The organism is Saccharicrinis sp. GN24d3 (assembly GCF_052400645.1).
Taxonomy (GTDB): Bacteria; Bacteroidota; Bacteroidia; order Bacteroidales; family Marinilabiliaceae; genus Saccharicrinis.
In genome coordinates, this window is sequence record NZ_JBQTGI010000007.1 from 173,015 (window position 1) to 287,283 (window position 114,269).

At 37.8% G+C, this 114,269-nt stretch carries 104 protein-coding genes and 1 pseudogene (1 of these 105 cut by a window edge); 59 read left to right on the plus strand and 46 right to left on the minus strand.

What is annotated here, in order from left to right:
* The 3 genes from ACT29I_RS10300 to udk all read right to left on the minus strand — a co-directional run.
* Positions 1 to 88 carry the 5' end (the start) of a nitroreductase family protein gene (locus ACT29I_RS10300; RefSeq protein WP_444793369.1) on the minus strand. It extends 980 nt beyond the left edge of the window, so only the first 88 of its 1,068 coding nucleotides appear in the window; the start codon lies at positions 86 to 88; its stop codon lies beyond the left edge, outside the window.
* 366 nt (positions 89 to 454) lie between these two features.
* Entirely contained in the window at positions 455 to 1,177 is a 723-nt protein-coding gene (locus ACT29I_RS10305; RefSeq protein ID WP_430932470.1) for a 3'-5' exonuclease, read from the minus strand.
* A gap of 5 nt (positions 1,178 to 1,182) precedes the next feature.
* Complete coding sequence (gene udk / locus ACT29I_RS10310) at positions 1,183 to 1,794, minus strand: uridine kinase (RefSeq protein ID WP_444793370.1); 612 nt, start codon at positions 1,792 to 1,794, stop codon at positions 1,183 to 1,185.
* Positions 1,795 to 1,885: 91 nt separating this feature from the next.
* Between udk and ACT29I_RS10315 the strand changes: the two genes are divergently transcribed.
* From ACT29I_RS10315 to ACT29I_RS10335, 5 genes are all read left to right on the plus strand, one after another.
* The gene (locus ACT29I_RS10315) at positions 1,886 to 2,185 is read left to right on the plus strand and encodes a Dabb family protein (protein WP_430932468.1); all 300 of its coding nucleotides are present in this window, start codon (positions 1,886 to 1,888) and stop codon (positions 2,183 to 2,185) included.
* Between the two features lie 104 nt (positions 2,186 to 2,289).
* Entirely contained in the window at positions 2,290 to 3,375 is a 1,086-nt protein-coding gene (locus tag ACT29I_RS10320; RefSeq protein WP_430932467.1) for a hypothetical protein, read from the plus strand.
* Between the two features lie 99 nt (positions 3,376 to 3,474).
* Positions 3,475 to 4,323 carry a patatin-like phospholipase family protein gene (locus ACT29I_RS10325; RefSeq protein WP_430932466.1) on the plus strand — a complete coding sequence of 283 codons (849 nt, stop codon included), beginning with the start codon at positions 3,475 to 3,477 and terminating at the stop codon, positions 4,321 to 4,323.
* Positions 4,324 to 4,723: 400 nt separating this feature from the next.
* Positions 4,724 to 5,140, plus strand: coding sequence for a DsrE family protein (locus ACT29I_RS10330; protein ID WP_430932465.1), 417 nt, complete (start codon positions 4,724 to 4,726; stop codon positions 5,138 to 5,140).
* A gap of 406 nt (positions 5,141 to 5,546) precedes the next feature.
* Positions 5,547 to 6,917: an aspartate kinase gene (locus ACT29I_RS10335; RefSeq protein WP_444793371.1), complete on the plus strand. Its 1,371-nt coding sequence runs from the start codon at positions 5,547 to 5,549 to the stop codon at positions 6,915 to 6,917.
* A 344-nt stretch (positions 6,918 to 7,261) separates the two neighbouring features.
* Here ACT29I_RS10335 and ACT29I_RS10340 read toward each other — a convergent pair whose 3' ends face one another.
* A complete protein-coding gene (locus ACT29I_RS10340) occupies positions 7,262 to 8,149 on the minus strand; it encodes a class I SAM-dependent methyltransferase (RefSeq protein ID WP_444793372.1) in 888 nt (295 codons plus the stop codon).
* A gap of 140 nt (positions 8,150 to 8,289) precedes the next feature.
* On the opposite strand from ACT29I_RS10340, the gene ACT29I_RS10345 reads away from it, so the two are divergent.
* The 3 genes from ACT29I_RS10345 (at position 8,290) to ACT29I_RS10355 (ending at position 10,416) form a co-directional block, all read left to right on the plus strand.
* A complete protein-coding gene (locus tag ACT29I_RS10345) occupies positions 8,290 to 8,613 on the plus strand; it encodes an ArsR/SmtB family transcription factor (protein ID WP_430932462.1) in 324 nt (107 codons plus the stop codon).
* Between the two features lie 336 nt (positions 8,614 to 8,949).
* Positions 8,950 to 9,402 carry a 6-pyruvoyl trahydropterin synthase family protein gene (locus ACT29I_RS10350; protein WP_430932460.1) on the plus strand — a complete coding sequence of 151 codons (453 nt, stop codon included), beginning with the start codon at positions 8,950 to 8,952 and terminating at the stop codon, positions 9,400 to 9,402.
* Positions 9,403 to 9,540: 138 nt separating this feature from the next.
* The gene (locus ACT29I_RS10355) at positions 9,541 to 10,416 is read left to right on the plus strand and encodes an aldose 1-epimerase family protein (RefSeq protein WP_444793373.1); all 876 of its coding nucleotides are present in this window, start codon (positions 9,541 to 9,543) and stop codon (positions 10,414 to 10,416) included.
* Positions 10,417 to 10,512: 96 nt separating this feature from the next.
* Here ACT29I_RS10355 and ACT29I_RS10360 read toward each other — a convergent pair whose 3' ends face one another.
* Together ACT29I_RS10360 and ACT29I_RS10365 are read right to left on the minus strand one after the other, a co-directional pair.
* Complete coding sequence (locus tag ACT29I_RS10360; protein WP_430932458.1) at positions 10,513 to 11,274, minus strand: sulfite exporter TauE/SafE family protein; 762 nt, start codon at positions 11,272 to 11,274, stop codon at positions 10,513 to 10,515.
* Positions 11,275 to 11,525: 251 nt separating this feature from the next.
* Positions 11,526 to 14,198, minus strand: a complete 2,673-nt coding sequence (locus tag ACT29I_RS10365) for an outer membrane beta-barrel protein (RefSeq protein WP_444793374.1) — start codon at positions 14,196 to 14,198, stop codon at positions 11,526 to 11,528.
* A gap of 209 nt (positions 14,199 to 14,407) precedes the next feature.
* On the opposite strand from ACT29I_RS10365, the gene ACT29I_RS10370 reads away from it, so the two are divergent.
* A complete protein-coding gene (locus ACT29I_RS10370) occupies positions 14,408 to 15,886 on the plus strand; it encodes a sensor histidine kinase (RefSeq protein ID WP_444793375.1) in 1,479 nt (492 codons plus the stop codon).
* Between the two features lie 107 nt (positions 15,887 to 15,993).
* A complete protein-coding gene (locus ACT29I_RS10375) occupies positions 15,994 to 16,701 on the plus strand; it encodes a response regulator transcription factor (RefSeq protein ID WP_444793376.1) in 708 nt (235 codons plus the stop codon).
* 57 nt (positions 16,702 to 16,758) lie between these two features.
* Here the strand turns inward: ACT29I_RS10375 and ACT29I_RS10380 are convergent, their stop codons facing one another.
* A complete protein-coding gene (locus ACT29I_RS10380) occupies positions 16,759 to 17,205 on the minus strand; it encodes a DUF302 domain-containing protein (RefSeq protein WP_444793377.1) in 447 nt (148 codons plus the stop codon).
* Positions 17,206 to 17,572: 367 nt separating this feature from the next.
* Between ACT29I_RS10380 and trhA the strand changes: the two genes are divergently transcribed.
* The 9 genes from trhA to ACT29I_RS10425 all read left to right on the plus strand — a co-directional run bounded on the left by trhA (position 17,573) and on the right by ACT29I_RS10425 (position 31,413).
* Complete coding sequence (gene trhA, locus ACT29I_RS10385) at positions 17,573 to 18,229, plus strand: PAQR family membrane homeostasis protein TrhA (RefSeq protein WP_430932452.1); 657 nt, start codon at positions 17,573 to 17,575, stop codon at positions 18,227 to 18,229.
* A 177-nt stretch (positions 18,230 to 18,406) separates the two neighbouring features.
* Positions 18,407 to 18,967 carry an RNA polymerase sigma-70 factor gene (locus ACT29I_RS10390; RefSeq protein WP_430932451.1) on the plus strand — a complete coding sequence of 187 codons (561 nt, stop codon included), beginning with the start codon at positions 18,407 to 18,409 and terminating at the stop codon, positions 18,965 to 18,967.
* Between the two features lie 249 nt (positions 18,968 to 19,216).
* Positions 19,217 to 20,392, plus strand: a complete 1,176-nt coding sequence (locus ACT29I_RS10395; protein WP_444793378.1) for a FecR family protein — start codon at positions 19,217 to 19,219, stop codon at positions 20,390 to 20,392.
* 435 nt (positions 20,393 to 20,827) lie between these two features.
* Positions 20,828 to 24,304: a SusC/RagA family TonB-linked outer membrane protein gene (locus ACT29I_RS10400; protein WP_444793379.1), complete on the plus strand. Its 3,477-nt coding sequence runs from the start codon at positions 20,828 to 20,830 to the stop codon at positions 24,302 to 24,304.
* A gap of 18 nt (positions 24,305 to 24,322) precedes the next feature.
* Positions 24,323 to 25,798 (plus strand): RagB/SusD family nutrient uptake outer membrane protein, encoded by a 1,476-nt coding sequence (locus tag ACT29I_RS10405; protein WP_430932448.1) that lies wholly within the window; start codon positions 24,323 to 24,325, stop codon positions 25,796 to 25,798.
* A gap of 11 nt (positions 25,799 to 25,809) precedes the next feature.
* Positions 25,810 to 27,060 (plus strand): hypothetical protein, encoded by a 1,251-nt coding sequence (locus ACT29I_RS10410; protein WP_444793380.1) that lies wholly within the window; start codon positions 25,810 to 25,812, stop codon positions 27,058 to 27,060.
* A gap of 203 nt (positions 27,061 to 27,263) precedes the next feature.
* Positions 27,264 to 28,334, plus strand: a complete 1,071-nt coding sequence (locus ACT29I_RS10415; protein WP_444793381.1) for a redoxin domain-containing protein — start codon at positions 27,264 to 27,266, stop codon at positions 28,332 to 28,334.
* A gap of 447 nt (positions 28,335 to 28,781) precedes the next feature.
* The gene (locus ACT29I_RS10420; RefSeq protein ID WP_444793382.1) at positions 28,782 to 30,194 is read left to right on the plus strand and encodes a thioredoxin family protein; all 1,413 of its coding nucleotides are present in this window, start codon (positions 28,782 to 28,784) and stop codon (positions 30,192 to 30,194) included.
* 10 nt (positions 30,195 to 30,204) lie between these two features.
* Entirely contained in the window at positions 30,205 to 31,413 is a 1,209-nt protein-coding gene (locus tag ACT29I_RS10425) for a thioredoxin family protein (protein ID WP_430932444.1), read from the plus strand.
* 716 nt (positions 31,414 to 32,129) lie between these two features.
* Here the strand turns inward: ACT29I_RS10425 and ACT29I_RS10430 are convergent.
* The 5 genes from ACT29I_RS10430 to asnA all read right to left on the minus strand — a co-directional run bounded on the left by ACT29I_RS10430 (position 32,130) and on the right by asnA (position 36,434).
* Complete coding sequence (locus ACT29I_RS10430) at positions 32,130 to 32,471, minus strand: hypothetical protein (RefSeq protein ID WP_444793383.1); 342 nt, start codon at positions 32,469 to 32,471, stop codon at positions 32,130 to 32,132.
* Positions 32,472 to 32,500: 29 nt separating this feature from the next.
* Positions 32,501 to 33,211 (minus strand): 3-keto-disaccharide hydrolase, encoded by a 711-nt coding sequence (locus ACT29I_RS10435; protein ID WP_444793384.1) that lies wholly within the window; start codon positions 33,209 to 33,211, stop codon positions 32,501 to 32,503.
* 147 nt (positions 33,212 to 33,358) lie between these two features.
* Complete coding sequence (locus tag ACT29I_RS10440) at positions 33,359 to 33,811, minus strand: Hsp20/alpha crystallin family protein (RefSeq protein ID WP_430932441.1); 453 nt, start codon at positions 33,809 to 33,811, stop codon at positions 33,359 to 33,361.
* A gap of 211 nt (positions 33,812 to 34,022) precedes the next feature.
* Positions 34,023 to 35,267 (minus strand): threonine ammonia-lyase IlvA, encoded by a 1,245-nt coding sequence (gene ilvA / locus ACT29I_RS10445; protein WP_430932440.1) that lies wholly within the window; start codon positions 35,265 to 35,267, stop codon positions 34,023 to 34,025.
* Positions 35,268 to 35,396: 129 nt separating this feature from the next.
* On the minus strand, positions 35,397 to 36,434 hold the full coding sequence (asnA, locus tag ACT29I_RS10450) for an aspartate--ammonia ligase (RefSeq protein ID WP_430932439.1): 1,038 nt from the start codon (positions 36,432 to 36,434) through the stop codon (positions 35,397 to 35,399).
* A gap of 142 nt (positions 36,435 to 36,576) precedes the next feature.
* On the opposite strand from asnA, the gene ACT29I_RS10455 reads away from it, so the two are divergent.
* Positions 36,577 to 36,912 (plus strand): hypothetical protein, encoded by a 336-nt coding sequence (locus ACT29I_RS10455; protein WP_444793385.1) that lies wholly within the window; start codon positions 36,577 to 36,579, stop codon positions 36,910 to 36,912.
* 39 nt (positions 36,913 to 36,951) lie between these two features.
* A pseudogene (locus tag ACT29I_RS10460) lies at positions 36,952 to 37,362 on the plus strand (ribonuclease H family protein); the annotation flags it as partial.
* 496 nt (positions 37,363 to 37,858) lie between these two features.
* Here ACT29I_RS10460 and ACT29I_RS10465 read toward each other — a convergent pair.
* The 7 genes from ACT29I_RS10465 to ACT29I_RS10495 form a co-directional block, all read right to left on the minus strand.
* Positions 37,859 to 38,830, minus strand: coding sequence for an ABC transporter permease (locus ACT29I_RS10465; protein ID WP_430932437.1), 972 nt, complete (start codon positions 38,828 to 38,830; stop codon positions 37,859 to 37,861).
* 28 nt (positions 38,831 to 38,858) lie between these two features.
* Positions 38,859 to 39,836, minus strand: a complete 978-nt coding sequence (locus ACT29I_RS10470; RefSeq protein ID WP_430932436.1) for an ABC transporter ATP-binding protein — start codon at positions 39,834 to 39,836, stop codon at positions 38,859 to 38,861.
* Between the two features lie 2 nt (positions 39,837 to 39,838).
* Positions 39,839 to 40,981, minus strand: coding sequence for a COG1470 family protein (locus ACT29I_RS10475; protein ID WP_430932435.1), 1,143 nt, complete (start codon positions 40,979 to 40,981; stop codon positions 39,839 to 39,841).
* A 420-nt stretch (positions 40,982 to 41,401) separates the two neighbouring features.
* On the minus strand, positions 41,402 to 42,373 hold the full coding sequence (locus tag ACT29I_RS10480) for a DUF4340 domain-containing protein (RefSeq protein WP_444793386.1): 972 nt from the start codon (positions 42,371 to 42,373) through the stop codon (positions 41,402 to 41,404).
* Positions 42,366 to 43,865 (minus strand): GldG family protein, encoded by a 1,500-nt coding sequence (locus ACT29I_RS10485; protein ID WP_444793387.1) that lies wholly within the window; start codon positions 43,863 to 43,865, stop codon positions 42,366 to 42,368. Before ACT29I_RS10485 ends, ACT29I_RS10480 begins: the two co-directional genes overlap by 8 nt.
* A gap of 5 nt (positions 43,866 to 43,870) precedes the next feature.
* Positions 43,871 to 44,596 (minus strand): ABC transporter permease subunit, encoded by a 726-nt coding sequence (locus ACT29I_RS10490; protein WP_430932432.1) that lies wholly within the window; start codon positions 44,594 to 44,596, stop codon positions 43,871 to 43,873.
* Positions 44,597 to 44,667: 71 nt separating this feature from the next.
* On the minus strand, positions 44,668 to 45,654 hold the full coding sequence (locus tag ACT29I_RS10495; protein ID WP_444793388.1) for an ATP-binding cassette domain-containing protein: 987 nt from the start codon (positions 45,652 to 45,654) through the stop codon (positions 44,668 to 44,670).
* 390 nt (positions 45,655 to 46,044) lie between these two features.
* Between ACT29I_RS10495 and ACT29I_RS10500 the strand changes: the two genes are divergently transcribed.
* Both ACT29I_RS10500 and ACT29I_RS10505 read left to right on the plus strand, forming a co-directional pair.
* Positions 46,045 to 46,773: a 3-keto-disaccharide hydrolase gene (locus tag ACT29I_RS10500; protein ID WP_444793389.1), complete on the plus strand. Its 729-nt coding sequence runs from the start codon at positions 46,045 to 46,047 to the stop codon at positions 46,771 to 46,773.
* Between the two features lie 10 nt (positions 46,774 to 46,783).
* Entirely contained in the window at positions 46,784 to 47,422 is a 639-nt protein-coding gene (locus tag ACT29I_RS10505) for a transposase (protein WP_444793390.1), read from the plus strand.
* A 335-nt stretch (positions 47,423 to 47,757) separates the two neighbouring features.
* Here ACT29I_RS10505 and ACT29I_RS10510 read toward each other — a convergent pair whose 3' ends face one another.
* The 4 genes from ACT29I_RS10510 to dtd all read right to left on the minus strand — a co-directional run bounded on the left by ACT29I_RS10510 (position 47,758) and on the right by dtd (position 50,853).
* Complete coding sequence (locus tag ACT29I_RS10510) at positions 47,758 to 48,879, minus strand: carboxypeptidase-like regulatory domain-containing protein (protein WP_444793391.1); 1,122 nt, start codon at positions 48,877 to 48,879, stop codon at positions 47,758 to 47,760.
* Positions 48,880 to 49,084: 205 nt separating this feature from the next.
* Entirely contained in the window at positions 49,085 to 49,273 is a 189-nt protein-coding gene (locus ACT29I_RS10515; RefSeq protein WP_444793392.1) for an AAA family ATPase, read from the minus strand.
* A 38-nt stretch (positions 49,274 to 49,311) separates the two neighbouring features.
* Positions 49,312 to 50,286: an ATP-binding protein gene (locus tag ACT29I_RS10520; protein WP_444793393.1), complete on the minus strand. Its 975-nt coding sequence runs from the start codon at positions 50,284 to 50,286 to the stop codon at positions 49,312 to 49,314.
* A gap of 114 nt (positions 50,287 to 50,400) precedes the next feature.
* Positions 50,401 to 50,853 carry a D-aminoacyl-tRNA deacylase gene (gene dtd, locus ACT29I_RS10525; protein ID WP_430932426.1) on the minus strand — a complete coding sequence of 151 codons (453 nt, stop codon included), beginning with the start codon at positions 50,851 to 50,853 and terminating at the stop codon, positions 50,401 to 50,403.
* Between the two features lie 288 nt (positions 50,854 to 51,141).
* Here dtd and ACT29I_RS10530 point away from each other — a divergent pair, with 288 nt between their 5' ends.
* Positions 51,142 to 52,116 carry a lipoate--protein ligase family protein gene (locus ACT29I_RS10530; RefSeq protein WP_444793394.1) on the plus strand — a complete coding sequence of 325 codons (975 nt, stop codon included), beginning with the start codon at positions 51,142 to 51,144 and terminating at the stop codon, positions 52,114 to 52,116.
* 66 nt (positions 52,117 to 52,182) lie between these two features.
* On the opposite strand, the gene uvrC is transcribed toward ACT29I_RS10530, so the two are convergent.
* The 13 genes from uvrC to nadA all read right to left on the minus strand — a co-directional run bounded on the left by uvrC (position 52,183) and on the right by nadA (position 66,678).
* Positions 52,183 to 54,009 carry an excinuclease ABC subunit UvrC gene (gene uvrC / locus ACT29I_RS10535; RefSeq protein WP_444793395.1) on the minus strand — a complete coding sequence of 609 codons (1,827 nt, stop codon included), beginning with the start codon at positions 54,007 to 54,009 and terminating at the stop codon, positions 52,183 to 52,185.
* Positions 54,009 to 55,634, minus strand: coding sequence for an adenine deaminase (gene ade / locus ACT29I_RS10540; protein WP_430932421.1), 1,626 nt, complete (start codon positions 55,632 to 55,634; stop codon positions 54,009 to 54,011). The genes uvrC and ade overlap by 1 nt, the downstream gene beginning before the upstream one ends.
* A 32-nt stretch (positions 55,635 to 55,666) precedes the next feature.
* On the minus strand, positions 55,667 to 57,544 hold the full coding sequence (gene mnmG, locus ACT29I_RS10545; protein WP_444793396.1) for a tRNA uridine-5-carboxymethylaminomethyl(34) synthesis enzyme MnmG: 1,878 nt from the start codon (positions 57,542 to 57,544) through the stop codon (positions 55,667 to 55,669).
* Between the two features lie 63 nt (positions 57,545 to 57,607).
* A complete protein-coding gene (gene ybeY, locus ACT29I_RS10550) occupies positions 57,608 to 58,030 on the minus strand; it encodes an rRNA maturation RNase YbeY (RefSeq protein ID WP_444793397.1) in 423 nt (140 codons plus the stop codon).
* The gene (locus ACT29I_RS10555) at positions 58,031 to 58,423 is read right to left on the minus strand and encodes an ATP-binding protein (RefSeq protein ID WP_444793398.1); all 393 of its coding nucleotides are present in this window, start codon (positions 58,421 to 58,423) and stop codon (positions 58,031 to 58,033) included.
* Between the two features lie 101 nt (positions 58,424 to 58,524).
* Complete coding sequence (locus ACT29I_RS10560; RefSeq protein ID WP_430932415.1) at positions 58,525 to 59,652, minus strand: murein hydrolase activator EnvC family protein; 1,128 nt, start codon at positions 59,650 to 59,652, stop codon at positions 58,525 to 58,527.
* A 13-nt stretch (positions 59,653 to 59,665) separates the two neighbouring features.
* Complete coding sequence (locus ACT29I_RS10565; RefSeq protein ID WP_430932413.1) at positions 59,666 to 60,499, minus strand: DUF4292 domain-containing protein; 834 nt, start codon at positions 60,497 to 60,499, stop codon at positions 59,666 to 59,668.
* Complete coding sequence (locus tag ACT29I_RS10570) at positions 60,486 to 62,231, minus strand: tetratricopeptide repeat protein (RefSeq protein ID WP_444793399.1); 1,746 nt, start codon at positions 62,229 to 62,231, stop codon at positions 60,486 to 60,488. The genes ACT29I_RS10565 and ACT29I_RS10570 overlap by 14 nt, the downstream gene beginning before the upstream one ends.
* A gap of 34 nt (positions 62,232 to 62,265) precedes the next feature.
* Complete coding sequence (gene dut, locus ACT29I_RS10575) at positions 62,266 to 62,706, minus strand: dUTP diphosphatase (protein WP_430932409.1); 441 nt, start codon at positions 62,704 to 62,706, stop codon at positions 62,266 to 62,268.
* 13 nt (positions 62,707 to 62,719) lie between these two features.
* Positions 62,720 to 64,201, minus strand: a complete 1,482-nt coding sequence (locus ACT29I_RS10580; RefSeq protein WP_444793400.1) for a lipopolysaccharide biosynthesis protein — start codon at positions 64,199 to 64,201, stop codon at positions 62,720 to 62,722.
* A gap of 12 nt (positions 64,202 to 64,213) precedes the next feature.
* Entirely contained in the window at positions 64,214 to 65,239 is a 1,026-nt protein-coding gene (gene ruvB, locus ACT29I_RS10585; RefSeq protein WP_430932405.1) for a Holliday junction branch migration DNA helicase RuvB, read from the minus strand.
* Between the two features lie 4 nt (positions 65,240 to 65,243).
* A complete protein-coding gene (locus ACT29I_RS10590; protein ID WP_430932403.1) occupies positions 65,244 to 65,633 on the minus strand; it encodes a response regulator in 390 nt (129 codons plus the stop codon).
* Between the two features lie 70 nt (positions 65,634 to 65,703).
* A complete protein-coding gene (gene nadA, locus ACT29I_RS10595) occupies positions 65,704 to 66,678 on the minus strand; it encodes a quinolinate synthase NadA (protein ID WP_444793401.1) in 975 nt (324 codons plus the stop codon).
* Between the two features lie 764 nt (positions 66,679 to 67,442).
* Between nadA and rpiB the strand changes: the two genes are divergently transcribed.
* From rpiB to ACT29I_RS10610, 3 genes are all read left to right on the plus strand, one after another.
* Entirely contained in the window at positions 67,443 to 67,880 is a 438-nt protein-coding gene (gene rpiB, locus ACT29I_RS10600) for a ribose 5-phosphate isomerase B (RefSeq protein WP_430932399.1), read from the plus strand.
* Between the two features lie 12 nt (positions 67,881 to 67,892).
* Positions 67,893 to 69,269, plus strand: coding sequence for a lactate utilization protein B (locus ACT29I_RS10605; RefSeq protein ID WP_444793402.1), 1,377 nt, complete (start codon positions 67,893 to 67,895; stop codon positions 69,267 to 69,269).
* A 353-nt stretch (positions 69,270 to 69,622) separates the two neighbouring features.
* On the plus strand, positions 69,623 to 70,066 hold the full coding sequence (locus ACT29I_RS10610; RefSeq protein ID WP_430932396.1) for an RrF2 family transcriptional regulator: 444 nt from the start codon (positions 69,623 to 69,625) through the stop codon (positions 70,064 to 70,066).
* Here the strand turns inward: ACT29I_RS10610 and ACT29I_RS10615 are convergent.
* Positions 70,054 to 70,461, minus strand: a complete 408-nt coding sequence (locus ACT29I_RS10615) for a VanZ family protein (protein WP_430932394.1) — start codon at positions 70,459 to 70,461, stop codon at positions 70,054 to 70,056. The genes ACT29I_RS10610 and ACT29I_RS10615 overlap by 13 nt on opposite strands.
* Positions 70,462 to 70,634: 173 nt before the next feature.
* On the opposite strand from ACT29I_RS10615, the gene hemW reads away from it, so the two are divergent.
* The 4 genes from hemW to ACT29I_RS10635 all read left to right on the plus strand — a co-directional run bounded on the left by hemW (position 70,635) and on the right by ACT29I_RS10635 (position 74,027).
* Entirely contained in the window at positions 70,635 to 71,759 is a 1,125-nt protein-coding gene (hemW, locus tag ACT29I_RS10620; protein ID WP_430932392.1) for a radical SAM family heme chaperone HemW, read from the plus strand.
* A gap of 11 nt (positions 71,760 to 71,770) precedes the next feature.
* The gene (locus ACT29I_RS10625; RefSeq protein ID WP_430932391.1) at positions 71,771 to 72,163 is read left to right on the plus strand and encodes a rhodanese-like domain-containing protein; all 393 of its coding nucleotides are present in this window, start codon (positions 71,771 to 71,773) and stop codon (positions 72,161 to 72,163) included.
* A 5-nt stretch (positions 72,164 to 72,168) separates the two neighbouring features.
* Entirely contained in the window at positions 72,169 to 73,035 is an 867-nt protein-coding gene (locus ACT29I_RS10630) for a cation diffusion facilitator family transporter (RefSeq protein WP_430932389.1), read from the plus strand.
* Between the two features lie 311 nt (positions 73,036 to 73,346).
* Positions 73,347 to 74,027 carry a hypothetical protein gene (locus ACT29I_RS10635; RefSeq protein ID WP_430932388.1) on the plus strand — a complete coding sequence of 227 codons (681 nt, stop codon included), beginning with the start codon at positions 73,347 to 73,349 and terminating at the stop codon, positions 74,025 to 74,027.
* A gap of 17 nt (positions 74,028 to 74,044) precedes the next feature.
* On the opposite strand, the gene ACT29I_RS10640 is transcribed toward ACT29I_RS10635, so the two are convergent.
* Together ACT29I_RS10640 and ACT29I_RS10645 are read right to left on the minus strand one after the other, a co-directional pair.
* Complete coding sequence (locus ACT29I_RS10640) at positions 74,045 to 74,842, minus strand: DUF2797 domain-containing protein (RefSeq protein WP_430932387.1); 798 nt, start codon at positions 74,840 to 74,842, stop codon at positions 74,045 to 74,047.
* Between the two features lie 73 nt (positions 74,843 to 74,915).
* Complete coding sequence (locus tag ACT29I_RS10645; RefSeq protein ID WP_430932386.1) at positions 74,916 to 76,172, minus strand: peptidase U32 family protein; 1,257 nt, start codon at positions 76,170 to 76,172, stop codon at positions 74,916 to 74,918.
* Between the two features lie 201 nt (positions 76,173 to 76,373).
* Between ACT29I_RS10645 and ACT29I_RS10650 the strand changes: the two genes are divergently transcribed.
* Genes ACT29I_RS10650 through ACT29I_RS10670 form a run of 5 tightly spaced genes read left to right on the plus strand, consistent with a single transcriptional unit; the run spans position 76,374 to position 81,933 of the window.
* Complete coding sequence (locus ACT29I_RS10650; protein WP_444793403.1) at positions 76,374 to 77,492, plus strand: glycosyltransferase family 4 protein; 1,119 nt, start codon at positions 76,374 to 76,376, stop codon at positions 77,490 to 77,492.
* Positions 77,493 to 77,499: 7 nt separating this feature from the next.
* On the plus strand, positions 77,500 to 78,672 hold the full coding sequence (locus ACT29I_RS10655; RefSeq protein WP_444793404.1) for a cytidylyltransferase domain-containing protein: 1,173 nt from the start codon (positions 77,500 to 77,502) through the stop codon (positions 78,670 to 78,672).
* Between the two features lie 18 nt (positions 78,673 to 78,690).
* Positions 78,691 to 79,554, plus strand: coding sequence for an N-acetylneuraminate synthase family protein (locus ACT29I_RS10660; RefSeq protein WP_430932383.1), 864 nt, complete (start codon positions 78,691 to 78,693; stop codon positions 79,552 to 79,554).
* A gap of 6 nt (positions 79,555 to 79,560) precedes the next feature.
* Positions 79,561 to 80,742, plus strand: coding sequence for a hypothetical protein (locus ACT29I_RS10665; protein ID WP_430932382.1), 1,182 nt, complete (start codon positions 79,561 to 79,563; stop codon positions 80,740 to 80,742).
* A 12-nt stretch (positions 80,743 to 80,754) separates the two neighbouring features.
* Positions 80,755 to 81,933, plus strand: a complete 1,179-nt coding sequence (locus tag ACT29I_RS10670; RefSeq protein ID WP_430932381.1) for a hypothetical protein — start codon at positions 80,755 to 80,757, stop codon at positions 81,931 to 81,933.
* Here ACT29I_RS10670 and ACT29I_RS10675 read toward each other — a convergent pair.
* The 7 genes from ACT29I_RS10675 to ACT29I_RS10705 form a co-directional block, all read right to left on the minus strand.
* Entirely contained in the window at positions 81,930 to 82,817 is an 888-nt protein-coding gene (locus ACT29I_RS10675; protein WP_430932380.1) for a glycosyl transferase family 90, read from the minus strand. The genes ACT29I_RS10670 and ACT29I_RS10675 overlap by 4 nt on opposite strands.
* Before the next feature lie 192 nt (positions 82,818 to 83,009).
* A complete protein-coding gene (locus tag ACT29I_RS10680; protein ID WP_430932379.1) occupies positions 83,010 to 84,032 on the minus strand; it encodes a glycosyltransferase family 9 protein in 1,023 nt (340 codons plus the stop codon).
* A 212-nt stretch (positions 84,033 to 84,244) separates the two neighbouring features.
* A complete protein-coding gene (gene atpC, locus ACT29I_RS10685; RefSeq protein ID WP_430932378.1) occupies positions 84,245 to 84,502 on the minus strand; it encodes an ATP synthase F1 subunit epsilon in 258 nt (85 codons plus the stop codon).
* A 43-nt stretch (positions 84,503 to 84,545) separates the two neighbouring features.
* On the minus strand, positions 84,546 to 86,054 hold the full coding sequence (gene atpD / locus ACT29I_RS10690) for a F0F1 ATP synthase subunit beta (RefSeq protein WP_430932377.1): 1,509 nt from the start codon (positions 86,052 to 86,054) through the stop codon (positions 84,546 to 84,548).
* A 125-nt stretch (positions 86,055 to 86,179) separates the two neighbouring features.
* Positions 86,180 to 87,154 (minus strand): polyprenyl synthetase family protein, encoded by a 975-nt coding sequence (locus tag ACT29I_RS10695; RefSeq protein ID WP_430932376.1) that lies wholly within the window; start codon positions 87,152 to 87,154, stop codon positions 86,180 to 86,182.
* A 20-nt stretch (positions 87,155 to 87,174) separates the two neighbouring features.
* Positions 87,175 to 89,577 (minus strand): efflux RND transporter permease subunit, encoded by a 2,403-nt coding sequence (locus ACT29I_RS10700; RefSeq protein WP_430932375.1) that lies wholly within the window; start codon positions 89,575 to 89,577, stop codon positions 87,175 to 87,177.
* Between the two features lie 97 nt (positions 89,578 to 89,674).
* Positions 89,675 to 90,724 carry a hypothetical protein gene (locus ACT29I_RS10705; protein ID WP_430932374.1) on the minus strand — a complete coding sequence of 350 codons (1,050 nt, stop codon included), beginning with the start codon at positions 90,722 to 90,724 and terminating at the stop codon, positions 89,675 to 89,677.
* Positions 90,725 to 90,901: 177 nt separating this feature from the next.
* Between ACT29I_RS10705 and ACT29I_RS10710 the strand changes: the two genes are divergently transcribed.
* The 23 genes from ACT29I_RS10710 (at position 90,902) to ACT29I_RS10820 (ending at position 113,997) form a co-directional block, all read left to right on the plus strand.
* Positions 90,902 to 91,414: a YfiR family protein gene (locus ACT29I_RS10710; RefSeq protein WP_430932373.1), complete on the plus strand. Its 513-nt coding sequence runs from the start codon at positions 90,902 to 90,904 to the stop codon at positions 91,412 to 91,414.
* Between the two features lie 6 nt (positions 91,415 to 91,420).
* Positions 91,421 to 93,130 carry a methyl-accepting chemotaxis protein gene (locus ACT29I_RS10715; RefSeq protein ID WP_430932372.1) on the plus strand — a complete coding sequence of 570 codons (1,710 nt, stop codon included), beginning with the start codon at positions 91,421 to 91,423 and terminating at the stop codon, positions 93,128 to 93,130.
* A gap of 26 nt (positions 93,131 to 93,156) precedes the next feature.
* Complete coding sequence (locus ACT29I_RS10720; protein WP_430932371.1) at positions 93,157 to 93,468, plus strand: hypothetical protein; 312 nt, start codon at positions 93,157 to 93,159, stop codon at positions 93,466 to 93,468.
* A gap of 18 nt (positions 93,469 to 93,486) precedes the next feature.
* Complete coding sequence (locus ACT29I_RS10725; protein ID WP_027472949.1) at positions 93,487 to 93,852, plus strand: response regulator; 366 nt, start codon at positions 93,487 to 93,489, stop codon at positions 93,850 to 93,852.
* Positions 93,849 to 94,220: an Hpt domain-containing protein gene (locus ACT29I_RS10730; RefSeq protein WP_430932370.1), complete on the plus strand. Its 372-nt coding sequence runs from the start codon at positions 93,849 to 93,851 to the stop codon at positions 94,218 to 94,220. The genes ACT29I_RS10725 and ACT29I_RS10730 overlap by 4 nt, the downstream gene beginning before the upstream one ends.
* 14 nt (positions 94,221 to 94,234) lie before the next feature.
* Positions 94,235 to 96,268 (plus strand): chemotaxis protein CheA, encoded by a 2,034-nt coding sequence (locus ACT29I_RS10735; protein WP_444793405.1) that lies wholly within the window; start codon positions 94,235 to 94,237, stop codon positions 96,266 to 96,268.
* On the plus strand, positions 96,268 to 96,723 hold the full coding sequence (locus tag ACT29I_RS10740; protein WP_430932368.1) for a chemotaxis protein CheW: 456 nt from the start codon (positions 96,268 to 96,270) through the stop codon (positions 96,721 to 96,723). Before ACT29I_RS10735 ends, ACT29I_RS10740 begins: the two co-directional genes overlap by 1 nt.
* A gap of 5 nt (positions 96,724 to 96,728) precedes the next feature.
* Positions 96,729 to 97,214 (plus strand): chemotaxis protein CheW, encoded by a 486-nt coding sequence (locus tag ACT29I_RS10745; protein ID WP_444793406.1) that lies wholly within the window; start codon positions 96,729 to 96,731, stop codon positions 97,212 to 97,214.
* Positions 97,211 to 98,083: a CheR family methyltransferase gene (locus tag ACT29I_RS10750; protein ID WP_430932366.1), complete on the plus strand. Its 873-nt coding sequence runs from the start codon at positions 97,211 to 97,213 to the stop codon at positions 98,081 to 98,083. Before ACT29I_RS10745 ends, ACT29I_RS10750 begins: the two co-directional genes overlap by 4 nt.
* 17 nt (positions 98,084 to 98,100) lie before the next feature.
* On the plus strand, positions 98,101 to 99,003 hold the full coding sequence (locus ACT29I_RS10755) for a sensor histidine kinase (RefSeq protein ID WP_430932365.1): 903 nt from the start codon (positions 98,101 to 98,103) through the stop codon (positions 99,001 to 99,003).
* Positions 99,004 to 99,013: 10 nt separating this feature from the next.
* A complete protein-coding gene (locus ACT29I_RS10760; RefSeq protein WP_430932364.1) occupies positions 99,014 to 99,484 on the plus strand; it encodes a chemotaxis protein CheD in 471 nt (156 codons plus the stop codon).
* A 96-nt stretch (positions 99,485 to 99,580) separates the two neighbouring features.
* Positions 99,581 to 100,702, plus strand: a complete 1,122-nt coding sequence (locus ACT29I_RS10765) for a protein-glutamate methylesterase/protein-glutamine glutaminase (protein ID WP_444793414.1) — start codon at positions 99,581 to 99,583, stop codon at positions 100,700 to 100,702.
* A gap of 94 nt (positions 100,703 to 100,796) precedes the next feature.
* A complete protein-coding gene (locus tag ACT29I_RS10770; protein WP_444793407.1) occupies positions 100,797 to 102,674 on the plus strand; it encodes a PAS domain S-box protein in 1,878 nt (625 codons plus the stop codon).
* Positions 102,675 to 102,691: 17 nt separating this feature from the next.
* Complete coding sequence (locus tag ACT29I_RS10775) at positions 102,692 to 103,534, plus strand: CheR family methyltransferase (RefSeq protein WP_430932361.1); 843 nt, start codon at positions 102,692 to 102,694, stop codon at positions 103,532 to 103,534.
* 4 nt (positions 103,535 to 103,538) lie between these two features.
* Complete coding sequence (locus ACT29I_RS10780) at positions 103,539 to 104,351, plus strand: CheR family methyltransferase (RefSeq protein WP_444793408.1); 813 nt, start codon at positions 103,539 to 103,541, stop codon at positions 104,349 to 104,351.
* Positions 104,352 to 104,371: 20 nt separating this feature from the next.
* Entirely contained in the window at positions 104,372 to 104,938 is a 567-nt protein-coding gene (locus ACT29I_RS10785; RefSeq protein ID WP_444793409.1) for a chemotaxis protein CheB, read from the plus strand.
* A gap of 7 nt (positions 104,939 to 104,945) precedes the next feature.
* Complete coding sequence (locus tag ACT29I_RS10790; protein WP_444793410.1) at positions 104,946 to 105,716, plus strand: hypothetical protein; 771 nt, start codon at positions 104,946 to 104,948, stop codon at positions 105,714 to 105,716.
* A gap of 9 nt (positions 105,717 to 105,725) precedes the next feature.
* Positions 105,726 to 108,332, plus strand: coding sequence for a PAS domain S-box protein (locus ACT29I_RS10795; RefSeq protein ID WP_444793411.1), 2,607 nt, complete (start codon positions 105,726 to 105,728; stop codon positions 108,330 to 108,332).
* Between the two features lie 24 nt (positions 108,333 to 108,356).
* Positions 108,357 to 108,926 (plus strand): SiaB family protein kinase, encoded by a 570-nt coding sequence (locus ACT29I_RS10800; protein ID WP_430932356.1) that lies wholly within the window; start codon positions 108,357 to 108,359, stop codon positions 108,924 to 108,926.
* A 21-nt stretch (positions 108,927 to 108,947) separates the two neighbouring features.
* Positions 108,948 to 109,331, plus strand: coding sequence for a DUF1987 domain-containing protein (locus ACT29I_RS10805; RefSeq protein WP_430932355.1), 384 nt, complete (start codon positions 108,948 to 108,950; stop codon positions 109,329 to 109,331).
* A 31-nt stretch (positions 109,332 to 109,362) separates the two neighbouring features.
* Positions 109,363 to 112,437, plus strand: coding sequence for an ATP-binding cassette domain-containing protein (locus ACT29I_RS10810; RefSeq protein ID WP_444793412.1), 3,075 nt, complete (start codon positions 109,363 to 109,365; stop codon positions 112,435 to 112,437).
* Positions 112,438 to 112,495: 58 nt separating this feature from the next.
* Entirely contained in the window at positions 112,496 to 113,413 is a 918-nt protein-coding gene (locus tag ACT29I_RS10815) for a hypothetical protein (RefSeq protein WP_430932353.1), read from the plus strand.
* Between the two features lie 128 nt (positions 113,414 to 113,541).
* Entirely contained in the window at positions 113,542 to 113,997 is a 456-nt protein-coding gene (locus ACT29I_RS10820; protein WP_430932352.1) for a hypothetical protein, read from the plus strand.
* Positions 113,998 to 114,269 lie beyond the last annotated feature (272 nt).

The window sequence follows — 114,269 nt, forward strand, 5'->3', positions numbered from 1 at the left end:
ACTGTACCTTTTCTTTCCACCTAAAATACTTTTGGAAGATATCGTTGATAAACTCTTCCCCTAATATATTGCGAATTAATGCTTTCATTTAATGAATTTGCAATGAGCAGGTAAAAATAGGCAAAAAGGAGAAGAATAAACACCAAAATATATAATTGTTAGAGACAACTTACTCCCCAATCTGCCTCAACGCTGTCACAAGATTTTATTGTGTGATTAAGAGATACAAAATACCCAAAGCTGCATTAGAAAAAGTGCAGTTTCTGTTATATTTAATCATTAATGCTAAAGATATCTGTATGAGTTGAGGTTGGAAATTTCATCATCCGGATGGTGTTTACCTTGCAAGCTTTGCTGTTGTTGAATGGCCAGATGCCTGACGGCTGGCAGATATTACCCATTGAAACTGCTTTAAAAAAGACACTACATAACCACTCAGACCACTGTCACTGCACTATATCACCCTTTCAAAATAGTCTTGCTCAATCAACGGTTTGCCCATAAAGCGCAATAGCAATTGAGCAGTTGCCAACACGTCTTTTTCGCAATAAACGGCTATTCTTTCAAGGTCTTTCTCCTTGTAATAAACATCAGCCACCTGGCTGCCATCAATATCGTCTTTGGGCGAAGGTATATTAAAAATGGTTGTCAGCAGGTTTAACGAAGTATAGTGCTTATAATCCCCAAACTTCCATAAGTCCAGGGTGTCAATAAATTTTATTTCCCAGGGTTTTTTACCTGCTATGTTTAAGGCCTGGGGGAGCTTGAGCCCGTTGATAAGCATCCTACGGGCGATATATGGGAAGTCAAATTCTTTGGCATTATGCCCGCACAAATTCCTGTCAGGACTTTTGCGCATGAAATTTTCCAACATATCAGCGAACTCACGCAAGAGCACCTTTTCATCGTCGTTGGCAAAGCTCTTTACCTTAAAATGCATTTCACCCTTCACATAATGGATAACCCCAGCCGAAATACAAACAACCTTTCCAAACTCGGCATAAATACCTGCCCTTTGATAAATATCGGCAGGCGATTCTTCCTCCTTCAAAAAGTATTCTGCTTTCTTGTCCCAAAGCTTTTGAAGGTTTTCGTCCACTTCCTGGTAACTTGAATGTTGCGGAACGGTTTCAATATCGATGAAAAGAATATTTTCGGGCTTTAAGTTATCCAGCATGACGTTTATTTATTAAGGTTTTGCTCAATATACTGTTTTAATAGGTTGATCGCAACAACATTATTGCCGCCTTGCGGAACAATCAGGTTGGCATATCGCTTTGTGGGTTCTATAAATTGCAGGTGACTGGGTTTTACCGTTTTTTTGTAGCGATCCAATACCTGGGCCACATCTCTGCCGCGTTCAATAATATCTCTCGTTATTACCCTCGAAAGTCTATCGTCAGCATCGGCATCCACAAAAATCTTCAAATCCATTAACTCTCTTAGTTCCTTATTTCCCAATATTAAAATACCTTCCACAATAACCACATGTGTCGGCTGTACCGCGATAGTTTCCTCTCCCCGGGTACAAGTTACATACGAATACGTCGGCAATTGAATGGTTTCACCTTTTTTTAAGGCTGTTAAGTGATCTATCAATAATTCAAACTCTAAACTATCGGGATGGTCAAAATTTATTTTCTGGCGTTCTTCCAAAGGTATATCGCTGTTGTCGCGATAGTATGAATCTTGCGGCAGAACTGTTACTTCTCCCTGCGGGAGCTGCTCGATAATTCGCCTGACTACTGTTGTTTTTCCCGAACCGGTTCCTCCCGCAATTCCAATTATTAACATGCTTTTTTATTTATCTCTGATGCTTAATCTTCCTTTCTTATATCTTTGTGAAGATAATTGTAACAAAAATAAACTTTAAAATAGAAACACTATGATCAGACACGCCGTTTTATTTAAACTGCAGGAATTTGAATCTAATGCTGCAAAAAATGACAAGATGAACGAGCTAAAATCTGCTTTAGAAGCATTGCCGGCAAAAATTGATGTTATCAAACGTTTAGAGGTGGGTTTAAACATCAACCCCGCTGAAGAATTTGATATTGCATTAATGGTTGATGTGGATTCCTTAGAAACCCTTGACATTTACAATCAGCATCCCGAGCACGTTGCCGTGAGCAAAATATTACGTCCCGTACTTACCTCCAGATCGTGTGTTGATTACATCATGTAAACCATCCTGTATAAAGATTGCCGTTATGGCTGAATCCAAAAATCGGATTATTTGTAAACCATTAATAACCAAACTGATTATCAGTTTTTAGAAAATTATTCAACATGAAATTATACATTCGCCATCTACTATTCCTGCTCGTAATTTTGGCAGGATGCAATAGGTCTTCGTTTATACAAGTCAAACCCACAAATCCCGAATTGGATTATGTGGGCAGAATCAACTTTGAAAACCCGGATTCGGTTGAGATGTATTGGAGTGGTTCAAGTGTAAGCATGAATTTTAAAGGAACTTCGGTTTCAGCTACCTTACATGATGAAAACGGGCTCAACTACTTCAACATAGTAGTTGACGGCCAACCTGAATTTCCGTTAAAGCTAGACAAGGGAGAAAAGACCTATCTTTTGGCGGATAGTCTGGCATTGGACACCGAACATTCCATTTCCCTAATAAAACGAAATGAATGGCATACGGGAAGTACACAGTTTGCCGGATATACCATTGTTAATGGTGAGGTTTTAAAAGCATCAGAAAAAAACGGAAGATTGATTGAGTTCTTTGGCAACAGCATTACAGCAGGGTATGCCATTGAGAACAATACGGGTGGCGATTCCCCTGATAGTACTTTTACCAATAACTACAAATCCTATGCGGCGATTACAGCTCGCCACTTCAAAGCAGATCTGCACTGTACGGTACGTTCCGGTATCGGTATTCAGGTCAGCTGGCATGGTGTTATCATGCCCGAGATATATAACCGATTAAACCCAGCCGACGCGACAAGTCTTTGGGATTTTACACAAAAAGTACCTGACATAGTCGTGATCAACCTAATGCAAAACGACAGCTGGTTGGTAAATTTACCCGATCACGAAGCATTCAAATATAGATTCGGGGATCAGAAACCGTCCGAAGAAAAGATTATTTCATCCTACGCAGATTTTGTAAGCAAAATTAGAACTGCCTATCCCAAAAGTTATATTATTTGTGCATTGGGAAGCATGGATGCAACCAGGGCAGGTTCGCCATGGCCGGGATATGTGAAAAGTGCAGTCGACGCTTTGGAAGATGATAAGATTCTCACCCACTTTTTCCCCTACATCAATAAAAACGGGCACCCCAGGGTAGATGATAACAAAAATATGGCTGCAAGTTTAATTGCTTTTATCGAGAAAAATACCGATTGGTAGTCATGCGATGACCACATATAATAATGTACAGGCGGTGCGATAACAATGCGTGTTGATGTACAGCTCTTTAATCTAAAATCTAACTATCAATTAACGAGTATGAATAATAAAACAGGTTTGGTGTTGGAAGGAGGAGGGTTTCGCGGGTTGTATACAGCCGGGATTTTACACCATTTTCATAAAAATGGACTTGAGTTTCCATACATTGTTGCGGTTTCGATGGGAGCCAGCAATGCCACCAATTACCTGGCAAAGCAAACCAAAAGAAACCTGGAAGTTCCCTACACCTTTGTTAACGATAAAAGGTATATGAGTTACGCTCGTTTATTCACCAAAGGAGAGTTGTTTGGTATGGATTTTATTTTTGGGGATGTACCAAATAAACTTATCCCATTTGATTTTAATGCCTTTGCTTCATCCAGGCAGAAACTGATTTATGTAACCACCGATTGCCAGTTGGGGAAACCCTATTATATTTCAAATAGTAACCATGAAGAATCTTTTAAGGCGCTGGAAGCTTCAACCAGTTTACCTTTCGCCTCAAAAATGGTACATTTGAACGGCAGATTGCTATTGGATGGAGGTATCAGTGATCCCATACCTGTTGAAAAAGCATTTTCAGATGGATGCGAAAAAGTGGTCGTTGTTTTAACCCAACCCAAGGGATACCTAAAAAGCCCCATACAATCAAAACGACTGATCAAATTGATGTACCATAAATACCCGAAATTGGTAGATATAATCCTGAACAGACATATAGTTTATAACCAACAATTGGAGATGATAGAAAGGTTAGAAGAGGAAGGCAAAGCCTTTGTTTTTAGACCTGACACGAAACTTCCCGTAAACAGGACAGAGAAGAAAAAGGAAAAGTTAAAAGAAGCTTTTAACATAGGGTATCAACAAAGCGATGACATGCTGAGATCTTTATTGGATTTTATTGATTAGTGGCTAACCTAAAATATTAAAAAAAATAGTAGGATATTGGCGGTAAATTATGAAAATCTCCGATACCGACTTAACTTTGAACCCAGAGTACCAAACATGGTAATTGAAAATCAGGCTGTAGCTTCAAATCTGCTACTGTTATGCTGTCTCAAGGTCATTAATCGTTGACTTCGTTCGACCTTTGCCGTCGTATGGTTATCATCGCAAGGCCTGTTCAGTATTCTTGAGGGTGTTAACAATCATTTATGTGAGTTGGATGTCCTAATCCGCTCCCAATCGCTGGGGACTTCGGCAAATTTGCCCCGGAAGAAACATTGGTTTTCCGACATCGTGAGATTTAATTTTCTCTCTATTATGATATATAAGAAATAATACATTATGAATATTAAAATAATTGGTTATGAGAATTTTACTAATAATGGCTGTGATGTTGCTATGTAATCCGAAGTTGACAAACGCGCAGGAAAAAGAACCGGCCGAAAAAGAAAAGCTAATGGTTATTTGGAGTAGTGGTGATCCGGAAGTCGCCGAAAAGGTTTGCTTGATGTATACGCATGCCGCAAAGAAATATGGATGGTTTCAGCAAGTGAACCTAATCGTGTGGGGGCCTTCGGCAAAACTCCTTTCGGAAAATGAAGATTTACAAGCTAAGGTAAAACAAATGAAACAAGATGGCGTGATAGTGGAAGCCTGTATCCATTGTGCCAAAATGTACAATGTGGCAGACGAACTGAAAGAATTCGGTATTGATGTGAAAGGCATGGGAAAACCGCTCACAAAACGATTGAAAGAAGGTTGGTGCCAGTTGAATTACTGAGATATTCTGCAGGTTGGCAACATGACAAATATCTTTCATCAATCATTTGATTACTTCTATGTTTGTATTGTTTTGCTAACCTAACAAAACGAATTTATTTGGAAAAGGGACGCGACAGGCTCGTTGAAACTATGGCAACCACCTAACGTTATACTTATATACCAACAACAAATACCAGGATATTAGTATCAGGTATTATCGGAAGGCGCCAATACCTGATTCGTCAATCGAAAATAATAAACTATCAATTATGAAACAGATACGTTACTTTCGAATGCCCTGCCGGTCGTAAATATTTACAGGCCTTTAGATAATAGACTTATTGTGTCTATGCTTAAAGTGCTGTTTATTATCTAAAAGTTAAAGTCTCTTATCTCATGTCTAAAAGTGTATTGTCTAAAAAAATATGAACAAAATAGTCGCCAAGTTCGGAGGATCGAACCTGAAAAAGAAAGAAGATATACAAAAGCTGGTACGCGTGATTAAAGCCTATGACAAGCCCATGGTCATTGTGGTTTCTGCATTCTATGGAATCACCAACCATCTGATAAAATCAATGGTAGAAGTGAAAAAGGATGAATCGCATATTGAAACGCTTGTCCACTTTTTAAGGGAACTCAAAGCCGAAGCCATCGAAGAGAATTTTGAAAGTAAAGAGTGGCAGGATAAAACCATGAAGGCGGTTGAAAGCAGGATTCGTGAGCTAAGCCGCTACCTGACAGGAATCCATTACATTGGTGATGTACCCGAATTTGTGGAAGATGTAATACTGAGTTATGGGGAGCGTTTAAGTTCACTGGTGCTGGCCGCTATTTTGCAAAGTCAGGGAATTGATGCCGAAGAAGCTCTGCCCGAAGATATGCCCCTGCTAACCGATGGCGAGTTTGGAAATGCAACGGTTGATTATGATAAAGCCGCACCTCATGTGCAAGAACGATTGAAAGAAAATAAAATTTATGTGGTTCCCGGTTTTTATGGTGTGTCTGAAAACGGCAAAGTAACTTTACTGGGACGGGGAGGAAGTGATTATTCTGCCGCGGCCATAGCCCGGTGTCTCGGAGCAGAATCACTGGATGTATGGAAAGATGTGGATGGTTTTATGAGTGCCAATCCCAAACTGGTTCCCTCTGCTAAACGGGTTACTCAACTTTCCTATGCCGAAGCGGCAGAGCTTTCTTATTTTGGTGCCAGTATCTTGCATCCGCGTACAGTTGAGCCGCTAAAAGAAGTGGGTATTCCTATTCATATTGGAAATATTGATGCCTTTGATGGAATTATTGAGCCACGAACAGTTGTTCAGGCAACGGAAACAGTGACCGAACAGATTATTAAAAGTGTGACCTACAGCGATGACTTCTGCATTTTAAAACTTCGAGGAGCAGGAGTAGGTCTTAAAAAGGGTGTATTGGCTAAGATTACGGTAGCTTTGGATAGGGCCGGAATCAATATCAAGTCGGTAATTACCTCTCAGGTAGTCATTAATTTGTTATTATCAGCAAAGGATATTAAAAAAGCTTTTGATATTGTTGAAAAACTGGAGCTTTCTGCTGTTACCGAATTGACTGCTACCGAGCAACTCTCAACAATTGCGGTGGTTGGAGAAGGCATATTGGACCAACCTGGGGTGGCAGGGCGTATGTTTATGGCTTTGGCTCAAAAGGAAATCAATGTTCGGATGATTGTTTCCGGCGCATCCGTTGTGGCCAGCTACTTTATGGTAGCCAATACCGACAGGGACGCCGCCATAGAAGCAATTCATCAAGAGTTTTTTGATTGAGATTCGTCCACAGATTAATCAGATTAAGTGCTTCTTTATTGAATTAATAACTATACTTCAGGATAATGAGTTTAGTGGTTATGTGACATCCCACTTTACCAGTTTTTAAGGTGGTGAGTGAGGCGGTATGATGGTTGGCTTTAGCCTTGATATGCAGAAAAGTTTGCATTGTATATAATAATACCATAGAAAAGATCCATAAGCATGGTCATACATATTCCAATGTATACAAGTTAGCTTCTAAAATACTATAACACCACGTTGTTTCTGCAATTATAAAAAACTACGTTATTTCCGTTTTCAACGAAAAATCCGTGCAAAATTGAGGAATCCATGAATGAATCTTATTTTAAATAAGGATTCCTGGCCATTTCAACAAACTTAAAGCCCTGTTCTTGCATTTTTGCTTTCACTTCAGGTGTTGGGGTCGTCTTGAAAACCACGCAGGTCTTCAATTGATACGGAATCAGGCCAAGTTTGCACAATACATTCTTAGTCCTTATTTTAGCCTTAACTTTATTTAGGATCTTTTTATTACTGGTAGGTTGGGAGAGGTCTAATGAATTAGTGTAGTAATCATTGATTCCTTTAAACGCAATACAGGGAAGGTTGATTCCCATGGCTACTTTTTCCAATTCCCTTTCGGAGATTTTATAGACGTAATTGCCTACCTCTTCAAACGAAAAACGGTTTTTCCAGACTTTATTGATCAACGTAGGTGAAATTCTGTCGAGAATGTTTTTAATAAATACGATGAATGACATCTGAATCCCAATATCTTCAGGTTCGATAAGTATAACTGCTTTTGTTGATACGCGTATCATTTCATATAAAGCCAAATACGGGCGTGGGAAATGATGATACGCTTCCTTGCAAAATATATAGTCAAAAGATTGGTCGTCGAAACTTAAATGTTCAGCGTTTTCTTTACTAAATTTATTTACAAAACCCTTTTCAAACGCCTTAGTTAATACCACCTCCGAAATATCTGAGGCTACCACGTTTAAACCTTGGTCCTGCAGCCAGTTGGCATCTGTTCCAATACCATCACCAACGGTAAGCCAGCTGTCGTTTTTATCCGTTATAAAAGGAGCAAGTGTTTTATACATCCTTTCGTGCCGCCAAAAGTCAATACTGTCCTTATTTTCCAGTCGTCGAAAAACCTTTTCGTTTCCTTGGTAGTGCTGTTCGTGAGCGGTGTAACTTTGCTCTTTAAAATCGAGGTTTGCCATTTATTATTTTTCTTGATGTCAAATATATAAAAACGCATCTAAATATGTAAATATTGTCGATATGTTAAGGTTGTTAGCCAACATATTTATATATTTGCATTAGTAATTGTTTGCTGTCTACAACTATAAATGTGCCAGCTATGAAGGAATATGTAAAAGAGATGAAGATACAAGATTTAGATGCGGCTCAACTGGAACGTGCCGCCAGCATGCTAAAAGCGATAGCCCATCCCATGCGAATCGCTATTTTAAGTCATCTAGAAGAAGGAACCAGACTGACGGTTACCGAGATTCATAAGTTGCTGGATATTGAACAATCCACCACTTCGCACCACCTTGGAATTTTAAAAGACAAAGGAGTTTTAGTATCGCAGCGCGAAGGTAAGAATACGTATTATTCTTTAAAACACGAAAGCTTACAAAACATTGTTAATTGCGTGAGCAAGTGTACGGTTAACCTATAATACCTTGTACTTTCGTTATAAAATATAGTATAATTGATACTTTACTGGTTCGTGCTGGATTATTGCCGGTTTGTTAATGTGTAAGTTTTTTTGTCCCGGCAGGTTTGGCACAGTTAAAATTCTATGTGCGCTAAGCAGTTCATCGTTGGGGAGGCTCACGCGCTAAACAAAGGAATGCTACAGCTGTAACAATAGTAAAAATAATCCTCTGCGTTATACATAAAGTGCCGTGGTATTGATAACGAAAAGGCATAAATTAAATGATACTTGTGTCTGGGTAGTTGATATTTTTTCTGCTTGGCCAAAAAGTTTTTTTACTAAGAAGAGTTATTAAAGATGGGGAAGAAGATTCGACTTACCAAAGAGTTCAGGTTTGAGATGGCACATGCCTTGTTGAATTATAATGGCTTGTGCAAACATTTTCATGGGCATTCATACATTTTAAGGGTAACGGTGATAGGAGAGCCCAATGCAGACAAAAAAGATCCAAAATACGGGATGGTAATGGATTTTGGCCAGCTTAAGCAAATTGTTAACGAAGAAGTGGTGGACAGGTTAGACCACGCACTGGTATTGAACAAAGATTCAGAACACCAGGCACTGTTATCGTTACCCGAATTGGGCGAGCGGGTGATATTGACCGATTATCAACCCACCTGCGAAAATATGCTGATTGAGATGGCTGAACGAATCAAATCGCGTCTCCCACAAGAAGCGGTTCTGCATAGCCTAAGACTCAATGAAACCGCCAACTCGTTTGCGGAGTGGTATGCCGAGGATAACGGGTAAATATCTTTTTATGATTTGTTGATTATGGCTTCAGCACTTTCCTGTGATGGTAATACATAATATTCCGGAGATTTGCAGAATGGGCCGATTATTGAAAACAACCTAACTGTTGTTAATCCATTTTAGTATAATAGCAATATGATCCATACTATTCAAAACAACTTTTTATCGGTTTCTGTGCTGCATAAGGGAGCAGAAATAAGCAGTCTAAAGTCCTTAAAAACAGGGCAAGAATTTATGTGGAATGCAAATCCAGACATTTGGGGCAGTCATGCCCCGGTTTTGTTTCCTATCATCGGTTGCCTAAAAGATGGCAAATACAACTACAAGGGTAAAGAATATTCTATCCCGAAGCATGGTATTCTCCGAAACAACGAAAACCTGGAACTGGAAAGCATCTCCAAGGACTCGTTGACCTTAAAGTATACTTATGATGCGCATTCGCTGAAGATGTTTCCGTTTGAATTTGAATTTTATATCACGTTTAAACTCGTTGAATCTAAATTAATTGTTGATCACAAGGTGGTTAATTTGGGGGATAATGAAATGTTATTTTCGCTAGGTGCACATCCCGGCTTTAACTGCCCATTAAAAGAAGGTGAAAAGTACAGTGACTATTACCTGGAGTTTGAACATTCCGAAACCGACCATACCTGGAATGTTTCAAAGGAGGGACTTATCAGTGGAGAGGCAGAACTTGTGCTGGACAATACGAACATCTTACCACTTACCGACACATTGTTCGATAAGGATGCCTTAATATTTAAAAACCTAAAATCCCGTTTGGTCAGCTTAAAAAATAAAAATAACGACACCACACTGACCTTGTCGTTTCCAGATTTTAATTACCTGGGCATATGGGCCAAACCCAAAGCTCCTTTTGTTTGCATTGAGCCTTGGCTAGGCATAGCAGATAGTGAAGATTCCAATGGTAATTTTGAAGAAAAGGAAGGTGTAATCAAGGTAAAGGCTAAAGAAATGTTTGAGGCTGGGTTTGTAGTGGAGTTGAGGTAGTACAGTAGACCAAAATATAAAGGTTGTCGTTGAAAACGGAAACGTCGTGTTAACTACTGTTTAATTACTGTTGTGTTCTACGGCTATACCCTTCAATTAAAAAAACAACAGCACGGCAGAAACAGAAATCACACCAATCACAAAATAACGGTAGGCCTTTTCGGGAATGTGTTTTACAATTAGTTTTCCGGTAAATGCCCCTATCAACAATATCGGCAACAAAACAAAATTAAGCTGTAATGTTTTCATCGATATGGAATCCCAATAAAAGAAATGAATAGGTAGCTTGATGGTGTTGAGTATCAAATAGAATATTGCCCCGGTTCCGATAAAAGCGTTTTTTGGCATACGCATACTCATGAGGTAAAGGTTAAAAATGGGGCCGGCTGCATTCCCTATCATGGTGGCAAAACCGCCCGAGAGACCTAGCGAAGATGAAAACCATTTTTTATCGGTAATTATTTCCTTACCTCCTGAAATATCTTTATAAACGATTAGTGCCAAACAAATTATAATGGCAATTCCAATACTAATCCTAAACTGTTCGTCGTTGATATACTTGCCAAAGAACGTGGCTAAAACTACCCCGCACAGAGCCCAGGGAAATAGTTTTTTGATGTATTTCCATTCTGCACTCCGTCTGTAGTAAATTACTGCGAATACATCTCCGAAAATAAGAAACGGGAGAAGAATCCCCACCGAGGCCATACCCCCATATAAATTAGCCAAAATAGGAATGTTTATCATGGCAAAACCTTTTAGCCCGCTTTTGCTCATTCCGGATACCAGAGCACAAAAAGCAGTTATTCCCCAGATAGTCCAATCGGTTTGTAAAGGGTTGATAATAGATTCTATCATAAAACAAAGGAAGGTTTATTTTACCGTACTACCTAAGGATTAGTATTTTTTAAGGTTTGAGGGAAAGGAGTTCTTATTGTAACCTATTATTCTTGATAAACGAAAATAGCACGATATGACAAAAAAGATGTGAAGTAGCCAAAGCCCTAAAGAATATAAAAAAGCCCCCCTTTAGTGAGAAGAATGTTCATTAAACCCGGATGGGGAACGAGTAATCCCGTTTGTAACAGACCAACACATTTGCTACAACATTACAAACTGTATGAAAAACTTAACATGTAAAATTTGTTTAAAGTTGGATTATAGGATTCTGAAATATAAAGGTCGCTCACATCACGGGTTACATCGCTTTGATCGTTGGCCAAATCATACATCGAAAAACTGATCTCCCCCTGGTTATCTGCAAATAGTTTCTTGCTTAACCCCAGGTTAACAAACCATCTGTTTTTACTCTTTAAACTCCCATAAGCTCCTGTAAAGGATTGACTTGTATTCGATTTGAAAATAAACTTCTTGTAAAAATTATAGTATAGGTTTATCCCTGTTCGCTGCGAAAAGGTACCCGATTGACTTGACGTACTTATGTTGTTTTCAACGAAGGAGTAATTGGTACGTGACGTTAAGGTAAAGTCAATTTTTTCGTGGATATTGGATGCCATCGTAAAACTTTGAGATAAGCTTATTCGACTGGAATTGTTTTTTACACCATTTAAAATATTGGGTGTTCTGTTGTATGAAATCCCAGTCCTTGAATTAAGTTTCGACTTCAGTTTTTTAATCGGTAAGCTATAGATTCCATTCATTCCCAAGCTATATTGACCGTCCAAATTTACGGGACTGCTCAACTGTCCTCCTGCCGGTAAAAAATAGGAACCCAAAACAACCGTGTCATTATGGGCTACCACCCTATCTTGCGTCACCATATTATTGGTTATTCCTCCCCTTAATTGTAGGGTGATAAACGAAGCCTTTTTCATATCTGATTTTGACATAGAAAAAGTTACCTGATGAGTTGAAGATAACTTAAGGTTTGGATTGCCTGTTGAAATATATAAAGGGTTGGAATTGTTTACGATTTCCTGTAGGTAATTTAATGATGGAATACTTTGTCTTAAGCCATAGTTTAAAGTATAGTTACGCTTCGATTTTGTGGTGTACGAAAACTTGGCATTGGGCCGAATAGAAATAAACTCTTCCTTAAACTTTTGTACATCCGGGAAGACCTCTATGCTTTCCATAGTCGTATTTTTTATGTCAATGCCCGCATACGTTTTAATCTTTCCTTTATCGTGTCTAAAACCCAACTTGGCAATATGTACATCCGATAAATTATCGAAATTACTTGAGGTTAATGAATCCAATATTGCATATTCATTGCTGGCTTCATCAAAATTCATCGTTCTTTTATCGGATTCCTGGTTATAATTTCGGTATTTATACCCAAGGGAAAGCAGTCCATTTTTACCCAATTTCTCATTAAAAGATATAGCAAGAGTAATGTCGGTGTTTTTGCTCTTACTTTCCGAAAACTGGTTAATGCTCTGGCTTACATCCCCATCTCCATTTCGTGTTTGCGACACTTGTTTATTATTGCCTTCGCTATCGTTATACGAATACCCCATCTGAACCGAAAGGGCCCGGCCTTTATCGTTTAGTTTGTGCATGTAATTAAAATCACCACTCACGTTTATCCTGTCGTTATGGGATAAGTTTTTGTTCGTACTTGCGTTAATTACCTCCTTGTTTAAACGCGTTTCTGATTCCGTTTCGTTTTCTCTTTTCGATTTATTCTTACCAAAGCTTAAATGAATATTGTAACCCTTTTTCTTACTCTTGCCATTCCCAAGGCTTAATCCAATATTATGCCCGTTCGACTCGCTTATGGAATTATTGTCTTGCAGGAAGGTCTGACCTAACAAGGCTCCTGCCACATACTCACGGTTACTGCTGCTATGACTATCCGATTCTGTATCACTTAACGTGTAGTTCACGTTTAGATCGGTTTTGCCGCTTAATCCAAAATTGGCTCCCACCCTGCTGTTTTCCACCTCATCGCCCGAAATAGAATTTTGTGCACCTCCCCTGTTTATCCGCAACGGCACTTGCACATTATTTCGGTTAGCATTCACATTTAACCGGTTACTCTCCAAAAACCTGCTATAATACCCTTCTGTGGCAAAACGGTCTTCTTTTCCTATTCCTGCTGATAACTCACTTCTCACAAATGCGTCGGTATCGAGGTTTGTAACAATATTCACGGTTCTTCCTTCAGTACTTTCTTCAAACCCCGAATGTTTGGTTCCCTCGCTCTTATATTGGTACACTTCAATACTTCTAATAATCTTTGGTGGAATGACTTTCAATGCTTGGGTAACATCTGCCCCAAAAAGCTTTTTACCATCTAACAGTACTTCCCTAATGGTATCGCCCATGGCCATCAACTTGCCTTCTTCCGCATAAAACCCGGGCATTTTTAATAGCAGATCGTTAGCAGTAGCATCCAGGCTCACCCTAAAAGCATCAGGATTAAATAATGTGGTATCCCCTTTTTGAAAAGTTGGGGCCAAGGTGCTCACCACTTTTACTTCGTTGAGTATGGATTTTTCCTCACGTAACTTAATCTCGCCCAGATTCATATTATTGTTGGCAACGGTAACTGTGTCCGTAAACTTATTAAATCCCAAAAACGAAACAGAAATAAAATATATCTGCTCTGTTAAATCCAGCGAAAAAGTGCCATCCTTACCTGCGATGGTTCCTTCCCTAAACGTGGTATCGCCGGGAATTGTTGCTACAACTGTGGCTCCGGGTAAGGCTAGTTGTTGTTTTTCGTCAATCACCCTCCCGCTCACGTTCACTTTGTTTTGCGAGAGAATGGTTAGTGAAGCCAACAAAAATATAACCGTTAATTTAATCCAGCTCATTCTGATTTTTAATCCACATGATCCGAACCTTAAATTATAGGTTCGAAACAATTTGCACTACGAAATAACAAAATGAATTGCAAATGCAAGATTAACATCAGGCTAATCTAGGTTAATTAAGGTTAATGAATGAACCCAGCCAACATAAAAGCTTCTATTTTTGCCATTATGTCAATCAGATACATTTTTCATTGACAGTTTAATTTCCAATGGCAAGAGATTCGTTATTCAAAAACAGGTTACGCAATATAATTCTAATGATTAGCAGCCAACTTCTGCTCACCCTGTTTGTTGGTTATTGGTTGGTTTCACAGTTCGATGGCGAGAAGGATAAATTGCGGAAGGATATTCGGGATGCTTATTATGCTGCAAATTACGATATGATGGATATTAAGATATATGAATGTATTGTTCTGCCCATTATTCAAAACCCCGATAGCATTCACCCCGAAACCATTTGTTTCGAAAACATAGAACTTGAAGATGCCCACAAAAAAATGGTTGTGAACGATATTTTGGAGTTCCTGAAAACAAATGAGGAAATTCCCACCAAACTACAGAACCATTACAGTTCGGAATATCCACGTGAAAATAAAGAAGAAAACTTTCAGTTGGCTCTAAATACACTGCGGAGCATCGTTCACCGCAGAGGATTGACAGGATATTATCATTATCCTGCCATTCAAGTTCAAAAATATCACCTACCATACAACAAAGCCTACTTTAAAGAACTGTATCAAAAACGTTTAGATAAAAAAGGAATAAAAGTAACATCTGTGTGGTTTGATGCAAAAAATGAAATTGAACCCGATCCTGAAACTATATATGTTGACAGGTATAATTATAATACCAAAGATCATGAATTGGCCTTGCTTGTAGAGGACTTCATCTGGTATCTGTTAAAAGTTATACTTCCGCAAATTATTTTTGCTTTTGTACTGCTAAGCCTGACCGCCTTTGCATTGATTTTTACCTATAGGGGCTACCTCAAACAGATGAGGTTAAACATCCTAAGAAGCGATTTTATCAACAATATCACCCATGAGCTTAAGATTCCTGTTGCCACGGCGAAAGTTGCGCTGGAAGCACTCCGAAGTTTTGGTCTGAAAGCCGATGCGCAAACCACCGAAGAATACCTTGAGATGGTATCGAAAGAGATGAACCGATTAGACAGTCTGACAACCAGAGTTCTGGAACATGCCAAAATGGAAAAACAGCCACAAAACACCAATATGGATATGCTGGATTTAAACCTCTTTGCAAAAGACATGGCACGTTCGATGAATCTTATAAATCAATCGCACGGAATACAAGTAAAATTAGTACTTTCAAAGGATCCTTTGCTTGCAAAAATTGATAAAGTATATGTGGAGGGAGTAATTAAAAACTTAATGGACAACAGCATCAAATACGGTGGCGATAATGTTTCCATCCAACTCGAGCTATGGCAGGAAAACGGGCGTGCATGTATTGCAGTGAGCGATAATGGGCCTGGCATCCCGAAAGAATACCTTAACAAGGTATTCGACAAGTTCTTCAGGGTGCCCAAAGGCGATCAGCATAACGTAAAAGGATATGGCCTTGGATTGAGCTTTGCGCATTTGGTGATGCAACAACACAACGGCTCTATTAAAGCCGAAAACTTAAAGGGGGGCGGCTGTAAATTTACCTTGAGGTTTCCTGTTTAGCTCATTAGCTGTTAGCTACTAATTCTATTCGGAATAAATACCTAATTAACTTTTGGGTAGTCCTTAAGTGGAAAATTTATATATTGGGACTATTATTAAGTAGTCCGATGAAATCAAAAATACTTTACGTAGAAGATGAGCCCAATTTAGGCAAGATTGTTAACGACACTCTTCGCCTGCAAGGTTTTGAGGTGCAATGGGAAACAGATGGAGCCTTTGTCATGTCTTACTTCGACGATTTTATCCCTGATGTTTGTGTGCTCGACATTATGCTTCCTAATATAGATGGCTACCAGCTTTGTAAAAAAATAAGGGTCAAGTATCCAACACTGCCTATTATATTTTTAACGGCCAAAATAAACACCGAAAACCTGGTAAAAGGATTTGAAGCAGGCGGAACCGATTACATACGTAAACCATTTAGCATTGAAGAGCTTATTGTGCGAATCAACAACCAAATAAATATTCACCAGCAGAACAAAGAAGGTCAGGAAAATACCTCCACAAAAGTACATGATGAAATTGCCATAGGGCTTTATAAATATTTTCCCCGGCGATATGAATTACTTGCACCGTCGGGCACCATCAGGCTATCCAACCGAGAAGGGGAATTGCTGCAAATGATGGCTGGCAAGGGAAGCCAGATTATCGAACGCAAAGAAATACTGATGAACGTATGGGGCGACGATTCCTTTTTTAACTCCCGAAACCTGGATGTGTACATTAAAAAACTGCGTAATTATTTTAAGGAGGATTCTAATATCGAAATCCAGACATTGAGAGGTAAAGGCTATTTGTTTTTAGTGAAGAGGTAAGATCAGGTTGTAGCCAGTAGCTAATCTTTACATTATTTAATCACTACCATCGCAGGCTTAAATCCCATCTAACGCTTTCTTCATCAATACGGAAACTTCCTCAAACAGCTTTTTAGCATCAGCGTTGTTAACTGCTTGCATGGCAACCGTCGGGTTTACCATGACTATTTCTGTTTTATTTTCAGAAACAAATTTGATAATAACCTTACAGGGCAAGAAAATCCCCACATTTTCTTCTGTTTGAAGGGCTTTATATGCAATCTTTGGATTACAGGCTCCCATAACCCTGTACGGCTTTAAATCGACATTTATTTTCTCTTTTAACATCTGATCCATATTCGATTCTGCTACAATGCCAAAACCTTGTTCTTTTAACGATGCTTTAGTTTTTGTTGTGGCTTCTTCAAACGATAAGTCTACTGTTTTGCTGAAATAGTATTTTTCTTGCGCGTTTACCAATACCGTAAACATCATTAAAAAAAGGAATAAAAAAGAAGTTTTCATCTGTTTAAAATTTTTGTCGTTAATAAAATGTGCCAAAAATTTCTGCACATTCAGGAACTCGCATTAACTTTTTTAATCATCACCCTGTGTGTTCTTTATGATGAATAAAGTTAATGGTCGTTTCATATGCTTAAAAATTAGCAAAACCTTTATATCCAGTACAATTTTCAATCTCCGAATCAAGTTCGGAGCAGGCTATTCCACTGTGTGGACTGATTATTTGCTCCGGCCATGCCGGTTTCATAAAATATTATAATTAATGAGTTGAATATTGATTACAACAAGCTTAAGCAATTTATGTTCTTTAGCTTTCAAGATTAATTTCGAATTGTTTGTAATTTTGTTCCGGTTTATAAATAAAAACAAAATGGCAGTTTCAAATAAAGAATATCCGCTTAAAACATATTCACCATTAGAGGAGAAAATTAACATCGGTTCTCACGCTTTAGGGACTGTAGGATGTATAGTTGCACTTGTATTAATGCTTGTAAAAATTGCTCCCCTGAATAACGGTTTATATTTGTTTTCCGTATTAACCTATGGCTTAAGCTTGATTACGCTCTACTCGGCATCTACATTGTTTCATAGCTCAACCACACCTAAACGCAGGTATAGGTTAAATATATTAGATCATTGTGCCATATTTTTATTAATAGCAGGCACCTACACACCATTTACGCTAATAGTCTTAAAAGGAAATATAGGATTATTAATTTTTGGAGGAGTATGGTTTGCGGCCATTTTAGGAATCACCTTAAAGTTTTTCTTTACCGGTAAATTTCGACTATTATCGACCATTATGTATGTGTTAATGGGATGGATGGTAATATTCGCCATTAAGCCATTATACAACAATATGCATGTTGAAGGTTTTTGGTGGTTAATAGGCGGAGGCGTAGCCTACACTTTAGGTGCTGTTTTATATGCCATCAAAAAAATTGCGTATAATCATGCCATATTCCACCTATTCGTTTTATTAGCGAGTGCTTGCCATTTTATTTGTATTTATTTTTATGTGATTTGAAAAAATTATATGCGTATTGTTTCAGACGTATTTTTTATACTAACTATTAAAAATGTAATGAACCTAGTAATCTCAAAGTTAATCTCAACACATCCATTAAAAAACAATTTGGTATAAAAAACTACTTGAATTTTTCAATTTATCGTTATTATTGCACAAACTGCATGCAATCTAATAATGATAATTGGGGATAAACATATTCAAAAAATAGCGAAGGGAGATATAAATGTCTTCCAGCAATTCTTTGAGGCTTTTTATCCTTCGTTATGCAAGTTTTGCTTCGATTTCCTTAAATCTACTGATGTTGCGGCGGACATTGCCCAGGATGCTATGATTAAATTCTGGCGTAACCGAGAAACACAGAAAAGTATCAAACAGGCCAAGGTCTATCTTTATACCATTGCTCGTAACGACTGCATTAACCAAATTAAGCATAATCAGGTTGTTGAGGAACATCAGTTCAAATACTCCGAAAATACAACATTTATCCTCAATAGTTATATCGAAGATGAGGTATTCGATATTCTGGAGTCGGCGGTTAGCAAGCTTCCTGGACAATCACAGAATATCATCCGTTTAGCCCTAAAAGGTTTAAAAAATAATGAAATCGCCGAAGAACTAGATATAACTGTTAATACCGTTAAAACCTTAAAGAAATCGGCCTATAAAAGTTTACGGGAGCTGTTGAAAGACCGCGTATTTGCTTTATTAATATTGTATTTTCATTTGTTTGGATGATTTGGGTTAATGTGCATGGTTAAATGGTAAAGAGACAAATTAAAATATTGGTTTAACATTTAATAAGGAAACATCCCGGGGCAGCATTTACAATTCGAAATAGAAACTTCGCATTAGAATACAACTTACCAAATATCATTAGCTAAAAGTTGAAAACTAATAGTTATCCGCTAAATATTTAAACATTTTTTACACCTGTACTCACCCACTTTTATTTTTAACTTGTACATATAAACAAATGGCACTATAATGGACAACTACAATATAGATAGCAAACAAATCATTCAACTTCTGATAAAAGAAATATCTGAAGGTTTGAGTGTGCATGAAGTTGAACAACTTAACGACTGGATTAATGCTTCGCTTGAAAACAAGGCACTATACGAAAAGCTTTATTCCGAGGAGTATAAAAAGCAAAGAAGAGATACGATTAACCAATTTGATGCTAAGGAGGCCTGGACGTCTGTATTAAAAGAGATAGAGCCAAAACAACGTCGAATTCTTCCTCCTCAATTTTGGCAATATGCCGGTGTGGCAGCTTCTATCATTTTACTGGTCGGACTATTTTTAGTTTTTAATATGCCCACATCAGAACAACCGTCTGTAACAGCATACGAAAACATAAAGCCGGGAACCAATCAAGCCATTTTAACCCTGGCAGATGGAAAGCAAATTGAACTTAACAAACTGGATACCACCATAAATGTTTCCGGCGGAGGAATCAATATTAGTGCCAGCAAGGTTTTATATACGGCAGATAGTAAAACTGCTAACCAACCATTAGTCTACCATACTTTACAAACACCACGTGGAGGGGAGTACAACCTAACCTTAGCCGATGGTACCAAAGTATGGTTAAACGCCGATTCTAAACTTCGTTACCCTGAAAGCTTTACGGCAGATAACAGAACGGTTTACATGGAAGGTGAAGCCTATTTTGAGGTAGCAAAGTACAAAAATAAACCGTTTTTTGTGCGTTCGGGAATTAACACAGTAAAGGTATTAGGAACAGAGTTTAACGTACGTTCGTATCCCGAGGATGCAGATACACGCATCACTTTATGTGAGGGTAGCATACAGTTAAATACGAAAAACGCTCAAAACATTCTCACGCCCGACCAACAAGCTATTATTAATGCTACATCACAGGAAGTAGTTATACAACAAGTAGATTCGAAACTCTATACAGCCTGGAAAGATGGTATGTTTATGTTCCGGAAAGCAAAACTGGATAAGGTTATGAACGACTTGTCAAGATGGTATAATGCCAACCTGTTTTATACCAATATGGATATTAAAAACACAGAGTTTTCATTATATATGAACCGACAAGAAAATATAAAAGACGTACTTGAAATGTTGGAAGCAACAGAAGAAGTAAGCTTTAATATCGAAGGCAATAATATTATTATCAGCCCGAGTTAAGTAGGCAGTTCTCAGTTGGCAGTTGGAGCGAAGAGACATCCCGGCACAAATAAGTAATTTATATATTGACGGGAAGGCAATAGTGGACTAAGAGATGAGAGGTGAGATTTGATAAGAATTCGGTATAGGATCCGTGCAGAACCAAGAGTTATTAATGCTGGGATCAAAATTTAACCGAAGATGCACATAGAGCTCCAACGGAGCGTGTTGTAATAGCCTAGGGTGAAGCACAGCGCAGCCCTAGGTAGAAGGCAGAAATATAACCGACGCATTACCAAAGTAAGAATATATACAAAATTGCTTTGCGTCGGAAATTATATAGGATTGATTCAACATAAAAAAGAAAAAGGAGGTGTTACCAGCACCTCCCAAAATAAACTAAATCAAGACCAATTACCAGTTGGCCTTAATATTAATCTAAGCAATAGTAAAAGTATGAAAAAAACACGAGATCAACTCTCTCCGCTTATGCGGAAAGGGAAAAAATGGATTAGAGTTATGAAAATTACCTCACTCTTGTTATTGTTCGGTTTCTTACAAATTCATGCTACTGTAGTTTCGCAAGGAAACACGGTAAGTATTTCGGAATCCGATATTAGTTTGGAACAACTTCTTTGGAAAATCCAGGATAAATCAGACTTCGTATTTGTATTTAGCCAGGAACATGTAAAGGAGCACACCAACCTAAATGTGAACCTAAACGGGGAACTGGATGAAGTATTGACTCAAATACTTGCCGATAAAGGTTTAACATACGAGAAAAAAAATGATGTGTATGTTATTAAAAAAGCAGCTCCTGTACCTGCTGTTCCTCAACAACCTAATACCATTACCATCAAAGGAAAAGTAACCGATGAAAAAGGAAAGCCATTACCCTTTGTAAACATTTATATTAAAGGAGATACCAAAGGAGTAATTACCGACAAGGATGGTAAATACGCTATAGAGGTAGAGGAAAAACAAGGTATGGTTTTGGTAGCTTCATTTATTGGATTTGTAAGCCGTGAGTTTGAGGTGTCTGGACGTACAGAAATCAACCTGATGCTAAAAGGCGATATTGCCGATTTAGATGAGGTAGTGGTTACAGGTTATCAAACTATCGACAGAGAAAAAATGACAGGTAGTGCAGTAGCTATTACCGCTGATAAAATGAGTAATGTGGGTTTTACCTCTATAGAAGATGCTTTGGACGGAAGCATTGCAGGTATGAACATTGTTGCTTCAGGTAGACCTGGTGAAGATGCCGATATTCAAATACGTGGTGTAAACTCTTTTACAGGTAATACCAACCCCCTGTGGATTGTAGATGGGATGCCTATGATGGGTAGTGTTCCTGAGGTGAGTGATGGTAACTCCTTAAGAGCTGAAGCTTTGACTTCGGGTATTGGTAATATTGCACCTGAGGATATTGAGTCGATAACCGTACTGAAAGATGCTGCCGCTGCTGCTATTTACGGAGCTCAAGCTGCTAATGGTGTAATTGTAATTACTACCAAATCGGGTCACTCAGGTAAAACCTTCTTCAATATTACCTCCAACATGACGGTTACCGAAGCGCCAGATCCGGAACTGTATATGATGAACTCAGCCGAGAAGGTTGATTTTGAGCGTGGATATAACGAGGACTATGGCACCTGGGCTTCTAGTGGTCGTGCAGCAGATATTTACAGAGCCTTAGATCGTGAGAGTATTAGTCAGGCAGAAGCTAACTTGATGTTAAATGAATTGCGAAACACAAATACTGATTGGTTTAAGGAAATTTTCTCTTCGGCTATTAGTCAACAGCATTCATTGAGCATGAGTGGGGGAAATGAAAAAACGCAGTATTACGTGTCAGGTAACTTTTTAACGGAAGAAGGTATAGAGCCAAACAACCAATACGACAAGTTAGGGTTGAATATGAAAATTACCCATAACCCATCCGATAAAATCAGAATCACTTTTGGTTTAACCAGTAATTTACGTAACACTACCGAAACAGCAAGTATTATCAACCCATTACAGTATGCCATTTATGCCAATCCTTATGAAAAGCCTTATAACGAGGATGGGTCGTATGCATATGATATTACGTATAACGGAACAATCTCTACCGCAGCAGGTGATGATTATTTCAGACAGTTCAACATATTACAGGATTTAAATGAAAACACGCAGGATTCTCGTTATATGAGTTCTGATATGAATTTGAAGTTTGAATATGAGTTTCTGCCAGGATTAACTTATAATCTTCAGGGAGCTTACAATATCAACTCTAACAATACTTCGCGGTATGTTATTCCTGGAACGTGGACTGACTATAAACAAAGCTGGCACCCTGCGGTATCAACTGAATTTACTTACGATTTGTTAGGGGGTAATCTACGTGAGTCAAGCAGTAAAGGGCACGAGTATACTTTCCGTAATACCTTGCAGTATATGAGAGAATTTAATGGAGGGCATTATGTAAGTTTGTTTGGAGGGCAGGAAATAAGAAAAACCTTACAAAATACTTTCTACAACTTTTTCCCGAATTATGATGCTGATCACCGCCTGGGACAATATCCCGATTTAGATGGTTATGAGGCAGATATATTAAGTTTGGCTGCTTTGGGGGGTACTGGTGAGTACGAAAACAAGTTATCATCGTTCTTTGCCAATGGTACTTATTCGTATAACGACCGCTATGTGGTAAGTGGGAGTATCCGTTACGATGGTTCAACCATTATAGGTTCCGATAACCAGTTTACGCCGCTGTGGAACGTCTCGGGTCGATGGAACGTACATAATGAAGGCTTTATGAGCGGAAGTATTTTATCGTTATTGGCATTAAAAGTTGGTTATGGTTATACAGGAAGCATCGATAACAGTGCTTCACCATATTCAATTCTTTACTATTCTTCAGGAGGTAAAAGATATGATGATGAGTTGACTCCGAGTTCGCTGGCTTATCCTAGTATGAACCTGAAATGGCAAACTAAAGAGGATAAAAATATTGGAATTGAAGCTGGGCTTTGGAAGAATAAAGTGCAAGTAGGTTTTAACTACTTTGATAACTCAACCGAAGATATTTTGGAAAACAAAAAGCTGGCAGCATCATCAGGTCGTACAACCATGATGGCTAATGTGGCTTCTATTTCCAACAAAGGTTATGAGTTTGATGTTACGGCAACCCTTTTAAGCAGAAACAATTTTAACTGGATGGTATCTGCTAACGTAAGTATTTTGGATGATGAGATTACAGATTCTTATTACCCAAGTATAGATAAAATATCGGCTAGTTCGGCACATGCCTACGTGGTAGGTTACCCTGTTAATGCCTGGTATGGTTATAAATTTCATAGCATCAATCCCGATGATGGACATGTATATGCCATTGGAGATGATGGAGAGCCTTTTGATTTAGAGGTTGGACAATATGGAGGCTCGCCTGTTGACTTGCCTAAGGCTTCTTATTTAGGAGATTTAACACCAAGTTATTATGGTGGAGTTACAACCTCTGTCAGATATAAGCAACTTACTTTAAGAGCTTCCGGTGATTTTAAAGGAGGACATAAAATACTGTCTTTTGGATCGAACGATGTATATACCAACCCACGAAATAAACCTGAATACCTAAGTGATATCTGGGGACAAATTGGTGATGTAACAAATTACCCAGGTCTTGATATTTTTACGAATCCTCTTGATGAATATATGTTTGATACCGAGTTGGAAGATGGAGATTACTTTAGAATAAATATGATTAGCCTGGGATATCTGTTTAAAACCGATTTTGTAAACAGAATTGGTATGCAGAGTGCCCGGATAAATTTCAACGTTCGTAATGTGGCATCATTCTCAAAATACAAAGGAATCGATCCTGTTTTAAATGGTGAATTGGGATATCCTAATACCCGTAAGTATACGCTTTCGTTAAATATTGGATTTTAATTAATTAAAGCTAAAAAAATGAAGAAGATATTATATATATTATTGGTGTTTGCATGGGGATTATCTTCGTGTGAAGACTATTTAGAGGTAGAACCCAAAAATCAGGTTGTAGTAAGCACTTACAACGATGTAAAAGCTACGATGGGGTCATGTTTGGCAATTTATACAAAAGGTAATGATTTTGGGTATGGACAACCATTTTATTCAGACCCTGATAATTATAGGATTTTTACTTATTATTCAGGAGTGCTGGATGATACAAAATACTTGAGTAATTGGTGGGGTACCAATCATCGCAGTACTTTTCATTCTTCATTACAATGGTATAATGAGAGCCTTCATCCGGAGTTATGGACTAACCTATATTCTGGTATTGGTTTTTTCAATAATGTATTATACGATTTAGGTGAAGTAGATGTAACAGAAGATGAAGCTAACTTGATAAAAGGGGAAGCAAAGTTTTTAAGAGCCTGGTATTTATATAAACTAATGCAGTATTTCTCTCCTTATGGCAATAATAATTTGGGCATCCCTGTAAATTTAAATGCCGAAGATGTGTTGTCGTACGATGCAAGCAGAAAAACACAAGAAGAAGTTTATGCTATTATCATAAGCGAGCTGGAAGAGATTTTAACATATAGCACTGAACCTACTAGTTTCAGCCTTTTCTACGATAAACAAATGGTCAATGCGCTATTAGCTCAGGTTTATTGGTTTAAAGGTGGTTCTGGAGCAGGCATGGAAAGCGATTACGACAATGCCATTAAATATGCTCAAACAGCCATGCTAGGAGAAGAGTTAGCTTCTTTATCGGAATTTGGTAATATGTTTAAAATAGATGATAATGGTACAAGTAAAGATAACTCGAATGCATTGTTGGTTTGTACTCCCTTTGGTTATACGCACTCGTCTTTATTTACAGAGGTAGTTTGTGGATATGCTGCTTATGGGATGAATAATTTTGCCAGTGAACGTTTATATAGTCTTTATTCTAGCGATGATGTTAGAAATGCATGGGTTAATAGTATTCCTGGCGATCCTGCTGATTTTTTTGCGCCTAAATTGGGTGCCATAAATAAGTTCTCGAATTTACAAGGGCAATCATTTACTTCATTTTTCTTTTTCCGTATTGCCGATTTACAATTAATTATTGCTGAATCGTATGCCCGTAAAGGTGATAATGCAAGTGCTGTTAGTGAACTTGAGAAGTTTCAAATGAACCGTTATAATGGTTACGTGAGTTATACAGGAAGTGATGTTTTACAAGATATCCTGGACGAACGAACTAAAGAATTTTGTTTTGAGTACGATAAAGTGTGGTTAGATATGGTAAGGACAGGAAAAGGATTTACCCGCCCTGCTGTTGACTTAACCGAAGAAGGAACAACGTATACGTTAGAAGATAATGATTATCGTTTAACACAGCCTATACCTTTGGTTGCGGAACTGGAAGAAAACAGGATTGAACAAAACCCAGGTTGGAACTTTAATTAAAACTTACAAAGATGAAGCAAATAATTATATACATAGCAGTTATGCTCGTGGTTCTTGTTGGGTGTGAGAAAGAACCATACGATAGGTTTACAAACGAATATTCGGCAGAGGATATTACAAGATTGGTATTGAGTACGAATACCACGCACTTGTTTGCAAATGGTACAGCTGAGGTTGAGTTTACAATTGATGCTTATTTTACAAAGGATTTAAGCGTAAAGACCGTAGTTGGTATCGAAGTGGTTGACACTATTTATAAGGATAGTGAAGTAAAATATAAAACCAGGAATATCCCAGAAGGGATAGAGATATTCTCGGCTGATGGAGAAAAAATAGAGGATTTTACATTTTCAACTACGGATGTAAGTACTGGCTCCATGGAGTTTTATGCTAAAGCTTTAGATGTTGAGAGTCCTGCGGTATCTGTAATTGTAGAAGAAGCGCCAAGCGAAGATTTTGAAGAGGTGGTAATTCCTATTGTATTTCACATGGTAGAAACAGATGATTACAAATCCATGTTTAAATCTTTCGATCAAGAAAAAGTTGCAGGAATAATAAACCAACTAAACAGTGCTTTTAGTAATACAGCCAAAGCAAACGCTCCGCACTCAGTTGATTTAAAAGTGCGTTTTGAGTTGGCAACAATTAACCCTCTCGGTAAAGAGCTTGAAGAGGCAGGTATCAACTGGGTTCAACTGGGGGATGTAGCAACGGATGAAGCATATACATATGTAAAAGAAAATTTAATGTGGGATCACAACTCCTATTTAAACATTTGGATTTGCCAATGGAATGATTGGGCATATTGGGAAGATCCGTTAACATCTTCACCGTCGCATATCACAACCGATCCAACTATACTACCAGGTTTAAATATGGTTCAGGTAGCAGAAGGTGATCCTATTGAAGTAACCGATCCAGCTGATATAGGTATTATGTATGCTCCTCAGCATTTTAGCGAAGGAGAAGTAATTATTACATCAATTGGTAAGTTTTTGGGATTACTGCCTACAAGGTATTTTGTGCCCAATTGGTGGGAGCCTCCATTGATTATTGTGGATGATGATGTGGATTATTGTGCAGATACTTATACGCATAGAGATGCCATTGATATCTGGAAAACTACCTACCCTAATGATTTAACCATTAAGTCGGTTAATATTATGGATGAAGAAACCATCGGTAGTGTTGTTTCATACCACCAGGGGCAAAGGGTAAGAAATGTACTTGAATACTGCCCCCTAAGAAGTTGGGGAAATTAGTACTTGACCTTTTCGAATCACGAACATACAAGAATCACAGTTTTCTTGTTGGCTCGAATTAATTCTTATTAAAACATAATTATAAATTAATACCATTGGTTCTTCCCTTTGCTCCGGAGAGCAAGGGGAAGTACACCACCAAAGGTGGTGGGATGGGGATTTATAAGTTTTCCACAACCACAACTAAAAATCTAAAAAATACTATGTCAAATTATATTAAAACACTTGCTGTTATAACACTTGCTGTTATAACACTTGCCGTGCTTTTTTCATGCACTCCCAAACCCAATACATGCATTATAAAAGGTCAACTTACTGGTGGTGATGGTGAATTAGTTATCTATCCATACCAACAAGTCCATTCTAAAGAAGAGGCTGACAGTTTAAGTTTTAAAACTACGATTGTAGATGGTAAGTTTGAACTTGAGCTGGATGCTGAAATAGCAAACAGAAACATGTATGTTACGCAGGGAAAAAACTTTAAGCGGTTAGCTTTCTTTTCGGAGCCTGGAATTATTACCGTCTCAGAAAAGGATGGTAATCTGGTAGCGGAAGGTTCTAAGGTAAACGATAACTACCAGAATATCATGGAAGAGCTTGATTATTCTACTTACCAAAATATTCAGTATAAAAAACAATTATCTCCTGATGAGAAAAAGGTTAAGGATGGTTTTGAAGCTAAACTTTGGAAAGCAGCAAAAGCTTACCCCAAGAGTATTCCATTAACGTACTTTTTCTTTCAAAAATATTGGGGAGCTGACGTAACAACCCTTAAAAAAGTATTGAATACTTTCTCTAAGGATATTCATAACAGCTATTACCTGAACGATTTAAACGAACGTTATAAAACGGAGTTGAAAACAGCAGTGGGTCAGCCAGCACCTGAGTTTAATTTAACATCGCTAGATGGAGAAGAAATATCTATTAGCAAATACAAAGGTAAATACTTGCTCATTGATTTTTGGGCCTCCTGGTGTGGACCATGCCGTAAAGCAATTCCAGGTGTTAAAGAAGTTTATGAAGAGTATCATACAAAAGGTTTGGAGATAGTAAACATTTCAACGGATGCTGAAAAAAAAGCGTGGCTCAAAGCCGTTGAGCAAGAGCAAATGCCATGGACCCAGGTAAGGGATACAAATGGTGTTTCGGAAAAATACAATGTAACAGCTATTCCGCATATCCTATTAATCTCGCCAGAAGGAAAAATATTGGCCAAACAAATGCATGGAGCCGAGAAGATTAGGGAGGCGTTAAAGGAAGCAGGATTGCAGTAAGCAGTAACCCAGTGGTGAGTATTGAGTGCTTTATCAAGATGTAAATGCCATACAGACAAAATATTAACATATATATTAGATAAACGTTTGAAAAATAACGAATGGAATTAACGATTAGGTTTGAAGCATATTTACTACATAAAACCAGGTATTAGTTTGTGTATTTATTTTTATTGTAAAGCCTCTGCAATGGCAGGGGCTTTTAGGGTATTAGCAAGGAGTTTTAAAACTTGATTTTTCATTAACCTTAATTAACCTGGGGAGCTGCATTATTAACCAAACGCTAACCTAGTTTCCTACAATAATTCAATTACTTAGCAGGTAATAAAACTGTAGATATGTGTTATCCGCGAATGTTCTTCCGCGAATAATGACCAACCTAAAAATCTAATAGAGAAAAGTTAAAAATAGATTGAAGATTTATAATTCGTATTAACACAAAAGGCAATGAAGAAAGCACTATTAATAATTGCTGCTGTCATATTTAGTGGCCAATTATTCGCACAAGGAATAGATTTCGAACACGGAACCTGGGCAGAAGCAAAAGCGAAGGCAAAAGCAGAAAACAAACTCATTTTTGTTGATGTTTATACCGATTGGTGTGGGCCATGTATGCGTATGGCTGCCAGTGTTTTCAAAGATTCAAAAGTTGGTGAGTATATGAACAGCAACTTTATTTCATTGAAAATTGATGCTGAAAAAGGCGAAGGTGTTGATTTTGCTAAAGAATATGAAGCTAAAGCATTTCCAACTTTACTTTTTATAAATGGTGATGGAGAGGTTGTTTATAAATCGGTAGGTGGAAAAAACAGTGAAGAGTTTATTGCCATGGTAAAAACAGCTCTTGATCCGGCCAAACAACTTTCTAGTTTAGAGAAGTTATATAATCAAGGAAATCGCGATAAAAAAACAGTTCTCGCTTATATTGCTGCTTTAAAAGAGGCATACAAAGACCACACTAAGGTAGTTGCTGAATATCTTAACGAGATTGGAGAGAAAAAGTGGGATTCAAAAGTAGTTTATGAAATTGTTTCAAAATACCTGGATGATTATAAACTTCCTGCCTTCGAATATTTCGTAAAAAACAAAACTACTTACGAAAAACATGCAAGCAAAGCTGATATTGACCTGGCGATTTTTACCGTTTTCAAAATGAATTTTATAAAAAGGTTCAACACTGAAGGTAAGGAAATAGTGGATGAAATTAAAGAAGCCGCAAAAATAACAGGTGAAACAATGCATACACATATTTCAAACTACTTTGCAACCGCTTTAGGTAACGATTGGGGTAAAGAAGACTTCCGTAAAATTGCCGATAGTAATATAATGGCTTATTCAACGGCCTGGGAAATAGATAAGTATATCAATATTATGCTTTACGAAAAAAATCCTGCAGATATCCCTGAGGAATTAAAATATGCTGCTAAATGGTGTAAAAGGGGTATTGAATTGGAGGATAATATAACTTGGCATGCCAAGTATATCGATATTCTTATAAAGCAAGGTAAAAACGCTGAGGCAAGAAAACTGCTTCTTGAACTTTTACCAAAGGCTGATAAAGAAATTGAGGCATCTTCAAATAAAGCCAACGCAATGGTAACCTGTGCAAGAGCTTTTATAAGAGGAGATTTGGGCAAGATTCCTGAAGCAGGTCAAAAAGCAGAAGAATGGATTAAGGAAGCTATAAAATCGGATGATTCATTTATTAATAATACTATTTTGTTTTCAGCATTGAGTGTAAATGAAAAACAAGATGAGCTTAAAAAGGCCTACGAAAAATTAGAAAAAATGGCTAAAAACGATATGGCTAAAAACTATGTAAAGTCTCTATATACCTATGTTAACGGCACCAACAAATAAATAATTTAAAATGAAAAAGATTTTATCAACGCTTAGCATGTTAATGCTGGCAATTATGGTATTCGGACAAGGAATTGAATTCGAACACGGAACATTCTCCGAAGCTTTGGCAAAAGCAAAAAATGAAAACAAACTAATTTTTATGGACTGTTACACTACCTGGTGCGGGCCATGTAAGCATTTGGCAAAAAACATTTTCACCCAAAAAGAAGTTGGCGATTTCTATAATAAAGAGTTTGTAAACGTTAAAATGGATTGCGAAAAAGGTGAAGGTCCGGCTCTAGCTAAGAAATATGGTGTAAATTCATATCCAACATTGCTATTTATAGATGGAAATGGAAACGCTGTTCACAAACTGGTTGGTGGTATGCCGGCCGAAGATTTAATTGCGGGTGGTAAAGCAGCCTTAGATCCTTCAAAACGAATTGGAACATTGAAAGCAAAGTACGAAAGCGGGAATCGTGATCTTGAGTTTCTGATGACCTACCTAAAGGCTGTAAAAGCACAGTACGATAAAGAGTCTATGGAGAAGGTGGCTAGAGATATTATCAAACAAACGTCTCTTGAAAAGTACATGAACAAAGAACAGTTTTTTGTTATTTCGTCTGCAAATTATCCATATGCCTCAAAAGAGTTCAAATATTTGTTGAAGAATAAAGACAAGGTAAAAGAAGTATCAGATGATTACGGATATGCAATGTTATTTGTTGGTGCTTATATGACACATCTCCAACAGTTTTCAACCAAATGCATGAGTTTGGAAGAGCTTAATACCGAAATTGAAAGATGCTATAATGAATTTCCTGACGATTATATAAAAGGAACAAAGGAAATCCTGAAGTATAGTTTTTACATTGCCAACAACCAAATACAAACCTGGTATGACGTAAAAATTAAGGAAGCCGAAGCATTAAAAGGTGAAGAAAAATATATTTACAATTACCACAGTATTTGCGACGAGATTTTAAGAACTCCTAAGTTGGCAGAATCAAAAGATATTGTAGCAGATTTTACTAAAAGGGCACAAGGCTTTGCTGCCGATAAAGAAATTGGAATTATCATGGGTAATTTAATGTTGGCTAAGCTTTATCTTCATGCTAAAGAAAAAGAAAAAGCATTAGCTTGTTTTAATCTCTTCTTCGAAGAAAACGGTAAAGCAGGGGGTAATAATACGCATCCTTCTGTTGGTAATCTAAAAACAGCAATAGAAAGTTTGTAATAAAACAAATATGTGTATTTAAAAAGCGAAAATCCCTGGCAGCAATGTCGGGGATTTTTTGTTAGTCGGAGTGCAACTATAACCGTTATCCTAAAAGTTGCGTCACGACTTGGCCAATAGTCATCTGGTAAATGGTAAAATTTTAGTAGTATAAACTTTTTCCAAAGTTTTAAACTTTGGAAAAGATAAAATGAATGGCTTCAATCCGCCAATGGAAGAGTCATCGTCCCCAATTAAATAGCTCACCAAGGCAATTGACTTAGCTTATTGAGCGATGGAAAGGTAACACTAGCCAATTGTTGACTTCAATTACCCAATTGAGCCAATAAAGTATCCCAAAGGAAGAGGCATGTATGGTGATGGAAGGGATAGCTGAGCCGGTTGAGATATAAAAATGCCCCGATGGGAGGGTATAACCTGCCTCGGGGCTAGTAAAATCAATGGGTCAATATAGCGTTCCTAAGAAAACTTATACCGATATGTTAATGATCTTATCTTTGTTGTATTAAATAAAAAAATTGGCGAAAGGTTCTTTTTTTATTTCGAATACTAAGATCATCCTTATAGTGATTTGTTTATTAGCTTTCCATTTCTTAAACCGGTAACATCCATTGCGGAAGAAAATTCCCAATCGCTTGCTTTTGATACCAACCTTGCACTTAACGGGGTTATTCAAAATATAATTATAACATATTTGAGGATATTGACGCTCGGGTCTACGATGCCAGCATTATACCCAATGATTTCTGCAGGGTATCAGTCCTTGTTTTTTCACTCCGAGTGCGACTGCGAGTCGCGCCCGGAGTAGTAGAATCACACTTCGAATTACTAGTCGCTCCCGGAGTATAATAAGCAAACTTGGCTTCTAAGCTATTCACCAACACCATCAAGTGAAAATGATTAGGCATTAAACACCAGGCTAAAATATCGCAAAAAGGTAAAATATTTGTGGCTATCTTTTTTAAAAAGAACAGGTAATTATCCCGGTTAAAGAAAATATTATTCTTGTTGTTACTTTGATTGTAAATGTGATAAAGGTGTCCGGTTTGGAAATCCATGATTAAATATTTAAAGAACACCTTTCAAATTAAGCAATTTTAGTCCTGGATGCAAGTATTTTATCACGGTTACACCACTCCTTCAAATAGATATTTCTAATGGCACCTGTGGTTTTCCAGGTGGTGATACCAAAAGGACAGGATAACCGTACCTCGGGGCGTATATCCAATTGTCTTCCTTCGTAGGCAAAGTCAATAGCCATACTCCCGTTAATCCAGGCCTGAATTTTTTCTGAAGTTACTTTGAGTCTGATTTTATACCACTCATTCGTGTTGAAGGTCATCATCGAGGTGGTTTCGTTTTCGGATCCATCTAATCCATCTATGGTACTGAGTCCTAATACCACACCCGCCCATCCTCCTGCAATAAACGAGCAAAAATCATCGTTAACAGGGAATGTCAACCCACAAAAGAAATCGTTCCCGGCAATGCGGATCGCCTCCAAACTTACCTCGTAATTAACCTTAGGAAAGTCGTTTTTCCAGGTAATACCGGTGCAACCATCACCCATTCCCAAAACTATTTTTCCACCTGATATATAAACTTCGCCCTGGGGCCCAAAATTGGTGATATCCCAGTTGGTTAGCCCGTTACCGTCAAAAAGCCGAACACTTCCGGGAATTTCCAGGTTGATGTCCGGGTTAGTCGCTTGTTCACTTGTGCCTTTATTGGTTTTCTGTTTGCAATTCATAAATACAAAGGCAACAGAAAGAATTAGCATTACATTAAGGAAACGCATCGCGAGTGTTTTATTCAAAGATACGAATCAAATACAAAGGATTAAACTAATATTTTAATGCATTTTTATTGATAAACCTGCATACCCTAAAAACAACCGAGGGCTTCGTTTAATACGAAGCCCTCGGTAAGATTTTTTAAACATCATTTACGATATAGCAATCATCTTGGCAGGTTTAGGCTTCACCTCATCGCGCTTGGGCAATGTAATGTGAAGAATACCGTCCTTGTAGTTGGCTTTAATTTTATCCACGTTTACCGTATTCTCTGCCACGGTAAATGACCTTTGGAATGCTTGATAGCTGTACTCCTGTCTGGTCACTTTGCCCCGTCTTTTTTCTTCCTTTTCATCTTTATGTTCCGATGAAATAGTCAATCTGCCATTGTCGTAATTCACTTTAAAATCATTCTTGTTCATTCCCGGTGCTGCTACTTCAATGATAAACTCATTGTCGTTTTCTGTTACGTTAACTGCAGGGACGGTAGTACGTGTGCTAGAATAGTTTGCACTATTCCAATCCATCAAATCATTCTCAATAAATCTATCAAAGATTGAAGGAAATGATGGAAACCAGTTGTTACTTAATTTTGCAAGTGTCATGATTAAATCCTCCAAAAATTTTAGTTAAACATTTAATTTCAACTATGATTTTTTCAAAGAGTATACCATTTCAATATTAAGCTAAAAATCAGTCATATTGTCTGAATACCAACATTTTAAACTGTCATTTATTCAGTTTGACTGACTTTTTGTACAAAATGATTACGTGTCGAGGGTTTTGCTCAAAGCGAAGTCTCGGTTTAAGCGAGGATCAAATCAAATAAGCAAATAAATCATGTTTGTTATTCAAGTACTCGCCAAAAAAGTTTTTGGTTCTCATCCGCTCCAATAAGGGCTCAAAATCCGATTTGTCTTTTAATTCGATACCGACCAGGGCAGGTCCCTTTTCGCGGTTGATTTTTTTGGCGTATTCGAACAGAACAATGTTGTCGGTAGGTCCCAGGATATCGTTTACAAACTCTTTTAAAGCTCCTGGCCGTTGCGGAAAACGAACGATAAAGTAATGTTTCAACCCCTCGTAAAGCATGGAGCGTTCTTTAATTTCCTCGGTTCGGGTAATATCGTTGTTGCCGCCACTGATAATGCAAACCACTTTTTTACCTTTGATCTGCTGCTGGTATTGCTCCAAAGCAGCCACCGATAAAGCCCCTGCAGGCTCAGCCACGATAGCTTCATTGTTGTACATCTCCAAAATCTTGGTACATACTTTTCCTTCGGGTACCAAGAGCATATCGTCCAGGTTCCTTTGGCACACCGGAAAGGTATAATCACCTACCCTTTGAACTGCGGCTCCATCCACAAACTTATCTATTTCGGGCAAGGTTACTATTTTACCGGCCTTGATAGATTGATACATGGCAGGCGCTCCTTCCGGTTCTACACCAATAAGCTGAACATCGGGTCTGTTCAGTTTAATGTAAGCACTTAACCCGGCCGTCAGCCCGCCTCCTCCTACGGGTATAAATACAAAATCGACATCAGGTAAATCTTCCAGTATTTCAATACCAATTGTTCCTTGTCCTTCAATTACTTTGGGATCATCGAAAGGGGGAATGAGGGTCAAGTTATTATCTTTGCTGAACGTGAGTGCTTCCCGGTTGGCATCATCAAAAGTATCTCCCGCCAGCATCACTTCAACCCATTCTTTACCTAACGTTTTTACCCTTTTAATTTTTTGCCGGGGTGTGGTTGTAGGCATAAAAATAATACCTTTCACTTTTAGTAAAAAACAGGACAATGCCACTCCCTGTGCATGGTTTCCGGCACTGGCACAAACCACACCTCCGTTAATCTCTTTTTTTGGCAAAGAGGCCATTTTGTTGTAGGCCCCCCGTATTTTATAGGAACGTACCACCTGTTGATCTTCACGCTTAAAGTAAATATCAGCCTCATACTTCTCCGAATAGGTATGATTATATTCCAACGGAATTCTTTTAATTACTTCCTTTAAACGAGTAGCTGCATCTTGTATATCTTGTAATTGTGGTATGTACATTGTCTTTTTCTTGCTCATCATCATTCATTGATTGTCTGTTATCCGGCAGACGATATTTTTGGATCTTCTTCAATTAACCCGTCCTAAAGGGGGTTCTTACGATGTATTTATTTAATCGGATGCATGGGTTTATACCAAGAAAATCCCGTTCTCGGCGCATTCCTTTCGCATCGTATCGGGCCAGATGCTGGATTGTATTTCACCAATATGTGCTTTCTTTAAATAAAACATACACAAGCGGGATTGTCCTATTCCTCCTCCAATAGAAAGCGGCAACTCTCCTTTAAGCAGTCTCTTATGAAAAAGTAATTCTTTACGTTCAGGGCATCCTTCAATTTCCAACTGTTTTACAAGTACCTCAGGGCTCACCCTGATGCCCATGGAGGATAACTCAAAGGAACGTTCCAGAACCGTATTCCAAACCAAAATATCGCCGTTTAACCCTTTGTTACCATTTTCAGAATCGGATGTCCAGTCATCGTAATCCGGTGCCCGGCCATCATGTTTTTCTCCATTCGATAGTTTTCCCCCAATGCCCAATATAAATACTGCACCATGCTCTTTTGCAACTGCATCCTCTCTTTCTTTTGGCGTAAGATCAGGGTATTTGTCCAATAAATCCTGCGTGTGAATAAAAGTGATTTCTTCGGGTAAAATAGGTTTGATATCGGGATACCGCTCAAAGACAATAAACTCGGCCCGTTTCATCACCTCATATATTTTTTTAACGATGTGTTTCAGGAAGTCGATATTGTATTCGCCCGGTTCTATATGTCGTTCCCAATCCCATTGATCAACATATAGGGAATGTATGTTTGTTAATTCTTCATCGGGTCGGATGGCGTTCATATCGGTGTACAAACCGTAGCCTTTTTCAATGTTATAATCGGCCAGCATCATACGCTTCCATTTAGCCAGGGAATGAACCACTTCTGCCACCTGGTCGTTAAATTCCTTTATCGGGAAAGCTACCGGACGCTCCGTGCCGTTTAAATCATCGTTAATACCGGTTCCCTTCATCACAAACAAGGGAGCGGTAACTCTTCTCAACCTTAATTCCGAAGCTAGTGAACTTTGAAAAAAATCTTTCACCTCTTTTATTGCATGTTCGGTCTGTTTTAAATCCAAAAAGGATTTATAATTCTGCGGTATAAATAGTTTTGCCATGGCTTAAATAATTTGATAGCTAAAGATAGTTATTGATATTACAACACTATTCATTTCATTGATATAAATTCAATACGTAACAAAAGAAACCACATAACTACTCCAAAGTTTTTGCTAACTTCAAACATCAATTCTAATTAACTTGAAAATCGTTAAACTCAATATAATCATTGAATCCATCCAAAACAGTTATATAGGATGTTTGGTTTCCGGTGAGGATGAAAATATAAGACTATCATATTCAGCGGATGACGGTACAATGTCATTTCTGCAGGATAACCATCTTTCACAGGTGCTTAGCGCCAACAAGTTTCAATTTTATAAAGTGCTCAATTCAGCGATCAGTGGCGATATGGAAGTGGGTCAGTTGATTAGCTGCGTTTTTATTGAAGGTTTTAACTTTTTAAGTGAAGATGATTTTTCGAAAAGGTACTTAGTCATTGACCGGCGTAGCCATAAATTGGTTATCACAGCGTAAGACACAGAAACGGATGGTTTCCACAAACTATATGCAGATGGATGTTTTCTTAGCGAAACCGGACAGTCGGGTTATGGCGGATTTATAGAAAAACATCAGGGTAAGCGAAAAGTATACAGCCGTTCTTTCGCCAACGGTAGCAGCAACCTCATGGAATTATTGGCGGTAATTGAAGGCCTCGAACTTTTAAATTCATCAGATAAAATACAGGTAAACACGGATAGTCGGTTTGTTATTCGTGGACTGGTGCAATGGGTTCACTTCTGGAAGCATAACAATTGGCAAACTGCACACGGTAAAGTCATAAAGTTTGCGGAACACTGGCAGCATATCGATCAGCTTTGTGAAGGAAAACTGATGGAATTAAAGTGGATCAAAGGACATTCCGGGCATAAGGAGCAGGACTTTTGCCATCAGCTGGCCAAAAAGGTGGCGCTAAAGGGCCAATAGTCAGTGGTGTTTTTGTCGGTTGTAGCAAAGCAACATCCTACTACCCGTATCTTATTTCGGACGGAAGGTCAATTGTGATTGGTTGCTGTATGAAATAATCTCCAATTGGTCATCGGAACTCATCCCAATGCCAATTCGATTAATAATTTATAAAGCTTACTTAAACACAGTAATGTAAGATCTTTTCAATCGGGCTTTCCTCGATACGGCTGATGCCTGCCGCCATTATGGAATTTTTCAAATTCCTAATGGCAGTTCCCGGATAATAATACTAACGTCATTTAATAGAACTTGATTTAACCCGCAATATGCATTAGAAATTCTATTACCCATTGAAATTACTTTAAAACAAGGCACTTCGTTGCATCACTTCAACTCTCCAGAACGATGCTATGCCTCGTTTCAGTAATGCCTTATTTTATTGTAGTTGCCATGCTCATGACGAACCTCCAATACATAATCCGGGTTTAAAAAAAGAGGCCTGTTAGCCCCTTTTTTATGTACTTCTTATTTCCCTCTTCACAAACAGCAAATAGGATATCACAAAACAAATAACTGTTAAGGCGATAATACCTATGATTTGAGGCCATACCAGCATCATGCTTTGCCATACAGGTATTGGGCCCGGAATGGCTCCCCTAACCTGTTCCATGGTTAAGGGTCCCACACTTCTTACCGTGGGAGTCAAAAGCACATTGGTGATTTCGTTAAATAACTGGTTGGGTGCCAGCTGGGATATATTCAGTTTCATTCTTTCGCCAGCAACGGACAGGTTTCTGCCGGCAGGAACGAGCATCTTAAACACAACACCCACCAGCATATTATAAAATATGGAAAAAAACAGCCATACGGATATCCCGGTCAAAGCGGAGGTAGCCGGCTGAACAAACTTAATGGAGAACAAAATAGATAAATTCAGCCAAAAAGCCACGTAAACAATGGCGGCCAGCGTGAACAGGACGATTCGCATAAACTCCTCGGGTGTTGGCGGAATACCAATGGCTAACAAGCCAATTCCCATCACCAAAAAGCTCAGTGTAAAAAACAGTAGGCTAATGATGCCCAACGAGGCGGTAAATTTGGCATTGATAAAGTAGTCTCTAGGAATGGGCTGAGACAATATCCGGCTAACCGTACCTTTGTTCATCTCTGAATTAACTGCGTCAAACCCCATACCTATGCCCAGTAACGGCCCTAGAAAACCCACAAAAACAAAAAACGAAGGCAGTGTTCCGTCCGATACCGTATACAGCTTTAAAAAGACAAAAACATCATCCGCCTTACTGGTTTTTATGGCTTCAGCTATATTGGCCAGAGCCGTGTACATGGAACCTAAACAAGTGAGGGCTATTAGCGCGACCAGAATAATAAACCGCCAACTTTTTATATGGTCGGCCATTTCTTTGTGCACCAAAACCTTAAATGCATCCGGCGCAGATTCCTTTTTGTTCCGTTTAAACCAATTCATCTCGGCTGATCGTTGATTGAAGATTTCGTTAGTTTTTATCATCATCACCTCCCTCAAAATATTTGTTGTAAATATCGTTTAAGCCATATTCCTTTTTCCGTAAAAAAGTTAAATCAAAGCTGGCATCTATAATCATTTTAGCCACTGAGGCACTCACATCCTGCACGCATGCTAAGGTCAACAAATCATCGTTATATTTTACTTCTGCAACTCCATCTATATTTTGGATCGAAGCCCTGAGTTTCCGTATGTTTTCGGCCCATGTTTCGTGGTTCGAACGCCACTGCACCCCGGCTTGAATTTCCACAGGGCTTTCAGAAAACAACTGGGAAGATAGGCTTTCTATATCACCAGAGGCAATCAGTTTTCCTTTCACAAACAAACCTACCCTGTCGCATATATGCTGCACCTGGTGCAAGTGGTGAGACGAGAACAATACCGTAATCCCCTGGTTTTTGCTTAAATCGCGAATTTGTTCCAATAATTCACTCATTCCCCTTGGGTCCAGCCCCAGAGTGGGTTCATCAAGAATAATCACCTGTGGTTTTTTAACCAGTACATCGGCCAATCCCAGGCGCTGTTTCATGCCTCGCGAATAAGCCCCCGCTTTTTTATCTCCTTCCTGGGCTAAACCCACCATTCCAAGTAACTCCTCCACCCTTTCTTTGGCTTGCTGATCAGGTATTTGGTTCAGCCGGGCTGTAAGCATCAGGTTTTCAAAACCCGTCATATGGTTATAAAACCCAACATCCTCGGGCAGGTAACCTACTCGCCTTTTAACCCGAATAGGTTCATGCTGGGAAGAATGCCCACAAACCTGCACACTTCCTGCCGAGGGCTGGGTCATCCCCATCATCATGCGGATTGTGGTTGATTTTCCTGCACCATTCGGCCCCAGCAACCCGAATATCTCACCCTTTTCGATTTGCAGATTCAGGTTATCGACTACGGTTGCTTGTTTATATTTTTTGGTGAGTGCTTCAATTTTAACAACAGGAACAGCCATGCTTACCTCCTTCCGTATTTACGAAACAAAAACGCGATACTCCCTAACGCAAGGAAAATCACCAGGATTCCCATCCAGCCCCAGATAGCCGGTGTTTTTACACCCATCCTAAAGGAGATCTTTTCTGTTACTTCGGGTATCTTAGCTGATATATTGCATACATAGTCGCCCGCAATGGATTTTTTTGCCGCTTTTATAGTAGCTTGTACTTTTGCGCTTTTCCCCGCAGCAATACTTTCAATTTCCGAAGGATTAAATGTAACCTCCCAACCCGAGGGTTTTGATGCGCTTAAAGCCACTTTGTTCAAAGAACCTGAGCCCGTGTTTTTTACCAGGAGTTCCACCGTTTCGGTACTTCCTGCGGTTATATTGCTGCTTAACAAACCGGTGGGCGTGGTTAACTCCATTTCGTAGGTACCTTCAATTACCACTTCCAGTTCTAAATCGGCACTACTAAAGTTATTGACCGCTTTTACGGGTATCTTATAGGTTCCGGCACTGATGCTGTGTGGGGGCTTAACCTCAATGCTGACATCTTTTGACGCATTGGGCTCAATTTCAACCGATGTAGCTTGTTTGTAATTGGGCTTAAAGGTAACACGCCAGCCACGCGGAGCAGCACTGCGCAAAGCATAAAGTTGTTTTTCCCCGGTTCGGTTTCGTAGGCTTGTTTTAAAATTAAAATCCGCTTTTGAATGGCCTTGCATATTGGCCTGTTCGGTGGTGAATTCGGTTTTGTTGCTTCCTTGCTGAGCTACATTTACCACCAGTTGCAGTTTGGCCGATCCGGCATAAACCGTTATGGGATAATTGCCTTTGTTCACCTTTAAAGGAACTTCAACCTTCAATTTGAGGGTTTGCTTATTGTCTGGTAACACGGCTATCTGCTTAATGTTGTAAGCGCCTGAATTTAAGCTATAATCCCAGCTACCGGGTATTCCCCGAACCGATAAATTGCAGAGCTGCGTTTGTTCGGAGTGATTGATGATTTTTAAATCGTAATTAATAGATTCGCCGGGCGGAACAGAAATTTTGGTGTTGGTGGTATATACTTCAACCTCTCCGGCTGCCAATATTGGCTGGTTTAACATTGTCATCATCCCGAAAACAGATAACAACAACAAAAAAGAATATTTTATTCTCATGATTACCTATCTTAAAAGTTTACAAAATGTCAAATGAACTCGTTAAAGGGTTTGGTTTGAAAAAGACAGCTTTTTATCGAAATCGTTAAGCAGTTTGCTCTTTAACCTGCATAATGTATTACCGGTAGATAATGAGCATTTAAAATACCATAAAACAAGGAGCTGCTGAAACGAGGCACAGCACCGCTATGGCGAGTTGAAACAACTCAGGGAAACGCCTTGTTTTGAAATAGTATAATTGCGTAACAGTATTTCTGATACATATGGCGGGTTTAACTAATGATTATCGACTTAATATCCCCTATCCCCACATCTATTTCCGGCTGCCGCATCCTACGGCGAAGTAGTAGATGGGGTACTTCCCCCGGCCTCAGGGCTAAGGGAAGAATCGTTTTACATATATGATGATAGAAAAATTGATTACTCCTCTAATTCTGACTTGGACACAAACAACTTGGAAAAGTTAGCATCCTTGTTTTCTTTGAATAAGCTGCCTTGGTTCTGATTTGATGTCATCGTAACCTCATCGCTTTGAACCAAAGCTTTAATCTCGGAAATAGCCATTTGTTTATCCTGAATCTGCACGGTATGGGTATACATTCCGGGGATTTCATCCGTAAAGGAAGATCCTCGCAATGAAGTAATCCTACCCAAATAATCGGCTACTTTGGCTGAATCCAATGCAACTCCGTCACACATCCATGTATCCTCGTTTTTAACCATGGTAAAAGAACTGTCTGCGGGATAGGTAAAGGTTATCTTGCTCAAATTGCTTTTATCCACTTTGAGGAGTTGCTTATTTCTAAAAGCATTTACATCGCGGTTGATGGAACTTCCCAGAAATCCCTCCACGGCATACACCTCCGTATCATCTCCCGATCTCACATAGGTGGTCATCGTACCCTGCGGCCCCCTGTAATACGGGTTTTGCTGCATCATCATGGCATTCTGATTAGCCTGACGGTACGAGAATTTTCCAATATAAATAGAGGCGAGCTCTTCACCGTTGTTCATCAGTTGAACTTTGGATGAAAGAGAATCGGTTAGCTCAAACTTCTCCCAGTTGTCCTTGCTTCGTGAAGCTAAACGAAGTGGTTTAAGCGCATTTACCTGATTGATTAATCCGGTTATCACCCCGGCATCTCCGTTATAGTTTTTGCCGTCGGCGAGCACCCTCCAGTTATCACCTTCCTTTTTTAGTTCTATCTTTTCACCGTCAAGCATTTTAGGATAAACGACAACCGTATTTACATCCCCGGTATTTACTTCGAAAAGTACGCTTTTTAAGGTATTCACCCCTTTGGATTGATCTACAAAATGAGTAATGACCACCATGGCCAGCAGCACTCCAAAAGTAATGCCTAATGTTTTAAGGTTGGATTTTCTAAACATAGCTTTCCCCCTTTCTTTTTAATCTGATCAGTTTTCTTCTTTGGTTTCTGTAAATTCCTATGCCCAGTATTATCAGGATGGGCAGCCCAAAGTTGGCCCATTTCAGTACTTGCTTGTCTGCATCGTCAATTTGATCCAGCGGGCGCATTTTAACCTGTTTTGAGCGCAGTTGAATCAAGCCTGTATCATCACTCATAAAGTCGATGGCATTAACCACAAAATTGGCGTTATCGGGTTGCACCTGTCGCATTTCCTGTCCTGAACCATTGATCGCCAAATCGCCGTCTGCCACCACCACTAATTTATTTTTATTCGTTTCAACCATAGCGGCCACGGGAAGCTTCGACATGGGGAAGTCATTTTCGTCCCATTGTCTTTCAATATTGAAATAAACAGGTGTTGGCTGGGTGGTTGATTTTTCCGAAGTAAATACCAGGGGTGTATATGTTTGAGTGCTATCGCCCGAGAAGCTAACGGTACTTCCAAATTGCAGTACCATCGTTCCCAGCCCCTCTGTTATGGGGTGTTCCGCAAAGTTTGAAAGAATGGGCAGGTAAGGGAAATTAATTGGTCTGTTAACGGTGAATATCCCCTGACGCTGCTGAACGTTTACAGAACCGCAGTTTACATCCATCACAAAATTTTCTTCCACTTTAATTCCTTTTTTCTCTAACCATTTGCCCAGGCCGGTATACTTTGAGAACCCCATCCCCTGGTTGAGTTGTGCATCCACTTTGTTTACCGAAACAAAAATATTTCCGCCTTGTGCCAGGTATTCATCCACAATGGCCAGATGTTCTTCCGGTACGGTATCCTGGGGATTTATCCATGCAATGGTTTTGTATTTGCTGAGGTTAACACTGTCGGACAACTCAACTTCTTCCGAAACATATAACACATCCAAACCTTGCGTAACCTGCATCATTTCCTGCAAGCCGGCTTCGCCATGTCCACTAATAAAACCAATGGCCGCTTTTTCCGGTACCGTCATTTTTTTGATGGCAGTCGTCAAGGCATATTCCATTTGAGCGCCGGGCTGGATAAATGGTATGGTCTCTGATTCCTCACCAATTTGAATAACTGCTCCCATATAGGCTTTCTTAGTAATAGACTGATCTTTTTCGCGTGCTTCGATCATCACTGTTTGGATTCCTGCTTCCACCGCTTTTTGTTCCATTTGCTGATCCTCATTTGGATTCACAAACTCATAAACAACTTGTCTTCCGGAAATAGAGGAATATTCCGAAAGAATATCCCTGAAATCGTTTCTTAGTTGATCGAACTGAGGTTGAAGTCCCTCCGAAAAATAGGCGGTAACGGTTACAGGCTCCGTAATCCCTTCCAATACATCCTTCGTCGTTTCGCTCAAGGTATATCGCTGATCTTCGGTAAAATCCAGGCGTAAAAAGAACCTGTTGGCCAGGATGTTAATCAACACAATAATACCCAGCGACAACAGAATATAGTATTTTAATTGACTCTTTTTAAACATAGCGCTTAGTTTAAATTTCGTTTAACCAGGGATAGTTCAGATGCCATCAATCCCAACATAATAATCGATCCGAAATAAATCAGGTTTTTACTGTCAACCACTCCTCTAATGATACTCCGATAATGGTACTGCATATCCATATAGGCCATTACCTCTCCCGCAAATCCGGAAAAGGCCCTGGATATGATGCTGAAAAGAATCTGAAAGAAGATGCCTATGATCAAGGCCAGTAAAAAGGCCACAATTTGGTTGGACGTAATACTACTGGCAAAAATACCCAGACTGATATAAGCAGCGCTCATCAACAGTAATCCTAAATATCCCGTCCATACCGAACCATGGTCGATTGGGCCAATAGATGCAATAGAGATATAATAGGGTATAGTTAACGCCAGTGTAATTACAATCAGTAGAAATGTAGAAAGAAACTTTCCTGTAACCACTTGCCAGTCCGAAACCGGTTTGGTCAGCATCAATTCTATCGTTCCTGTTTTGTATTCTTCGGCAATCTGTTTCATGGTTAGTGCCGGAATAAAAATAAACAGCGTCCAGTATGCAATCCCAAAGAATGGTTGCATAGTGGCACGGTTAATAAAAAACACATCGTTGTTTCCGTAGAGCCAGGTAAAAAATCCACTTAAACCCAGGAAAACGACAATGAGAATATAAGCCATCAGGGAATCAAAGTAACCTTTCAGCTCTCTTTTGGTGATAATCCATATTTGTTTCATGATAAATGAGTATCAAGTATTAAGACACAAGTATCAATAAAATTGATACGTAATGTATTTGTTGATTTTAATTAGTTCTCCCAATTTGCTCCAACCGTGTTGGTCGCTTCAACTGCATGGGTCGCTCCAGTCGCATGGGTTAGTTCGCGGAAGATATCTTCGAGGTTTTTCTCTTGTGGCGTAAGTTGGGTGAGATACCATCCTTTGTCGGCACAAGCCATAAAAATAGCCCTGCACGAGGATAATCCCGGTTTGGATTCCACCTCGAAAAAGTTCTGATTGTCGTCGCCAAAAGAAATCACTTCCGTTTCAGGTAAAGCCTTTAGCACTTCATACACCTCATTAGTTGTTCCGCCTTCAACAGCCACTTTCAACACTTCGTTGCCTTGCGCTTTATGGCGAAGTTCATTTGGAGTACCGTCGGCCACAATCTTACCTTTGTTGATGATGAGCACCCTGTCACACGTGGCTTCTACCTCTGCCAAAATATGGGAACTAAGAATAACGGTTTTTTCCCGTCCGATTTCTTTTATGAGCTCGCGAATCTCAATAATCTGGTTAGGATCCAGACCTGTGGTAGGCTCGTCCAGAATAAGCACTTCCGGATCGTGAATTAGCGCCTGGGCCAGTCCAACACGCTGGCGGTACCCTTTGGAGAGTTCTCCGATTTTTTTGTGCTTCTCATCATTTAAACCGCATTTGGCCACCATTTCCTTTACCCGTATATCCAGATTGGCCTTGGAAACGCCCTGTAGCTCACCAATAAACCGCAGGTAATCTATAATAGGCATGTCCAGATAAAGTGGATTGTTCTCAGGTAAATAACCAATGTTCTTCTTTACCTCATCCGGTTTTTCAAGTACCGAGTTTCCACCAACCGTAATATCTCCATGGTTTGGAGAAATAAAACAGGTGATGGCTTTCATGGTAGTTGTTTTACCTGCGCCATTTGGTCCAAGAAAACCCAGGATTTCGCCGGTCCTCACTTCAAACGAGAGATCGTCCAAAGCTTTTTGCGGACCATACGTTTTGGTAATTCCTTTAACGTGTATGTCCATTTTTTATCGTATTGTATGTGTTTGATAGCGATATTAAAGCGACACCAAAAATAAAAAATGGGAAAAAAACTGAAAAAAGGGAGAAAAGGTTTAACTATTTTTTAACTCCAATTATGTTTAGCATAAACATCCGCGGGGTCGTATTCCGATATCCTGGGTATGTATAATAAAACTGATCTAGAATGAAAAAACAATAAGAAATATAAAAGTGAATAATATTCGTTAATTTTATTATACTGCTGAATACAGGGAGATCATGAGACGTTCGATGAGGATGATCATGTAATCAGTAAGTGGTTATTGATGCTAGAAACAGCACATATTTATGATTTGTATCTTCGAATAAATTCATTAGCTAACAAACATAAAACCAGGTTTAAAATACTCAAGATGAATATACTTAAAATATTATTAGTGTTTTCTGTAGCTCTGGTAATTGCCAACTGCAAACAGAAAACCGATAAAGGCACAAGTGAACAAGCGACTAACCCGGATATCAACCTGGAAATTCCCGGAAGTGTTCGGCTTTTTGACGGTAAAGGGCTAACCAACTGGGATATCACCAATTTTGGGCCCCAGGGCGAAGTTTATATATCAGGTGGAAAAATAGTTTTGGGAATGGGTGATGGTTGCACCGGTATTACCTGGAAAAACGACTTTCCTAAGGTTAATTACGAGGTAAGTTTGGAGGCGATCCGCATTGCCGGGAACGATTTCTTTTGTGGGTTGACATTCCCTGTTAACGATGATTTTTGCTCGTTTATTGTAGGAGGATGGGCAGGTGTGGTAGTAGGACTCAGTACCATAGATGGATTAGATGGATCCGAAAACGAAACCACCTCGATGATGACCTTCAACACGAATGAGTGGTATAAAATCAGACTCAAAGTAACTTCAGAAAAAATTGAGGCCTGGATTAACGGGAGTAAGGCTATTGACTTTGCCTACGAAGGAAGACAATTGGGTATACGCCCCGAGGTACGGTTATCCTGTCCTTTTGGTATCACCACCTGGAAAACCACAGGTGCCATTAGAAATATCTATTTGAAGGAGTGGTGTAACCAGATAAAATACTTGCATCCAGGACTAAAATTGCTTAATTTGAAAGGTGTTCTTTAAATATTTAATCATGGATTTCCAAACCGGACACCTTTATCACATTTACAATCAAGGTAACAACAAGAATAATATTTTCTTTAACCGGGATAATTACCGGTTCTTTTTAAAAAAGATAGCCACAAATATTTTACCTTTTTGCGATATTTTAGCCTGGTGTTTAATGCCTAATCATTTTCACTTGATGGTGTTGGTGAATAGCTTAGAAGCCGAGTTTGCTTATTATACTCCGGGAGCGACTAGTAATTCGAAGTGTGATTCTACTACTCCGGGCGCGACTCGCAGTCGCAATCGGAGTGAAGAAACAAGGACTGATACCCTGCAGAAATCATTGGGTATAATGCTGGCATCGCACACCCGAGCCATCAACAAAAAGAAAAAACTTAGCGATAGTTTGTTCCGACAAGAAACAAAAGCGGAGTGCATTACTTGCTCGGATGGTGTTACTCCATCTTTTTTTAATACTAAAAACGGTACAATCTTTCTCTCTGAAACACCCGAGCGTCAATATCCTCAAATATGTTATAATTATATTTTGAATAACCCCGTTAAGTGCAAGGTTGGTATCAAAAGCAAGCGATTGGGAATTTTCTTCCGCAATGGATGTTACCGGTTTAAGAAATGGAAAGCTAATAAACAAGAGGGTGATTGAAGAGTATGGCATGGTATTTACTCCTTAACCAACTCCGGGTGCTATTCGAAATTCGATGTGTGCTACTCCAAGTGCGACTGCAAGTCTCGCCCGGAGGTTTCAATGAGGACTTTGACAGTTACACTGATTATGATGATTTGTCTGATTGTCCTATTGCTGATTTAGATGTTTATGTTGTTGCTGTTTCTACTACTTGATTGCTTCGTATTTTCCTGTTCCGTCTTTTAGTGCGAATTCTATGATCTCTGTTATTTCTGAGTTTTCTACTATTGATAATCTTAAGTAGTAGTCGCCTAGTAGGTTTGCTGTTATGTTTACTGCTGTGTCGTTTGGGTTTACCCTGTCGCATTTGTTGTTTCGTAGCTAAGTTGTCCTGTGTCTCCTGTGAAGTTTGCTACTTTTAATGTGTCTCCGTTGAGTAGGAGTGCTCCTCTGAAGCTTGCTGGTGTTTTTCCGCTTCTGCTGCTGTTTGCATCTAAGTTTACTTTTTTTTGATAGTTGTTCAACATCTCAAAATCGAAGGTATTCTGCGCCTCGGTATCAACACTTTTAATGTATTCCTGGCTTTGGTATATTCCATTGGGGTCGCTTAATTTAAAAAGATAGCTTCTTAAGTCTATTTGAGCATCTTTTAAAGCGCTTGAGATGTGGGTATTCTCTGAGGTAGTATTAGACGATAATAATAGCTTAAAACCACTTTTATCCCCAACTTTAAGAATAGCCACCTGTCCTTGAATACCATCTATATTAAATTCGGCACGGTAAATATGCTTACCCATGGCCATAAAGTTGCTTTGCAACAAAAGCCTACCATCAATAGAAAACAAGCTCGCATTTTTTACCGGTTTAAATGAAAAAAACTCTGCTATTATAGTAGTACCATTATGTATTATTTTTAGCATGGGTTCCTTCATACCCGTTTCTTCGATTACGGTTACGATATTGGCGATATAATAGTACCCGTTGGCATCAGTATTTGTGGAATGGGTATTTATTGGGTCGTCCTGCGGTGCTAATTCAAGCTCTATATTTTCTATTCCCTGCCCGTTAGTATTTCGTACATAGCCCTCTATGCTTTGAGCAGTAGCTACGGCCGAAGTCAAAGTAAAAACAACAGGTACCAAGACTGATCGAACAAGAATTTTTATACAACTGAGTTTAGCTCTTTTTTTAAGTTTGGGTTTTGTGTTATACACAGAAACATTTTGCCGACGATTATTTAATACAAAACCAGTATCTTCTATATGTTCCCGAAGAACGTATTTTTTACTTATTTCGAACTCAACGGTTTGTTGGTATAACTTTAACGCTACGTTTTCATAACCTGTTTTATGTAACAAACAGGCCTTTTCCATCAAGTATACCGTATATTCGGGCCAGTTCAACAGTGCATTATCATTGCTATAAAAAGCTTGCTTGTAATCACCTCTATCGCTAAAACATACATATTTATTCAAGTTTTGCTTGGCTTAGCGTAATTAAAAGTTGGCTGAATACCTATGTATTGTAATTTGTACAGTACGATTTAAACAATGAAGTATGCATGAGATGGTTATTGGTTTTGCTTTTAAATTATGAAAAAACCAGCACATATTCAAGTTGTTTATGCTTAACTACTCCGAGTGCGACTACGAGTCGCGCCCGGAGTAGCACTCGGCAAGGTTAATACAGCATCCCAAAATGCCATAATGGAACCGTATTGCCAAAACCAATTTCTATATCGTCTTTTACAATATATCCGTTTTCTAATTCCTTAATCTGCTTCTGCTTTTTATTTTTACCACCTACCTCAAACGTAATCTCTCCGATTAAAAAGTCGGCAATTGGTGAAGCACAAACTGTATAATTCAACTTGGTTTGATTAAAGAAGAATGTCTCCCTTATATTACCTATATTAGGTGTATCTTCTGCAAGGTTATACACCAGGTTGGTGTTCTCAAGATATATTTATTTACCTTACCTAACGACCTTATACCTCCTGTAGAATTCCTCAACTGTGCTACCATGCCTGCTTCTTCAATGTACATGCAATAGTCGGCAATATTATTTCTACTGGCCGATAACATGGTAGCAATGCTACTGAAATTAGGCTTAAAAGGTGTACTCTTAGAAATTATGGCCATTAGTTGTTTTAACTTGCGCCCGGTCGACACATTCATTTCGGCATATAATGGAATGTCAGATTCTAATGTTTGATTAACTATTTGCCTCAACCTCCATTCAAAATCGTCTTCAAGAGCAAAAGGGTAATAACCTTGTTTTAAATAATTTTTGAAATGGCGTAAAGGATGCTCCAATCCGGGAATATCTATTTGATGTTCAAGAATATTTTTTAAAGTAAAGGTTTCCAATTTTATATTATGAAACAAATGCAAATACTCCCTAAAAGATAAGCCCTGTAGGTTATACATTACAGCTCGACGGCTTAAATCGGTAACACCTTTCTTTATATCTAAAACTGAAGAGCCTGAAAACACAACTTTTAATCCCGGATAATAATCATACAAAAGTTTGAGCTCTTTTGACCAATCTTTATATTTATGAATTTCATCAATAAAAAGATATTTCCCTCCTTGCTTTACAAATAAGTCGGCGAGGTCTAGGATTGTATTATCAGAAAAATAAAAGTCTTCAGCTGTAACATACAATGTTTCTTTTAAATCTAAATTGTTCTTTGTATACTGAATAATCAAAGTAGTTTTGCCAACTCCACGAGGGCCAATTAAGCCAAGCATTCTGTTGTTCCAGTTAATCTTGGAATATAGGTATCTGTAAAATTGCGTATCCGTATCTTTCAGTAATTTATAAAAATACTCAAATAACTTATCCCTAATTTGCTGTTTCCTACAAAGATATAAATGCACTATAATAGTGCATTTATATCTTTGTATTGCACTTAAATAATGCAATAATTATCGCTTTGTAGCAGTGCATAATTAATTTATACTCCAGGCGCGACTTGGAGTCGCACTCGGAGTCTATTCCTTATTCTTTGAATCGATAATAATGGTTACAGGGCCATCATTGATTAGCGAAACTTGCATATGAGCGCCAAATTCGCCCGTTTGTACCTTCTTACTTAGTACTTGCTCCATACAACTAACAAAAGCCTCGTATAAGGGCACAGAAACGTCAGGTTTGGCCGCATCGATATAAGATGGCCGGTTTCCTTTTTTGGTTTTGGCATGTAGGGTGAATTGGCTGACTACTATCATTTCCCCATCTACATCCAAAAGCGATTTGTTCATCACATCATTTTCATCCGGGAAAATTCTTAGATTGGCAATTTTGTTGCAGAGCCATTCAATATCGTTATTGTCATCGTCGTTTACGATTCCCAATAAAACTAAAAGTCCATTTTTTATCTTACTTTTTATATTATTATTTATATTCACTGATGCTTCAGATACTCTTTGAATTACTACTCGCATTTTTTGTTAAATTGAAATATATTACAATATTTATATATTCATATTTACAACTTTATATTTTTAGATATAAACATTTGTACGATAATTTTTGTTGTATTGGGTAAAAATAGAATAAATTGCCATAAATTTCTCTAGATGGTCTGTTTTTAAAAAAAATGTTTTTACTATACAAAAAACATACTAAACACTGATTTATTGTTTATTACAAGTCATAAAACATTCACATAAACAACTTTTAAGCCCTTGAGAATTCGATAAAATTATTTTCCTTATAAACGATACAGCTATATGCGCATAATATTGAGTCAAAAAACCGATCCTTTTCAAAATTTAGCCACAGAAGAATATTTGCTTAAAAATTTTAGTGAAGACATTTTTTTCCTTTACATAAATTCAAAATCCATTATCGTAGGAAAACATCAAAACGCGCTTGCCGAAGTTAATTTTAAGTTCGTTACTGAAAATGAAATTCCGGTGGTCAGAAGATTAAGTGGAGGTGGAACCGTTTTTCATGATCCCGGAAATATCAATTTTTGTTTTATTACATCCGGCGTAAAAGGAGAGTTGGTCAACTTTAAAAAATACACCACACCAATTGTTGAGTTTTTAAAATCAATTGGCGTAGATGCACACTTTGGTGGAAGAAACGATATTTTAATTGAAGGTTGTAAAATTAGTGGTAATGCTTGCCATGTTTTTAAAAACAAGGTTATGCACCATGGTACACTTTTATTCAACAGTCAACTAGGTTCCCTTACACAATCATTAAAAAACGATCCACTAAAATTTAAAGATAAAGCCGTTAAATCGGTCAGAAGTAAAGTAACCAATATTCATGATCATTTAGGTCAACCAAAAGATGTAGATGTATTTGTCCGGGAACTATCGGAATATATAATCCAAAATTACAATTGCGATGCCTATACACTGACAGAAAGAGATAATGAAAAGATAAATGAGTTAGTAGAAACTAAGTTTAACACCTGGGAATGGAACTTTGGCTATAGTCCAAAATTTGAGCTTAAAAAACGGTTGAAGTCTGAATCGGGCAAACGGTTCGAGATTATACTTCATGTTAACAAGGGCAACATAACAGAAGTAGCTATTAGAACCAATGCAATTGATTTGGATAAAGTAAAACAGCTCAAGAATTCTCTTGCTAATTGTATACATGAAATAAGCCACATTACCACTAATACCAATGAGGTATTTAAGAATTGGCAAGAGCTAAGGCAGCAAGAATTAATTGAGGCGTTGTTTTAAACCAATAAACCAACGTTAATTTGCCAGTTGAACATTTATAAGATGTAAATATTCAACTGGTGAGTATTATGGTTGTTCGGTCCGAGCGGTAAAATACTCCCAAACAACTTTGGCTTTTGCTTTGCCAATGGATTGTTCAATTTCTTCCAGATTCAGTTTTTTAATTTGCTCCACCGATTTAAACTCTGACAGCAGTTTTTGAGCGGTTTTCGCCCCTATCCCTTTGATATGATCCAACTCAGACTTTACAAAGTCCCTGGAGCGCTGATTACGGTGAAACGTAATACCAAAGCGGTGCGCTTCGTTACGGGCATGTTGAATTATTTTTAAGGTTTCCGAGTTTTTATCGAGATACAAAGGTACCGGATCACCGGGAAAAAATATCTCTTCCAACCGTTTTGCAATACCTATTACGGCCACTTTATCGTCTATTTCGAGTCTACGTAGAATCTTCATGGCTGCTCCCAGCTGCCCTTTACCCCCATCGATGATTACCAGGTTTGGCAAGGATTCGTTTTCATTAATTAAACGTGTATATCTACGTTCGATAATCTCCTCCATACTGGCAAAATCATCGGGGCCAACGACTGTTTTTACGTTATAATGGCGATAGTCCTTTTTGCTCGGCTTGGAATTTTTAAAAACCACACAGGCCGCCACAGGAAAGTTTCCTTGAATATTGGAGTTATCGAAACACTCAATATGCTTTGGCTGTTCCTTTAACCTTAAATCCTTTTGCATGGTGTTCAGGATGCGATCCTCACGAGTTTCTTTTTTTCGTATGGACTGCTGTTTGAGTTTTTCTAGGCGATAGTACTTTACGTTTCTTTCAGACAGTTCCAACAACTTCTTCTTCTCTCCTTTTTGAGGTATGATGAATTTTACTGTCTCGAACACAGTATCGGGTTTGATTGGAACAATAATTTCACGCGATGTACTATGCAATCTTTCCCTTATTTCTGTTATGGCCAGGGACAGAAGTTCGGGTATTGACTCATTTAATTTCTTTTTCAGTTCAATGGTATGCGCTTGAATAATGGCACCATTTACCACTTTCAGGAAATTAACATAGCCCGATTCTTCATCTTCAATAATGGAATAAACATCTACATTATTGATACTGGAACTTACTACTGTTGATTTACTCTGATAGGTATCTAACTGTTTTATTTTTTGTTTAACCTCTTCCGCTTCCTCAAACTTAAATTCCGCTGCAAATTGAAGCATCAATTCCTTTAGGTATCTAATCACAGAATTTATATTTCCACGCAATATATTTTTTATTGCCTCAATATTTTCCCTGTATTTCTCTTCCTTATATTCTCCCACACATGGTCCTTTACAATTGCCCAAATGATATTCGAGACATACCTTGTATTTACCTTCAGAAATTTTTTCCGGGGCTAAATTAAGCTTACAGTTGCGTAAAGGATAAGTAGATTTAAAAAGGTCGAGTAAGGTACGAACCATACCAACGGACGTATATGGACCAAAATAGAGGCTCCCATCCTTGATTATATGCCTTGTGGAGAATACACGGGGATAGGGTTCGTTCTTCACCACAATCCAAGGAAAGGATTTATCATCTTTTAAAAGTACATTATACCTGGGCTGATATTTTTTAATAAGGTTATTTTCGAGCAGTAAAGCATCCTCCTCCGAATTGACCACAATATGCTCAATGTTGGCAATATTTCTTATTAAAAGGGCAGTCTTACCATTGTCAGGTTTGCCCACAAAATAAGACGAAACCCTTTTTTTTAAGTTCTTGGCTTTACCTACATAGATAATTTTACCCTCCTTATTATAGTATTGGTATACGCCGGGGTTGGAAGGTAAAACCGCAATTTTTTCTTTGATGAACTCTATTTTTGGATTAATAGATTTATCCATTAGGCATATAAATTAGTAAAAGAAAAGGTATTTACATCAAACAATCCCTTATCCCCAATCTTAATTTTTGGTATCACCAATAGACTCATAAACGATAAAGTCATAAATGGTGCGCCCAAAGTAGAACCCATTTTTTGGGCTTTGGTATTTAAACTTTGATATTTCTCGGCCACTTCCCTACCCGATTTGCCTGTCATTAATCCTGCTACTTCCAAAGGCAGACAATCCTTTTCTTCGTTTAAAGCATACCCCATTCCTCCTTTGTGAGCGATAATTTCGTTCAGCGCATTTACAATATCCTTGTCTGATATACCAACAGCAATTAAATTATGACTATCATGAGCCACGCTGCAAGCTATGGCACCTTTTTTTAGACCTATGTTTTTAATGAATCCAACAACAGGCGGTGCAGCTTTATAGCGATTTAATACCACAATTTTAAGTATATCTTCATCTATATCGGATTCAATATAACCTGATGTATTGGTCGGAGTCCATATCAGTTCATCCGTAAACAGGTCTCCGTCCATCGCTTTTATGACCCGAATATTACAATCTTTTTTATATTCCACCTTAATCTCGTTCACTGATATTGGCGAAATATTAAAGTTATTGATAGCTTTTGAAGCAGGAACATCGAACAACAATTGCTCGTTTGCATACACCTGTTTTCCGTTTATATAAGTTTCCTGCACCTTAAAATCAGATAAGTTATCCACCACGATCAAATCCGCAGGATCACCTTCACGTAACAAACCGACCGGTAAATTATAGTGCTCCACCGGTTTTAATATGGCAGCCCGTAATAAGTCAAAAATATCAATACCCAGCGATATACCCAGGCGAATAATCTTATCGATATGCCCTTTATGGATGAGTTCATCGGGATGGGAATCGTCGGTACAGAGCATGATATGATCGGGATGGCTTTTAAAAAGTGGAGCCAGCACATGAAAGTTTTTTGCGGCACTTCCTTCCCTAATTTGAACGGTTACTCCTTGGTCTATCTTTTGAATGGCCTCTTCCACGGACACACATTCATGGTCGGAAGTAATACCAGCATCCGTATATTTTTTCAGATCCTCGCCCATCAGTCCGGGTGCATGACCATCTATTTTCTTTCGGTATTTATGTGCCGCATCTATCTTGTTCCACACCTCTTGGTCTTTATAAATCACACCAGGGAAATTCATCATTTCCGAAAGAAACCAGATATCCTCCCGTTGCAACAACCCCTCAACTTCGTCCGATCCGATGGCTGCTCCGCTGGTTTCAAACGATGTGGCGGGTACGCACGAAGGCGCTCCAAAGAAACATTTTAAAGGCGTATTGTTGGAATCCCGGATCATATAATCCACGCCTTTTACCCCCATTACGTTGGCAATTTCGTGTGGATCCGATACCACCGCCACCGTTCCACGTGGAACAACCAACTTCGAAAATTGGCTCGGCGTCAGCATCGAACTTTCAATATGCACATGACTATCCACTAGTCCTGGCAATATATATTGACTAAATTCCTCTCCTACCTTTTCGATGTTTTCAACCTGACCATTTTTTAGTGTGATTATCCCATTAAATATTTCTCTATTTATTATATCTACGATCCTACCTTTCAAGTGCATATTTTAATATTTTTGTTCCACGTGGAACAATGTTACCTCCCCATTAAAACTAAAAGGACATTGATATCACTCGGGCTTACACCTGAAATCCTGCTAGCCTGTCCTATTGTTTTTGGATCTATTTTTGATAGTTTTTGGCGTGCTTCAGTCGAGATACTTTTTAGCTTTTCATACTCGAACCTGCCTTGTATATCCAAATTTTCTAATCTGGATAATTTATCTGCCATTAATTTTTCACGATTAATATACCCCTGATACTTAATAAATATTTCTGCAGACTCTATGATTTCCTCTCGCCTGGTTTCAGGAATATCCTCACAATGCTTTTTGAACGGTTCTATTGCCTCTATAAGTTCGAATATTTTAACTTGCGGACGAAGGAGTATATCCTTTAATTTGACCGCTTGTTTTAGAACGGATGTACCTACAGATTCCAAATATCCATTTATGAACATAGGTTTGATACTAAACTTTTCCACAAAGTCAATGATCGAATTTCTACACTTAAGTTTTTCTTCCAACAAATCGACTCTATATTTTTGGGCTAGCCCAATATCAAAACTCTTTTTCGTCAATCGTATGTCCGCATCATCCTGTCTTAATAAAATTCTATATTCCGCTCTCGAAGTAAACATACGGTATGGCTCATCAACTCCCTTTGTTACTAGGTCATCAATTAAAACACCTATGTAAGCCTCGTCTCTACCCAACACAAACTCATCTTTATTATTTAACTTAAGATGTGCGTTTATACCTGCCATCAGTCCTTGTGCTCCCGCTTCTTCATATCCCGTTGTACCATTAATTTGCCCGGCAAAATACAGATTGGATACGAGTTTTGTTTCAAGAGTGTGCTTCAATTGGGTAGGGTCAAAAAAATCATATTCAATGGCATATCCGGGACGGAATATTTTCGCGTTTTCCAATCCGGGTATATTCTTCATCGCATCTAATTGAACCTCTAGCGGCAATGAGCTACTGAATCCATTCAAATAATATTCGATTGTGGTTTCCCCTTCAGGTTCAAGATGTAATTGGTGTTTATCTTTATCGGCAAAAGTAACAATCTTGGTTTCTATACTTGGGCAATAACGAGGGCCAATACTTTGAATGGTACCGTCGTACAAAGGAGATTTATCCAAACCAGATCTTAATTCATCATGTACGACTTCATTGGTGTAGGTAAGCCAGCAACTTTTTTGCTTCAGCTTTGATTTTTCCTCCGGTAGATATGAAAATTTATAAAATGTTTCGTCCCCCCCTTGCTCCTCACACTTTGAAAAATCAATGGTTCTTCCATCTATTCTTACCGGCGTACCGGTTTTCATCCTATCCGTAACAAAACCGAAATCACTCATTTTTTTTGTCAAGCCATAAGAACTGGGTTCGCTAATTCTTCCTCCTTCCATTTGCACCTGTCCAATATGCATGAGTCCATTCAAAAAGGTACCGTTGGTAAGAATTAATGACTTACACGTAAACTCTACACCCAATTTGGTTATTACAGATTTAACACGATTACCATCGAAATTAACATCTACCACCGTATCCTGCCAAAAAGAAAGATTATCCGTTTGTTCTAAAATAGAACGCCATTGCGCAGAAAAAACCATTCTATCACATTGCGCTCTCGGGCTCCACATGGCAGGTCCCTTCGACCTATTTAATAATCTGAATTGAATCGACGACCTATCGGTAACTATCCCCGCATAACCACCCAAAGCATCAATTTCGCGCACAATTTGTCCTTTGGCAATTCCGCCAATAGCAGGATTACAGCTCATTTGGGCTATCTTGTTCATATCCATTGTTATTAACAATGTTTTAGAACCTAAATTGGCAGCAGCAGCGGCAGCCTCACTACCGGCATGTCCGGCCCCGACTACAATTATATCGTAATTAAAATCCATATCTATTTAATAAAGATGCAAAGGTACATGCATCCAAGAATTTACACTAAAAAAACAGCAAAATTATAAAATTGTTTCAAGAAGTTCTAATGCCTTGTCCTCCAGTTTATGCATTTCGGCATCTCGCTCGGGTGTATTATCCTTAAAACCCAGTAAATGAAGTATTCCGTGAATGATCACACGGTTCAATTCTTTTGTGAAAGTAGTATTGTAGTCGGTAGCATTTGAACGTACCGTATCTATGCTAATTAAAATATCGCCACTAATTACATTGCCCTCGCAATAATCGAATGTGATAATATCGGTATAATAATCGTGATTCAAGTATTCACGATTCACTTTTAAAATATATTCGTCAGAGCAAAAAAGAAAAGATATCTCCTTGGAGATACCCCTATATTTTTTAATGATAGCGTTAATCCATTTTGTTAATATCTCCGTATCCAAACACAACTCGGATACATCTTCATAGTCGAAAGTAATCACTTACAAATTAAAGGTTAACTTAACCTTACTTCCGTCGTCTTCGAAGTCAATCTCATCAGCTAAGTGGTTCATTAAAAAAATTCCCCTTCCATGTGTTTTCTCGACATTTTCAGGTAAAGTCGGATCCGGAACTTTCGTGTAATCAAATCCATTTCCTTCATCCCTTATAACAACCTGTATATCCTTGTCCGATATCTGATACTCCAATTCTACGTTTTTAGACGAATCCAGCTTGTTGCCGTGAACAATTGCATTGTTAACACCTTCAACAACAGCCAGTAACAACTTTCCGTATACATCCGACTGTATATCGTATTGACTTGAAATATCATCGACCAATTTTTCGATCAAACTAATATTTTTGATGTCAGAACTTATAACGACTTTTTCCACAGTTAAATCCATTTATCTCTTAGTAATTTACATTTACTTTATACTATAAATTACACAAATAGTTACTCAAATGTAAATATTTTTACTTTAATAATAAAGTTCTATTTCTGCAACCATTCCAAGGGATTGATTTTTTTACTCTCCTCCCATATCTCAAAATGTAATATACCATTCTTATCATTAGTATCCGCAAAAATTTGACCGATGCTTTCATTACTTTTAACAACTTGTCCATTTTTTACATCTACCTTTGCCAAATTGGCATAAACCGTGAGATATTTACCATGGCGTATAATCACCGCTTTATTATACCCTGGGATAGCAATAACGCGGCTTACAGTGCCCTCGTAAACGCTTTTAACACTGTTTTCTTTTGAGGCTGTAATATCAATACCATTGTTCTTTACTTTTACTCCCTTTAAAACGGCGTGATTATGTTCACCAAATCGGCTTGTGACAATTCCGTGTAACACAGGCCACCTTAATTTGCCCTTGGCACTTTTAAAATTTGAAAAAGCATAATTTGAAACCGACGAGGCTTCTCGAATTAATTTTTCGATACTTGCCTGCAATTTATCGGCTGCTTTTTGTTTTGTTTCAATTTCGCGACGTAACCAATTTTCATCTTTTTTTAAATCTGCTATATATTCTTCTTTTTTTGAAACAGTAATTTTCAAGTTTTCCATCTCATTTACCAATGCGGTATAGCTCCTTTGTTTCTGTTCCAGAATTAATTCATTTTGTTTAACAATGCTATCGTGCTTCGATTTAGTATCCAATAAAGCCAGACCTTGTTTTTTACGGTAGGACGCATATTGCTTCATAAGATGAAACCTTCTGTATGCCTCTGAAAAAGATTTTGCACTGAAAACCAACATGAACTCGTTATAATTAGAACCAAGTTGCTTGTGTGCCGCCAATATCAATTTTTTATAACCGTTTCTTAAGCTTTCTATTTCCTGTTCCAATGAATGAACTACCTCCCTGTTTATTGCTATCTGCTCATTTATCGCGTCTATCTCCTTCCGGTAGGACGTAATAACCTCGTTTTGCGCATTGATTTGCGCATTAACCAACTTTAGTTCACTCAAATAACTTTTACGTGTATTTCCCTTCTTTATCAATAAATTTTTGGCATTACTGATATCCTTTTCATACTGCTCCCTTTGGTTTTTAAGAGATTCAATATTATTATTTTGCGCACAAACACAAGCAGTAAATACGAACAACAGCAGCGTAATTTTACAACTCTTTTGATTGATAACTCGCAGGTATTTTGAAATGAAGGCTACCACCATCGTTTATTTCTAAATAATTTACTTTTAAATCAACATGAAAAAACTGAGCGCCTTGCACAGCTTTTATCTCAATTTTTTCAGGAAACAATATATTATCGAAAGTTTTAAAATATTTATAATCCACATTAACAGATTGATTTGATGCAAAATCCTTGATAAATACGCTAAAAATCCGATATAACTCGGGATAGATATCTATTTCGTGGACAATAATATTATTTTTACTTCTTCTGCTTAATCTTCCCAGTTTTTTGTCTTTTAACGACTTAAAAGAATAATATTTGTCGTTTACATGATGTTTATATTTTTTAAGACCATCAAAATAATCCTCCTCACTTGGATACAAAAACAAAGAATTGCTTAAAATGGCTTGCAGCGCATTAAAATCCAGATCGAGACCGTATTTTTCGTTAAAATAATTATATCCGGTTAATAAAGCCACTTTATTATGTTTGTCTAAAATAATTACTTCAGACTTTGTAAGTTTTGCTCTAACCAATTCAATACCCATTAAAGCGTATATCGAGACAATAATCTGACTATCCTTTTGAATAACAAAACTACCCTTGAAAGATTTCTTATTGTTACCGTCATTGTAACTGAACTGTACCTTTTTCAAATATAATTTATCAAAATATAGCTGATTATCTTTCAGTTGATTACGTAACTTCGCATCCGTAATATTCGAAACCTCTCCCACGGTTATCTTCTCCGTAGTTTTACAACTAGTAATGAAAATAATACCTACAACAATACCTAAAATCCTATTCCTCCACATATTCCTTTAACTCAATCTTCCTTTTTAACACTTCAGACTTATTTCCCATCTCTAGCGACTTTTTCCATTGAACAATAGCTTCATTTACTTTATTATTCATGAATAAAATATCGCCATAATGTTCTACAATCACCTCACTACTATCACCCCCATTATCCATAGCTCTTTCAATGATATATTTAGCTTCGAAAAATCTACCTCTTTTAAACAACACCCACGCATAAGTATCCAGGTACGTAGCATTACCCGATTCGAGCTCAATACACCTGGAAATCATTTTCTCGGCCTTTTCCAATTCTTTATTCTCAACCGATAAATAATAACTGTAATTATTTAAAACAACCACATTATTTTCATCAATTTTAAGCGCGTTTTCGTAGTGCTTAAAAGCTTCATTCGGTTTACCCAAACTATGTTCTACATCCCCAAGATAAGCATGGAACTGTCCTTTTAAAGCAGCATTTTCTCCGACAAACTTTAATCCGTTTAACAGTTTTTCCCTTGCATTCTGATATTCTTCTTTCTGCATAGCGCCCATAGCGTAAAAAAGATTAAACAAAGGTACCTCCGGGAATATAACTAATACTTCCCTCGCATCTTCATATAAATCGTCAAACTTAGCCAGATCTATTTCCAAGAAAAACATGTCCTGCCAGACCGAAGGATTACTTTTATCAATACTTAACGCTTTTTTATATTCAACTAATGCGGCCTTCTTCTTATTGTTGTTTTGCAGATAATTGGCATAGTAAATATAACTTCTGGCATCATCGTTATGCACATCGGTAAGCTTATTAAACAGACCTATAACCACCGTAGTATCGTTGTATTCTTTAAAATCCTTCCCCATTAACAATGGCAACAATTGCTGAAACTTAACTTCCAGGGCCAAATCTTCATCTTCTAAGGCTTTTCCAAAATAATTAAAAAAAGAAATCGTATCCGCCTGTTGTAATTTAACATTCGCCAGAGAAAAGAATCCCATACCATTACCCGCATCGACCTCTAATATTTTGTTATAACTTTGCTCCGCTTTTGAGTAGTTTTTGTTATACATGTATAAATCACCGAGAAAACCATAATATCTTGGTTCATAAGGATTTTCGTCTATCAACCTATTAATTTCTTTTAAAGCCATACCCTCTTTGCCCATCTCCAGATAAATCTTTTCCTTCTCCGTAGATATTGCTTCGTTAATGCCAATACTATTTTGCAGTTTGTTGTAGGCATCAATGGCGTTTTGAAACTGTTTATTATTTTGATACAGCTGCGCCAATATATAGGTAAATTCATCACTATCAGGGAATCTCTCCACCAGCTTTTCGTACGTTGCAATCGCTTTCGGGATTTCTTTATTCTGTTGATACAAATCGCCCAATAATATTTGATACCATTTATTGTTAGGCGATAGTCGTACAGAATTGCTTAAAAGATCCTGAGCCGCCTTGTAATTTTTGGCAGCAATGGCAATATTGGCCAATTCAAAATAACAGGTTGCACTGAGCGAATCAATTTTTAAACATTCCACAAAATAGTTTTTTGCCTTATTCAGATCCCCATTCATCTTCAGTCGCTGACCCTCGTAAAAGAAATAATCGAATTTCCGTTTGTTTTGCCCACTTAGCACAGACCCTTTGGTGCTTGTAACCAGTTCTACCGTGCCCGCTTCTTTTACACTTTTACATCCAACTATACCGATAATCAGAACCAAAAGCAAGTATAAATTTCTCATCTAATTAAACTCTATTTCCGAATAAATAATACTTCTATTTTTTGCCGGTATGGCCAAAGCCACCAGCACCCCGCACCGACTGCTCCAGTTCATCCACCAAAACAAACTTAACAGATTCATGCTTCGCCACCACCATCTGGCAAATTCTTTCACCATTTTTTACCACAAAATCATCGTTTGACAGGTTCACCAGAATCACTTTTATCTCACCTCTGTAATCTGCATCAATTGTACCCGGGCTGTTTAAAACCGATATTCCATACTTATAAGCCAATCCACTACGTGGCCTAATTTGTGCTTCATATCCTTCGGGCAATTCAATAAACAAACCAGTGGGCACTAAAACACGCTGTAATGGTTTTAGAATAATATCGTCCTTTAAATTTGCTCTTAAATCAACACCGGCTGATAGTTCCGTTGCGTGCGCAGGAAGTTCGTTTGTGCTTTTATTTATTAATTTAACTTTTAATGCCATAATCTTATACCAGCTACTTTTTAAACTCTTTAAAATAAACAAGCCCTAAAAATACAATTATTAAGCCAATCCGCGTTACATAGTTTGAAATATCGTACCATAACCCGAAAGGTTTTGTGATATAACCACTTAGTACCGGGATCAAGTATACTCCTAAAACATAAATGATAGCTACCACAACCACATAATGAATTATGGTTAACCAATCGTAACGAATATCAGAATTTCTATTACCCCAGAAAATGCTTAGACCAACCATTACAGCGAAACAAACAAGACCACCAATGGCTGCACCAACATACCCTATTAATGGTATTAAAACCAAATTTAACGTTATGGTGATGATGCTTCCAACAATACCCATATAAGCACCGTAAACAGTTTTGTCTGTTACTTTATACCATACTGACAAAGTAAAATAAACACCGCTTAAAAGTTGTGCTATCAAAACAATAGGTATTACAACATTTCCCTGCTTATATTCTTCGGTTAAAACCACGTTTATGATATCCATAAAAAACGTAACGCCAAGGAAAATAAGTAGACCGAACAACGTAAAAAACTTTAAAATGGTGGCATACATTTTAGGGCTTTTGTTCTCCGCATGATTTTTAAAAAAAAAGGGTTCAAAAGCCAATCGAAACGATTGCGTAAACATGGCCATTAAAACCCCAATTTTAAAATTGGCACCATAAATAGCTAATTGTCTCAAACCTTCATCTCCACCAATGAGTTCAGGAATTAAAATTTTATCTATTTGAATATTGATCATTCCTGTTATTCCTACTATTAAAATAGGAAATGAATATTTGTACATATTCCATAGTAAATGATAATCAAATTTACCCAGACTTTTAAAAACATCCGGTAGAAGGATTACCAAAATAGAAAATGAAGCGATTAAATTAGACAATAGTACGTAAAGTGCTTGATTATCCGCAAGTGCATACCAATCAATTAACCTAAAATAATTGGAACCGTAGTTTTGCGGACACCAATACAAAAAATAAAGGTTAAAAGAGATAAGTATAATGACATTTAACAGTTTTAAAAGACCAAAGCGTACACTTTTACCTTCGTACCGTATTTTAGCGAAAATAAGAGCAGATATAGCATCTATAATAACGATTAATGCCACAATAACCACTAACTGACTTGGCACACCATTATTAAACCAAACACTAAAATTATCTTTAAATATCCATACGATAAGCAGGAAAAGCAGACTAGTTGACGTAACACTGCTGATCGCCGTAGTAAAAACACCGGAATAATTTTTACTTTTGGCAAAACGGAAAAAACTGGTTTCAAAACCATACGTTAAAATTACCAGCAAAATTGCGATATACCCATACATTTGGGTAACTATACCATATTGCACACCGTCCATAGTACGAATATAATATGGCATCAATAACCAATTTAGTAAACGCACTAATATGGTACTACCTCCATAAATAACCGTATCGCCGGCCAGTGATTTAAACTTTCCCAAATTTTTCGGATTTTAAAACAGTGAATACTGTTCCTTATTAAAAGAATCTTTACCCAAATGACTATATGCCAGTGCAGTTGCCATCCGCCCTCGAGGTGTACGCTTTATAAATCCTTCCTTAATCAGGAAAGGTTCATATACTTCTTCTATGGTGCCTCCGTCTTCGCCAATGGCTGTGGCAATGGTACTGATTCCTACAGGGCCTCCCTGAAATTTATCGATCAGCGTGTTTAATATCTTATGGTCCATTTCGTCCAATCCGTGCTGGTCAATATTAAGTGCCTCCAACGAAAACTTAGAAATGTTAATATCGATATCACCATTGCCTTTTACCTGTGCAAAATCCCTTACTCTCCTTAATAAAGCATTTGCAATACGAGGTGTTCCCCTGCTCCTTCCCGATATTTCAATACAAGCTTCTTTGCTAATACTGGTATCCAAAATACCTGAAGATCGGTTTATAATACCAGCCAATACTTTATTATCATAATATTCTAAATGGCAATTAATGCCAAAACGGGCTCTTAGCGGACTGGTTAGCAAACCGCTTCTGGTTGTGGCACCTACCAACGTAAAAGGGTTCAAATCTATTTGAATACTTCTCGCTCCAGGACCTTTGTCTATTAATATATCTATTCTGTAATCTTCCATCGCAGAATAAAGATACTCCTCCACAACAGGACTTAAACGATGTATCTCATCAATGAAAAGAACATCGTTAGTTTCTAAATTTGTAAGTATTCCGGCCAAGTCACCGGGTTTATCCAATACAGGACCACTGGTAAGCTTAAAACCCACCCCTAACTCGTTAGCTATTATATTTGAAAGCGTTGTTTTGCCCAGACCAGGAGGGCCATGCAACAATACATGATCCAGGGCTTCTTCCCGCATCGAAGCTGCCTGGACAAAAATTTTAAGATTTTCAACTATTTTATCCTGACCTTTAAAATCTTTAAAACTTAAAGGCCGTAACTTATTATCAACCTCTTTTTCAATATTTTGGTAACCTTCTTCGCGTATATCAAAGTTATCTTCCATCCATCTAATTAATAATTCCCAATTTCTTAATCAAGGTCATAAATAAATCCAGTTCAAATGGCTTTGACATATATTCGTTCATTCCATGTGCCAAACATTTTTCCCTATCCGCATCGAACGTATTGGCGGTTAAACCAATAATAGGCGTTGAATATGACATGCGCTTTTCATACTTTCGAATTTCAGTTGTAGCCTGTAATCCATCCATAACGGGCATCATTAAATCCATAATGACCAAATCGTACTTACCCCTTTTAATCATATCCAGAGCCTCTTTCCCATTATTGGCGATATCTATTTTATATCCAAACTTAGATAAATTTAAAAAAATAAGCTTTTGATTTAAAATATTATCCTCTACCAATAATACAGCCAATGAACTAGAATTTTCCATTTAACACAAATATTGAAGTCTAGTTACAAAAAAAGTAAAATATTACCACAATTTTAAACAATTCATCAAATTAAAGATTTAATTTATTAGAAATATCCAACATTCTTTCAATAGGTTTAACTGCTTTAATTCTAATACTTTCTTCCACGTTAATGGTAGGCCACTCATATTTAAGTGCATTGTAAAGTTTATCCATGGTGTTTAAACGCATAAATTCGCAGTCGTTACAGGCACAAGTGGAATCATTAGGCGGGGCAGGAATAAAAGTCTTATTTGGGCTTTTTAACTTCATCTGATGAATAATTCCGGATTCCGTGGCCACGATAAATTTTTGACTTTCGCTGGTTGCTGAATATTTTAAAAGCGCAGCGGTAGAACCAATTTGGTCCGCAACCATCAGCAACTGCTTTTTACACTCCGGATGCGCCAATATTTCGGCATCTGAATTCTCCTCTTTGATCTCCAGTATTTTTTCCAGAGAAAATTTTTCGTGTACATGACAGGCGCCATCCCATAATATCATTTCCCTGCCTGTAATACTGTTGATATAATTGCCCAGGTTTCTGTCAGGACCAAAAATTAATTTTTCGTCCGCCGGAAAACTATCTATAATAGCTTTTGCATTTGTACTTGTAACCACTATGTCCGATAATGCTTTTATTTCCGCCGAAGTATTTACATAGGTTACCACCTTGTAATCCGGATACAGCTTAATAAATTCAGCGAAAGCATCCGGTGGACAACTATCTGCCAAACTACATCCGGCATTTAAATCCGGTACAATAACCGTTCTTTCCGGAGCCAATATTTTGGCACTTTCTCCCATAAAATGAACGCCCGCTACTATAATAATATCCGCGTCCGTTTTAGCTGCAAACTGAGCCAAAGCCAAGCTGTCCCCAACAAAATCGGCTATATCCTGTATCCTATCCTCCTGATAAAAGTGTGCCATTAGCACGGCATTTTTTTTCTTTTTAAGTTTTAAAAATGCATCTTCTAAATTCTCAATACCCTTAACAGATTCGTCAACGAATCCCTTTTTCAACCAATTTTCTTTTAATTCCATTATTATGTTTAAATAAAGAGAGATTTCTAAATTATATGATGATGATAATATCCTGTTAAAACAGTTTATAAAATTGTAAAAAAATCCTTGCTTTAATATTAATTCAACATTTGTTAGTCGGTTATTCATATTTCATTAACAATTGAAAAACGTGCTTAGTTATTAAAAAACAAAACATTAATATATCTTTTCAACAAGTTGTTAATAATGAACAAATTTAATAAGATTATCCGTTGAAAACATAAAAGAGCTGTTAAAATACTGTTTGAAATACATGTTTAAATTATAGCTTTAATACTTGACTCAATCATTCAAACGGTGACTTATACAAAAATGAAATAATTGCAAATTTATTTTCTGAATTTTGTTAATTCTGGTTTCACAACTTATTAACATGAAATTAAGAGTTATTCACATGATATGAATTTATCCTGGTAATACGGGAAAATCGCTTTTAAAAGGTAATTCTCACCAAAACAGGAATTGCAACACAAATAAATCCGTGAATAACCTGAAATACCTACTGCGAAGCATTTAGCATATGCAATGTTAACGGCAATATACCTAGTAGGATATGCCTGTTTGTGTTAAAAATATAGCTCTTTTTACGACAGGCAACTAACTTGGACTAACCCGGACAGTGATACCATAAATATTTTACAGGATCGTCTGGTTTGATTTGCACAAGTTAGATATATTGCCAATTAGATGTTCAAGTTTCTTTCTATCTTTGAACAAAAAAAATGAATTATACTACTGTAGGTATAGCTTCGGATCATGCTGGTTATGAACTTAAGGAGTTACTAAAGTTATTTTTGTCTGAAAAAGGTATTCAATGTGTTGATTTTGGTACGGACTCAAACGAGAGTTGCGATTATGCAGACTTTGCCCACCCTTTAGCAACAGCTGTTGAAAACAAGGAGGTAGAGATAGGTATCTCGGTGTGCGGCAGTGGAAACGGGATAAATATGACTGTTAATAAACATGTTGGTATCCGTGCCGGGTTATGCTGGAATAAGCAAATATCGAAACTGGCAAGAGCTCATAATAATGCTAATATATGCTCTCTACCGGCGAGGTTTATTACTGTGGATGAAGCGAAGGATATTGTCAATGCTTTTTTGGAGTCGGAATTTGAAGGTGGAAGACATGAGCGTAGGATTAAAAAAATACCATGTTAATATAATATTGCCGTGAGTAGGAAAGCTAAGCAATTTTTAAAAAAGTCGGACGAAGTAGCCTTTGATTTACAGCATCGCAGCAAAATAAAATTTAATATATCCAGATACGATGAGGCTGTAGATAAAGGTGAAAAGAGATATGCTAATATTGAGTTGGCAAGGTTGAGGGCCGCCCAAATAAAAAGAAATGTTTTAGCTAAGCTACCTGATTATTTATTACAGTTCGAAAAAAATGCCATTGATAATGGTTGCACGGTATTGTGGGCTAAGGATGCAGAGGAGGCTATACATTATGTAATAGAAATTCTGAAGGAAAGTAACTGCAAGTTGGTGGTTAAAAGCAAATCCATGACCACCGAAGAAATTGAATTTAACAGTGGTGTTGAAAGTATGGGCGTAAAATCGGTTGAAACAGATTTGGGTGAATATATAGTTCAAATAGCCGGGGAAAAACCTTACCATATTGTTACCCCTGCCATGCATAAATCAAAGGAAGATATTGCGGCCTTGTTTCATGAAAAGTTTAATACCCCGGAAAACAGTACCCCTGAATACCTGACCAACTATGTTAGAGAAAACTTACGAGAGAATTTTCAGGATGCTGAGGTGGGAGTAACGGGAGCTAACTTTTTAATTGCCGACAAAGGTGCGGTAGCTGTTACCGAGAACGAAGGTAACGCAATCATGTCGGCTTCCTTTCCTAAGGTACATATTGCCATATCGGGTATTGAAAAAGTGATTCCTTCCAATAAAGATTTAGGTTTGTATTGGCCATTATTGGCTGCTCACGGAACGGGGCAGCAAATGACGGTTTATAACAGTATTTATTCGGGACCTAAGAAGGAATGGGAAACAGATGGTCCGGAAAAAATGTATGTGATTTTATTGGACAATGGCAGGACAGATTTGTATGCAAATAAAATGGAGGCAGAATCGCTTGCTTGTATTCGATGCGGTGCATGTTTAAATGCTTGTCCTATTTATAAAAATGTGGGAGGACATGCATATAACGCTACTTATAGCGGTCCGATTGGCAGTATAATAACACCACATTTCAAGGATTTCAAAGATTTTAAACACTTGAGTTTCGCTTGTTCGCTATGTGGTAGGTGCGAGGAAGTATGTCCCGTAAAAATACCGTTGCCAAAACTATTGTTGTATAATCGTAAAGAATCCGTTGAACTAAATTTGCCAGGCTTGTCGGAAAACTTATCTACCAATACTATGTCTTACGTCATGTCGTCCAGGGCTTATTTAGATATGCTACCTGGGTCCATCAAAAATTTTGGTAAAAGGGTATTGCAGAAAAAGCTTATCGGTAACAGCAGGAAACTGCCCGATTTGGCCAGCAAATCCTTCAGTTCGCAATGGAAGAACATTAGAACCTAACTTAAACTAAATTAAGGTTAACTAGCATGGATCAAATGAATTTGGTTCTGTTATAGTTTAATGTATTATATAATTATTGGTTCTTTCTTTTGTGTAGGGAAGCATGCTATTGTCCTCACAGGCCGCAAAAATTGATGAATACATGTTTATCAAATTTCACTTATCTCTTCTTTTGCCTAATACTCTAAAACGGAGTTTGACCTATAATACGGCAACAGTTTGAGCTGATTTCTATTAGGCTAACTTGGTATTTATTTGTTAGCACTTTTTTGCCGGAATATTAACAGTAAGTTACAATAAGTTATTTGTGTTTTAGCATATTTGTGTAATTTAGCATTTGTAAATCTTTTATTATGCTATCTAATACATGTAAGTACGCAGTACGTTCGGTAATATACCTGGCCTTGAACCAGGAGGACGGTAAGAAAATCGGGATTAAACAAATTTCGAAAGACCTGGATATACCCACACCTTTTTTGGGTAAAATTCTTCAAACGCTGGCCAAACAAAAAATGTTATTGTCCAATAAAGGCCCTCATGGCGGATTTTCGTTGGCGCTTGAGGCAAAAGAAATCACCTTATTGGATATCGTTACTATCATTGACGGATTAGATGTATTTGAGAATTGTTTGATTGGTATGAATACCTGTAAATCGGCACATGAAAACAATCGCCCTTGTCCGGTTCACGATCAGTTTTGTGAGGCACGTAGCCAGATGTACCAGCTTTTTAAAAATGAAACAATAGGAGATATTACGGAACGTATTGGAAGCAAGGAAGATTATTATTTACTGTAAGCTTTTTTGAAAAGCATTAACTTGTAAATAAACGGATAGTTTCTTAACGAAAAATATAAGATACTTCCTGAAATAACTCCGATGGTATTAAAAACAGCGTCGTAAAAGTTACCGCTTCTGTTGTTTGTAAATAATAACTGTATAAACTCTATTAAAACTCCTAAAATAATAGTGTCCAGTACAATCCATCTTTTTCTGATGGGTTTTACGCTTTTGTGGTTTTCAATAAAAAAAACAAAACTTAGGGACAAATACATGGAGAAATGTGCGAATTTGTCAAAATGATTAAATAGGGGTACATTATTAGGTACGATATTACCAACGTTCATGATACTGAGAAAAAAAATAGTCAGAAATAATAAAATACTCCTCCAAAAATTTTTTAAAATAATCATATTCAGTTTTTTGTAATTTAATGGTTTCAGTTTTTATGATTCATTTGAGTATGATAGTCATCAACAAATGTACCATATTAAAGTATTAAACAAATGTTTCACGTGAAACGTTCATGTTAATTTTTTTTAAACCATAGCATCAATCAACAGTTACAGTATAAAACAATTTATTAATGGCTGGAATTTATATCCATATTCCCTTTTGTATTCAAAAATGCGGCTACTGCGATTTTTATAGCCTTGTCCGTTTAACGGATAAATCAGACTTTGTATCCGCGTTGTGCAAGGAAATCAGAGAAAGAAAAAACGAATTAAATGGGGAAGCCATACAGACCATTTATTTTGGTGGAGGGACGCCTAGTTTACTTCAAAAAAAAGATTTTGAAAAAATAATAAATACGCTTTCTATCAATTACGATTTATCCAAACTGGAAGAGTTTACCGTTGAAGTAAATCCAGACGATATTAACAAGGAATATGTAGAGGATTTAAGTGAACTTGGTTTTAATCGCTTGAGTTTGGGCGTGCAGAGCTTTAATGACAGGATACTTGCCTTTATGAACCGCAGACATAATGCCGAGGAAGCGGTTCAGGCGGTTCAGTTGTCCCAAAATTCCGGGTTCGACAATATTAGTATAGATTTGATTTATGGTATACCCGATATGTCTGCCGAAGAATGGGAAAACAGTATTGACAAATCATTAAGTCTTCATGTTCAGCACATCTCTGCTTATCATCTTACTTTTGAACCTGGTACGGTGTTTTATAAAAAATTGAAAAAAAATAGAATCAAAGAAGTAGATGATAAAATAAGTGCCGAACAATATTCTAAATTAATTCATAAACTGGAAAAAGGTGGTTTTCAGGATTACGAAATTTCCAATTTTTGCAAACCCGGCTTTGAATCGAAACATAATTCGAGCTATTGGAGCGGTAGCAGTTATTTAGGATTTGGGCCTTCGGCACATTCTTATTCAGGTACTACCAGAAGATGGAATATATCAGACTTAAAGGAATATATTGGGCGGGTACAAAATGATGAAATCTGTTACGAAGAGGAAACATTATCGGAAAAAGATATATATAACGAAACAATAATGCTTGGTTTACGAACAAACAAAGGGGTTGATTTAAATTCAATATATAAAATGAATACCCGGTTTGTGGATCTTTTTAAAGAAACAAAGTCGAAAAATATAATTTTAAAAAATACGTTTGAACAAGATGGTTATTTAAAGATGTGCAAGGATAAAAAAATATTGACGGATCGGATTATTTCGGATTTTTTTATGGCTTAATGTATAGGTGAATGAAGTTGTTTTTTAATATATTGTTGTTACTTGTTTTACCATTCAACAGTTTTTCGCAAAAGCCAAAAATTATTGAATGTGATGAGTTTTATAAAAGGATATCTTCGACAGAAGATATCGCAATTTTTGATATCAGGGTATTGGGGGAATACCGGCAAAATAGAATTAAAGATGCGCTCTGGGCAGGAACCAAGGACAGTTTACATTCTTTTTTGGGTGATTTGAAAAAAGAAACATCTATCTTTTTGTACTGTGATATCGGAAAAAGAAGTAAGGATTGCTCTAAATTGCTGGTTCTATTAGGATATAAAAAAGTATTCGAGCTCAAGGGCGGAATAAAAGAATGGAAAAAGAATGGTTACCCAATGGATAATTCCGTGATAAAAGACTGAAATAAATGAGCACAAACAAAAAATACACTACAGGATTAATTATATCGTGGTTGTCTATCGTTTTAAATATTATACTTTTTGGAATTAAATTTTGGGTGGGTATCTTATATAATTCGGTGGCGTTAATAGCCGATGCATGGCATACATTAACCGACTCAATTTCCTCTTTTGCGGTTCTGATTGGTATTAAAGTGTCCCTGAAACCCGCCGACGAAGATCATCCGTTTGGACATGGAAGGGCCGAACTCATTGCCACCATATTTGTAGGTATTCTGTTGGCCATTGTTGGCGCAAATTTTACGTACGAATCCATTTTAAAGCTAACTTCCCACGAATCGGTAGAATACGGTAAATGGGCAATTATTGTGACTGTGGTTTCTATAATTGTGAAAGAAATAATGGCGCAATATTCAATCATTTTTGGTAAAAAGACGGCTTCAACTTCGCTGATTGCAGATGGGTGGCACCATAGAAGCGATGCAATTTCGAGCATTGTTATCCTGACGGGTATTTTTGTAGGAAAATATTTTTGGTGGATGGACGGGGTGCTCGGGCTGATTGTTTCCTTAATGATTTTTTATACGACGTATAAAATTTTGAAAGAGGCAATGTCGCTATTTTTGGGTGAAAGAATTGAAGAAGAACTGAAAGAGAAGATTCAAAAGATAGGGTTCGATTCCTTTATGAAGGACCTGGATCCGCATCATTTTTTAATACACAAATACGGTCATCACTCCGAACTCACGTTCCATATTTCGTTACCGGGAAACATGAGTTTAACAGAAGCACACAGAATTGCCACAAAATATGAAAATGAAGTAAAGAAAAAGTTTAAAATTGGTGTCACTATCCATATCGATTCTTTGGATTAGCAGTAATTTTAAAGCATTGTTGTTTTGTATTTTAAAACGAGAATTGTCCGTATCCCTTTATCCAATAAATGCATTAAAGCTTTTGGTAATCATCAACAAATTAGGGTTTATTATCAAGTATTAAGGGCTTCACGTGTAAATTAAGGTGTTTGTGCTTTTTAACCGTGTATATTTAGTGCAAATAGTTTATAATGAAGTTGATTTATATCATTCTATTCTTCGTGTTGATCCTTTTTACCGGTTGTAATCGGAAGGGTAAAAATGTATCCGTAACCACCATGAAATTTAATTGTCGGTATACAAATGATACGATGGCAATAAATCAGCCTTATTTTGACACTTTACAGGTTTTTATAGATAAATCGAATCCGGATTTAATTAGTTTTAAAGGAACTATCTTTAGCAAGGAATGTGCAGATCATATTAATTCGAAAGGATATAGTTTTATGCCTTTGAATACAGGCCAGGATTCTAACTTAAACTTGGTTTCACCGGTTGCTTTTAAAAATACCTCTTTTGAGTTTTTGGCTTCATCCTTTAGTATGTATGATGATGATACCTTGAAGCGAGGTGAAAATGTGATTTCATGGTATCAGTTAAAAAACAAGAGTTCAGGTCATATTTTTTACCTGTTTAGTCTTGAACTACAGAAGGATTTGAACACCTACCAATCAGAATTAATTGGCTTTGATTTATTGAAAAAGATTGATAAGATAAGTGCGGGTGTTCCGGTGATACTACTTGGTGATTTTGGTAATAATAATATCATCATCAAAAACTTATTGACAGATAATTGGAAAAATACCTATCCCTTAAGCGAGGTGAAAACCCTTAACGACGGTTCTGATTTTCTGGTAAATGATTTCTTGAAAATTAAAGGTTCTTCAAGCAGAAGAACCAATGATTCAATAGTAAATAATGTGGTGATTAATTTTATGGTTAACACAGATAGGATTTCCAGAAATACTACTGGAGAGAGTTTACCGGAATAAGTTGAAAGATACACTTTTTAAGGAGTTTCTATTTCAATCTTATACCCATTGTGTTTTCGTATATTAATTACGTTATAATTATCCAGTATTAGATACTGTCCTTTTATTCCGGTTAAGGTGCCCTCTACCTTTTCTGATTTATCAAAACTTAAACTACTAATTTTAGTAGGAAATTGCTCCACAGGAAAATCGATTTCTGTTACGGTATTGTCGGCAATGCAATATTGTTTTAGTTCTTTTGGTAAATAGTTGCAGGCTTTTTCTTTTTCGAATAACAAGTCTGTCTCTTGCGTTTTTCCTTTTAGCATAGCTTGCCAGTTTGTTTTATCAGCGTAATATTGCATCAAAAACTTTTCGATGGTACCGGCAATATGGCGGTTGGGGGTCTCGGCTAAAATAATGGCTTTGGATGCGCCTTGATCTATCCATCGCGTCGGTATTTGTGTTTTGCGGGTGATACCAACCTTTAAATTGGAGGATACAGCCAAATATACCACGTGGGGTGTTAGACAGTGATTATTGGCCCATTCCTGGTCTCGTGATATACCTAAATGTGCTTTGCACGTATCGGGATGCAGAATACACTCACTGGCCTCGGGGGCTTCCATAAAACACTTATAGCAAAATCCTTGTCCGAACGATTTCTGGGTTTTTTTACCGCAGGCTATACAATTGATTTGATGCAAATAGGTTAAAACAATCTTTTGGTTGATAAATTCATTTAACGCAACAAGTTCATCTCCCACAGGTAAAGCATATTCAACTTTCTCAGCTAAGTTGCTTTTCATTTTAATTATATTGCCTTGATGTTTCATTTAATTTGGTTTATTGGTCAATAGTAATTGCTTTTTGTAAGTAGTAACCCACTAATGACCAGTGACTATTGCACTATTGACTAATAGATGGATGTGCATCCACCAGTTTATACAATTTATCCGATCTCCTGATCTTTTCTTCTATTGGAATGGAAAACCTGTCGCCTTTAACGGTTTCTTCCACGGGATTTAAATCAACCCTTATTTCGGGTACTATCATTTTTACTACGCCCGTTGTTGGGCCTGTAATCAGAATTTCATCACCTACTTTCAGGTTTTGCGTTTCCATCAGAAATTCGGCTACGCCAATTTTCGGGAAATAGTTGGTGCCTTTACCTATATATATTTTACGTTTCGAAGCCCTGTTTCCATAATTATGACTCCACTCTCCCAGCTTTTGTCCCAGATAATAACCATCCCAAAATCCGCGGTTGAAAACTGTTTCGAGTTCTTTGTTCCAGCCATCGATTTTATCCTGATCAAAACTTCCATCCAGGATGGCATTTAAAGCCTCATTATATGCTTTTACAACGGTATGTACATATTCGGGACCTCTTGCCCTACCCTCAATTTTAAACACGCGAACCCCGGCATCTACCATCTTATTTAAAAAGTGGATGGTCTTTAAATCTTTGGGCGACATGATGTATTCATTGTCTACTTCCAGCTCCTGTCCTGTTTCCTTGTCGGTAACAATATAACTTCTTCTGCAAGTTTGCAGGCAAGCACCTCTATTTGCTGAGGAAGTGGTGTTGTGCAGGCTCAAATAGCACTTTCCCGAAACAGCCATGCAGAGCGCCCCGTGACTGAACATTTCAATTTGAATCAATTCGCCTTTGGGACCTTTAATTTGTTGCAGCTGTATTTCGCGATAAATTTGGGCTACCTGGTCTAAATCAAGTTCACGCGCCAATACCACTACATCTGCATACCGGGCATAAAATTTCAACGCTTCCGTATTCGAAATATTAAGTTGGGTGCTCAAGTGCACCTCTACCCCTATTTCTCGTGCAAAGGAAATAGCGGAAACATCTGAGGCAATAACGGCAGAAATATTAGCTTCTTTTGCTGCCAGAATAACTTTACGCATCAAGTTCAAATCCCGATCGTATAGAACAGTATTCACCGTGAGATATGTTTTCACCTGGTGTTCTTGCGCTATTTTAACAATCTCGTGCAAGTCGTCTACCGTAAAGTTGTTCGATGACCGGGAACGCATATTCAATCCCTCAATGCCAAAATATACCGAATTGGCTCCTCCCTGAATGGCGGCCCTTAGCGATTCGTACGAACCTACCGGTGCCATTATTTCAAATTCTTCTCTATTCATTGTAACCATACCTGTTAAGCGAAAGCAAAAGTACTCAATTTATGTGGAATTAGGTTTTTGAATCTTTTTTTGTTATTATCAAACTAAACAGTATGTAAATGGTTCATATACTGAGACAGCAAAATTATGCTTTTCAGTTCTTTTTTAATGTGATTCATTTTACTTCCTTTGCGTATTATTTAAATCTTACTTTTCTTAAAAATGAGAATTGGATTCGATGCCAAAAGGGCTTTTTTTAACACCAGCGGTTTAGGCAATTATAGCCGAAGCCTGATCAGTAATTTGAGTAAATTTGCACCTGAAAACGAGTACGTTTTATTTAAAAATCAAGATAAGAAGGGTATAGATTTTACATTTGGAAGTAATACGAGAGTGATAACTCCTCAATCAGGCTTTTATAAAAGATTTCATTCCCTTTGGAGAACATATGGAAAATCAAGTGATATTAGCAAAAATAAAATAGATGTTTATCATGGTTTAAGCCACGAACTTCCGGTTGGAATAAAAAAAACAAATGTCAAATCGGTGGTTACGATGCACGATGTCATTTTTTTGCGATTTCCCGAATTATTTTCACCGTCATATAGATATATATTCACAAATAAATACAAGCACGCCTGTCAAAATGCGGATGATATTGTTGCTATTAGTGAACAGTCTAAGATGGATGTCATCAAGTATTTTAATGTGGCCGAAGAAAAAATTAAAGTGGTTTATCAGGGTTGTAATCCCATTTATTACGATCAGGTATCCACTCCGTATAAGGAAAAAATGATAACCAAGTATAATTTGCCCAAGCAATTTATACTTTATGTGGGTACTATTGAAAAACGAAAAAATGCGCTTGGAATTATTGAAGCCTTGCATGATGGCAATTTAGATTTACCATTAATTATTATTGGAAGGCCAACCGATTATAAAAAAGAAATTGAAGCCTATATTTCTAAAAACAATATACAATCACAAGTCACGTTTTTACATGGAGTACCTACCCGAGATTTACCTGCTTTATATCAGTTATCTTTGGCGTTTGTCTATCCCAGCCTTTTCGAGGGATTTGGGATTCCAATTCTGGAAGCTTTAAACTCAGGAACACCAGTAATCACTTCAAAAGGAAGTTGTTTTCCCGAGGTTGGAGGAAATGGTGCGCAATATGTGGAGTATGGAAATAAGGAAGAGATGATTGAAGTTTTAAAAAAGGTGGCAAGCTCAGTGGATTTAAGAAAAGAAATGATTAGCAAGGGATACAACCAGGCTCTAAAGTTTAGAGAAGATAAGTTGGTTGCGGATATGATTCGTGTTTATAAAAAACTTTTATAAGATTGTGATGTCACAAAAAGAAAATAAAATAGCCATCATTCCTTTAAGAGCGGGTTCTAAGGGAATAGTCAATAAAAACAGGAAAAAGATATTCGGACGTCCTTTGTTTGCATGGGTGCTAACTGAGGCTATTCAAAGTAAACTGGATCAAGTGTATGTATTTACCGATGATACGGTAATAAAATCATACATAGAAAAAGAATATACCTGGACAAACAAGGTTACTGTGGTGGAGCGGAGTGCCGAAAGTGCCTCGGATACAGCTTCTACCGAGGCTGGTATGGTGGAGCTGGCCGAGAAGCTGGACTATCAATTCAGTCATTACTTTTTGTTGCAGGCAACCTCTCCCCTTACAACGGCTGCCGATATCGACAAATGCATCGATACCTTAAAAAAAGAGGGTGTTGATTCTGTTTTGACGGCGGTGAAAACACATCGTTTTATCTGGAACAGTAAAGGGGAAAGTTTAAACTACGATTACCTGAACCGTCCGCGACGACAGGATTTTGAAGGTTTGATCATCGAAAACGGAGCAGTGTATGGTTGTACTGCGGAAACTTTTAAAAATACCAACAACCGCCTGGGAGGAAATATTCAGGTGGTTGAAATGGAAGAAGACACCCTGACAGAGATTGATGAACCGGCCGACCTGATCATTATTGAACAATTATTAAAAAAGCGGCTTTTACAAAGTAAAAAACCACTGGGTAGTATTAGATATCTGGTGTTGGATGTGGATGGTGTTTTTACCGATGCAACCGTATCATATACTCAGGATGGCGAATTTTCCAAAAACTTTAGCTTCGTGGACGGAATGGGGCTTGAAGTGTTAAGGGATAATAGCATTGAACCCATCATTATGACCTCGGAGAACAGTGATTTGGTAAAGAAACGTATGGAAAAGCTCCAGATTAAGCGTTGTTATCTGGGTGTAAAAGACAAGTACGCCTTATTGAATAGTATTTTGCCCGAGCTAGGGGTGCTACGAAACCAAATCGCTTACCTGGGAGACGATATCAACGATTTATCGAATATATTATCGGTAGGCTGGGGCGCTTGTCCCATAAATGCGACCGGGCAAGTGGCCAACAATGCGGATATTAAACTATCGGCCAATGGCGGCAAGGGGGCTATCCGCGAGTTGGTGGAGTTTTTAATAAGTTTTAATCAAAGAATATAAAAATACAAGCATATAGTTATGAAGGAAGCAAAAGTTATTGCCGAGATAGGATGTAATCACAAAGGTGATATGGAAATTGCCAAAGAGTTAATTCAAATGGCTAAGGTATTTTGTAAGGCGGATATTGTTAAGTTTCAGAAAAGAGCCAACAAAGAATTGCTAACCGAGGAGCAATATAACGCACCGCATCCTAATCCTATGCATTCATATGGAGATACGTATGGCGAACACAGGGAATTTCTGGAGTTTGAGGTAGATCAGCACAGGGAACTGAAACAGTTTTGTGACGAGATAGGTATCGAGTATTCAACTTCGGTTTGGGATCTGACGTCGGCAAAAGAGATGGCATCCTTCGAACCTAAACTGTTAAAAATTCCTTCGGCTTGCAACAACAACTTTGAAATGCTGGAATGGCTGGCTTTAAACTATAAAGGCGAAATTCATGTCTCTACCGGAATGACCACCAAGCAGGAGATAGAAGATATTATTACTTTCTTCCAGAAATTTGACAGGAACAAAGATTTGGTGATTTACAGTTGTACTTCCGGATATCCCGTTCCTTTCGAAGATATCTCGTTGCTGGAAATTACCAACCTGAAAGAAAAATACGGCCATTTGGTAAAGGAAATAGGTTTTTCAGGCCATCATCTGGGAATATCGGTGGATATTGCCGCATATACCCTTGGAGCCACTTACATTGAAAGACATTATACCCTGGACAGGACCTGGAAGGGTACCGATCATTCAGCGTCCCTGGAACCGGATGGCTTGCGCAGACTTTGCAGGGATTTAAAAGCGGTGAATAAGGCATTGACCTATAAAGAAAAAGATATCCTGGATATAGAAAAGGTACAACGCGATAAATTAAAGTATCGTAAGTAATATGTAATGAAAAACCTGTTTTATATTCATCGATTTCCTTTTAACAAAGAAGCTTTTATCAGGGACGAGTTTCAATACTTTATCTCGAAAGGGTATCGTGTGAAGTATCTTGATATTTCTAATCTGTTAAAGAAAAAAGAGTTGGGAGCAGCATGCCCGGATTCTTTAAAAGAGCATGTAATTCCTTTTGACAGTAAAAAAGAATTTCGAAATTTCTTATACGAAAATAGAACAGGTTCTGTAATCATTACGGATGTAGGATTATTGGCCAATAGCGCATGGATGTATGTAGCTATTTTTAAGGCTAGGATACCTTACATACTATTCGAGAATTCAGTCTTACCCAGGATTAACAGATCAGGAACTAAAATGAGTAAGGCCGGATTGTTTAAATTTTTTAAGCGTTTTAATTACAGCAAAATATATAAAAAGCCGGTAGAGATTATTACTCATACGATTGCTAAATTAATGCTTTATCCGGCCCAGATGATTATTACATCCAAACCCAGGTTAAGCGCTGAAAAACGAGGCTTAAAAGGAGAAAAAACCCTTATGAAATATTCCATGTCGCTCGATTATAAAGTGGCCATGGATGTTGGAAAGGAAGGGACGGTAAAAGAGCCTTATGCCGTTTTTGTAGATCAGTATTTTGTGCATCATCCCGATTTTAAAACAAATCATATTGTACACTTTTTTACGGCGGATGAATATTATAGCGAGCTTAATAAGTTTTTACGTGATTTTTCAATTGAAACCGGGCTAAAGGTGGTTATAGCTTCACATCCACGAAGAAGCGAGGAACAAACAAAGGATTTTAACCCGGAATTTGATGTTTATTACAATAAAACGGCAGAACTCGTTAAGAACAGTAAAATAGCTTTGATACACTTTTCAACGGCTATTAATTATGCGGTAATCTTTAAAAAGCCGTTTATGCTGTTAAACTCTGCCTTATTTAAAAACAGTAGTGTGGACGAAGAGGTGATGATGTTTTGTAATTATTTTAATAAACAACCCATTTATACTTCTGATTATCAAAATAAAATTGAGGATTTTAAAAATGGGATAAATGAGGTTGACGATACTAAATACGAAGAGTTTTTTAATACTTATATCAAGCATCCCAAGGCAGAAAATGAAACTTTTAAGGAGCAGATCGAGGGCATTTTATTGAAGTTGGATAGTTAACTGTGTAATGGTATGAAAAATGTTTATTTTATAGATCGTTTTCCTTTTAATAAGGAGTTTTATATCAGAAACGAATTTGATTTTTTGGAAGAAAATGGATTCAATGTAAAATTTTTGGATATTACGAAGTTTCTTAAACGTCAAAAAATTGAATGCACCTTGCCCAAAGAATATGAAAAATTCGTTTTACGATTTTCTTCAAAAAAGGAGTTTGGTGAATTTATTCTTAACCATATTAACGATTCCGTAATTTTATCGAGGGTGCCTTATGTTGCAAGCAGCGGTTGGATGTACTATAAAATTTTTAAAAGTAAGATACCCTATGTGATAATTGAACATACTTCCTTTCCATCTATTAATTCAAAAACTAAACTAGAAGATTTACGGAACAGGTATATTAAGTTTTTTAAAAAACTTAACTTTAAAAAAGTATTAAGCAAACCAATGGAAGTGTATCATTATTATGCGTCGTTGCTTTATCTAAAATCTGCGCATATGATAATTACTTCTAAAATTAACACTAAATCTATTTTTGATAAATTGGTGGGGCAAGATACTACCATAAAGTATTCATTGTCTCCGGACTATAAGGTAGCCATGGAGGTTGACGATACTATTGATATTGGAGAAGAATTTGCAGTATTTGTGGATCAATATTTCGTTCATCATCCTGATTTTAAAACGCACCACATTATTCATGATTTTACGGAAAATCAATATTATAGCGAAATAAATGGCTTTTTAGTAGCTTTTAAAAAGCAAACAGGTTTAAAAGTTGTGATAGCTTCTCATCCAAGAAGAAGAGATGCGCATACCGATGACTTTTTACCGGAGTTTGATTTACTTTTTAACAAGACAGCCGAATTAATTAAAAAGTCAAAGATTGTATTGTTACATTTTTCCACCGCAATAAATTTTGCCGTTATCTTCAAAAAACCATTTTTATTACTTAACTCAGATATGTTCAATAACAGCAATGTGTTGACTGGGATTATGATGTTTTCTACCTTTTTTAACAAAGAAACTATTAATATGAGTGATGTAAATAGCGAGCTGGTAAGTAGTCAGTTAGATTTGGTAGATGAGGATAAATACGACGAATTTTTAGAAAAATTTATCAGACATCCCAAAGCAACAAATGAGACCTTTAGAGACCAGCTATTTTATATATACAGTGATTTGAAAAGCTAATTTGTTTTTTCAAAATACTTCTGTAATACCAATACCGAAATCAAATCTTCCCTTTTTTTGTTTTTAAACTGATTTACGTATTTATTCGCATTTAAACGTATCTCAACGGCTTTTTCAGGATGATTGATGTAGTATTCCAATTTCTGGTTTAAATCGGAATAATCGTCCTTAATATGGATATAATGGTAATCGGGTTTCAGGGTGCCTTCCATAAACCATGTTTCGTATTTTGGGGTTGGCATTATGGCCACCGAATTGGACGACATGATCCATTTTAAATTGGAAGCCACGTCGTTTCCTTCCAACGAAAGGATAAATTTATATTTCAGTTGTTCCGCAATATTCAATTTGTCCACCAACCATTCCGTTTCAACATCCGCATTATTTACATGCCCCACATCACAAAGAGGATTATTGAAATGTTTTTCTAAAAACTCGATTCTCTGTGGCTGATGTTTCCAAATATTACCTCTCCAAACGAGTTGGTTCTTCTTTTTTGTAAAAGGTAAATTTTCGCTTATGAAAATAAAATGACGAATTTTATTGAGGTTGAGAAGCACCGAATTGGCATTGTAGTCACCTATAGGTCTGCTTTTTACAATGGATGGGTCGTCCGGTATTTGCGTTACATCACCAAACTCGTAGGCAAACTTGTATTCCGGCTTGAAATATCGGGTATACTGCCAGGTATCAAAAAAATAGGTGGAATCCTTGCCGGTAAAAACAAAATCGGCCAAAGGTTTTACAGGCTTTTTAAAGGTAACCCTGTCATGGAGTTTATTATAGTAATGTACCCTTTTTTCAATGTATGCCTGATCAAAATCTTTTAACCGTTTAATTTTTTTACGCAATCCATTTTTAGAAAATGGAGATAGAAATTTCAACCTCACAAAATTTTTTAAATAATATGCAGGCTTAAAATTTTTGTGCTTAACGGTTAAAAGCATTGAATGTAATTTATTTAAACCAACCATCCTTCCGTTACCTTTTGGGGTGTACCAAGTTAAAAGTAATTTTGAAAAAACGAGCTTAATTGGATTATATATTAAAAGTATATTTTCAACATTGAAATGTTTTTAGTCAGCGAAGACATATGAATGTCGTTTAATTTCCTGAACAATTTGTTTGGGTGTAATATCCACCAGGCACTTTTTAATTTCCTTCAGTTTACACTTGGTATTACCGTGTTTACTGCAAGGCTGACAAGGCAGGTTTAAATCAAAAATCTTCATTTTTTCACCGGTGGGATAACCAAAAGCCGTTGGTCCGATAATGGCGCAGCCCGGAACATTAAACAAGTCGGCGGCATGTAAAAATCCGGTGTCGCCACTCACCACATACCTCGATTTAGAAGTCACACAAAAGCTCTCTAACAAAGATGTCTTTCCTGCTAAATTGATTACCCTATCCGGAGCAGCATCCGCAATTTCACGGCAAAAATCATCCTGTGGTCCGGCCAGTATATTAAAATGGAAATCGGGGAGCAAGGTCACCAGTTTTTTCCAGTATTCAACAGGCCATCTTTTTAACTCCCAGGCAGCGGAGGGAACCAATGTTATTGTTTTGGATGGTTGGTCCTGTAACAGTCCCTTACATTTGATTTCTGTTTCTTCTGGAAATACCCAATTATCGTGTGGGGTAAAGAAATCGTGGATACCCCACTTTTTTAGGGGATTTCGGAACGATTCAAAAGCTCTGAACGGTTTCGGGAGCAGGTTTATCCTGAAATTAAACAAGAGCATTCTTTTCAGCCTGTCTTTTCTTCGGGTGATTAATTTGCTTCCAACTCCAAAGGGGCAAATAATGGTTTTTAATATATTGGAGCGGATATTACTGTGTGCATCGTAAACATGCGTGTAGCCTTCTTTTTTCAGTTGAGTGGCTAATTTTATTAATCCACCCATCCCCTCTTTTCTGTCGAACTCGATTAATTGATCAATACGGGGATCAATTTTTAATAAGGATGCTAAATCTTTCCGCACAACCCAGTGGATTTCGCAATTTGGGTGATGGTTTTTAAACCCTCCGGTAACCGACATACATTGAATGATGTCGCCAATTGAACTTAGCCTGATGATTAATATCTTCTTCTTGTCCACGGAATTTTCAGATTAAACAGAATAGTACAGTACTGTTTTTTATTAAATGGTATGCAAATGTAATGGTTTGTATTGAATTATTAGAATAGTTAGGGGGTTGGGTTTGTAAACAAGATACTATAAGTAATCATGTTTTGGCAAATGCTGTTTTTTGATAATAACAAAAAAACCGATACCATGAGTGGTATCGGTTTTCATTAAAATATTCTTATTTATTTTTTTATAGATCCAATTAATACCGTAGCATTATTGTTTTTACATTCAAAAACACCGCCGTCGCAATTAAAAAAATGCTCTTTACCATCTTTACTAAACACCCTTATTTTTCCTGAAGTCAATGTAGAAACAATGGGGGCGTGGTTTTTTAAAACGGTAAAACTGCCGTCAATGCCAGGTAATTGAATAAAACCCACATCGGCCGAAAACAATATTTTTTCGGGCGTTATGATCTGTAATTTTAAATCATTCATAATTTCTGAATTGTATTACCACTCATCACCATTGACTGATTATCTATTTCGCTTCGGCCAATAGTCTTTCGCCTTTTTCAATGGCTTCTTCTATGGTTCCCACCAGGTTAAATGCAGCCTCGGGATATTTGTCCACCTCACCGTCAATAATCATGTTGAAACCTTTAATGGTATCTTCAATGCTAACAAAAGTACCTTTTAAACCGGTAAACTGTTCGGCAACATGGAATGGTTGTGATAGGAAACGTTGTACCCTACGTGCCCTGTGCACCACTTGTTTATCTTCTTCCGACAGTTCTTCCATACCAAGAATAGCAATAATATCCTGCAATTCTTTATAGCGTTGAAGAATTTCCTTTACTCTTTGGGCCGTATTGTAATGTTTGTCCCCAACAATATCAGGGGATAAAATCCTTGATGTAGAATCCAATGGGTCTACGGCCGGATAAATACCCAGCTCTGCAATTTTACGGCTTAGTACGGTTGTGGCATCCAGGTGTGTAAAGGTAGTTGCGGGAGCCGGGTCTGTCAAGTCATCGGCAGGTACATACACAGCTTGTACCGAGGTGATAGAGCCACTTTTGGTAGATGTGATACGTTCCTGTAACTCACCCATTTCGGAGGATAGCGTTGGTTGGTACCCCACAGCGGATGGCATACGTCCCAAAAGGGCGGACACCTCGGAGCCGGCTTGCGTGAATCGGAAGATGTTATCTACAAACAAAAGGATATCCTTACCTGTACCGGAACCGTCTCCGTCGCGGAAACTCTCGGCAATACTTAACCCGGACAGTGCTACTCGGGCACGGGCACCCGGAGGCTCATTCATCTGGCCGAATACCATGGTTACCTGCGATTTGTCCAGGGCTTTTTTATCTACTTTGGATAAATCCCAGCCACCTTCTTCCATACTCTTTTTAAACTCTTCGCCATAGTTTACAATGCCCGCTTCAATCATCTCGCGAAGCAAATCGTTACCTTCACGGGTACGTTCGCCTACCCCTGCAAATACGGATAGACCGTCGTAGCCCTTGGCAATATTATTGATCAACTCCTGGATTAGAACCGTTTTTCCTACTCCGGCACCTCCGAAAAGGCCAATTTTACCCCCTTTGGCATAGGGTTCAATCAAGTCAATGACCTTAATTCCCGTAAAAAGAATCTCTGATTCGGTGGATAATTCTTCAAATTTGGGCGGTTCCCTGTGAATAGGCGTTCCATTTTCTTTTGTAATATCTCCAATACCGTCAATCGCTTTTCCGGTCACACTCAGCAATCGTCCCTTTACATAATCGGCAGGAGGCATCAAAATCGGCTGTCCCGTTGCCACTACCTTCATTCCGCGAACAAGTCCGTCGGTAGCATCCATAGAAATACATCTAATCGTTTGCTCGCCAATATGTTGTTGACATTCAATGGTAATAATCTCACCATTATCGCGGGTTATCTCAAGTGCATCTAAGATACTAGGAAGTTCCTGATCTACTAAATCAAAACTAACATCAATAACAGGTCCCACTACTTGAATGATTTTCCCTTCTAATTGTTTCATAATACAAGTTTACCTTTATGGCAACCATTAACACTAACGTTAATGATGGCTTAATGAGATATAGAGATATTAATCAAATTGTTAAAATAACAAATGCTAAAAATAACAAGATTGTTGAATAAGTACTAATTAATTCTTTGCATTAATTTGGAAGCAAAGTTTTCCAGTTCATTTTTTACCGAGTAATCTCCATCGATTTGGGATAAGCAATGAATGGCCTTTTCATAATACTCTTTCATTTTGTTTTTCGAGGCCGTATCTACCGACAGCTTTACATATATCTTTTTTACCGCCTCAATTTTTTCATTATAATCGAAATCTTCTACGGTAATCCAATCCATTAAGTTTCTTTTATCCTCTTTTTCCGCTTTTTTTAATGCCGTAAGCAGTAAAAAAGTTTTTTTGTTGGCAATAATGTCGCCTCCAATTTTCTTTCCGAAGGTATCCTGATTTCCAAAAGTGTCCAAAAAGTCGTCTTGTAACTGGAATGCCAATCCTATATTTATTCCGAAATGATAGATGAGTTCGGCTTCGTGCACGGATGCATTTGCCAAAATAGCGCCCATTTTTAAACTTCCTGCCAACAAAATAGCTGTCTTTAACCTGATCATTTCAAGGTACTCCTCTACCGTTACATCGTTCCGGGTTTCAAACTCCATATCGTACTGCTGGCCTTCGCAAACTCCCAGTGCCACAGCGTTAAAAAGCGCAATGACTTTGGGCAATTTATCGGGATCGCACTGGCAAACAAACTGATGTGCCTTTATCATCATGGCATCGCCCGACAAAATGGCCGCATTGGTGTTCCATTTTTTATGAACCGTAGGATTATTTCGTCGGACTTCTGCATTGTCCATTATATCGTCGTGTAGCAAAGTAAAATTATGAAACACCTCCAATCCTAATGCCGGGTACAATATTTTTTCGGGCTGATGCCCGAACAATTGGGCGGCCATCAAACACAATACAGGCCGGATTCGTTTTCCACCTTGTGCCAAGGTATATGCTATCGGAGTATATAATTCCTGAGGCTCAGTTACAAAATTTATCTTTTCAAGTTCGGCATTAACAAGTTGCTGGGTTTCTTTTATGTTGAGCATTTTGTTCGGTCTGTTTAGTTTTACTCTGTTCTGTCAACAGGTACTTTTTCAATTTTCAAATCTTCAATTTCAATATCTTCGTCTTCGTTATAAATATGAAGTAACGGTTCCCTGAAGGATTCGTTCGTAATTTGTTTCTCTAACGATAACAATAACGACGGTAGCAAGATTAAGTTCGAAACAAGGGCTATTAATAATGTCACAGCAACTAAAATACCCAATGCTACGGTGCCCCCAAATTCTGAAAAACCGAATATTCCGAAGCCAAAAAACAAGATAATAGAAGTGTATATCATACTCACACCTGTTTCTTTGAGTGCCAATACAACTGCGGCCTTAATACTCCAGTTTGTTTCGCCTAATTCCTGACGGTATTTGGCCAGATAGTGTATCGTATCGTCAACGGAAATACCGAAAGCGATGCTAAAAACCAATATTGTGGAAGGTTTTATAGGAATTCCAAAGTACCCCATCAGGGCGGCCGTCATGAGTAACGGAATCAAGTTCGGTATCAGCGACACGATCACCATACGTTTAGACGAAAACATCCAGGCCATAAAAGAGGCTATTAAAACAATGGCCAAAAACAAGCTTATAAACAAATTACGAATCAAATATTTGGTTCCTTTAAAAAAGAGTACACTGGCCCCGGTAACCGAAGTGCTGTACCTCTCCTCCGGAAATAATTCACCCATAAGTTCAATCACCAATTTGTTGAGCGCTGTCATTTTTGTGGTACCAATATCTTTTAACCTGTAACTCAGTCTTGTTTTTTGTTTCAAGGAGTCGATAAATGTATTGATAACCTGTTGTTGTTCGCCTCCTCCTTTTGAAACATAGGATAACAAAAAGTTACGTTCCTGGTTACTTGGGATATCGTAGTATTTCGGATTTCCATTGTAAAACCCCTGGCGGGCAAACTTAACCACTTCGGTAAGGGATAGGGCATTAGAAATTTCGGGATGCGACGAAAGTTTTTTGTTGAGCAAGTCCATTTTTTTAAGATTGCTTGTCCTGAGTACACCGTTGGGTTTTTGGGTATCGATCATGATTTCCAACGGCATCAACCCGTCAAAGTTCTCTTCGAAGAACTTCAGGTCAAGATAAAGCGGATCTTCATGTGGAATATCGTCCAGCATATAACCTGTTGTTTTAATGTTGGTGATTCCGATAATGCCGAATATTAAAATTATGCCGGTTGTTATATAAACAGTGTTTCGATGATTTAAAGAGATATGCACCAGTTTGTCTACTATATTATTCACCGCCTTATTATCGAGATGGTTTAAGTGCCTTTGTTTTGGAACCGACAAAAAGCTAAACATAATCGGGATCAACAGCAACGACAGAATAAACACACCAATAATATTTATGGCCGCTATTATACCAAACTCAACCAATATCCGGCTACTGGTAAATATAAAGGTTGCAAAGCCCGAAGCAGTGGTAAGATTGGTTAAAAACGTGGCATTACCTATTTTACAGATTACACGTTGTAAAGCTTTTATTTTGTTTCCGTGCTTACGGTACTCCTGGTGGTATTTGTTGAGCAGAAATACAGAGTTGGGAATTCCGATAACTATAATGAGCGGAGGGATCATCCCGGTTAAAATGGTGATTTTGAATCCAAACAAGGACTGTGTACCTAATGCCCATATAACAGCCATTCCTACTACTAGCATTGAGAATATCATTACCTTAAACGACCTGAAAAATAAAAAAAGGATAACGGCAGTGATTCCTAAGGCCATAAAAATGAACATATTCAGTTCTTTTTTGACCATTTCGGCAGTCGTTACCCTGATAAACGGCAATCCGGAATAATGCAAATCTATTTTGGTTTTGGCCGTATAATCCGCTCCCATTTTAACAATCTGTTCAATGAGTTCAACACGCTCGGGACTTTGCAAAATATGGGGTTCAAGGGTGATGGCCATTAAGTAAGAATCCTTACTTTTATTGTAAATATTACTTTGGTAAAATGGAAGTTGATAAAACTTGTTTTTAATGGAGTCAAGCTCATGCTGCGATGACACCTTACCTTTAAATAAGGGTTCAATTTCAAACCGCTTTTCTTTTATGTTTTTGACAAGATTATATGATTCCGATACCGAAAAAACAGAACTGACGCCTTTAATGGAATCAATATCGGAACTTAACTTAGTCCAGTTCATGTAATTGGCTAGTTGAAAGAAATCTTTGTCTTTTACGCCAATAACCATTAGATTTCCTTCATTTCCAAATACTTCCTTAAAGGCTTCATATTCCAGATAAGCCGGGTCATCTTCGGGTAACAAAGGCGCATATTGGTACGACATTTGAACATCGGCGGCTTTGTAGGCCATGAAAACGGTGACCAGGGATAATATGGTTAAAAGCAGAATCCTGTTTTTTAATATGGTGCGAGCGATAAAAATCCACATGTTATTTAAATGGTATTTGACTGTTATATGTAAGCTAATTTGAAATACTTCAGCAATAGTGTTGTATCCTGCCAATCGGGGCAGACAGGGTAGAACCCTAGCAGGAAATTAATCCCTCTATTTCTATCAATGAATTGTGTTGATGAAATTCGCGGCTGGTAATAACCGTTTCAACATCCGGTAATAAACCACGCACTATTTCTTCCACCCTGTTATAGTCTTCGTTATTTTTAATATTAACCCTAATAAACTTAAAATGATTTTGAACGTTTAACGCCAACTTACAAATATCTTTATGCGAGAAAATATTCTTTAGCGTTTGTATCGTTTGTTGTTCAATATCTGCCGGAATCTGGTTCAAATCAGAAATACTTGTATACCAGAATTCATTGTTACCATTGTAAATAAACTTGCTTTTTATACCCTTATCCTCTATCAAAGTATTATCATCCAGATTTAACTTTGAACTTGCGGCTTCTCGAAATTTGGCAAACGCATTAAATTCAATTACCAGCGTATCGCCTAAATTATGAATATTATTTACAAGAGGCTTCCCGTTAACAAATAAGGCTTCTTCATAAAAAAAGTTCTTGATTTCGTTGAAAATGTGAAGGTTTCCTCTTTCATGATGATCATAATCCGAGGAGCCATTCAATTCAGGTATATAATTCCACTGGCGGTAAATATGACCAAAATTTAAATCTTCAGCCATCAAAATTTGTTCCGCAAAATCAAAACATCGCTGTGCCGAGAACAAAAGTGAATCTTCTTTGAATGAGATAGCCCCGGAAAATACTTCTAATCCGGCGCCATGTTTTACCGTTACATAATAATGGTTGAGGAGTTTTTTATATTGTACTTCGGCCTTATCATACAATTGGTACTGTATTACAAATTCCTCGTTGTTACAAATATTCTGGAAAATGATTGAAAAGGCTGGTATTTTATCTTTGAAAACATTTTTTAACGCATTTTCAATACATTCATATTCTTTGTTAAAATGATCCGGATCGGAATTATTGACGATAAAATCTAACTTAACAATAGAAGTACCGTCGCTGCTTTTTAATATATGATGAAGGGTGTTTTTAACCCTGTTTTTAAATGAATTACCCGCTTGTGCGCTAATAAGATTTACAATTCTCATCCCTAAAAAATTAATTTGGCGCAAATTTATTCGTTTTATTGATTAAGGTATCATTTGAAGAAGTTATTTTTTAGTACGCATGGTATTTTTCAACATTTTATAAACAAAAAAAGTAACCTATTTACAATACTGACCGTAACAGGGTGGAGTAAAACAAACAATAAATGGTGTTGTGATATGAAAAAAATCTTGTTGCTTTTAATACTTACCTTTACTGTTCCAAAGCTAGGTTTTAGTCAAGTTGAAAAATACAAATCTGTATTTACTTTAAATTTCATCCGGTATATCGGATGGCCCGATGATGCTAAACAAGGAGATTTTGTAATTGGCGTTTTAAAAAATGTAAAAATTGCAGAATACTTAATAAAGCAATCAGCTGGCAAAAAGTTTGGTTACCAGAATGTTGTTGTAAAACAGTTTAAATCAGTTGATGAAGTGACTGATTGCCAGGTGCTGTATGTTGCCTCCAGTGTTAATTTTCCCCGTCATTCCGAAAACCTTTTTTCCAAAATTGGTAAAAGTTCATTGTTAATTGCGGAAACGGAAGGAGCTACTAAGCATGGAGCTGTTATCAATTTTGTGGTGAGAGAAAACAATTTAAAGTTTGAGATTCACCATTCAAATGCGCAAAACCTCGGATTGAGTGTAAGCTCTAAACTCACAAATATGACAGCCGCTATAAAAAAGTAAAACTAAATGAAGATAAAATTAAATATTGCTCAAAAACTGATTGCTGGTTTTAGTATTTTGCTATTGGCAATTATTATAAACGGTGTTTCTACTTATTTTACCTTAAATAGTAGTCGGGCTTTAAGTGATCAGATTACAGGTGTATATAGTCCTTCTGAACATAATATACAGCAACTTAAAGATATGGTTATCAGTTCGAAGGCTTTAATTAAAAGCTGGGTTTTTATTGACAGGCAACCGGGTACCGCGGATAAAGTGGTGCTTGAAAATTTACATACCACTGATTATCCTGAGTTAATAGAAAGGCTTACAAACAATAAAATCAACTGGGAAAAGTCGGATCAAGCTGCCTTTGACGCAATTAAGCGCAAAACAGACTCACTGTTCACAAAACATCAATATGTAATGAACAGTTTAAATTCGTTTGAGGCTTATGATGATGTTATGGTAATATTTGAGGTGGAACCAATGGTTCAGGAAGACGGAGAGATAATTAAATTAAGTAATAAGATTGTGGAGGAACTTACCGTATTAGTAGACAAGTTTAACGGTTTAAACACTGCATCGCTTAATAAAATGGATGCTTCATTTGCCTGGTTCAATGGATTTGTGGTCGTAATGATATTGCTATTGGTTGTGGTTTCGGTGGTTATTGCATACTGGTTGTATAAAAGTATTGTTTTGCCATTAACTAAAGGAGTTGAATTCGCCCAGGCCATTGGGAATGGTGATTTAACGGCAGAACTTAAGATAGAGCAAGACGATGAAATAGGTAAGCTTGCAGATGCGCTTAAGGCGATGGCCACTAATATCAAAAACATTGTGATTTCAATTAAAGAAAACGCAAATGACTTGGTGTCCAGTGGCAAGAACGTGAAAGATAGTTCTTTGCAGCTTTCCAAGGGATCTGCCGATCAGGCTGCATCTGCCGAAGAAGTATCCACTTCCATTGAGGAGATGGTAGCCAATATCGATCAGAACACGGAAAATGCGGTGCAGACGGAAAAAATTACGGTTGAAACGGCACAAGATGTTAATGTGGCAGATAAACTGTCTTCGGAAGCTGCGGACTCGATGAAAAGTGTGGCAGAAAAGATTACGATTATTGGAGATATTGCCTTTCAAACCAATATATTGGCATTGAATGCAGCCGTAGAAGCCGCCCGTGCAGGAGAACATGGAAAAGGATTCTCGGTAGTGGCATCCGAAGTACGTAAGCTGGCCGAGCGAAGTAAAGTAGCAGCCGATGAAATTCATAGTTTGGTAAATGGTGGTTTAAAGGTATCGCAGGAAGCTGGCGAGAAATCGCGATTGCTGGTACCCGATATTCAAAAAACAACACAGCTCATTAAAGAAATTTCGGCAGCCAGTTTGGAACAAAAAACAGGTGCAGAGCAAATTAATATGGCCATGCAACAGTTAAACATGATCACACAGGAAAATGCTTCCTCGTCGGATGAGTTAACGCAGAGTGCGGAGCAGCTGGCGGTTTTGGCAGACAGGTTGAAAGAATCGGTGAGTTTCTTTACCATTGGTGACGAAAATATGATGCAGACTGGCACATCCATCCCAAAGTCCTTCGTAAAGAAAACAGAAAAAAAGCTATCTGAACCAGGCGTGGAACGAAAACCGAAAAAAACCAAAGTTTCTCCGGAAATAGGTGATTTGATCAACCTGGAAAGAGAAATGGACTTGGATAATTACGAAAAATTTTAGAACGTATTGTAATAAACCTGCAAGTTATGGATAAACCATTTTCAGTTGAAATGAAGGATGATAGTGATATACAGGAAATGATCATTTCCGGTGATTTAATCATTAATCATGCCGATACCATAAAAGAAGAGTTGCTTAAAACGCTTGACTTTTCAAAAAAACTACATATAAAGGTCGACAATCCAACGAGAATCGATATCACATTTATTCAACTTGTTCTCGCTATTAAAATGGCTTATAAAAATAAGAGGCTCGATTTTAATTTAGAGGGTACATTTAACGATGAAGCGTGTACCTTGGTTGCCAACGCAGGTTTTAATGACCTATTTAAACTATAGAATAAACATTTACTAATTATGGCTAAGACAGTTCTTATTGTTGACGATTCTGAAAGCATCAGGGAAGTTGTTAATTTTACCCTACAAAACGAAGGGTACGAAGTATTGGTAGGTATTGACGGGGAGGATGCACTTCAATTTTTAGATGGAAGAACCATCGACATTATCATTACCGATTTACACATGCCTAACCTGGATGGTTTAGGTTTGATTCGCAAAGTGCGCGAAATTGATGCCTACAAGCATATTCCTATTTTATTTCTGACAACAGAATCGCAAGCAGCTAAAAAGATGGAAGCAAAACAAGCCGGTGCCACGGGGTGGATTATCAAACCTTTTGTTCCTGCCAAACTTTTAAGTGCGATATCCAGAGTTTTAAGATGATAGAAAAGATAAAAGAAGGTTTTATCAGCGATACGCTACATGATCTCGATTCCATCGAGATGGATTTAGGTGCCGAATCCCTCGGTAACCCTTTAGATTGTGTTGCTGAAAAAATATTTACGGCAGTGCACAAAATAAAGGGTACTGCGCCAATGTTGGGTATTTATGGGCTGGATGATATTGCCATACCAATGGAGCGTGTCTATGATGCTATCAAAAACGGAAACCTCTCTTTATCAAACGAAATTGTATCCAATACCATTAAGCTCATACCTGCGTTAAAAGCGGAGCTGGGTAATAACCAACAGAGAAACCTTGATTCGGAAGACGTTAGTAAATCTTTGCGTTTTTTTGAGTCTCTAATCTAGTAAAATGCAGGCGCATGATTGATAAGTTTAGAGCCAAATTTGTTGAAGAATCTCTCGACAATGTGCACGACCTCGAAGAGGCCTTGTTGCTTCTCGAAGATGATAGGACAGACAAGGAAATAATTGAACGGATATTTAGAGCCATGCACTCGCTTAAGGGCGGTGGCGCCATGTTCGGATTTAATGATTTGAGCGAATTTACGCACCATCTGGAAACTGTTTTTGATGAGGTTCGTAACGGAAAACTGGTTATTTCGGATGAAATAATCTCTGTAACGTTTAATGCTATCGACCAGATTAAACACTTATTGGATGTTGGTGATTTAACGGATGAATCGGAAAAGCAGGAACTGGCAGGCTTAACCCGTAAAGTTCAAGAATTGGTTTCCAAACCCCAGGATGATGTTCAGAGTCAAAAAAACAGCGATGCCGATGCCGCGGTAAAAATAGAGTCGGATGGTTCCAAAACATATCTGATAAACTTTAAGCCCCATACAAACATTCTTCAAAACGGGACTAACGTAATGTTTTTGTTGGATGACTTGCATGCATTGGGCAAAGCAGTGGTTTTGTTCAACGATGAAAAGGTTCCTGAATTGGCGGACATGAATCCGCAGGAATGTTTTGTTACCTGGGACATTGTTTTAAACACATCCGAAGCGCTTAACGAGATACAGGATGTGTTTATCTTTGTTGAAGATGAATGCGATTTAACCATCCATGAAATTTTTGATGGCAATATTACCGAAAACGCCTTGTTCGAAGAGATAATGGCAAAATGCCGGCGTAACGAGGAAAAACTAACGGCCGAATTGCTCAAGGGAATAACTTGGTCAGGTGAACAAAAAAAGGTATCCCCGGAAAAAAAGAAAGCACAACTAAAAGAGCATAAAATTTCCAGTATCAGGGTAGCTTCCTCCAAAATTGACGAACTGGTGAACCTGGTTAGCGAGTTGGTAACCATTCAGGCACAACTTAACTTATATGCCGAAAAAAGTGGGGAACCACAAATTATTTCCCTTTCGGAAAACATTCAAAAACTAACACGGCAATTAAGAGATAGCGCATTTGAAATTAGTCTGATCCCTATCCAGAGCGATTTGATGAGATTCCAGCGTCTGGTGCGTGATTTATCAAAGGAGTTAAACAAGGAAATAGATTTTATTATCGAGGGCGGCGACATTGAGTTGGATAAAAATATTATTGAGCACCTTACCGATCCCCTGTTACATATGATCAGGAATTGTGTGGATCATGCCATTGAAATGCCCGATGAACGAATTAAAAAAGGCAAAAACCCAAAAGGTAATATCATATTTAAGGCCTATTACGAAGGTGCCAATGTGATTATTAAAATTATTGACGACGGAAAGGGAATCGACCCTAACTTTATTTTAAATAAGGCCATTCATAAAGGAATAGTTGACGAAGGCGTTGAACTTAGTAAAAAAGAAATCCTTGATTTAGTATTCATGAGCGGGTTTTCTACCAAAGAACAGGTTTCCGACCTATCCGGGAGAGGCGTGGGTATGGATGTTGTTAAAAGAAAGATTGGTGAAATAAGGGGCGAGGTTTCCATCGATTCTGAAGTGGATAAAGGAACAACTTTAACCCTGGAGTTACCTTTAACCTTATCCATTATCGATGGATTGCTGGTTACCGTGGCCCAGTCGCAATATGTAATTCCGGTTTCGGCCATCGAAAAAATATACCCGCTGGAAAACAAGGACAGAAAAAGCATATTTAATGATGTGATTACTTTGGATGGAGAGCAGTTTCCTGTAATTGGGATGAGGAGTATTTTTAACGAACCAGAAACAAGCGAAAAGGAACATATCATTCAAATCAAATATGAAGATAAGCAAATTGGGTTAATTGTTGATGAGGTTATAGGAGAATACCAAACCGTGGTAAAGCCATTCGGGAAACTGCTGAAAGACCAGGAAGTGATTTCAGGAGCTTCGATCATGGGCGACGGTTCCATTTCTATGGTTGTAGATACCAACAGACTCGTTCATTTTCATTGGAACCAAAAATTACACAAATAATGGAAGGTGAATTTAAAACATTAATTTCCTTCGGGCTGGGAGAACAAACCTTTGCTTTCGATAGCCTTAAGGTACGTAATATACTTCCTTACGAAGGAAACGTGACCAGGGTACCTAATACCCGCGAGTTTATTTTGGGTGTTATTAACCTGCATGGCAATATTGTTCCTGTAACCGATATGCGCAAGATTATGGCATTGGAAGAAGTTGAACGTACAAAGGATACATCCATCATTATTGTGTCGCCTGAGGATAAGCAGGAATCGCAGTTCGGTATTTTGGTCGATCTGGTAAAGGAAGTATTCGAAGTTCCATCGGAAAAAATAAAACCGGCCGCGTTCGAAAATAGAATGGGTTTAATAGAATCCTTTGAAGGTACGGTTCAGGAAAAGGAAGAATTTGTCCACCTGATAGACTTAAAGCATGTTTTATCACAAATAGAAAGTAAAAACTAATTGATATGGAAGATATTAATAATTCATATCTGTCATTTAAAGTGGGATCAGAAACCTTTGCTATTCATGTTGGAAGGGTAAACGAAATACGCGAATACGAAGCACCACGTAACATGCCGGAGTCCATCTCTTTTATGGCTGGTGTAATCGATCACAGAGATGAGGTAATCCCTGTTATCGATACAGGTGTAAAGTTTGGCATGATTCCTATTGAGGTAACGCCGTTGACCTGCATTATTATCATCGATGTAAAACGCAAGGATGATATCTCTTCCTTCAGGATGGGGATTCTTGCCGATGCAGTAACCGATGTTTTTGAAGCAGTTGAAGAAGATTTTAAGAATATCCACAATGATTATAGCCCAAATTATATCCAGGCTACCATCAACATAAACGAACACTTTTATCTAATCCTGAATTCGGATGAGGTATTCAGCGTTAACGAAATTATTAGTTTGTGTAAGGAGGTTGAGGAGATTAAGAAGCAGTGACAGACCGGGGTAAAATATACGAAAAGGAGCTTGACTGTTTTAAGGCAGAACTGTCCGAAAAGGACTTTGAGGCGTTTAGCAACTTCATATATAACGAGTTTGGTATAAAAATGCCACCGGTTAAAAGGGTGATGTTGCAAGGAAGGTTGCTGAAAAGGATCAGGCAGCTGAGCATGAAGTCGTATAGCGAGTATAAAGACTATTTGTTTAGTAACGGCGGACAAAAAGAGGAAATATTTAATTTTTTAAACGTTGTAACCACCAACAAAACGGATTTTTTCAGAGAACCGGTTCACTTTGATTTTTTGAAGAACAATGTTTTGCCTGAGTATACCGGCACACAAACAAGGGAGCCGTTTAAAGTTTGGAGTGCTGGTTGTTCCAGCGGCGAGGAACTTTATACCGTGGCAATAACGTTGAGCGAGTACCAGAGAGAGCATCCCTCTTTTACGTACCAAATGTTAGGAACCGATATTTCGCAGAATGTATTAAGTAAAGCAGCCAAAGGCATTTATGCAAGTAATAAAGTAGACATTGTTCCTTTGGAACTTAAAAAAAGATATTTATTAAAAAGTAAGGATCAGCAAAACCCTACTGTTAAAGTAAGACCAGAGTTACAAAGTAATTTGAGTTTGAAGTATTTAAACTTAATGGATTCGAATTACACAAATATAAACCAGAAGTTTGATGTGGTATTTTGCCGAAACGTTTTAATATATTTCGACCGAGCCACACAAGAAAGTGTGATCAATAAATTGAGTTCGCACCTAAAAACCGGCGGCATTTTTTTTATCGGACATTCAGAGTCGTTGACCGGAATGAACGTACCACTGGAACATATTAAACCAACAATTTTCAGAAAAAAATAAAGCACAAAACGATAACCATGAATAACTTATCAGACAGACAATTGCTTAAGGAGCTCAGACAGCGCCTTGACAATGGTAAAAGTAGCGAAAAGGAAATAAAGGAACTTACAATGGAATTACAGAGTGTTTCAAAACAACTGAAAGATTCTGAAGCGTTAAAAAGTCACTTTATATCCAATATATCAAACGAAATAGTGAATCCTTTTACTTCTATTCTTGGGTTGTCGAAAGCCATATTGTCTGTTGAAAAACACGATTGGAAGAAGGTGGTTTCCATGGTAGCGCTAATTCACTCGGAAGCATTTAACCTCGACTTCCAGTTAAAGAATATTTTCGTGGCAGCCAAAATAGAAGCCGGTGAAATAGCACCAAACATTGCCAAGGTAAATATCAGAAGCTTGCTTCAAACAGTGGTGGATTCATTCAACATCATCAGTCGAAAAATGGGTATTTCATTCGATATGCAGTTCAATATCGATCATGGTTTTGGTAAAAACTTTTATTTTAAAACCGATTCGGAAAAACTAAAACTTATTTTAAGTAACCTAATTAACAACGCGTTAAAATATAGTTACAAAGATAGCAAAGTGGTAATCTCGGTTTGGTTGGACGAGGATGATGTATTGAAAATTTCAGTTCAGGATTTTGGTACGGGCATCTCCGAAAAGAATCAGCATACAATTTTCCAGCGTTTTAAAAGGTTGGATACCGGAATTAACTCAATTAATCGCGGTCATGGTTTAGGCTTATCCATTACTAAGGCTTTACTGGACGTGTTGAGCGGTTCGATCGAAATTTCGAGCCAAAAAGGAGAAGGGTCTACCTTTACCATTAGCGTGCCAGAAGCCAGAAATATTGTGGATGGATTTAGCGGTGATGGGAACGATATATTCTTTGATGAAGAGGACGAGATTTTTTAAGGATGAATAGATGAGTCAATATTTACAACATTTTTTATATCCTTCCTCTTTGTTTGTAAGTAAGGAGCCGTACCTGGTAAAAACCATATTAGGTTCGTGTGTGGCGGTTTGCTTATGGGACTCTAAATTAAAAATTGGAGGCATTAACCATTTTATGTTGCCCAACTGGAACGGTAACGATTTGGCATCACCAAAATATGGCAATATCGCTATCGACAAATTAATTGATAGGATGCTTTTTTTGGGATCGAAGATTGAAAACTTGCAGGCAAAAGTATTTGGCGGAGGCGAATTGTTGCAAACCGGAATTTCTAAAACCGTGATCGGCGAAAGAAATATTAGGGTGGCAAAGTTAATGCTTGAGGAAAGAAAGATACCTGTAGTATCCTCCTCCACAGGAGGAAAACGGGGTAGGAAGATTATTTTCTTCACCGATACCGGTGAGGTAAGGCACAAGCTTTTGGATAAAAAAACAGATTAAATGCAAGAAGCTTTGAATTAAATGTACCGTTAATTTTTTTTATATTTCTTTGCGATAGTAGATAAAAATAATTTTTGTTAACCTTGTTCTATGAGGATGAATAAAATACGGGTATTAGTAGTTGATGATTCAGCGGTGGTCAGACAGAGTCTGTCTTCCATTTTAGGGTCTGATCCTGAAATTGAAGTGATGGGGACTGCGGCGGATCCAATTATTGCGGTAAAAAAGATCATGAAAGAGATACCTGACGTGATCACGTTGGATATCGAGATGCCGCGCATGGATGGATTGACTTTCTTGCGAAAAATAATGTCACAACATCCTATTCCTGTGGTTATTATCTCATCGTTAACTACTGAAGGAACCGAGGTTGCCATGAGAGCCCTGGAATATGGTGCTTCTGAAATAATTGGTAAACCAGCCATGAATGCGGCGAAGTTTATCAATGAGTCCAAAATTATGATATGTGATGCTGTGAAAGCTTCGGCACAGGCCAAGCTTACCCGCAAAAAAATGTCCGGTAGTGCCACGATAAGCGCAGCGCCCTCAAGACTTAAACCCGGGGTAACACCGGCGCACTCATTAGAGGTTACGCCAAAATATTCGGCAGATGTAATTCTGGATCGGGGATCTGTTTCAGACCGTATTGCCATTACCGATAAGGTTATTGTGCTAGGAGCATCAACAGGAGGTACTGAGGCAATCAGGCATTTCCTTAAAAACCTGCCGGATAAAATACCGGGAATAGCTATCGTACAGCATATGCCCGAGGGTTTTACAAAATCATTTGCAAACAGTCTCAATAACATTTGCGAGCTGGAAGTAAAAGAAGCTAAAAATGGAGATAAGTTATACCAGGGGAGAGTTTTAATTGCGCCGGGGAATCATCATATGCTGCTTAAAAGGGTGGGTAAAGAATATTTTGTAGAGGTGAAGGACGGTCCTTTGGTAAACAGGCATCGCCCTTCGGTAGATGTACTTTTTAGAAGCGCGTCGCGCTATGCCGGCAAAAATTCCACGGGCATATTATTGACCGGAATGGGCAATGATGGCGCCAAAGGCCTACTCGAGCTGAAAGAATCCGGAGCACATACCATTGCCCAGGACGAAAGCAGCTCAGTTGTGTATGGAATGCCCAAAGAAGCTGCTAGGTTAGGTGCTGCCGATAAAATCATGTCGTTGGATGAGATGGCGCCTTACCTGTTAAAGTTAATATAAACATTACCATTATTTATTGGAGTGGTATTGTGATAAAAAGTTTATAATTTCGCCGGACCTTATAAAAAGGTCTGTAAATTTTAATACAATCATTGTGAAAAAGCTTGAATTGTCGCGTATTTTAGGGAAATATACTTTTAGGGGAATTTTGTTCGGATTTTTCGTTGTGATAGGGGTGATCCTGATGAACCGGAACTCTGAAGTGTTACTGCAAACCAATGGAAGCATGGCGGATATGTTTTATCTGTTTCCCGGAATGTGGTTATTGGTATTGTTGCCGTTTGTGACCGGTACCATAGGATATGCTTTGGCACTTTCGTTTACAAAAATTATTCGCAAACAGCGCAAGTCTATCAAGGCCGAGGCCAAGCGATCAGATATGATCCTTAAGTTTGTCAATAACCTGAGGCACGGAAATCTGGATGCAGTAAATATTGGTTCGGAAAGAAAGGATCAGCTCAGCAAATCGTTGTTAAAACTTCGCGACTATTTAATAAAAAGCAAAAAGGAACAGGAGCAAGGCAGGGTTGAGGAAGAACAACGAACCTGGGTAACACAGGGATTAGCGCAGTTTGCAGAGATTCTGCGCAAGGACAACGATAACCTGGAGGTGCTTTCATACAATATTATCAGTTACATGGTAAATTATTTAAAAATTAACCAGGGAGGCGTATTTCTGTCCAAAGCAAACAATAAAAACGAAAAGTTTTTTGAACTCACGGCTTGCATAGCTTTCGACAGAAAAAAATATGCCGATAAGCAAGTCAAGTGGGACGACGGATTAATTGGCAGATGCGCACTGGAAAAAGAGACCATTTATATTACCGATTTACCGAACGATTATGTTACCATAACATCCGGTCTTGGTGAGGCCAACCCAAAAGCCTTACTCATTGTCCCCCTTAAGGTGAATGATGAAATTTATGGTGTAATCGAACTCGCATCTTTCAGCGAATTTCAGCCTTTTGAAATTGAGTTTGTAGAAAAAACCGCAGAAAGTATTGCCTCAACAATATCTGCTGTTCAAATTAATATTCAAACCACAAAACTACTGCACGAAACACAAATACAGGCCGAGAAAATGTCGCAGCAAGAAGAAGAGTTACGACAAAATCTGGAAGAAATGCAGGCCACGCAGGAAGAGTCGGACAGACGTGAGGTAGAAATGAAGGGAATCCTGGAAGCTATTGACAACTCCGCAATCAGTTGCGAGTTCGAAACCGATGGATCACTTATTTCGGTGAATCAGCTGTTCTTGCGAACATTCAAATATCTTCCGGAGGAAATAGAGGGGCAAAACCTGAAAATATTCTTTTTCCAAGATGAGCTTGATGAGCTTACCAAAATATTATCCGACCTTAAAAACGGTCATAATTTTAAAGGAAGGGTTCGACGAAGGACCAAATTGGGCGAGGAAATATTTTTACTGGCAACTTATACCCCTGTTATTGATAACAACGGCGATATTGTTAAAATATTGAGTCTCGAGAACGATGTTACCGATCAGGTTCGTATGGAAGAGCAGATGAAGAGTTCTAAGGAAGAACTGGGCGTTTTGCTGGAACAGGCCCGCGACGAGATGAAGGAGCAGTTTAAAGAAATAGAGGCCGTTAAAATACGAAACGAAAAAATGTTGGAAGGTGCACTTGATGCAATCATTACTACCAACAAACAGGGTATAATGGAGTTCTTTAATGAGGCCGCCGAAAAACTTTGGGGTTACGAAAGAAATGAAGTATTGGGTCAACATATTTCAACGCTATTCTCCACCGAAACCGCCCAAAAAGATCCTTTTGTAAAAGCCTATGTCACTACCGAGGAGAACAAGGTGATAGGGGAGCGTAAAGAGGTAAATATTAAAAACAAATTTGGTGACGATATACCCGTACTGTTCTTGCTATCTGAGGCGCAAGTTGGAGATGACCATGCATTTACAGCGTTTATCCAAAACGTGGAAGTTGAGTTGTTTTAATTTTACACCGTGGTAAAGTGAGTAGTATTACGTTTAAAGATTTTCTTCAAGAACTTAAAGTGCATACGCCCTATAACTTTTGCGATTATTCCGATAGTTCAATCCAGCGGCGTATCGATAAAATCCTGAAGGATCAAAATACAAATATTGGCGACCTTCTGAGCAGGGCCAAGACCGATGTGGACTTTTGCGAGCAGTTGGTCGATGATATAACGGTAAATACTACAGAACTTTTTCGAAACCAGGAAACCTGGGAATATTTGTTTAAACATGTTTTTCCCGGCCTTAAATGGAAAAATAATATCAACATTTGGCATGCCGGGTGCTCCACCGGACAGGAAGTGTATTCTAACCTGATATTGTTTAATGAGTTAGGTTTGTTGGGTAAAGCCAACGTGGTTGCTTCCGACCTTAACAACAAGGTTTTAAGGGCCGCCAAAAAAGGTGAATATGACTTAAAATTCAACGCTCAATACATCGACGTGTACAATAAGTTGATGGATAAAATAAAACCGAAGGCTAAACCTTTTGAGCATTACTTTGATGTAGACAAAGAAAATGATAAAATAAAGATTAAAGATTTCATTAACAGGGTTCCAAAGTTTACACGTCACGATTTGGTAGTTGAGGAAATACCTTTTTATCAAAAATTCGACGTTATTTTTTGCCGTAATGTGCTTATTTATTTCAATCCGGAGTTGCAACTTAAAATTGTAAGAAAATTCTTTGATAAATTATATGATGGTGGTGTACTTATTTTAGGTACCCATGAGGCACTGCACGGATTTTTTAAAACCCGTTTTGTGAAACATGGCATGGTGTACACTAAAAGCAACACCTTTCATTTAAAGTACAAATAGTCTAATGGCAATTGGTCCTACAATAATCGATATAAGGGAAATAACAGCTGTTCTATCCGAGATTCTTAAGATGGATTACAGCAATTATGCGTTTTCTTTCCTTAGAAGAAGGTTCGCCTTTTTGTTCGACGAATTAAAGGTAAAAAATGCAAGTTCATTCATTCAGGAGATCAAAAACGGTACAATAATCGACGATTTTTGTTATTTTTTTCCCGTTGAGGAGAACGAAATGTTCCGTGATCCTTCGTTCTGGAGAACATTGAGAGGGAAAATACTACCTGACCTGGAAGAAGGAAATTTATCGTTTTGGTTTCCCGAACTCGTTTCTGCGGAAGAACTGTTTTCCTTGATCGTTATCCTGGAAGAAGAAAACCTCATGGAGAGGGCTAAAATATACTGTAATGTTTACAGTAACAGGCGAATAAGCCAAATAAAGCAAGGGAAAGTTAACAATAAAAATTTAGAGCTGAACAAAAACAATTATAAGCGTCTGGAGCTTAGAACGGTTTTCGAAAATCACTTTGTTGAGGGGAACGGAAATATCCGATTGGTCAACGAAAACTGGATTAACCAGGTGGAATTTCTACAAGGTAACTTCTTCAATGTTGTTCCGGCAGAGAATATAGGTGTTACCTTGTTCCGAAACAGAATGCTTTACTATAATAGTAAATTGCAGTCGGATGCCGAACAGCACTTGCAGCGTAGCTTAAATAAGGATGCTTTTCTTGTTATGGGTATTAAGGAGAAACTATTGAAGGAACATGAGCACGATTTCGTTCTATTCGACAGCAGCGAGCAAATCTACCGGGTTTCATAAATTTATCTAGAATAAAAGATATGGGAACATTTTATAAGGGAATAGTTATTGGAGGGTCTGCAGGAAGCTTTTCAATAGTCTCAAAAATTCTTTCGAACATAAAATCCGATTTTAAGTATCCGGTTATTATCTGTATGCACCGGTTAAAGCATATTCGTTCCGGCCTGCTCGAAGGGTTGAATCTTAAATCAAACTTACCGGTTGTGGAACCTTTCGATAAAGACAAAATAGAAGGCGGAAAAGTATACCTGGCTCCATCGAATTACCATATGTTTATTGAATTTGATTCTACATTCAGTCTATCCACCGAAAACGTTTGCAACCATAGCAGACCCTCAATTGATTATACGTTTTCATCGGCCGCAACCGCATTCAGAGATAAAATGATTGGCATAATTCTTACCGGAGCCAATAAGGATGGTGCTAATGGAATGAAAGAAGTAAATACTAAAAAAGGGCATACGATTGTGCAGGATCCAAAAACATGTGATGTGGAAACCATGACCAAATCTACCTTACAACTTTTTACTCCGGACGAAATTTTATCACCGGATGGGATCATAAATTTTTTAAACAGCCTTGAATAATTATGCAATGAGTAAAAAAGTATTATACAGGTTATATTATTTTGCGGCAGGCGCATTTTTGTTGGCTTTAGCTAAATATTGGTTTGTTCAGGAATTTATGTTCATGCCCAAATTTTTTATCGTAGAGTTTATTTCGTTTGGTCTTTTTTTAAGCATCGTCTATTTCTACGACCGTCATATCAGGGAAAGCATAAGTCAAAATATTATGAACGAAGAATTGCTTAAGGCAAAAGATACTGAACATGCCGGGGAGATAGCTAAACTGGAAGAAGAAATTAAGCACAAAAAGAACGATGGCACACACTTTAAAACAGGTGAAAACGAATACCTTAGAATAAGCCAAATCTTAACTGCAGGACTGAGGGAATCGGCTGGTCAAGATGAAATGGCGAAGCAGGTTTTAACAAATTTGGCAAAGCAATATGAACTTGGTTTGGGTGTATGTTACCTTTATGACAAACTTTCTGAAAGTTTTAGCGTAAAAGCCACTTACGGTCTCGATTCGAATATTCACCCTAAAAAATTTGTTTTGGGGGAAGGATTAAACGGTCAAGTAGCCGCAGATAAAAAATGTAAGTTAATTGAAGACGTCGACGAAGACTATTTTAATATAGAATCGTGTTCGGGATCGTCATTACCCAAATACATTTACCTATTGCCTATTGTCAAAGGTAATCAGTGTATTGGCCTAATAGAAATGGCCACCTTTGGACATGTGTACATTAACAACCAATGGGAACATTTGAATAATTATCTTGCAGACGCAATGTCTTTATAAATTGAAATTATGCCTGCTAAAAGGATCAACAAATACATACGGGAATATCTCAACTTTTCATCCATCAAAGAGCAAGAAAGCTTTTTTATAGCTGCTTTTTTAATCGTGATTTATTTGATGACATGGACTGGATTCATTGATTTTATGCGTTTACCCTTTTCGATGAATACGATTGTTAAAATACATACTACCTGGTTGGTATGGTTTGTAGACCTATTAATAATAGGTGTTTCGTTAGGGGCTGTCGTTTTTATTAATCATGACAGAAAACTAAAAAACAAGCAGCAAAAAGAATTGGCCAAACTTAAGGGTGAGCTTCAATATAATAACCAAGTAGCCGATCTGATTCGTAAAGGCGACTATAATAAAATCCTGCACATAAATAAAAATAATTCTTCGTTGTTGAACCTGGCTAAGGACCTGATGGAAACCAACAAAAAAGAAGAGGAATTAAAATGGATTACTAACGGGAAGGATATCATCAATGAGGTATTACGCAGGTATCGTAATATTGATGAACTTTCCATTGAAATAATAAAAGCCATCATTGACTATACCGATGGTATTCAAGGGGCATTTTATCTTTTAGAAGGAAATAAGCTGGTTAGCAGAGCCACCTATGCCTTTAACAGGCAGCGATTCATAAATCAGGAGTTTGAGATTGGCAAAGGCCTTGTGGGGCAGGTTGCATACGAAAAGGCGATGATTTATCGCACCGAAATTCCGGATGATTATTTTACGGTAACATCTGGTTTGTTAAACGATGTAAAACCTAAGAGCTTGATCATTCTGCCTTTGATGCAGGAGGAGGAGCTGCAAGGCATCGTTGAGATAGGGTTTATGCACGACCATATTCCTGTCTATAAACTTGAATTTGCGCAGGAGCTAAGCTCCATAATTGGCAGAACAATTTACGCCCAAAAGATAAATGCGCAAACGGAAGTCCTTCTGAAGGAATCGCAGGAGATGACTGTTACCCTGCGGCAGAACGAAGAAAAACTGAAGGAGAATGCCCGGGAAATGATGATGGCTCAGGAAGACCTGGAACTATCCAATGAATTGTTGGAATCCAAGATCCAGGAGGTAGAGCATGGGCAGAAACGTATGGTCGCTTTGTTAACTAACGCGTCTGAGTTTATTTCCATATACGACGAAAACCAGCAACTTGTTTTTGAAAGCCCTTCGGTAAAAAGAATCCTGGGCTATAGGGATGATGAAGAAATCATAGGAATGGATCCCGAAATGATGACGCCCAAAGGTTACAGAACGATTAACAACTTGTTTGAATATCTAAAACAAACACCGGGTGGCGAGAGTATGGCACAATATGCTTATCTTAAAAAATCGGGTGAGAAATTGTTTCTGGAAACCAAAGGGAAAAACCTTTTGCACGACCCCGCTATAAAGGGGATCATATTTAATACGCAGGACATTACAGAGCGTATACGAGCGGAGAAAGAAGAACGGATGAAAAGTAGGATGCAGTCACTTTCGGAAAATTCACCGGATATGATTCTTCGCATAAATACTACAGGAAAGCTGGTTTATGCCAACCCCGCGGTATCTGATTTTATTGGTCTTTCTATCCAGGAGATCACCAAGAAAAGAATCAACGATCTGCATATTGATGAAAGGTTCATCGGATTTATTAATAAAGTGCTGATAGAAATCAAACGTAACGAAGAGCAAATTATTGATGAGCTGGAAATTACTTCGCCACACGGCGATAAAATAATGCAAATTAAAGCCATACCTGAGCTGAATGAGGAGAACTTACTGGAATCGGTATTGTTTGTAGCACATGATATGACGGAAATGAAGCGGATTGAGCAGGATATCAAGGAGAAAAACAAGAAGATATCAGACAGTATCAATTATGCCCAAAGAATACAAACCTCAATTCTGCCGGATACGTCTTTCATTCGACATCACTTTCCACGCTCGTTTATTTTCTATCGTCCCAAAGATGTTGTAAGTGGAGATTTTCCATGGTTTGTGCAAAAAGATGAAACTTTTTACGTGGCAGCCGTAGACTGTACTGGTCACGGCGTTCCGGGCGCATTGTTATCCTTTATCGGATATTTCTTGTTGAATAACATAGTAAATATTGACAACAACTTTAATGCCGCCAAAATATTGGACCTTCTGCACGATGGGGTTAGGACCACTTTAAAGCAGAATGAAGAAGGCAACAACGGTCGGGATGGAATGGATTTGGCATTGTGTAAGATCGATAAGGAAAAGAAGACCATACAGTATGCCGGAGCACATAATCCTTTGTATTTGCTCCGAGAAGGAGAACTTACAGAGTATAAAGGAAGCCGCAAAGGTATTGGAGGCAAACCTTTGTTGAAGAAGAAGGAAAGGGAGTTTGAAAATCACGAAATTCCTTACCGGGAAGGAGATAAGATTTTTATCTTCTCGGATGGATTACCCGATCAATTAGGAGGAGAAAGAAGACGTAAATACCAGTCGAAAAGGATCAGGGAAGCCTTAACAGAAAGCGACGATTTGAGTATGGCACATTTTGAACGCCATTTTTCGTCAGATTTTTACCAATGGATGGGAGAGGAAAAACAAGTGGACGACGTATTGATGATTGGTATTGAATTGTAAATATGCATTTTAAATATTTGTTAAATGGGAAATATTGACAACCATAGTTTTTTGGATTTTGCTTACCAGCTTTACCGAACTATGAAAACAAATGAAATTAGCTTGGTTTACGAAGGTGAAGTGACACAAGAAATCACAAAAACCTTTACCTCGTTAACCGAGAAAAATTTGGCCAAAAGCGAGGAATCCAATGCTGTTCAGAGGAAAGTGTTCAATGTAATGGTTGAATGCTTGCAAAATATAAGTAAGCATGCCGATTCTATGGGCGAAGATGGAGACGAACGTCGCGGTATCGTTATGGTGAGTAAAGGCGAAGATTCTTATAACATTATTACCGGTAACATTATTAAAAATACTAAAGTACCGGGACTAACCGACAACCTTGAACAAGTCAATTCTTTGGACAAAAAAGGTCTTTCGGAACTTTACAAGGCCCAAATGCGCGATGGTAGAATTTCGGATAAAGGTGGTGCCGGATTAGGACTGATCGATATTGCCAAAAAAACAGGTAGTGCATTAGGCTACCAGTTTAAGAAACTTAATGAAGAAGTTTCATTTTTTATTTTGACATCGACAATTAAACGTAGTAAGTAATTAACAAATAAAAATTTAACAATGGAAGTTATCAATATTCAGGGAACCGATGATACTCCTAACGTAATTCTGGATAAGGACAACGGGAAATTTGAAATTTCAGGAAGATCGTTGCCGGAAGATGTAAACCAATTTTATCAGCCAATTTTAGATTGGATTGACGCTTATGCAGAAGCAGGACCGAACGATGAAACAAATTTCAATATTAAATTGGAATATTTTAACACCGCCTCCTCAAAAATTATCTTGGATATTTTACTGAAGTTTGAAGAGATTGTGGAAAACGACAACAAGGTTAAAATTATCTGGCATTACCACGAAGAGGAAGAGGATATGTTGGAAGCAGGTGAGGAATATGCCGATATTGTTGAGATACCGTTTGAGTACGAAGCCTATACCGACTAATTATTTCTAGTAGTTGTTGATACATTAATATATGAGTGAAGAAATTTTAAAAGCCCTGATGCAACTGTTTGGTCTAATTGCCAAACAAGATGGTGGTGTGCAAGATACTGAAATAGAGTATGTAAAAAACTTTTTAAAAAGCCAGTTAAGTGCCGAGGCTGTCGAGGCGTATTTTGCTTTGTTTCAAAAACACTCTGTAGATAAAAAAGTTAACCGTAGCAACGACGAAGCTGGTAAGGTGAAACTTACCTCCATGAAGGATTCCGTGCGAATAATCGGGATCTGTAAAAAGATTAACAAGCAACTCAACAAGGAACAAAAAGTTGTAGTGCTGGTTAGGATGTACGAACTAATAAATGCCGACCGAAGGTTTACCGACCAACGAATGGCAATTATAAATACGGCAGCCGATGTGTTTAGAATGCCCGAAGAAGAGAAAAAGGGCATTGAAGCTTTTGTGGTAAACAACAACCTTAAAGAGCTTGATATAGAAGATTTAATGGTAATTAACTCCAGCGAATACCATGGGGTTAAACGGGAGCACATCAGAACCGGAAAGCTAGATGGTAATGTGCTTATCCTAAGAATAAAAAGTGCCGATTTGTACTTTTTAAGGTACACCGGTAGCCAGGAAGTATTCTTAAACGGGCTTATGTTAAGTCAGCGAAGAATATATTTATTTCCCAAAGGTAGCTTTTTGAAATTCCCGGCAGGCGCACCAATCTATTATACCGATGTGGTGGGCCATTTTATGAGCGATGCCACTACAGCCAAGATTTCTTATGTTGTCGATAAATTAGGTTTTACTTTTAAAAATGGCGGCGTTGGTCTACGTGATGTAAACCTGGCCGAGGAGCACGGTCGGTTGGTAGGGATAATGGGTGCCAGTGGTGCGGGTAAAACAACATTGCTGAACGTTCTTTCGGGCACGGAATCCCCTAGTGTGGGTGAGGTCAGAATTAATGGCCAAAATCTTCATACCGAAAAAGATAAATTGGAAGGTGTAATCGGGCTAATTCCACAGGACGATTTGTTGATCGAAGAGTTAACAGTGTTCGAAAATCTTTATTACAACGCCAAGCTGTGTTTTAAAGATAAAAACGAGGAAGAAATTACCGGAATGGTGAACGATACGCTTCAAAGCCTGGGTTTATTTGAGCGTAGAAATTTAAAGGTTGGTTCGCCTTTGAATAAGATGATTAGCGGGGGACAGCGAAAGCGCTTAAACATTGCGTTGGAACTTATCCGAGAACCTGCCATATTGTTTGTTGATGAGCCTACATCTGGATTATCGTCCCGGGATTCGGAAAACGTGATGAACCTTTTGAGGGAGCTTACCTTAAAAGGAAAATTAATATTTGTAGTGATCCATCAACCATCATCCGACATTTATAAAATGTTTGATAAGATGTTTATACTGGATACGGGAGGATACCCGGTTTATTACGGAAACCCCAGTGAATCGCTGATCTACTTTAAACAATTGGATGAGCAGATTAACAGCGATCAGGGGGAATGTCCACAATGCGGTAACCTCAATCCCGAAATGGTGTTTAACATTATCGATGCCAATGTGTTGGACGAATATGGAAACTACACCAACAAACGGAAAACGAGTCCGCAGGAATGGAATGGTTTTTATAAGGAAAACATTAAAATTCCGGAAATTGAGGAGGTTGATTCTGCACCGCCACAATCATTAAACATACCGGCTTGGTTAAAGCAGTTTAAAATTTATACACGCAGGGATTTCTTCTCGAAAGTGGCCAACAAGCAATACATATTGCTTAACCTTTTAGAAGCCCCGATATTAGGACTTATCTTGTCTTTCTTGATCCGATATATCGTAGATCCCGATTCCAATATGTATATTTTTAGGGATAACGAAAACATCCCTCCCTATATTTTTATGGGCATCGTAGTGGCTCTTTTCTTCGGATTGATCGTTAGTGCCGAAGAAATTTTTAAAGATGCCAAAATATTAAAACGAGAATCGTTCTTAAATCTTTCCCGATCGAGTTATCTGGTATCTAAAGTGCTCATATTGTTCACTATTTCTGCCCTGCAGATGGCATTGTTTGTGGGCGTTGCTAATACCGTTTTGGGCATAAAAGGAATGTATTTTGAGTTTTGGCTGGCCTTGTTCTCGGTTTCTGCCTTTGCCAACATTCTAGGGCTGATATTGTCAGCCTCGTTTAACTCTATTGTTACCATTTATATCCTTATTCCACTTGTCATGATTCCGCAAATGGTGCTGGGTGGCGCCATGTTTACCTTTGATAAACTTAACCGGGATATCTCAAGTGCCGACAAAGTACCTTTAATTGCAGAGTTTATGCCCGCGCGTTGGATTTACGAAGGACTTATTGTGGACCAGTACAAAAACAACAAGTTTAAAAAGTTGTTTTTTGATGTGGAACAGGAAGAAAGTACTACAGATTACAAAATAGTACATTACTTACAGGAAGTAGATGATATTTTAAATGCTTGTAAAAAGCATATCGATAAAAATAAACCAGAAGAGGACGCTAAAAGTTACAAGCAGGATCTTGCATTATTGTATAACGAAATAAGTAAGGAAAATACCAGGGTTAATGAAATACAATTTGACAATGTTGACCAGCTCACCCCCGAGAGTTTTACCCCTAAAATGTATTCGTCGTTAACAGCCCATATTGAAAAACTTAAGGAGTATTATACCAATCGATTCGTAAGAGCATCCGCCAGGAAGGAAAAAATGATCAACCTGGCGATGTCTAAATACGGAAAGGAGCAATTTAATGCGGTAAGAGATCAGAATCTCAACGAAAGTATTTCTGATATTGTACGTAAGGTCTTCGAAAAGAATAAAATACTTAGGGAGGGCGACAAACTAATTCAGAATGTAGACCCCATTTATCAACTGCCTGAGCCGGAAAGTGCCTTGTCAATCCGAACCCACTTTTTTGCGCCCCAAAAGCATTTTGCGGGTCATTATTTCGATACCCTTTGGTTTAACATATGTATGGTGTGGATATTTAGCGTTTTAATGTATGTTATTCTTTATTTCGACCTGCTTCGTAAATCATTTAAGTTTTTTGGAGAATTAAAGTATCTAAAAAAGTAACCTTTTAACAGGTATCTAGTATAAATCAGAAGTTTTTATTATTTAAACAACCTATATCATGCTAAAGAAATTATTTTATACAACGGCTATATTTGGTGGAATATTATTGTTCTCTGCTTGTTCGGGTAATTCCGGAAAGAGTAAGGAGGCCGGCGATGATGATTTTTCAATATCAGAATCGGATGTAGAGGCACCGTTGCAGTTGTCGGAAGATATTATGGGCGATGTGATTCAAAACATCTCCTCTCCGGTTGAGATGGCCTCGTTGATCCAAAAGTCTGGTGCCGCCTTCTCGCAAAAAATATTGAACAAACCCGAAAATGTGGATGACTACAACACAACCTTTAAAAGAGCACTTAACCTGGGTGTTTTCAGTGCCGATTTGGGTTATATCAATACTTTTAACAAGAACAATATTGTAGTTTCCTATTTATTATCGGTAAAAGAACTGGCTGAAGGCATTAAAGTGGGTCAATTTTTCGATTTCGCCGCTTTAAAGGAAATGGCTAGTAACAGCAACAACCTGGACTCTTTGATGGAGGTATCTGTAAGTAGTTTCAATAAGATGGATACTTATCTTAGAGAACAGAACAGAAGTAATGTAAGTACATTAATTGTAACGGGTGCCTGGATTGAAGGTTTGTACATCTCCGGAAGTGTGATCAAGGAAACCAATGATGCAGAATTAGTTAACAGAATTGCAGAACAGAAGGACATCATCGATATTTTATTGATCATTTTAGAGAATTATAGCCAGGATCCTAACTTTGCGGAAATGGTTACCAGAATGGAGCAAATTAAACAGGCGTATGCCGATGTTAAGATAACAACGGAATATGGCGAGCCGAAAAGGATCGAGAAAGATGGAACCTTAATCATCGTGCAAGATGAAATTAGCCATGTGGAGATTACGCCCGAACAAGTAGATAAAATTGTTGCTGAAATAAGTGGTTTAAGGGACTTTATTGTTTCATAGGTAATTTAATGTATAAGACTATCTTTACCGGAATTAACAAGTAAATCATATTCTTACAACAGACACATAATAATAGTGGTGATGTCAAGTTTAAATGTTTATTAGGTAAGAAAAATAAAATTGAGCAGATGAAAAAAATATTAGTTTTAGCAATTCTACTTGTAACCGTATTCTCGGCAACAAATTATGCACAGTGTGGCGACGATTTGCTTAAAAAGGCTTTAAAAGAGATGGGTGACGCCCAGTATATGAAAGACTTTTCTGTTGATATAAAAAAAGCAAAAAAAGATACGAAAACAGGATTCGTGAAGTTTAGTGTCATTTTAAACAGCAGGAGTCACTATAAGTTTAATACAGCCAACGGAATGGGTAATCCTGAAAAGGTAATTATGCAGCTGTACGATGGAGATAAAATGTTGGTAAGCAATTTTGAAAGCGGAAAAATGTACGATTCATTCGAGTTCATTTGCCGTAAGTCAAAAGTTTACAACATTGTGTTCTCGTTTAGAGGTGGCGAAGAAGGATGTTCTAAAGCAGTAATGTCTTTGGTTAAGCAATACTCGGCAGGAGAAATGAATTTTTAAGCAATACTTGGAATAACACCATAAAAAAAGCGTTGCCTTGGCAACGCTTTTTTTGTATAAATTGTTTTGCCAGGAAATGCAATGAGTTTAACCCGCAATAGGCGTTAGAAATCCTATTACACATTGAAATTACTTTAAATCAAGACACTTCGTTGCATCAACTTCAACTCACCAGAAGGATGCTCCCGAAAGTAATCAACGATTTTATTTAGCAAGAATACATTACACTATTTAAATCTAAAGTCAAGTTTGTAGTTGTAGAGCCATGGGAT

Excerpts from the sequence above, each read along its gene's own strand:
- ACT29I_RS10305 (WP_430932470.1), bottom strand. The coding sequence starts at position 1,177 with ATGCTGGATAACTTAAAGCCCGAAAATATTCTTTTCATCGATATTGAA.
- udk (WP_444793370.1), bottom strand. The coding sequence starts at position 1,794 with ATGTTAATAATTGGAATTGCGGGAGGAACCGGTTCGGGAAAAACAACA.
- ACT29I_RS10315 (WP_430932468.1), top strand. The coding sequence starts at position 1,886 with ATGATCAGACACGCCGTTTTATTTAAACTGCAGGAATTTGAATCTAAT.
- ACT29I_RS10320 (WP_430932467.1), top strand. The coding sequence starts at position 2,290 with ATGAAATTATACATTCGCCATCTACTATTCCTGCTCGTAATTTTGGCA.
- ACT29I_RS10325 (WP_430932466.1), top strand. The coding sequence starts at position 3,475 with ATGAATAATAAAACAGGTTTGGTGTTGGAAGGAGGAGGGTTTCGCGGG.
- ACT29I_RS10330 (WP_430932465.1), top strand. The coding sequence starts at position 4,724 with ATGAGAATTTTACTAATAATGGCTGTGATGTTGCTATGTAATCCGAAG.
- ACT29I_RS10335 (WP_444793371.1), top strand. The coding sequence starts at position 5,547 with ATGAACAAAATAGTCGCCAAGTTCGGAGGATCGAACCTGAAAAAGAAA.
- ACT29I_RS10340 (WP_444793372.1), bottom strand. The coding sequence starts at position 8,149 with ATGGCAAACCTCGATTTTAAAGAGCAAAGTTACACCGCTCACGAACAG.
- ACT29I_RS10345 (WP_430932462.1), top strand. The coding sequence starts at position 8,290 with ATGAAGGAATATGTAAAAGAGATGAAGATACAAGATTTAGATGCGGCT.
- ACT29I_RS10350 (WP_430932460.1), top strand. The coding sequence starts at position 8,950 with ATGGGGAAGAAGATTCGACTTACCAAAGAGTTCAGGTTTGAGATGGCA.
- ACT29I_RS10355 (WP_444793373.1), top strand. The coding sequence starts at position 9,541 with ATGATCCATACTATTCAAAACAACTTTTTATCGGTTTCTGTGCTGCAT.
- ACT29I_RS10360 (WP_430932458.1), bottom strand. The coding sequence starts at position 11,274 with ATGATAGAATCTATTATCAACCCTTTACAAACCGATTGGACTATCTGG.
- ACT29I_RS10365 (WP_444793374.1), bottom strand. The coding sequence starts at position 14,198 with ATGAGCTGGATTAAATTAACGGTTATATTTTTGTTGGCTTCACTAACC.
- ACT29I_RS10370 (WP_444793375.1), top strand. The coding sequence starts at position 14,408 with ATGGCAAGAGATTCGTTATTCAAAAACAGGTTACGCAATATAATTCTA.
- ACT29I_RS10375 (WP_444793376.1), top strand. The coding sequence starts at position 15,994 with ATGAAATCAAAAATACTTTACGTAGAAGATGAGCCCAATTTAGGCAAG.
- ACT29I_RS10380 (WP_444793377.1), bottom strand. The coding sequence starts at position 17,205 with ATGAAAACTTCTTTTTTATTCCTTTTTTTAATGATGTTTACGGTATTG.
- trhA (WP_430932452.1), top strand. The coding sequence starts at position 17,573 with ATGGCAGTTTCAAATAAAGAATATCCGCTTAAAACATATTCACCATTA.
- ACT29I_RS10390 (WP_430932451.1), top strand. The coding sequence starts at position 18,407 with ATGATAATTGGGGATAAACATATTCAAAAAATAGCGAAGGGAGATATA.
- ACT29I_RS10395 (WP_444793378.1), top strand. The coding sequence starts at position 19,217 with ATGGACAACTACAATATAGATAGCAAACAAATCATTCAACTTCTGATA.
- ACT29I_RS10400 (WP_444793379.1), top strand. The coding sequence starts at position 20,828 with ATGAAAAAAACACGAGATCAACTCTCTCCGCTTATGCGGAAAGGGAAA.
- ACT29I_RS10405 (WP_430932448.1), top strand. The coding sequence starts at position 24,323 with ATGAAGAAGATATTATATATATTATTGGTGTTTGCATGGGGATTATCT.
- ACT29I_RS10410 (WP_444793380.1), top strand. The coding sequence starts at position 25,810 with ATGAAGCAAATAATTATATACATAGCAGTTATGCTCGTGGTTCTTGTT.
- ACT29I_RS10415 (WP_444793381.1), top strand. The coding sequence starts at position 27,264 with ATGTCAAATTATATTAAAACACTTGCTGTTATAACACTTGCTGTTATA.
- ACT29I_RS10420 (WP_444793382.1), top strand. The coding sequence starts at position 28,782 with ATGAAGAAAGCACTATTAATAATTGCTGCTGTCATATTTAGTGGCCAA.
- ACT29I_RS10425 (WP_430932444.1), top strand. The coding sequence starts at position 30,205 with ATGAAAAAGATTTTATCAACGCTTAGCATGTTAATGCTGGCAATTATG.
- ACT29I_RS10430 (WP_444793383.1), bottom strand. The coding sequence starts at position 32,471 with ATGGATTTCCAAACCGGACACCTTTATCACATTTACAATCAAAGTAAC.
- ACT29I_RS10435 (WP_444793384.1), bottom strand. The coding sequence starts at position 33,211 with ATGCGTTTCCTTAATGTAATGCTAATTCTTTCTGTTGCCTTTGTATTT.
- ACT29I_RS10440 (WP_430932441.1), bottom strand. The coding sequence starts at position 33,811 with ATGACACTTGCAAAATTAAGTAACAACTGGTTTCCATCATTTCCTTCA.
- ilvA (WP_430932440.1), bottom strand. The coding sequence starts at position 35,267 with ATGTACATACCACAATTACAAGATATACAAGATGCAGCTACTCGTTTA.
- asnA (WP_430932439.1), bottom strand. The coding sequence starts at position 36,434 with ATGGCAAAACTATTTATACCGCAGAATTATAAATCCTTTTTGGATTTA.
- ACT29I_RS10465 (WP_430932437.1), bottom strand. The coding sequence starts at position 38,830 with ATGAATTGGTTTAAACGGAACAAAAAGGAATCTGCGCCGGATGCATTT.
- ACT29I_RS10470 (WP_430932436.1), bottom strand. The coding sequence starts at position 39,836 with ATGGCTGTTCCTGTTGTTAAAATTGAAGCACTCACCAAAAAATATAAA.
- ACT29I_RS10475 (WP_430932435.1), bottom strand. The coding sequence starts at position 40,981 with ATGAGAATAAAATATTCTTTTTTGTTGTTGTTATCTGTTTTCGGGATG.
- ACT29I_RS10480 (WP_444793386.1), bottom strand. The coding sequence starts at position 42,373 with ATGTTTAGAAAATCCAACCTTAAAACATTAGGCATTACTTTTGGAGTG.
- ACT29I_RS10485 (WP_444793387.1), bottom strand. The coding sequence starts at position 43,865 with ATGTTTAAAAAGAGTCAATTAAAATACTATATTCTGTTGTCGCTGGGT.
- ACT29I_RS10490 (WP_430932432.1), bottom strand. The coding sequence starts at position 44,596 with ATGAAACAAATATGGATTATCACCAAAAGAGAGCTGAAAGGTTACTTT.
- ACT29I_RS10495 (WP_444793388.1), bottom strand. The coding sequence starts at position 45,654 with ATGGACATACACGTTAAAGGAATTACCAAAACGTATGGTCCGCAAAAA.
- ACT29I_RS10500 (WP_444793389.1), top strand. The coding sequence starts at position 46,045 with ATGAATATACTTAAAATATTATTAGTGTTTTCTGTAGCTCTGGTAATT.
- ACT29I_RS10505 (WP_444793390.1), top strand. The coding sequence starts at position 46,784 with ATGGATTTCCAAACCGGACACCTTTATCACATTTACAATCAAGGTAAC.
- dtd (WP_430932426.1), bottom strand. The coding sequence starts at position 50,853 with ATGCGAGTAGTAATTCAAAGAGTATCTGAAGCATCAGTGAATATAAAT.
- ACT29I_RS10530 (WP_444793394.1), top strand. The coding sequence starts at position 51,142 with ATGCGCATAATATTGAGTCAAAAAACCGATCCTTTTCAAAATTTAGCC.
- uvrC (WP_444793395.1), bottom strand. The coding sequence starts at position 54,009 with ATGGATAAATCTATTAATCCAAAAATAGAGTTCATCAAAGAAAAAATT.
- ade (WP_430932421.1), bottom strand. The coding sequence starts at position 55,634 with ATGCACTTGAAAGGTAGGATCGTAGATATAATAAATAGAGAAATATTT.
- mnmG (WP_444793396.1), bottom strand. The coding sequence starts at position 57,544 with ATGGATTTTAATTACGATATAATTGTAGTCGGGGCCGGACATGCCGGT.
- ACT29I_RS10565 (WP_430932413.1), bottom strand. The coding sequence starts at position 60,499 with ATGTGGAGGAATAGGATTTTAGGTATTGTTGTAGGTATTATTTTCATT.
- ACT29I_RS10570 (WP_444793399.1), bottom strand. The coding sequence starts at position 62,231 with ATGAGAAATTTATACTTGCTTTTGGTTCTGATTATCGGTATAGTTGGA.
- dut (WP_430932409.1), bottom strand. The coding sequence starts at position 62,706 with ATGGCATTAAAAGTTAAATTAATAAATAAAAGCACAAACGAACTTCCT.
- ruvB (WP_430932405.1), bottom strand. The coding sequence starts at position 65,239 with ATGGAAGATAACTTTGATATACGCGAAGAAGGTTACCAAAATATTGAA.
- ACT29I_RS10590 (WP_430932403.1), bottom strand. The coding sequence starts at position 65,633 with ATGGAAAATTCTAGTTCATTGGCTGTATTATTGGTAGAGGATAATATT.
- rpiB (WP_430932399.1), top strand. The coding sequence starts at position 67,443 with ATGAATTATACTACTGTAGGTATAGCTTCGGATCATGCTGGTTATGAA.
- ACT29I_RS10610 (WP_430932396.1), top strand. The coding sequence starts at position 69,623 with ATGCTATCTAATACATGTAAGTACGCAGTACGTTCGGTAATATACCTG.
- ACT29I_RS10615 (WP_430932394.1), bottom strand. The coding sequence starts at position 70,461 with ATGATTATTTTAAAAAATTTTTGGAGGAGTATTTTATTATTTCTGACT.
- hemW (WP_430932392.1), top strand. The coding sequence starts at position 70,635 with ATGGCTGGAATTTATATCCATATTCCCTTTTGTATTCAAAAATGCGGC.
- ACT29I_RS10625 (WP_430932391.1), top strand. The coding sequence starts at position 71,771 with ATGAAGTTGTTTTTTAATATATTGTTGTTACTTGTTTTACCATTCAAC.
- ACT29I_RS10630 (WP_430932389.1), top strand. The coding sequence starts at position 72,169 with ATGAGCACAAACAAAAAATACACTACAGGATTAATTATATCGTGGTTG.
- ACT29I_RS10635 (WP_430932388.1), top strand. The coding sequence starts at position 73,347 with ATGGCAATAAATCAGCCTTATTTTGACACTTTACAGGTTTTTATAGAT.
- ACT29I_RS10640 (WP_430932387.1), bottom strand. The coding sequence starts at position 74,842 with ATGAAACATCAAGGCAATATAATTAAAATGAAAAGCAACTTAGCTGAG.
- ACT29I_RS10645 (WP_430932386.1), bottom strand. The coding sequence starts at position 76,172 with ATGAATAGAGAAGAATTTGAAATAATGGCACCGGTAGGTTCGTACGAA.
- ACT29I_RS10650 (WP_444793403.1), top strand. The coding sequence starts at position 76,374 with ATGAGAATTGGATTCGATGCCAAAAGGGCTTTTTTTAACACCAGCGGT.
- ACT29I_RS10655 (WP_444793404.1), top strand. The coding sequence starts at position 77,500 with ATGTCACAAAAAGAAAATAAAATAGCCATCATTCCTTTAAGAGCGGGT.
- ACT29I_RS10660 (WP_430932383.1), top strand. The coding sequence starts at position 78,691 with ATGAAGGAAGCAAAAGTTATTGCCGAGATAGGATGTAATCACAAAGGT.
- ACT29I_RS10665 (WP_430932382.1), top strand. The coding sequence starts at position 79,561 with ATGAAAAACCTGTTTTATATTCATCGATTTCCTTTTAACAAAGAAGCT.
- ACT29I_RS10670 (WP_430932381.1), top strand. The coding sequence starts at position 80,755 with ATGAAAAATGTTTATTTTATAGATCGTTTTCCTTTTAATAAGGAGTTT.
- atpC (WP_430932378.1), bottom strand. The coding sequence starts at position 84,502 with ATGAATGATTTAAAATTACAGATCATAACGCCCGAAAAAATATTGTTT.
- atpD (WP_430932377.1), bottom strand. The coding sequence starts at position 86,054 with ATGAAACAATTAGAAGGGAAAATCATTCAAGTAGTGGGACCTGTTATT.
- ACT29I_RS10695 (WP_430932376.1), bottom strand. The coding sequence starts at position 87,154 with ATGCTCAACATAAAAGAAACCCAGCAACTTGTTAATGCCGAACTTGAA.
- ACT29I_RS10700 (WP_430932375.1), bottom strand. The coding sequence starts at position 89,577 with ATGTGGATTTTTATCGCTCGCACCATATTAAAAAACAGGATTCTGCTT.
- ACT29I_RS10705 (WP_430932374.1), bottom strand. The coding sequence starts at position 90,724 with ATGAGAATTGTAAATCTTATTAGCGCACAAGCGGGTAATTCATTTAAA.
- ACT29I_RS10710 (WP_430932373.1), top strand. The coding sequence starts at position 90,902 with ATGAAAAAAATCTTGTTGCTTTTAATACTTACCTTTACTGTTCCAAAG.
- ACT29I_RS10715 (WP_430932372.1), top strand. The coding sequence starts at position 91,421 with ATGAAGATAAAATTAAATATTGCTCAAAAACTGATTGCTGGTTTTAGT.
- ACT29I_RS10720 (WP_430932371.1), top strand. The coding sequence starts at position 93,157 with ATGGATAAACCATTTTCAGTTGAAATGAAGGATGATAGTGATATACAG.
- ACT29I_RS10725 (WP_027472949.1), top strand. The coding sequence starts at position 93,487 with ATGGCTAAGACAGTTCTTATTGTTGACGATTCTGAAAGCATCAGGGAA.
- ACT29I_RS10730 (WP_430932370.1), top strand. The coding sequence starts at position 93,849 with ATGATAGAAAAGATAAAAGAAGGTTTTATCAGCGATACGCTACATGAT.
- ACT29I_RS10735 (WP_444793405.1), top strand. The coding sequence starts at position 94,235 with ATGATTGATAAGTTTAGAGCCAAATTTGTTGAAGAATCTCTCGACAAT.
- ACT29I_RS10740 (WP_430932368.1), top strand. The coding sequence starts at position 96,268 with ATGGAAGGTGAATTTAAAACATTAATTTCCTTCGGGCTGGGAGAACAA.
- ACT29I_RS10745 (WP_444793406.1), top strand. The coding sequence starts at position 96,729 with ATGGAAGATATTAATAATTCATATCTGTCATTTAAAGTGGGATCAGAA.
- ACT29I_RS10755 (WP_430932365.1), top strand. The coding sequence starts at position 98,101 with ATGAATAACTTATCAGACAGACAATTGCTTAAGGAGCTCAGACAGCGC.
- ACT29I_RS10760 (WP_430932364.1), top strand. The coding sequence starts at position 99,014 with ATGAGTCAATATTTACAACATTTTTTATATCCTTCCTCTTTGTTTGTA.
- ACT29I_RS10765 (WP_444793414.1), top strand. The coding sequence starts at position 99,581 with ATGAATAAAATACGGGTATTAGTAGTTGATGATTCAGCGGTGGTCAGA.
- ACT29I_RS10780 (WP_444793408.1), top strand. The coding sequence starts at position 103,539 with ATGGCAATTGGTCCTACAATAATCGATATAAGGGAAATAACAGCTGTT.
- ACT29I_RS10785 (WP_444793409.1), top strand. The coding sequence starts at position 104,372 with ATGGGAACATTTTATAAGGGAATAGTTATTGGAGGGTCTGCAGGAAGC.
- ACT29I_RS10790 (WP_444793410.1), top strand. The coding sequence starts at position 104,946 with ATGAGTAAAAAAGTATTATACAGGTTATATTATTTTGCGGCAGGCGCA.
- ACT29I_RS10795 (WP_444793411.1), top strand. The coding sequence starts at position 105,726 with ATGCCTGCTAAAAGGATCAACAAATACATACGGGAATATCTCAACTTT.
- ACT29I_RS10800 (WP_430932356.1), top strand. The coding sequence starts at position 108,357 with ATGGGAAATATTGACAACCATAGTTTTTTGGATTTTGCTTACCAGCTT.
- ACT29I_RS10805 (WP_430932355.1), top strand. The coding sequence starts at position 108,948 with ATGGAAGTTATCAATATTCAGGGAACCGATGATACTCCTAACGTAATT.
- ACT29I_RS10810 (WP_444793412.1), top strand. The coding sequence starts at position 109,363 with ATGAGTGAAGAAATTTTAAAAGCCCTGATGCAACTGTTTGGTCTAATT.
- ACT29I_RS10815 (WP_430932353.1), top strand. The coding sequence starts at position 112,496 with ATGCTAAAGAAATTATTTTATACAACGGCTATATTTGGTGGAATATTA.
- ACT29I_RS10820 (WP_430932352.1), top strand. The coding sequence starts at position 113,542 with ATGAAAAAAATATTAGTTTTAGCAATTCTACTTGTAACCGTATTCTCG.